Source organism: Nocardia sp. NPDC004278, assembly GCF_053602975.1.
In genome coordinates this window covers 220170-333359 of record NZ_JBSGEQ010000002.1, presented here as the reverse complement: position 1 = coordinate 333359, position 113190 = coordinate 220170, and the positions used below count along the sequence as shown (strand labels likewise).

111 protein-coding genes and 4 pseudogenes (2 of these 115 running past the window's edge) are annotated in these 113190 nt (G+C 65.8%); 45 read left to right on the top strand and 70 right to left on the bottom strand.

Features of this window, described 5'->3' with window-relative positions:
* The 4 genes from ACWEO2_RS04250 to ACWEO2_RS04235 all read right to left on the bottom strand — a co-directional run.
* On the bottom strand, positions 1-679 hold the 5' portion of the coding sequence (locus ACWEO2_RS04250; protein ID WP_452404015.1) for a cytochrome P450. It extends 503 nt beyond the left edge of the window; 679 of the gene's 1182 nt are visible here — the first part of the coding sequence; the start codon lies at positions 677-679; its stop codon lies beyond the left edge, outside the window.
* Positions 680-1807: 1128 nt separating this feature from the next.
* Complete coding sequence (locus tag ACWEO2_RS04245; protein ID WP_452404014.1) at positions 1808-2287, bottom strand: hypothetical protein; 480 nt, start codon at positions 2285-2287, stop codon at positions 1808-1810.
* Positions 2288-2475: 188 nt separating this feature from the next.
* Positions 2476-3165 (bottom strand): organomercurial lyase, encoded by a 690-nt coding sequence (gene merB, locus ACWEO2_RS04240; protein WP_452404013.1) that lies wholly within the window; start codon positions 3163-3165, stop codon positions 2476-2478.
* Between the two features lie 85 nt (positions 3166-3250).
* Entirely contained in the window at positions 3251-3700 is a 450-nt protein-coding gene (locus tag ACWEO2_RS04235) for a MarR family winged helix-turn-helix transcriptional regulator (protein ID WP_452404012.1), read from the bottom strand.
* Positions 3701-3838: 138 nt separating this feature from the next.
* On the opposite strand from ACWEO2_RS04235, the gene ACWEO2_RS04230 reads away from it, so the two are divergent.
* Entirely contained in the window at positions 3839-4588 is a 750-nt protein-coding gene (locus ACWEO2_RS04230; protein WP_452404155.1) for a DODA-type extradiol aromatic ring-opening family dioxygenase, read from the top strand.
* Positions 4589-4613: 25 nt separating this feature from the next.
* Positions 4614-5150: a DoxX family protein gene (locus ACWEO2_RS04225; RefSeq protein WP_452404011.1), complete on the top strand. Its 537-nt coding sequence runs from the start codon at positions 4614-4616 to the stop codon at positions 5148-5150.
* 307 nt (positions 5151-5457) lie between these two features.
* Here the strand turns inward: ACWEO2_RS04225 and ACWEO2_RS04220 are convergent, their stop codons facing one another.
* Positions 5458-7185, bottom strand: coding sequence for a GMC oxidoreductase (locus ACWEO2_RS04220; RefSeq protein ID WP_452404010.1), 1728 nt, complete (start codon positions 7183-7185; stop codon positions 5458-5460).
* Between the two features lie 410 nt (positions 7186-7595).
* Between ACWEO2_RS04220 and ACWEO2_RS04215 the strand changes: the two genes are divergently transcribed.
* Entirely contained in the window at positions 7596-8294 is a 699-nt protein-coding gene (locus ACWEO2_RS04215) for a TetR/AcrR family transcriptional regulator (protein WP_452404009.1), read from the top strand.
* Positions 8295-8305: 11 nt separating this feature from the next.
* On the opposite strand, the pseudogene ACWEO2_RS04210 reads toward ACWEO2_RS04215, so the two are convergent.
* Both ACWEO2_RS04210 and ACWEO2_RS04205 read right to left on the bottom strand, forming a co-directional pair.
* Positions 8306-8419, bottom strand: a pseudogene (locus ACWEO2_RS04210) (4Fe-4S ferredoxin); the annotation flags it as partial.
* A gap of 37 nt (positions 8420-8456) precedes the next feature.
* Positions 8457-9779, bottom strand: a complete 1323-nt coding sequence (locus ACWEO2_RS04205) for a family 1 glycosylhydrolase (RefSeq protein ID WP_452404008.1) — start codon at positions 9777-9779, stop codon at positions 8457-8459.
* 1159 nt (positions 9780-10938) lie between these two features.
* On the opposite strand from ACWEO2_RS04205, the gene ACWEO2_RS04200 reads away from it, so the two are divergent.
* Positions 10939-11649, top strand: coding sequence for an SDR family NAD(P)-dependent oxidoreductase (locus tag ACWEO2_RS04200; protein WP_452404007.1), 711 nt, complete (start codon positions 10939-10941; stop codon positions 11647-11649).
* Positions 11650-11674: 25 nt separating this feature from the next.
* On the opposite strand, the gene ACWEO2_RS04195 is transcribed toward ACWEO2_RS04200, so the two are convergent.
* From ACWEO2_RS04195 to ACWEO2_RS04185, 3 genes are all read right to left on the bottom strand, one after another.
* On the bottom strand, positions 11675-12475 hold the full coding sequence (locus ACWEO2_RS04195) for a class I SAM-dependent methyltransferase (protein ID WP_452404006.1): 801 nt from the start codon (positions 12473-12475) through the stop codon (positions 11675-11677).
* A 136-nt stretch (positions 12476-12611) separates the two neighbouring features.
* The gene (locus ACWEO2_RS04190) at positions 12612-14879 is read right to left on the bottom strand and encodes an MMPL family transporter (protein ID WP_452404005.1); all 2268 of its coding nucleotides are present in this window, start codon (positions 14877-14879) and stop codon (positions 12612-12614) included.
* A gap of 538 nt (positions 14880-15417) precedes the next feature.
* On the bottom strand, positions 15418-15897 hold the full coding sequence (locus ACWEO2_RS04185; RefSeq protein ID WP_452404004.1) for a MarR family winged helix-turn-helix transcriptional regulator: 480 nt from the start codon (positions 15895-15897) through the stop codon (positions 15418-15420).
* Positions 15898-15987: 90 nt separating this feature from the next.
* Here ACWEO2_RS04185 and ACWEO2_RS04180 point away from each other — a divergent pair, with 90 nt between their 5' ends.
* From ACWEO2_RS04180 to ACWEO2_RS04165, 4 genes are all read left to right on the top strand, one after another.
* Positions 15988-16317, top strand: a complete 330-nt coding sequence (locus ACWEO2_RS04180; RefSeq protein WP_452404003.1) for a rhodanese-like domain-containing protein — start codon at positions 15988-15990, stop codon at positions 16315-16317.
* A 217-nt stretch (positions 16318-16534) separates the two neighbouring features.
* Complete coding sequence (locus ACWEO2_RS04175; RefSeq protein WP_452404002.1) at positions 16535-16711, top strand: hypothetical protein; 177 nt, start codon at positions 16535-16537, stop codon at positions 16709-16711.
* 436 nt (positions 16712-17147) lie between these two features.
* Positions 17148-19430 (top strand): molybdopterin-dependent oxidoreductase, encoded by a 2283-nt coding sequence (locus tag ACWEO2_RS04170; RefSeq protein ID WP_452404154.1) that lies wholly within the window; start codon positions 17148-17150, stop codon positions 19428-19430.
* Positions 19431-19544: 114 nt separating this feature from the next.
* A complete protein-coding gene (locus ACWEO2_RS04165; protein WP_452404001.1) occupies positions 19545-20021 on the top strand; it encodes a nitroreductase family deazaflavin-dependent oxidoreductase in 477 nt (158 codons plus the stop codon).
* Positions 20022-20326: 305 nt separating this feature from the next.
* On the opposite strand, the gene ACWEO2_RS04160 is transcribed toward ACWEO2_RS04165, so the two are convergent.
* Together ACWEO2_RS04160 and ACWEO2_RS04155 are read right to left on the bottom strand one after the other, a co-directional pair.
* Positions 20327-20677, bottom strand: a complete 351-nt coding sequence (locus ACWEO2_RS04160; RefSeq protein WP_452404000.1) for a hypothetical protein — start codon at positions 20675-20677, stop codon at positions 20327-20329.
* A complete protein-coding gene (locus ACWEO2_RS04155; protein ID WP_452403999.1) occupies positions 20674-21312 on the bottom strand; it encodes an MspA family porin in 639 nt (212 codons plus the stop codon). The genes ACWEO2_RS04160 and ACWEO2_RS04155 overlap by 4 nt, the downstream gene beginning before the upstream one ends.
* Positions 21313-21455: 143 nt before the next feature.
* Between ACWEO2_RS04155 and ACWEO2_RS04150 the strand changes: the two genes are divergently transcribed.
* A complete protein-coding gene (locus ACWEO2_RS04150) occupies positions 21456-22853 on the top strand; it encodes an amidase (RefSeq protein ID WP_452403998.1) in 1398 nt (465 codons plus the stop codon).
* A gap of 11 nt (positions 22854-22864) precedes the next feature.
* Here the strand turns inward: ACWEO2_RS04150 and ACWEO2_RS04145 are convergent, their stop codons facing one another.
* The 5 genes from ACWEO2_RS04145 to ACWEO2_RS04125 all read right to left on the bottom strand — a co-directional run bounded on the left by ACWEO2_RS04145 (position 22865) and on the right by ACWEO2_RS04125 (position 25144).
* On the bottom strand, positions 22865-23437 hold the full coding sequence (locus ACWEO2_RS04145; protein WP_452403997.1) for a DUF402 domain-containing protein: 573 nt from the start codon (positions 23435-23437) through the stop codon (positions 22865-22867).
* A 53-nt stretch (positions 23438-23490) separates the two neighbouring features.
* Positions 23491-23709 (bottom strand): DUF397 domain-containing protein, encoded by a 219-nt coding sequence (locus ACWEO2_RS04140; protein WP_452403996.1) that lies wholly within the window; start codon positions 23707-23709, stop codon positions 23491-23493.
* A 65-nt stretch (positions 23710-23774) separates the two neighbouring features.
* Entirely contained in the window at positions 23775-23990 is a 216-nt protein-coding gene (locus ACWEO2_RS04135; RefSeq protein WP_452403995.1) for a DUF397 domain-containing protein, read from the bottom strand.
* Between the two features lie 54 nt (positions 23991-24044).
* Entirely contained in the window at positions 24045-24260 is a 216-nt protein-coding gene (locus ACWEO2_RS04130) for a DUF397 domain-containing protein (RefSeq protein WP_452403994.1), read from the bottom strand.
* Positions 24257-25144 carry a helix-turn-helix domain-containing protein gene (locus ACWEO2_RS04125; RefSeq protein ID WP_452403993.1) on the bottom strand — a complete coding sequence of 296 codons (888 nt, stop codon included), beginning with the start codon at positions 25142-25144 and terminating at the stop codon, positions 24257-24259. The genes ACWEO2_RS04130 and ACWEO2_RS04125 overlap by 4 nt, the downstream gene beginning before the upstream one ends.
* Positions 25145-25425: 281 nt before the next feature.
* Between ACWEO2_RS04125 and ACWEO2_RS04120 the strand changes: the two are divergent.
* Positions 25426-25653: pseudogene (locus tag ACWEO2_RS04120) on the top strand (hypothetical protein); the annotation flags it as partial.
* Positions 25654-25657: 4 nt separating this feature from the next.
* Here ACWEO2_RS04120 and ACWEO2_RS04115 read toward each other — a convergent pair.
* The 6 genes from ACWEO2_RS04115 to ACWEO2_RS04090 all read right to left on the bottom strand — a co-directional run bounded on the left by ACWEO2_RS04115 (position 25658) and on the right by ACWEO2_RS04090 (position 31031).
* Positions 25658-26443 (bottom strand): MerR family transcriptional regulator, encoded by a 786-nt coding sequence (locus ACWEO2_RS04115; protein WP_452403992.1) that lies wholly within the window; start codon positions 26441-26443, stop codon positions 25658-25660.
* A gap of 79 nt (positions 26444-26522) precedes the next feature.
* Complete coding sequence (locus tag ACWEO2_RS04110) at positions 26523-27368, bottom strand: ABC transporter permease (RefSeq protein WP_452403991.1); 846 nt, start codon at positions 27366-27368, stop codon at positions 26523-26525.
* Complete coding sequence (locus ACWEO2_RS04105; protein WP_452403990.1) at positions 27365-28291, bottom strand: ABC transporter ATP-binding protein; 927 nt, start codon at positions 28289-28291, stop codon at positions 27365-27367. The genes ACWEO2_RS04110 and ACWEO2_RS04105 overlap by 4 nt, the downstream gene beginning before the upstream one ends.
* Before the next feature lie 22 nt (positions 28292-28313).
* Positions 28314-28793: a Clp protease N-terminal domain-containing protein gene (locus tag ACWEO2_RS04100; protein WP_452403989.1), complete on the bottom strand. Its 480-nt coding sequence runs from the start codon at positions 28791-28793 to the stop codon at positions 28314-28316.
* Entirely contained in the window at positions 28790-29023 is a 234-nt protein-coding gene (locus tag ACWEO2_RS04095) for a hypothetical protein (protein ID WP_355189779.1), read from the bottom strand. Before ACWEO2_RS04095 ends, ACWEO2_RS04100 begins: the two co-directional genes overlap by 4 nt.
* Positions 29024-29495: 472 nt before the next feature.
* Positions 29496-31031, bottom strand: a complete 1536-nt coding sequence (locus ACWEO2_RS04090; protein WP_452403988.1) for a serine hydrolase domain-containing protein — start codon at positions 31029-31031, stop codon at positions 29496-29498.
* A 394-nt stretch (positions 31032-31425) separates the two neighbouring features.
* Between ACWEO2_RS04090 and ACWEO2_RS04085 the strand changes: the two genes are divergently transcribed.
* Positions 31426-31704 (top strand): hypothetical protein, encoded by a 279-nt coding sequence (locus ACWEO2_RS04085; protein ID WP_452403987.1) that lies wholly within the window; start codon positions 31426-31428, stop codon positions 31702-31704.
* 334 nt (positions 31705-32038) lie between these two features.
* Here ACWEO2_RS04085 and ACWEO2_RS04080 read toward each other — a convergent pair whose 3' ends face one another.
* Complete coding sequence (locus ACWEO2_RS04080; protein ID WP_452403986.1) at positions 32039-32449, bottom strand: nuclear transport factor 2 family protein; 411 nt, start codon at positions 32447-32449, stop codon at positions 32039-32041.
* A 691-nt stretch (positions 32450-33140) separates the two neighbouring features.
* Positions 33141-33485: a hypothetical protein gene (locus tag ACWEO2_RS04075; RefSeq protein ID WP_452403985.1), complete on the bottom strand. Its 345-nt coding sequence runs from the start codon at positions 33483-33485 to the stop codon at positions 33141-33143.
* A gap of 381 nt (positions 33486-33866) precedes the next feature.
* Here ACWEO2_RS04075 and ACWEO2_RS04070 point away from each other — a divergent pair, with 381 nt between their 5' ends.
* From ACWEO2_RS04070 to ACWEO2_RS04055, 4 genes are all read left to right on the top strand, one after another.
* A complete protein-coding gene (locus ACWEO2_RS04070) occupies positions 33867-34502 on the top strand; it encodes a winged helix-turn-helix transcriptional regulator (RefSeq protein WP_452403984.1) in 636 nt (211 codons plus the stop codon).
* A gap of 124 nt (positions 34503-34626) precedes the next feature.
* Entirely contained in the window at positions 34627-35631 is a 1005-nt protein-coding gene (locus tag ACWEO2_RS04065) for a serine/threonine protein phosphatase (protein WP_452403983.1), read from the top strand.
* 445 nt (positions 35632-36076) lie between these two features.
* On the top strand, positions 36077-36928 hold the full coding sequence (locus ACWEO2_RS04060) for an alpha/beta fold hydrolase (RefSeq protein WP_452403982.1): 852 nt from the start codon (positions 36077-36079) through the stop codon (positions 36926-36928).
* The gene (locus tag ACWEO2_RS04055) at positions 36915-37487 is read left to right on the top strand and encodes a TetR/AcrR family transcriptional regulator (RefSeq protein ID WP_452403981.1); all 573 of its coding nucleotides are present in this window, start codon (positions 36915-36917) and stop codon (positions 37485-37487) included. Before ACWEO2_RS04060 ends, ACWEO2_RS04055 begins: the two co-directional genes overlap by 14 nt.
* 73 nt (positions 37488-37560) lie before the next feature.
* Here ACWEO2_RS04055 and ACWEO2_RS04050 read toward each other — a convergent pair whose 3' ends face one another.
* Complete coding sequence (locus ACWEO2_RS04050) at positions 37561-38256, bottom strand: lysophospholipid acyltransferase family protein (protein ID WP_452403980.1); 696 nt, start codon at positions 38254-38256, stop codon at positions 37561-37563.
* Between the two features lie 226 nt (positions 38257-38482).
* On the opposite strand from ACWEO2_RS04050, the gene ACWEO2_RS04045 reads away from it, so the two are divergent.
* On the top strand, positions 38483-38812 hold the full coding sequence (locus ACWEO2_RS04045) for a hypothetical protein (protein WP_452403979.1): 330 nt from the start codon (positions 38483-38485) through the stop codon (positions 38810-38812).
* Between the two features lie 5 nt (positions 38813-38817).
* On the opposite strand, the gene ACWEO2_RS04040 is transcribed toward ACWEO2_RS04045, so the two are convergent.
* Positions 38818-39075, bottom strand: coding sequence for a hypothetical protein (locus ACWEO2_RS04040; protein WP_452403978.1), 258 nt, complete (start codon positions 39073-39075; stop codon positions 38818-38820).
* Positions 39076-39198: 123 nt separating this feature from the next.
* Positions 39199-39723 carry an AAA family ATPase gene (locus ACWEO2_RS04035; RefSeq protein ID WP_452403977.1) on the bottom strand — a complete coding sequence of 175 codons (525 nt, stop codon included), beginning with the start codon at positions 39721-39723 and terminating at the stop codon, positions 39199-39201.
* Positions 39724-39873: 150 nt separating this feature from the next.
* Here ACWEO2_RS04035 and ACWEO2_RS04030 point away from each other — a divergent pair.
* Positions 39874-40152, top strand: a pseudogene (locus ACWEO2_RS04030) (IS256 family transposase); the annotation flags it as partial.
* A 112-nt stretch (positions 40153-40264) separates the two neighbouring features.
* Entirely contained in the window at positions 40265-41212 is a 948-nt protein-coding gene (locus ACWEO2_RS04025) for a DUF6928 family protein (RefSeq protein ID WP_452403976.1), read from the top strand.
* Positions 41213-41224: 12 nt separating this feature from the next.
* Here the strand turns inward: ACWEO2_RS04025 and ACWEO2_RS04020 are convergent, their stop codons facing one another.
* The 4 genes from ACWEO2_RS04020 to ACWEO2_RS04005 form a co-directional block, all read right to left on the bottom strand.
* Entirely contained in the window at positions 41225-42118 is an 894-nt protein-coding gene (locus ACWEO2_RS04020) for a CPBP family intramembrane glutamic endopeptidase (protein WP_452403975.1), read from the bottom strand.
* A gap of 365 nt (positions 42119-42483) precedes the next feature.
* A complete protein-coding gene (locus ACWEO2_RS04015; RefSeq protein WP_452403974.1) occupies positions 42484-43692 on the bottom strand; it encodes a site-specific integrase in 1209 nt (402 codons plus the stop codon).
* Positions 43693-43777: 85 nt separating this feature from the next.
* On the bottom strand, positions 43778-44554 hold the full coding sequence (locus ACWEO2_RS04010) for an ABC transporter permease (RefSeq protein ID WP_452403973.1): 777 nt from the start codon (positions 44552-44554) through the stop codon (positions 43778-43780).
* Positions 44551-45198 (bottom strand): ABC transporter ATP-binding protein, encoded by a 648-nt coding sequence (locus tag ACWEO2_RS04005; RefSeq protein ID WP_452403972.1) that lies wholly within the window; start codon positions 45196-45198, stop codon positions 44551-44553. Before ACWEO2_RS04005 ends, ACWEO2_RS04010 begins: the two co-directional genes overlap by 4 nt.
* 273 nt (positions 45199-45471) lie before the next feature.
* Between ACWEO2_RS04005 and ACWEO2_RS04000 the strand changes: the two genes are divergently transcribed.
* Positions 45472-46362, top strand: a complete 891-nt coding sequence (locus ACWEO2_RS04000) for an RNA polymerase sigma-70 factor (protein ID WP_452403971.1) — start codon at positions 45472-45474, stop codon at positions 46360-46362.
* 85 nt (positions 46363-46447) lie between these two features.
* On the opposite strand, the pseudogene ACWEO2_RS03995 reads toward ACWEO2_RS04000, so the two are convergent.
* A pseudogene (locus tag ACWEO2_RS03995) lies at positions 46448-46747 on the bottom strand (FAD-binding protein); the annotation flags it as partial.
* Positions 46748-46847: 100 nt separating this feature from the next.
* On the opposite strand from ACWEO2_RS03995, the gene ACWEO2_RS03990 reads away from it, so the two are divergent.
* Both ACWEO2_RS03990 and ACWEO2_RS03985 read left to right on the top strand, forming a co-directional pair.
* Entirely contained in the window at positions 46848-47462 is a 615-nt protein-coding gene (locus tag ACWEO2_RS03990; RefSeq protein ID WP_452403970.1) for a TetR family transcriptional regulator, read from the top strand.
* A 201-nt stretch (positions 47463-47663) separates the two neighbouring features.
* Positions 47664-47960, top strand: coding sequence for a Tn3 family transposase (locus ACWEO2_RS03985; RefSeq protein WP_452403969.1), 297 nt, complete (start codon positions 47664-47666; stop codon positions 47958-47960).
* A gap of 103 nt (positions 47961-48063) precedes the next feature.
* On the opposite strand, the gene ACWEO2_RS03980 is transcribed toward ACWEO2_RS03985, so the two are convergent.
* Positions 48064-48654, bottom strand: coding sequence for a TetR/AcrR family transcriptional regulator (locus ACWEO2_RS03980; RefSeq protein ID WP_452403968.1), 591 nt, complete (start codon positions 48652-48654; stop codon positions 48064-48066).
* 213 nt (positions 48655-48867) lie between these two features.
* On the opposite strand from ACWEO2_RS03980, the gene ACWEO2_RS03975 reads away from it, so the two are divergent.
* From ACWEO2_RS03975 to rox, 3 genes are all read left to right on the top strand, one after another.
* Positions 48868-50052: an alpha/beta fold hydrolase gene (locus tag ACWEO2_RS03975; RefSeq protein WP_452403967.1), complete on the top strand. Its 1185-nt coding sequence runs from the start codon at positions 48868-48870 to the stop codon at positions 50050-50052.
* A gap of 285 nt (positions 50053-50337) precedes the next feature.
* The gene (locus ACWEO2_RS03970) at positions 50338-51519 is read left to right on the top strand and encodes an acyl-CoA dehydrogenase family protein (RefSeq protein ID WP_452403966.1); all 1182 of its coding nucleotides are present in this window, start codon (positions 50338-50340) and stop codon (positions 51517-51519) included.
* A gap of 413 nt (positions 51520-51932) precedes the next feature.
* A complete protein-coding gene (rox, locus tag ACWEO2_RS03965; RefSeq protein ID WP_452403965.1) occupies positions 51933-53360 on the top strand; it encodes a rifampin monooxygenase in 1428 nt (475 codons plus the stop codon).
* A 226-nt stretch (positions 53361-53586) separates the two neighbouring features.
* Here rox and ACWEO2_RS03960 read toward each other — a convergent pair whose 3' ends face one another.
* From ACWEO2_RS03960 to ACWEO2_RS03930, 7 genes are all read right to left on the bottom strand, one after another.
* Positions 53587-54732, bottom strand: coding sequence for an RNA polymerase sigma factor (locus tag ACWEO2_RS03960; protein WP_452403964.1), 1146 nt, complete (start codon positions 54730-54732; stop codon positions 53587-53589).
* A gap of 6 nt (positions 54733-54738) precedes the next feature.
* Positions 54739-55146, bottom strand: coding sequence for a YciI family protein (locus tag ACWEO2_RS03955; protein WP_354955055.1), 408 nt, complete (start codon positions 55144-55146; stop codon positions 54739-54741).
* 79 nt (positions 55147-55225) lie between these two features.
* Complete coding sequence (locus ACWEO2_RS03950; RefSeq protein ID WP_452403963.1) at positions 55226-55522, bottom strand: hypothetical protein; 297 nt, start codon at positions 55520-55522, stop codon at positions 55226-55228.
* Positions 55512-57026: a carboxylesterase/lipase family protein gene (locus tag ACWEO2_RS03945; protein WP_452403962.1), complete on the bottom strand. Its 1515-nt coding sequence runs from the start codon at positions 57024-57026 to the stop codon at positions 55512-55514. Before ACWEO2_RS03945 ends, ACWEO2_RS03950 begins: the two co-directional genes overlap by 11 nt.
* Before the next feature lie 400 nt (positions 57027-57426).
* Entirely contained in the window at positions 57427-58368 is a 942-nt protein-coding gene (locus ACWEO2_RS03940; protein WP_452403961.1) for a sigma-70 family RNA polymerase sigma factor, read from the bottom strand.
* Between the two features lie 10 nt (positions 58369-58378).
* Positions 58379-59569, bottom strand: coding sequence for an NAD(P)/FAD-dependent oxidoreductase (locus ACWEO2_RS03935; RefSeq protein ID WP_452403960.1), 1191 nt, complete (start codon positions 59567-59569; stop codon positions 58379-58381).
* The gene (locus ACWEO2_RS03930; protein WP_452403959.1) at positions 59566-60273 is read right to left on the bottom strand and encodes a hypothetical protein; all 708 of its coding nucleotides are present in this window, start codon (positions 60271-60273) and stop codon (positions 59566-59568) included. The genes ACWEO2_RS03935 and ACWEO2_RS03930 overlap by 4 nt, the downstream gene beginning before the upstream one ends.
* Here ACWEO2_RS03930 and ACWEO2_RS03925 point away from each other — a divergent pair.
* Both ACWEO2_RS03925 and ACWEO2_RS03920 read left to right on the top strand, forming a co-directional pair.
* A complete protein-coding gene (locus ACWEO2_RS03925) occupies positions 60272-60511 on the top strand; it encodes a DoxX family protein (RefSeq protein WP_452403958.1) in 240 nt (79 codons plus the stop codon). The genes ACWEO2_RS03930 and ACWEO2_RS03925 overlap by 2 nt on opposite strands.
* The gene (locus ACWEO2_RS03920) at positions 60508-60663 is read left to right on the top strand and encodes a DoxX family protein (protein WP_452403957.1); all 156 of its coding nucleotides are present in this window, start codon (positions 60508-60510) and stop codon (positions 60661-60663) included. The genes ACWEO2_RS03925 and ACWEO2_RS03920 overlap by 4 nt, the downstream gene beginning before the upstream one ends.
* Before the next feature lie 74 nt (positions 60664-60737).
* On the opposite strand, the gene ACWEO2_RS03915 is transcribed toward ACWEO2_RS03920, so the two are convergent.
* Complete coding sequence (locus ACWEO2_RS03915; RefSeq protein ID WP_452404153.1) at positions 60738-61331, bottom strand: TetR/AcrR family transcriptional regulator; 594 nt, start codon at positions 61329-61331, stop codon at positions 60738-60740.
* A 76-nt stretch (positions 61332-61407) separates the two neighbouring features.
* Here ACWEO2_RS03915 and ACWEO2_RS03910 point away from each other — a divergent pair, with 76 nt between their 5' ends.
* Complete coding sequence (locus ACWEO2_RS03910; RefSeq protein ID WP_452404152.1) at positions 61408-62301, top strand: NADP-dependent oxidoreductase; 894 nt, start codon at positions 61408-61410, stop codon at positions 62299-62301.
* A gap of 60 nt (positions 62302-62361) precedes the next feature.
* Here the strand turns inward: ACWEO2_RS03910 and ACWEO2_RS03905 are convergent, their stop codons facing one another.
* Positions 62362-63231 (bottom strand): alpha/beta fold hydrolase, encoded by an 870-nt coding sequence (locus ACWEO2_RS03905; protein ID WP_452403956.1) that lies wholly within the window; start codon positions 63229-63231, stop codon positions 62362-62364.
* A gap of 97 nt (positions 63232-63328) precedes the next feature.
* Here ACWEO2_RS03905 and ACWEO2_RS03900 point away from each other — a divergent pair, with 97 nt between their 5' ends.
* Positions 63329-63745, top strand: a complete 417-nt coding sequence (locus ACWEO2_RS03900; protein ID WP_452403955.1) for a winged helix-turn-helix transcriptional regulator — start codon at positions 63329-63331, stop codon at positions 63743-63745.
* 130 nt (positions 63746-63875) lie between these two features.
* On the opposite strand, the gene ACWEO2_RS03895 is transcribed toward ACWEO2_RS03900, so the two are convergent.
* From ACWEO2_RS03895 to ACWEO2_RS03885, 3 genes are read right to left on the bottom strand one after another with little or no spacing between them, the layout of a single operon-like run.
* Positions 63876-65108 (bottom strand): RNA polymerase sigma factor, encoded by a 1233-nt coding sequence (locus ACWEO2_RS03895; protein ID WP_452403954.1) that lies wholly within the window; start codon positions 65106-65108, stop codon positions 63876-63878.
* A gap of 2 nt (positions 65109-65110) precedes the next feature.
* On the bottom strand, positions 65111-65440 hold the full coding sequence (locus ACWEO2_RS03890) for a YciI family protein (RefSeq protein ID WP_452403953.1): 330 nt from the start codon (positions 65438-65440) through the stop codon (positions 65111-65113).
* A gap of 53 nt (positions 65441-65493) precedes the next feature.
* Complete coding sequence (locus ACWEO2_RS03885; RefSeq protein ID WP_452403952.1) at positions 65494-66105, bottom strand: dihydrofolate reductase family protein; 612 nt, start codon at positions 66103-66105, stop codon at positions 65494-65496.
* A 1163-nt stretch (positions 66106-67268) separates the two neighbouring features.
* Between ACWEO2_RS03885 and ACWEO2_RS03880 the strand changes: the two genes are divergently transcribed.
* Positions 67269-68201 carry a hypothetical protein gene (locus tag ACWEO2_RS03880; protein ID WP_452403951.1) on the top strand — a complete coding sequence of 311 codons (933 nt, stop codon included), beginning with the start codon at positions 67269-67271 and terminating at the stop codon, positions 68199-68201.
* A gap of 328 nt (positions 68202-68529) precedes the next feature.
* Here the strand turns inward: ACWEO2_RS03880 and ACWEO2_RS03875 are convergent, their stop codons facing one another.
* The gene (locus ACWEO2_RS03875; RefSeq protein ID WP_452403950.1) at positions 68530-69537 is read right to left on the bottom strand and encodes a fatty acid desaturase family protein; all 1008 of its coding nucleotides are present in this window, start codon (positions 69535-69537) and stop codon (positions 68530-68532) included.
* Between the two features lie 338 nt (positions 69538-69875).
* On the opposite strand from ACWEO2_RS03875, the gene ACWEO2_RS03870 reads away from it, so the two are divergent.
* The 4 genes from ACWEO2_RS03870 to ACWEO2_RS03855 all read left to right on the top strand — a co-directional run bounded on the left by ACWEO2_RS03870 (position 69876) and on the right by ACWEO2_RS03855 (position 73583).
* Positions 69876-70511: a maltokinase N-terminal cap-like domain-containing protein gene (locus ACWEO2_RS03870; protein ID WP_452403949.1), complete on the top strand. Its 636-nt coding sequence runs from the start codon at positions 69876-69878 to the stop codon at positions 70509-70511.
* A gap of 88 nt (positions 70512-70599) precedes the next feature.
* Positions 70600-71196, top strand: coding sequence for a DUF308 domain-containing protein (locus ACWEO2_RS03865; RefSeq protein ID WP_452403948.1), 597 nt, complete (start codon positions 70600-70602; stop codon positions 71194-71196).
* A 62-nt stretch (positions 71197-71258) separates the two neighbouring features.
* A complete protein-coding gene (locus ACWEO2_RS03860; RefSeq protein ID WP_452403947.1) occupies positions 71259-72677 on the top strand; it encodes a S8 family serine peptidase in 1419 nt (472 codons plus the stop codon).
* Positions 72678-73013: 336 nt separating this feature from the next.
* A complete protein-coding gene (locus ACWEO2_RS03855) occupies positions 73014-73583 on the top strand; it encodes a putative immunity protein (RefSeq protein WP_452403946.1) in 570 nt (189 codons plus the stop codon).
* A 44-nt stretch (positions 73584-73627) separates the two neighbouring features.
* On the opposite strand, the gene ACWEO2_RS03850 is transcribed toward ACWEO2_RS03855, so the two are convergent.
* Together ACWEO2_RS03850 and ACWEO2_RS03845 are read right to left on the bottom strand one after the other, a co-directional pair.
* The gene (locus ACWEO2_RS03850) at positions 73628-73777 is read right to left on the bottom strand and encodes a hypothetical protein (protein WP_452403945.1); all 150 of its coding nucleotides are present in this window, start codon (positions 73775-73777) and stop codon (positions 73628-73630) included.
* 1 nt (position 73778) lies between these two features.
* Positions 73779-74465: an AraC family transcriptional regulator gene (locus tag ACWEO2_RS03845; RefSeq protein WP_452403944.1), complete on the bottom strand. Its 687-nt coding sequence runs from the start codon at positions 74463-74465 to the stop codon at positions 73779-73781.
* A gap of 177 nt (positions 74466-74642) precedes the next feature.
* Here ACWEO2_RS03845 and ACWEO2_RS03840 point away from each other — a divergent pair, with 177 nt between their 5' ends.
* The 5 genes from ACWEO2_RS03840 (at position 74643) to ACWEO2_RS03820 (ending at position 80445) form a co-directional block, all read left to right on the top strand.
* Positions 74643-75644, top strand: a complete 1002-nt coding sequence (locus tag ACWEO2_RS03840; protein ID WP_452403943.1) for a zinc-binding dehydrogenase — start codon at positions 74643-74645, stop codon at positions 75642-75644.
* 448 nt (positions 75645-76092) lie between these two features.
* Positions 76093-77499: a three-helix bundle dimerization domain-containing protein gene (locus tag ACWEO2_RS03835; RefSeq protein ID WP_452403942.1), complete on the top strand. Its 1407-nt coding sequence runs from the start codon at positions 76093-76095 to the stop codon at positions 77497-77499.
* 226 nt (positions 77500-77725) lie between these two features.
* Positions 77726-78493: a hypothetical protein gene (locus ACWEO2_RS03830; protein WP_452403941.1), complete on the top strand. Its 768-nt coding sequence runs from the start codon at positions 77726-77728 to the stop codon at positions 78491-78493.
* 101 nt (positions 78494-78594) lie between these two features.
* Entirely contained in the window at positions 78595-79803 is a 1209-nt protein-coding gene (locus ACWEO2_RS03825) for a DUF418 domain-containing protein (protein ID WP_452403940.1), read from the top strand.
* 123 nt (positions 79804-79926) lie between these two features.
* Positions 79927-80445: a GNAT family N-acetyltransferase gene (locus ACWEO2_RS03820; RefSeq protein ID WP_452403939.1), complete on the top strand. Its 519-nt coding sequence runs from the start codon at positions 79927-79929 to the stop codon at positions 80443-80445.
* A gap of 179 nt (positions 80446-80624) precedes the next feature.
* On the opposite strand, the gene ACWEO2_RS03815 is transcribed toward ACWEO2_RS03820, so the two are convergent.
* Together ACWEO2_RS03815 and ACWEO2_RS03810 are read right to left on the bottom strand one after the other, a co-directional pair.
* Positions 80625-81467, bottom strand: a complete 843-nt coding sequence (locus ACWEO2_RS03815) for an alpha/beta fold hydrolase (protein ID WP_452403938.1) — start codon at positions 81465-81467, stop codon at positions 80625-80627.
* Complete coding sequence (locus ACWEO2_RS03810; protein ID WP_452403937.1) at positions 81464-82057, bottom strand: TetR/AcrR family transcriptional regulator; 594 nt, start codon at positions 82055-82057, stop codon at positions 81464-81466. Before ACWEO2_RS03810 ends, ACWEO2_RS03815 begins: the two co-directional genes overlap by 4 nt.
* Positions 82058-82357: 300 nt before the next feature.
* Between ACWEO2_RS03810 and ACWEO2_RS03805 the strand changes: the two genes are divergently transcribed.
* The 3 genes from ACWEO2_RS03805 to ileS all read left to right on the top strand — a co-directional run bounded on the left by ACWEO2_RS03805 (position 82358) and on the right by ileS (position 87687).
* A complete protein-coding gene (locus ACWEO2_RS03805) occupies positions 82358-83188 on the top strand; it encodes an alpha/beta fold hydrolase (protein ID WP_452403936.1) in 831 nt (276 codons plus the stop codon).
* A 99-nt stretch (positions 83189-83287) separates the two neighbouring features.
* Positions 83288-84232 (top strand): serine/threonine-protein kinase, encoded by a 945-nt coding sequence (locus tag ACWEO2_RS03800; RefSeq protein WP_452403935.1) that lies wholly within the window; start codon positions 83288-83290, stop codon positions 84230-84232.
* 308 nt (positions 84233-84540) lie between these two features.
* A complete protein-coding gene (gene ileS, locus ACWEO2_RS03795) occupies positions 84541-87687 on the top strand; it encodes an isoleucine--tRNA ligase (protein WP_452403934.1) in 3147 nt (1048 codons plus the stop codon).
* Between the two features lie 93 nt (positions 87688-87780).
* On the opposite strand, the gene nuoN is transcribed toward ileS, so the two are convergent.
* From nuoN to ACWEO2_RS03720, 15 genes are all read right to left on the bottom strand, one after another.
* Positions 87781-89391 (bottom strand): NADH-quinone oxidoreductase subunit NuoN, encoded by a 1611-nt coding sequence (gene nuoN / locus ACWEO2_RS03790; RefSeq protein ID WP_452403933.1) that lies wholly within the window; start codon positions 89389-89391, stop codon positions 87781-87783.
* Positions 89388-91016 carry an NADH-quinone oxidoreductase subunit M gene (locus ACWEO2_RS03785; protein ID WP_452403932.1) on the bottom strand — a complete coding sequence of 543 codons (1629 nt, stop codon included), beginning with the start codon at positions 91014-91016 and terminating at the stop codon, positions 89388-89390. The genes nuoN and ACWEO2_RS03785 overlap by 4 nt, the downstream gene beginning before the upstream one ends.
* Positions 91013-91135 carry a hypothetical protein gene (locus ACWEO2_RS03780; protein ID WP_452403931.1) on the bottom strand — a complete coding sequence of 41 codons (123 nt, stop codon included), beginning with the start codon at positions 91133-91135 and terminating at the stop codon, positions 91013-91015. The genes ACWEO2_RS03785 and ACWEO2_RS03780 overlap by 4 nt, the downstream gene beginning before the upstream one ends.
* Positions 91132-93018 (bottom strand): NADH-quinone oxidoreductase subunit L, encoded by a 1887-nt coding sequence (nuoL, locus tag ACWEO2_RS03775; RefSeq protein ID WP_452403930.1) that lies wholly within the window; start codon positions 93016-93018, stop codon positions 91132-91134. The genes ACWEO2_RS03780 and nuoL overlap by 4 nt, the downstream gene beginning before the upstream one ends.
* A 1-nt stretch (position 93019) precedes the next feature.
* The gene (gene nuoK, locus ACWEO2_RS03770) at positions 93020-93319 is read right to left on the bottom strand and encodes an NADH-quinone oxidoreductase subunit NuoK (protein WP_062982135.1); all 300 of its coding nucleotides are present in this window, start codon (positions 93317-93319) and stop codon (positions 93020-93022) included.
* Positions 93316-94203 (bottom strand): NADH-quinone oxidoreductase subunit J, encoded by an 888-nt coding sequence (locus ACWEO2_RS03765; RefSeq protein ID WP_452403929.1) that lies wholly within the window; start codon positions 94201-94203, stop codon positions 93316-93318. The genes nuoK and ACWEO2_RS03765 overlap by 4 nt, the downstream gene beginning before the upstream one ends.
* Positions 94200-96032 (bottom strand): NADH-quinone oxidoreductase subunit NuoH, encoded by a 1833-nt coding sequence (gene nuoH, locus ACWEO2_RS03760; RefSeq protein ID WP_452403928.1) that lies wholly within the window; start codon positions 96030-96032, stop codon positions 94200-94202. The genes ACWEO2_RS03765 and nuoH overlap by 4 nt, the downstream gene beginning before the upstream one ends.
* Complete coding sequence (locus tag ACWEO2_RS03755; protein WP_452404151.1) at positions 96025-98526, bottom strand: NADH-quinone oxidoreductase subunit G; 2502 nt, start codon at positions 98524-98526, stop codon at positions 96025-96027. Before ACWEO2_RS03755 ends, nuoH begins: the two co-directional genes overlap by 8 nt.
* Positions 98527-98603: 77 nt before the next feature.
* A complete protein-coding gene (gene nuoF / locus ACWEO2_RS03750) occupies positions 98604-99917 on the bottom strand; it encodes an NADH-quinone oxidoreductase subunit NuoF (protein ID WP_452403927.1) in 1314 nt (437 codons plus the stop codon).
* Complete coding sequence (gene nuoE, locus ACWEO2_RS03745) at positions 99917-100678, bottom strand: NADH-quinone oxidoreductase subunit NuoE (protein ID WP_452403926.1); 762 nt, start codon at positions 100676-100678, stop codon at positions 99917-99919. Before nuoE ends, nuoF begins: the two co-directional genes overlap by 1 nt.
* Entirely contained in the window at positions 100675-102024 is a 1350-nt protein-coding gene (locus tag ACWEO2_RS03740; protein WP_452404150.1) for an NADH-quinone oxidoreductase subunit D, read from the bottom strand. The genes nuoE and ACWEO2_RS03740 overlap by 4 nt, the downstream gene beginning before the upstream one ends.
* A gap of 8 nt (positions 102025-102032) precedes the next feature.
* Positions 102033-102803: an NADH-quinone oxidoreductase subunit C gene (locus ACWEO2_RS03735; RefSeq protein WP_452403925.1), complete on the bottom strand. Its 771-nt coding sequence runs from the start codon at positions 102801-102803 to the stop codon at positions 102033-102035.
* Positions 102800-103354, bottom strand: coding sequence for a NuoB/complex I 20 kDa subunit family protein (locus ACWEO2_RS03730; protein ID WP_354956693.1), 555 nt, complete (start codon positions 103352-103354; stop codon positions 102800-102802). The genes ACWEO2_RS03735 and ACWEO2_RS03730 overlap by 4 nt, the downstream gene beginning before the upstream one ends.
* Before the next feature lie 77 nt (positions 103355-103431).
* Complete coding sequence (locus tag ACWEO2_RS03725; protein ID WP_452403924.1) at positions 103432-103800, bottom strand: NADH-quinone oxidoreductase subunit A; 369 nt, start codon at positions 103798-103800, stop codon at positions 103432-103434.
* 418 nt (positions 103801-104218) lie between these two features.
* Positions 104219-104629 carry an Rv3143 family two-component system response regulator gene (locus tag ACWEO2_RS03720; RefSeq protein ID WP_452403923.1) on the bottom strand — a complete coding sequence of 137 codons (411 nt, stop codon included), beginning with the start codon at positions 104627-104629 and terminating at the stop codon, positions 104219-104221.
* 117 nt (positions 104630-104746) lie between these two features.
* On the opposite strand from ACWEO2_RS03720, the gene ACWEO2_RS03715 reads away from it, so the two are divergent.
* Genes ACWEO2_RS03715 through ACWEO2_RS03705 form a run of 3 tightly spaced genes read left to right on the top strand, consistent with a single transcriptional unit; the run spans position 104747 to position 108019 of the window.
* Positions 104747-106288, top strand: a complete 1542-nt coding sequence (locus ACWEO2_RS03715) for a hypothetical protein (protein ID WP_452403922.1) — start codon at positions 104747-104749, stop codon at positions 106286-106288.
* A gap of 4 nt (positions 106289-106292) precedes the next feature.
* On the top strand, positions 106293-106736 hold the full coding sequence (locus ACWEO2_RS03710) for a hypothetical protein (protein WP_354956699.1): 444 nt from the start codon (positions 106293-106295) through the stop codon (positions 106734-106736).
* Positions 106733-108019: an FHA domain-containing protein gene (locus tag ACWEO2_RS03705; protein ID WP_452403921.1), complete on the top strand. Its 1287-nt coding sequence runs from the start codon at positions 106733-106735 to the stop codon at positions 108017-108019. Before ACWEO2_RS03710 ends, ACWEO2_RS03705 begins: the two co-directional genes overlap by 4 nt.
* 8 nt (positions 108020-108027) lie before the next feature.
* Here the strand turns inward: ACWEO2_RS03705 and ACWEO2_RS03700 are convergent, their stop codons facing one another.
* The 4 genes from ACWEO2_RS03700 to ACWEO2_RS03685 all read right to left on the bottom strand — a co-directional run bounded on the left by ACWEO2_RS03700 (position 108028) and on the right by ACWEO2_RS03685 (position 112903).
* Positions 108028-108885, bottom strand: coding sequence for a class I SAM-dependent methyltransferase (locus ACWEO2_RS03700; protein WP_452403920.1), 858 nt, complete (start codon positions 108883-108885; stop codon positions 108028-108030).
* A 367-nt stretch (positions 108886-109252) separates the two neighbouring features.
* Positions 109253-110395: a cytochrome P450 gene (locus tag ACWEO2_RS03695; RefSeq protein WP_452403919.1), complete on the bottom strand. Its 1143-nt coding sequence runs from the start codon at positions 110393-110395 to the stop codon at positions 109253-109255.
* A 274-nt stretch (positions 110396-110669) separates the two neighbouring features.
* Complete coding sequence (locus ACWEO2_RS03690) at positions 110670-111842, bottom strand: aminoglycoside phosphotransferase family protein (protein WP_452403918.1); 1173 nt, start codon at positions 111840-111842, stop codon at positions 110670-110672.
* A 194-nt stretch (positions 111843-112036) separates the two neighbouring features.
* Positions 112037-112903: a LysR family transcriptional regulator gene (locus ACWEO2_RS03685; RefSeq protein WP_452404149.1), complete on the bottom strand. Its 867-nt coding sequence runs from the start codon at positions 112901-112903 to the stop codon at positions 112037-112039.
* Between the two features lie 126 nt (positions 112904-113029).
* Here ACWEO2_RS03685 and ACWEO2_RS03680 point away from each other — a divergent pair, with 126 nt between their 5' ends.
* A protein-coding gene (locus ACWEO2_RS03680) for a form I ribulose bisphosphate carboxylase large subunit (protein WP_452403917.1) crosses the window boundary here: on the top strand, positions 113030-113190 show its beginning. 1282 nt of this gene lie beyond the right edge of the window; the window shows 161 of its 1443 coding nt (coding positions 1-161); it begins with the start codon at positions 113030-113032; its stop codon lies beyond the right edge, outside the window.

Sequence of the window (113190 nt, the reverse complement as noted above, 5' to 3'; positions counted from 1 at the left end):
AGTACAACACCGCCGCCTGCGCCACGATCTCCGCATCGTCGAATTGGGCGGAATGTCCGATCAGCCAGGAAATTACGTCCGCACCAGGCGCCGCGCGCTTGGCCGCCACGATATCCGATATCGCCGCTGTGAACCGCTGTTCGCTGTGCTCGGTCGAGGCCGCATCCGAGGCATCGCGCAGTGCAACCAAGGCCGCGAATGCTTCCTGCCCGGCCTCCGGCGAGAGCCCGAGGAGATCGTTGAGCACCCGCACGGTGAGCGGGACGGCATACTCGCCCAGCAGATCCGCGGAACCGGTCTCGCAAAAGCTGTTGATCAGTGGCACCGCGATGGCTTCGACCGCGTGGCGTAGGGCGTACAGATCGACTTTTTCGAGGCTGGCCGTGTAGGCGGCCCGATGACGGGAGTGGTCTTCGCCCACCGTCTTCGACCCGGTGGGCCCCCACTCCATCATCGGTAGGACCGGGCAGCGCTTCGGAACGGTGGCCTGCCAGGCCCGCGGATCCGCCGGGAAGTGGTCGGGATCACTCAGGATGTTCAGTGCTTCGCGGTAGCCGATCACGAGCGTCGCGGGCACATCGACGGTTATCTCCACCGGAACGAGCGGACCGTGACTGCGCCGCATATCATCGTATGCGGCGTGCGGATCGGCTGCGAACTCCGGCGAATGCAGGGACATGGCCAAGAAAGTAGCTCCCAAGAACGAATAACACGTTAACGGTGAGATCTGTTCAACTGCACGGTCTTTCACGCCTGTGTATGCGACCGTATCCAGATCGTCGGCCCATTACCGGTAATAAGGGGCGAAGCATATTGCTACTGGAACGCTACGCAGTGGATGGATCCCATTGATCCACAGGCAGTTACGGCCTTACGCGTTTAGAACCTCGGCGGCCGCTCCCCGGTCGGCGCAATCATCGATCCGCCTGTCCGAGACCGAGCGGTACGCCAAATGTGTTTGACCGTAACATGTTTCGATCATCGTGGGATCATACCTCCTCTGCGTAGCGGGCCGCAGCGCGAACCGGATCTCACAGCACTATTGCCGCAAATCGGCGAATATTTGCCATATCCGACCGTCCAGTAGCTGGCGGCGTGCACGTTCGTGGCGTGGCTCGGCGGACGAGGGTCTCTTATATTTACGGCGGCACTGACTACGGCGCGTTCGATGCTCAGTCAGCAGCCTCCGGGCAAACGCGGCCAATTGCCGTGTCGGCGGTGGAAAAGGCCGCGCACTTTCGGCGCAGAATTGGTTGACCCACGTCGAACGCACTCAGTCGTACGCAATCTGGCGTCTCGAGAAGGTCCAGGATCGGTTCCGCTGCGCGGCGCTACCGGTTTGCCATCTCGTCACACGCGCCACAGGAGCACCAATGTGACCGAGTCGCATTCACACGTCCGCCGGTGCCTGTGATGCGTGCGGGCGACAGGTTGTGACGGGCACCAGCTTCAGTGGGCTCGCCGGTCAGGACACCGTTCGGTACGGGTCGCCTCCTCGTGGCTGGTGAAGCGAGCCTCGCGCTCGGCATCGCCCTGTGGCGGCGGCGACGTACCTGCGCCTGACATCCGACGAGGTGAATCTCACACCGGCAGTCGGTCCGGCATTCATCGCTGGACCGGGAGTCGGTCTGTTCGGCGTGCAACTGCAACCGCTGATGCCGGCACGGCTGGGACAGTGCCAAATGGCCGAGGCATCAGGCTAACTGCCCACCATCGAACAGATCGGCAACGCGGTCCGGCTGGCGCTGCCGAATAGCGCGCAAGGTCGTTGTCCGCGAGCCGATTTCCGACGGCTCGGATCGAGATCTCAGCAGGCCACGCCGTTGAGGTGCGGCTTGCGGCCGGTTTCGGCGGCGCGTACGGCGGCGGCGATGGCGACGACCGGCGGCACCCAGCGGGCCTCGGCCGGGGAGATTCCCCAACAGGCCGCACCGGCCGAGAGCCGGGTCGGCGGCAACGGGATGCTCGCACCGCTGGTGTGCACGATCGCGCCGACCGCGCGCAACGCGCCGATCGCCTTCGCGGCCTTGGCGGCGCCGACGACCAGATGGATCTCGCGGCGCTGCGCGCCCGGAATCTCGATCACCGGACCGGACAGATTGTTCGCCCGCAGGAATCGGCGCACGGTGGCGGCCAGCGTGCCGGTGAGTTCGATGGCCGATATCTGCTCATCGGTGATCAGGCAGACACCATTGACCGTTTCGGCGACGGTCCACCCACGTCGGCGGCAGTCCGGAACCGTATCCGAAGTGGCCTCGGTGACGGAACTCGGAAACGTCGTGGGCACTGTCTTCTCCGTTCTGGGTCAATCTGCGACCATCAGCGTCACATCCCTACCTGGGCATCAAATCTGTTGGCGCTTGGAGTTTCCCAACAGATTTCTTACGGCCCCGATTCTGCGGGGTTCGCAGGGCCGGTGACATCGGCCTATGGTCGCGGCCGGTGTCCTCCTTTGGTAGGACACCGGCGCCGGATTCATCCGGGTAGACCCCAGAACTGCCCGTGCAGTCCCACCTGGGCGAAATAGGCCGTGGCCGAGGCCGGATCGCGCCGGGTGTACCCGGATTCCATGCGCCCGGCGTACCAGTTGCTGGCCAGCCGCCACAGCGTGGCCAGGTCCATGACGTAACCCAGTGTCTGCCCGGTGTTCTCGAGCCAGGAGTCGACGCAGTCGGTCGAGCAGAACAGGCGCTGGTTCGCGCAGCTGTGCACGACGTCGTCCCAGATGCGGGGGACCGGGGTGAGGAAGTGGGCCACCTGATCACCCGCGGGCGGAGCCGCGCGTCCAACCACCCAGGCGTGCGGGGTGTCGCAGGCCGGGCAGCGCGTGGCGACCAGCACGTCCGGCTCGTCGTGGAGCAGGTGTGGGATGGCGAAGGAATCCCATGCGCAACCGCCCCACCACAGCGTGCCGGTGCCCATTACCGAGAAGCCGAGCGGGATGGCGGCGAAGGGGTGCGCCATGAGGATCCGGTCACGGTCGTGTTTGTCGAGGACCAGATCGTGGTGTTCGTGCAGCGCTGCGAGCGCGTCGCGAACCTCGGGGTGCGCGCGTCCGGTCTCGGCTGTGAGATCCGCTGGGGCAGGGGCGGTTCCGGTGCGGGCGAAGTGGGCGTACACCGCCACGCGGACCTGTTCCCGCTGCATCGCGGAAGGATCGTTCATTGCTCTACCTCCTGACGCAGGTGCGGTGTCCCAGCCTCGGCCCCGGCGGATCGGAAGTCTTGCACGCTGGTGCGGCGGGCGCGACCTACCCGAGTCGGCGCGCTACCTCGCCGAGTCCAGTGGCTATAGCCTCCTGCTGTTCGGGGCTCAGCACATCGATGAGCACGCGACGGACCGTTTCGACATGGCCGGGAGCGATCTGCTCGAGACGGTGACGGCCGTCCGCGGTGAGAACGGCGGTGACACCGCGGATATCGGTCGGACAGGCCTCGCGGCGGACCAAGCCGGACTTCTCCAGCTGCGTAACCTGGTAGTTCAGGCCGCTTTTCGAGGTGTAGAGCGCATCGGCGAGTTCGGTCATCCGCAGCTGGCCGTCCGGGGCGGCGGCGAGGCGGACCAGGACTTCGTACTGGGTGTGCGAAAGCCCCTCCTGTTTGAGGTGCTGTTCGACCTGACGGCCGACGAGTGCCCAGGCCGCAAGGAAGCCCTGCCAGGCGCGCATCTCCCGATCATTGAGCCATTTCGCATCAGCCACGGCACCCACCCTACTCGTGTTGTTCAAATTTGAACAACAGGCTATAGTCGCGTGGAGTTCAAATTTGAACTACTTGGATGGAGAGCAGTGATGAGTGCAGTTTCGCGTCGCGATTCGATGAGCGGTGAGCCCGGGCAGATGCCGGTGCTCTACCTCTCGCACGGTGCGCCGCCATTGGCCGACCACCCGCGGTGGCCCGGGGAGTTGGCCGCGTGGTCGCACGAATTGCCCCCGCCCACGGCGATTCTGATGATCTCCGCGCATTGGGAGGCCGCGCCGATCGCGCTCGGCGCGACCACCACGGTGCCGCTGGTCTACGACTTCGGCGGCTTTCCGGAGCGCTACTACCGAGTGCGATATGCCGCGCCCGGGGCGCCGGAACTGGCGGACAAGGTACGCAAACTGCTCGGCGGCGTGGTCGATGTCCCGGATCGCGGGCTGGACCACGGCGCCTATGTGCCGCTGAAGGAGATGTATCCGGATGCCGATATCCCGGTGCTGCAACTGTCGATGCCGACGCTGGACCCGCAACGGCTGCTGGCGATCGGCCGCAAACTCGCGCCACTGCGCGCCGAGGGTGTGCTGATCATCGGCAGCGGCTTCTTCACCCACAACCTGCGCGCCATGACCGCCGATGACGAGCATGTCCACAGCTTCACCGCCGAATTCGACGACTGGGGCCGGGAAACCCTCGCCGCCCATGATCTCGACGCCCTGCTCGACTTCGAAAACAAGGCCCCCGCGGCATATCTCGCGCATCCGCGCACCGACCATTTCGCACCGCTGTTCGTCGCCCTCGGCGCGGGCGCGGACGATCTGGCCGACCAACGCACCGTGATCGACGGGTTCTGGCTGGGCATGGCCCGGCGCTCCATCCAGTTCGGCTGATCCACCCCTGACGAAAGGCATCCAGATGACCGCAACGCTCACCGCCCCCGCACCGACCTCCGCAACCGCAACCCCCACACATACTTACGACCTCGGCCTGCTGGTGCTGCGCCTGGCCGTCGGCCTCACCATGGCCGCCCACGGCGCCCAGAAACTGTTCGGCTGGTTCAACGGCGGTGGCCTCACCGGAACCGGCAAGTTCTTCGAAATGAGCGGCTACCCCGCGGGCAAAACAATGGCCACCGTCGCCGGACTCACCGAAACCCTCGGCGGCCTCGCCCTGGCCATCGGCCTACTCACCCCCCTCGCCGCCGCAGCGCTGGTCGGCACCCTGCTCAACGCCATCGCCGTCAAATGGGGCGGCAACTTCTTCGCCCCCAAGGGCATCGAATACGAACTGATCCTCACCCTCGCCGCCACCTCCCTGTCGCTGACCGGCCCCGGCCGCTACGCCTTCGACCGCTTCATCCCCGCCCTACGCACCCACCGCCTCATCGTCGGCTTCGCCGCCATCCTGCTGGCCCTGGTCACCGCAGGCGCGATCCTCCTCATCCGCAACTAACCCATACCCCGAAACCGCACGATCTCCCCAGGCTCCGCCGCCCCCCGACCCGCCCGGCAACATCGCCGGGCGGGTCTTTCGCATCCCACCCAAACACGCCGGATAGTCATCGAGAATGCGCTGGTGCAGGTGCGTTCTCGACGTTTACCTGCATGAGCGCATGGTGAGCGTTTGTCCAAGTTCTGGTGGGGGAGGGGGGAGTTGTGCGTGTGGTGGCGACGGGGCAACCTCGGGTGTCGAGTGCTATTGCCAACGGTGGCTCGAGGTTTGGAGTGTACGTCGAGTGGTCGACGGTCAGGGGGCGCTGTCAGCTGGCGGCGGGGTTGGTTTTGGTGCGGATTTCGACGATTGGGAGGGTGAGGGCGGTTGGTGCGTCTGCGGGTACGACTGGGTTGTTGGGGGCGATGGGGGGGATCTGGTGGTAGGTGACGTCTTGTGGGGGGCGGTGATCTTGTTCGCCCTTGTTGGGCCAGTAGGCGGCGGAGCGTTCGGCTTGGGCGGTAATCGTCAGTGACGGATTGACGCCGAGGTTCGCGGAGACGGCGGCACCGTCGACGACGCTGAGCGTGGGGTAGCCGAAAACTCTGTGGTAGGCGTCGATTACGCCGGAGTTGCGGTCCGCGCCGATGGGGGCGCCGCCGAGGAAATGGGCGGTAAGGGGGATATTGAAGACTTCGCCCCAGCTGCCGCCTGCGACACCGCCGATTTCGTCGGCGACCCTGCGGGTCACCTCGTTGCCCGCCGGAATCCAGGTCGGATTCGGTTCACCGTGGCCCTGTTTGCTGGTGAGTTTGCGGCCGAAGAGAGTGCGCTTGGTGTAGGTGGTGATGGAGTTGTCGAGGTGCTGCATCACCAGGGAAATGATGGTGCGTTCGCTCCAGTTCTGCACGCTCAGGAAAGTGATGAGGGTGAACGGGTTTCGCACGACCTGCCCGAGGAAGCGCAGCCAGCGCGGTGTTCTACCGCCGCCATCGACCATGAGGGTCTGCAACAGCCCCATCGCATTCGAGCCCTTGCCGTAGCGAACGGGTTCGATATGGGTGTCGGCGGTCGGGTGGATCGATGAGGTGATCGCGACGCCTCGGGTGAAGTCGACATCCGGATTCACCTTGCGGGTGGCAGCGCCCACAATGGATTCGGAGTTGGTGCGGGTGAGTTCGCCCAGCCGGTTGGACAATTCGGGGAGTACGCCCCTATCGCGCATGGCGTGCAACAGCTTCTGAGTGCCGAGGGTGCCCGCGGCGAGTACGACCTGGCCCGCGGTGTAGGTGTGCGGGCGCTTGCGCACCCACGCGCCGGTGCGTTCGGTCGAGACGTCCCAGGTGCCATCGGGCAGTGGGCGGAGCGAGGTCACCGTCGTCATCGGGATCACCTGTGCGCCAGCCTTTTCCGCGAGGTACAGGTAGTTCTTGACCAGGGTGTTTTTCGCGCCGTGACGGCAACCGGTCATACATTCACCGCATTCGAGGCAGCCGGTGCGGTCGGGTCCGACGCCGCCGAAGTACGGATCCGCCACCGTTTTTCCCGGTTCGCCGAAGAAGACACCGACCGGAGTCTGTACGAAGGTGTCGCCGACGCCCATATCATCGGCGACCTTCTTGAACACCTCGTCCGCGGGTGTCAGATGCGGGTTCTGCACCACGCCGAGCATCTTCCTCGCGCGCTCGTAGTACGGGGTGAGTTCCGCGCGCCAGTCGGTGATATCGCGCCACTGCTGGTCCTGGAAGAACGGCTCCGGCGGCATGTAGAGGGTATTCGCGTAGTTGAGTGAACCGCCGCCGACACCGGCGCCGCCGAGGATCAGTACATTGCGCAGCGGGTGGATGCGCTGGATGCCGTAGCAGCCGAGCTTGGGTGCCCAGAGGAATTTGCGTAGGTCCCAGCTGGTTTCAGGGAGCTCGTCATCGGAATAGCGACGACCCGCCTCGAGCACCCCGACCCGGTAGCCCTTCTCGGTCAGCCGCAGTGCCGTAACGCTGCCGCCGAATCCTGAACCGACGACGAGTACGTCGAAATCCGTCGCCCGGTGGTCCATGTGGTGCTCCTCGATCTGTGTCGCCAGTGACACCGGTAACACTACTACCGAGTAGCTAAGCCTCGCTCGAGGGTTCAGAGCTGGGATTTCACCAAGCGACGGTGACCGCGATGGCCTGGTCGATGGGTGTCGGGTGCGGGCCGAGGCGCTGTTCGCTGGCGGTGGAGTCCAGTACGAACGGGCGAGTGACCTGGTAGCTCATCTCGAAATGGGTCGAGGAAGTCCGATGTGGCAGCGCACACGGTCGCGACAGCATGCGCCTCGCGGGTGCGCAGCAGCTGGGTCCGGAACCCCGGGCTTGCCGAAATCGGCAGTGCGGGGGAGGCGAGCATGCTGCCACCGCACCCCGAGGTAAAGAGCGGTGCTCGCATTAGTTGACATTGCTCTCACTGGCGCGCATGGTGATGCGTATGGCGACGACACCGCGGGCCCGTGCCAGGGCCCAGACCATGAACGATATCGTCCGGATCGGACGCGAACATCTGGCCACCGATGGCGCGGCCGCATTGTCACTTCGCGCCGTCGCCCGCGATCTCGGTGTCGTCTCCTCAGCGGTCTATCGCTACGTGCGGAGCCGCGATGAGCTGCTGACTCTGCTCGTGATCGATGGCTACAACGCACTCGGTGACGCGGTGGACGCGGCGCTGGCCGATGCCCCCGACGATCCGATCGAGGGGCTGCGCATCGTCGGCCGCACCGTGCGTGCCTGGGCGCTGGCCGAACCCGCCCGCTATGGGCTGTTGTTCGGCACACCGGTCCCGGGCTACGACGCCCCGGCGGAACAGACCACCGTCCCCGGCACCCGGGTGATCACCACCATGCAGAACTTATTCGCCCGCGCCTACCACGCGGGTCTGCTCACCGCTCCGGCACGGGAGCGGCCGATATCATCAGCGCTCGCAGGCAATTTCGCGATCATCAGAGCCGTCTTCGGCCACGACGTCCCGGACTGGCTCATCATCCGCGGCATCACCATGTGGACCGGACTCTTCGGTGCCGTGAGCTTCGACGTCTTCGACCAGTACGGCACCGATAGCTTTGCCGATCGCGCCGAACTGTTCGAGCTCCAACTGGACGGCCTGCTCGAACAACTCGGTTACCACGGCTGACCGCGTCGCGTTCAGGTGATGAGGCGCGGCGGCGGCGCGCCGTGCGGGAGGCGGGGGCCGACGGCGACCGCTGCGCCTGCTGTTCGCCCCTTGCCCCAGCCGAGTTTTTCGCGGTAGCGGCCGATCTGGATGGGGCTGCGAACTTCGGTGGCGATGCTCCGGCTAGCGGGGCACCGTGACCGGGTCGGTGCAGCTGGCGGCGGCGTCGACGAAGGAACAGAGTTTGGGGTCGCGAGTGGGGCGGTAGTCCGGGGCGACGCCGCCATTGTGGGTGATATCGGTGTAGGCGGGGACGGTATCGGTGGGTTTGCGGGTGAGTGTGGGGTCGGTCCGGACGTCGACGGTGTACAGGCCGAAACGTGGTGTGTAGGAACCCCATTCGTAGTTGTCGGTGAGACTCCAGTAGTTGTAGCCGATCAGGTTCATGCCATCGGCCTTCGCGCGCTGCAGCCAGTAGACGGTATCGCGGAGGTCGTCCGTGCGGGTGTAACCGTCGGTGCGCGGTGCGCCGTCCTCAGTGGGCATGCCGTTTTCGACAATGTAGAGCGGGCGACCCGGGAACTTGCGTGAATAGTGTTGCAGGGCATAGTAAATGCCCTCGGGCTCGAGTGGGTTCTGCCAGAGTTCGCTGAGGCTCAGCTGGGTGACGGTGCCGGGGGAGGCGCCGTAGTAGTAGTCGATGCCGATGTAGTCGAGCTTCGCGGCGATCTTGTCGATGAGCGGACCATTGACCACATCCTCGCCCGCCGGAATGTAGGCCACGTTGCTGGTGACCATCGCGCCGGGCTGTACGGCGTGGATGTAGTCGTAGATGGCGTTGTGCGCCTGGGCGATTCGGTCCTGCATCGCCGGGATGGCGATGGCGTCGAGGCCGCCGTGCGTGGACTCGTTCATGATGTAGGCGGCGGGTTCGTTGAACGTGACCCACAGCGGGTTGTTCGCGGCGTACCGATCGACGACGGTGCGGGCGTTGGCGAGCCAATCCGCGACGATATTCGGATTCGACCACCCGCCGCGATCGGCCTCCCAGCCCGGGTAGACCCAGTGGTCAATGGTGAGCATCGGCCGCATGCCAGCAGCGGTGATCGCGGCGATCACATTGTCGTAGAAGCGAAGTCCCGCCTCATCCCATGCACCAGGTCGGGGTTGCACCCGCGCCCACTCGATGCCGATCCGGTAGACCTTGACGCCGAGCTTCGCGGCCAGGTCGATATCGGATCGGTAGCGGTGGAAGAAGTCGACCGACTCGAGGTACGGATCGGTCGTCTTGTCTTCGGCCACATACCGGGACCAATTGCTATCGGGCGCATAACCTTCGGACTGGTAGCCCGAAGCGGCAACGCCCCAGAGAAAATCTGCGCCGAGTGGCTGCACCTGTGTGGGCGGGGCCGGGCTCGCCATCGCGGGCGCTGTCCCGCCGACAATGAGCGTGGCAGTGGTGGCCGCCAGGGTGGCCAAGATATGGCGACGACTCTGTGATCGCATCGAACTCCTGCTTCCTGATGTGACGGGGCTCATGGACCTCCGGCGCGCGCCGGGTCGGGGCGGGACCACGCGACGAGGGTAACTGGTCGGTCGACCTTCGCGAGGCATCTACACGCGGAATGTGTTGGGGGCCGGTAGTAATCGCCGAGAAGGCAACGGATATGGCCTTGCGTCGGGTGAAGGTTGATTCGCTGGGTATGCATTGGGCGCGCATCCTGCCCGAGCCGTGCGCGCGGCCTACCAAACCACTTGCGTTCGCTGCGGCCGGATCCGCTGCGCTGCGGGCCTATGGCCCGACGGATATGTCTGCCGCACCTGCCACGATCGCGCACGTATGGACGGTCAGGAAACGAGCGGATGTTCGGTAATCTCACGGCCGTGCGTTACGAATTCCACCGGACCCGGGTGCTTGGAAGCCTTCCCTGTCGGGTGATCGCAAAACTGCAGCCACTGACATGGCGTGTGATCGTGGGTGAGGGCGTCGGACATCTCGATGGCGGCGTCGAGCAGGACTGGTTGGATGACGAACTGCCGTTCGAATTCCGCAGACCGAATGCGGTTTTCTTCGCCATTGGCCCCTACTGAGCCAGGGGCGTCGAGCCGATCCGCACCGACTGCGCCGCTTTCGCCACCGACTACCGGTGCTCGCGCCGCGGATGCGAGGACAAGCTTCATGCCCGTCGTCGCTGCCCGCCCGGTCGTCGCCGACGCTCGGCTACCGCCAGAACCAAGCTCCGAGCCGCCTGGATCCGCTACGTCACCGCGCCCCGGTTCCGGTCACCCGCCGGCTGCATCGACAACCCGCGACAGTTGAATACGCGATCTCACCAGTCTGGGACCCCCGTGTCGGGGGAGTGGATGTAGTGGGGGACTTCTGGAGCAGGCGGGGGAGCGTGCGTGGTCGCGAGGGGCGACTATCCGAAGAGGGAGCGGGCCAACGGGATTCGTATCCGACATATGGGTGCTGGGTGGACAAGGCCCATCGAATTTGGATTCGAAAATATTATGGTAGGTAGATATGCGCATCTTCGCATGTAATCTCCACCGAACCGATCACCACGAATCACCTCCCGACACTCGCGCAGGACTCAAATAATCACCAACAGCCCAGAGGGGAGAGCCTTGACTTCGAGCGCGCTCTAAAACCTAGCGTGAAGGCATGACAGCAACATTGATCACCGGAGCGAACAAAGGTCTCGGCTTCGAGACCGCCCGCCGACTCGTTGCCGCGGGCCACACCGTCTACATCGGCAGCCGGGACATCGAACGCGGTCGCCAGGCCGCCGAGCAGTTGGGCGCGCGGGTGGTTCAGCTCGACATCACCGATGACACGTCCGTGGCGGCCGCGGTCGAGACCATAGCCGCCGAGGGTGGGCTGGATGTGCTGATAAACAACGCGGGCATCCAGGCAGAGATGAGTGAGAGCCATGAAGTGGTCGGCGCCGCGGACGTGACGGCCGACTTGATGCGAAAGACATTCGACACGAACGTCTTCGGCACGGTGCGCGTCCTACACGCATTCCTTCCGCTGCTCCAGCGTTCCACCACCGCGGTCGTGGTGAACGTCAGCAGCGGTCTGGCCTCACTGACCAGAGTCGCCGCCGCGGGCACCCCGGCGTACGCCTACCCCGGGGTGGCCTATCCCGCGTCGAAGACGGCGGTCAACATGATCACTGTCCAGTACGCGAAGGCATTCCCGAACATGCGGATCAATGCGGTGGAGCCGGGCTTCACGAAGACCGATCTGAATGTGAACACCGGCATCCAGACCGTCGAAGAGGGCGCCGAGATCATTGTGCGCATGGCGCAGATCGGGCCTGACGGCCCCACCGGCGGCTACTTCGATGCCGAAGGCGAACTGCCCTGGTGATGCGAAACCGGCTGCCGCGTCGCGACTATTCCGGCTCGACCACGGCCGTTGCGACTATGTAGCCCTTCGGATCGCGCCACGTGTGTCCCGGGTGATGGGTGAACCAGTCCTCGACGTCCTCACGCAGATCGGTGAGGATGGCCTGCCGCCGTGGGTGGTTCGGTGTCACGCCGTACAACGTGAACAGCGCCTCGGCGAACCGCACCAGCGGTTCGGGCGTATCGAAGACGAGAGCGTTGTCGGACCGGTGGATCCGGACATCGCCGAAGACCTGGGACATCATCTCCGGCAACGTATCGGAGTCAACGGTCATGGTGACCGCGGAGCCCGCGCCGTAGGTCGTGGCATGCGCGGCCACGAGTTCGCTAGTGTACGGGTAGGTTCCGGGATGATTGACGACCACGCTGACCGATCCGCCGGATTTGGTGGTGCGCCGGAACTCCCTGAGCGCGGCGGTCGGATCGGGCACGTGATAGAGCATGTGGCGCGCGGTGACCACATCGAAACTGTTGTCATCGAACGGGATACGCTCCGCACTGCCGAACACCCCGCGTACCCCGGGTATCGCATCGGCCGCGGCGACCATCGCGGGGGAGGTGTCGATGCCGACGAGGGGACCCTGGTGACCGCTGGCGGCGAGCTGGGCGAGAAAACGCGCGTCTCCGCAGCCGATATCGGCTAGCTGTTCGGTGCCGGTGAGCGCTAGTGCGGCCAGGACGGCGGCGGCCGGCTCGTCGGGCCGTTCGGAGTAGCGCTCATGCGTGTCGATGCGCACCTTCAGCGGTGTCGGATCGGCGTATTCGGCATCGAGGCGGTAGCTGCACATCGCGGTCGTCCTTCGGTCCAATGGCCGGTGGTTGACCAGGTCGCCAGGTCCGGCGATCGGGTCCGCGGGCTTTCCGGCGGTGAGCGTACCTCCCGAGGCGGCGCGTGGCGTCCCTTTCGCGGTGCAGTCGGTTCTGCTAGGAACCCTCCGACCGTCCTGCGGTGGCGGCCGGAAGCTTCGGTGGGAGGGTGTCGGTGATCGATGTGGCCCCGACCAGGTGACGCATGTCCTCGGTGCCCGGGCGTTCGTTGTCCAGAATAGGTTCGCCGAGTCCGATTTTCTCCTGGAGACGTTTCATCCAGGCCGGTGCCCACCAGCAGTCGTCGCCGAGCAGTTTCATGACGGCGGGCACGAGCAGCATGCGCAGTACGGTCGCGTCGATGAACAACGCGGCGATCATGCCGTAGGCGATGTACTGCATCATCACCAGATCGGAGAATGCGAACGCACCGGTGACCACCAGCAGGATGAGTGCGGCGGCGGTGATGATGCGTCCGGTGTGCGCGGTGCCGGTGTGCACCGCATCGGTGGTGGTTGCGCCCTTGGCCCTGGCTTCGACCATGCGGGAGAGTAGGAAGACCTCGTAGTCGGTGGACAGGCCGTAGATGATCGCGATGATCAGTACGAGCACATTGGACTGGATCGGCTGTGGCGTGAAGTTCAATAGCCCCGCGGCGTGTCCGTCGACGAAGATCCAGGTGAGGATGCCGAGGGTGGAGCCGAGGCCCAGTGCGCTCATGAGCGCGGCCTTGATCGGTAGGACGAGCGATCCGAAGGTGAGGAACATCAGCAGCGTCGTCACCAGCAGTACGAGGGCGATCATCACCGGAATCCGGTAGAGCAGTGCATCGATGCTGTCCTTCTGCATCGCCGGGATGCCGCCGACGAGCATGGTGACGCCCTCGGGTAATTCCATCGAGCGCAGGTATTCGATGGTTTCGCCCGCCTCATTGGAGTTCACCAGTGTGGCCTTGGTGCGGTAGACGTTGTCCTGGGTCAGGGATTTGGACGGCATTTCGAATGGACTCGCCAGGCCTGGCGCATGCCCGGCGGCGCGCCAGGCATCGCCGACCGGAGCGCTGGTATCGGCGACGAAGACCAGTTCGATGGGGTCGGATCTGCGCTGCGGGAAGTAGGTGTCGATCTGTTGCTGTGCGACGCGAGTCGGGTTGTCCGGTGGCAGATATCGTTCGCTGAAACCACCGAAGATGAGGTCTTTGACCGGGATGATCAGTAGGAACAGCACAATGACCAGCGGAATTGCGACGGTCAGTGGGCGCTGCATCACCCAGCGAGTGGTCTTGCCCCACAGACCGTCCTCGACCTGTTCGGCGGTCCTGGTTCGTCGGATTCGCTTGAACCCCAGCATATCCACGCGCGGTCCGAGGATGGCCAGGCTCGCGGGCAGGATAGTGATGGCAGTGAGGGCGGCAAGCAGGACCGTGGCGATGGCGCCGTAGGCCATTGATTTGAGAAAGCCCTGGGGGAACAGCAGCATGCCGCCGAGGCTCGCGATGATCATGGTCGCGGAGAACACGACGGTGCGGCCCGCGGTCATGACGGTGCGGCGCACCGCCAAGCGGGTGTTGTAGCCCGCGGCCAACTCCTCGCGGAATCGGCTGACGATGAACAGCCCATAGTCGATCGCCAGGCCCAGACCGATCATCGAGAGCACCGATGAGACAAATGAATTCACTTCGGTGAAGCGCGTCAGGAACATGATGATGCCCGATGCGCCGATCACGGTGAGCCCGCCGACCATCAGCGGCAGTGCGGCGGCGACGAGGCCGCCGAAGATGAAGAAGAGCAGGACCGCGACGGCGGGGATGGCGAGGACTTCCATGCGGTGGACGTCGTCGGCCATGGTGTCGTTGAGTGTGCCCGCCACCGCTTGCAGCCCGCTGACCTGCACGTCGATACCGGGTATGGCGAAGGCGTCCTTGACCTTTCGGAAGTTGCGCACGGAGTCGGTGTCGTTGTCGCCCGCGATGGCGATGGCGGCCACGGCCCGCTTCTTGTCCTCGGTTGCCGCCTTTGCGCCGCTGATCTTGGCGTTCTCGACGCGCCAATAGGAGGCGTTGATGCCGGTGATCTCGTCGGGATACTTGTGCGGCAGGCTATTGAGGTTGTCGATGATCGGCTGGCTGAATTCCGGATCGTCGACCGTCTTGCCGTCCGGTGCGGTGTAGAGCACGACGACGTCGAAGTCGTGATTGCGTCCGAAGGCGGCGTCGGCGAGGCGTGCGGCCTGCGCGGATTCCGAAGTGGGGTCGTCCAGGCCGCCGGAGCTGAGATGGTCGTCCAGGCCGAAGCCGTATCCGCCGAGTGCCAGTAGCGCGCCCACCACGATCCCGATGACGGCGAAGCGCAGCCGGTATACGAGATCCCCCCAGCGCGTGAACATCAGCGGGCTCCTTGCCGCGGGGAAGATTGTTGTGCTGCTCGCTCTGCCGCGCCGATCGCCAAGGGGCTGCATCCTTTCCGGGGTGCACGCTCGATGTGCCTGTAATCAAAGGTACAGGCCAATGTGAAGTGGGATTGTTTCAGAAATGATGCCGCGAATGTGCCGGTATGACCTGAATTGCGTTGACTGCGAAGGTGCATCGAATGACCCCGATGGATCGGGGGGGTTGCGGCACCAATGGCGCAACAGGCAACAAAGTAACCCAAGTGCCCCGTCCAAATAGATTGCTGCGCTACTCACGTCGGCTGCTCGTCGAGCGTAGTCATCCGGCGGTCGAATCCAGCCTGGATGACCACCATTCGACTACCTTCGACGCCCCCTGGACCCATGGGGGCGATACGGCAGGAGCTATCTGGGGTTGGCGGGGCTGGGCGGATATAAACGCGCCCGGCCGATACCGCGCCTAGGCGGCCTGACCGCAGCATCGACCGGATCGGATTGTCCACCAAGCCAATTACACGCTGTGCAGCGTTGCGGCCTATGAACTGCGCGGGTGCCGCGGCGTGAGCGCGATATCGGTCGGGCCCAGGATCTTGCCGAGAGTCGCAGCGAGCGTATGCAATTCGTCCGGGTCGAGCTTGTCGGCGAAGCATTCTTGGATGCTCGCGAGGTAGCTGGGTGTTGCCGCATGCAGGCGCTCGCGCCCCGCATCGGTGATGGCGACGAATGCGGATCGGCCGTCGTCCGGATTTGCTTCACGCGCAACCAGACCCGCGGCCGCCAGTTCGGTGACGAGCCTGCTGACCCGGGTGCGGCTGAGTACGACGCGTTCGCCGAGGTCGGTCATGCGCAGCGGCTCGACGCCGTCGAGTTCCAGCAGTACGTCGTACCACGCGAGCGGGAGTCCGAAGTCTCGGCGCAGCTCGGCGTCCAGGCGCGGGACCAGGCTCGCATGCACCCGCAGCAGGGCCGACCACGCGCTGCTGGCCGCGTGGTGCTGCTTCTCCGATTGCGTCACGGACCGATTCTAACCACTTGCGTGCACCCGCACATTTATAATAGCGTGCGCACGCACATAAAATTTCGTGCGCCATTAGGAAGGAATCCCATGACCACAGTCATCGCCCGTGCAGAGTTGGCGGCCGCGATCGAGGCCGGTTCGGTAACGGTCCTCGACACCCTCGGTGCGGGCTATTACGAGAAGGCGCACCTGCCCGGTGCGCTCACCCTGGTGGAAGCCGATGTGGAATCCCGGGCCGCCCAGCTGCTTCCGGACCAGCACGCGCCGATCGTCACCTACTGCTCCAATAGCGCCTGCCAGAACAGCGAGGTCGTCGCCGTGAAACTGCGCGCGCTCGGCTACACGAACGTCCGCGCCTATCGCGCGGGCATCCAGGACTGGACCGAGGCGGGTCTGCCGGTCGAATCGGAGTCCTGAGTCGGGGTAGGCCGCGGTCGGGCGGCGCACCGCCCGACCGTGCATCAGGGCCGGTAGCGCCGTCGACGCGGTCCGTCAGTGGCGCTCGGGCTACGCCGACGCATGTTCGACGAGTCGATGCGGGCTTGTGGTCGCCCAGGGATCGGCGGATGATTTCGAGAGTAACTATTTCTGGTCGGGGGTCTCATCATCGTCGAGTAGCCAGGGAGACGTTGAAATGACCACAAGAATTGCTTCGGCGTTCGCTGCGATCGCCATCGCTCTCTCCGTCGCCGTTCCCGTAGCGTCGGCCGCACCGGAAGCACCCGCGCCGACCGCCGATCAGGTGGGTGGTTCGGTGGCGTTGTGTTTCAACATCCCGCTGGGCTTCTTCAGCTTCAGCATCTGCATCTGAGGTTGCCGAGCAGGCAAGCAGTCGCCGACCTGCAGGAGTTCGCAGCCCGCAGCTCGTCGAGGTGAACATCGAGCGCGCGCACCGCGCAGCTGGGTCCGCGCCGAGGGTTGTGCTGGGCTCGTAATCGCCGAATTGGTCAGGGGCCCAGCGCTTTCCTTCGTCCGGTCGCCTCGCACCGGGGCGTCTACCCGACGGCGACTGTCCACAGAATCGCTGCCTCGGACGACCGCGCCGCAATACTGCGTCACCGACGACCGGCCGCAGTCGGCCGGACATGGGTCCTGTCGACGACCAGCACGTTCGAGATCCTGGTGTGACTCGGGCACCACCGGAACCCCGCCAGCCGAGCGAGCGCCAGCTCGGAATCCATGGTTGGCGGCCCGCCGCTGGCGTTCATAAAGCGGTGAGCATTGTCGGTGGGGCGGGCTACGGTGGGATGATGACCACGCATCTGACGCATTGGGGAGTGTTCGAGGCCGAGAGCGATGGGGAGCGGTTGACCTCGGTGCGGCCGTGGCGCGGGGATCCGGAGCCGATGGCGTTGATCGAGAATGTGGCGTCGGCACAGCATCATCCGACGCGGATCGACCAACCGTATGTCCGGCAGGGGTGGTTGGAGCGCGGCCCGGGGGCGGCGGGGCGCGGCGATGAGTCGTTTGTACCGGTGTCCTGGGATAAGGCGTTCGAGCTGCTGTCGGGTGAATTGAGCCGGGTGTATCGCGAACACGGTGCGGAGTCGGTGTACGGCGGATCCTACGGGTGGGCGAGTGCGGGGCGGTTTCATCACGCACAGAGTCAGGTGCATCGGTTCCTGAACTGCCTCGGCGGCTATGTGCGGCATGTCAACAGCTACAGCCTCGGTACCTCGGAGGTGTTGTTGCCGCATGTGATCGGCTCGGCCGAGTTGATGTTGGGGCACGCGACCGCGAAGAGTGTGCTGGTCGAGCACGCGGAGTTGGTAGTGGCGTTCGGCGGTTTGTCACCGAAGAACTCCGCGGTGTCACCGGGTGGTGTGTCAAGGCACAACACCAAGACCTGGATCGGTGCGGCGCGGGCGCGCGGCTGCCGGTTCGTCTCGATCAGCCCACTGCGCGATGACATTCCGGCCGAGGCCGAGGCCGAGTGGATCGCGCCGCGGCCGGGCAGCGATACCGCGCTGATGCTGGCGCTGGCGCAGGTGCTGGATGCGGATGGGTTGGCGGACAAGGAGTTTCTGGACCGGTATACCGTCGGGTACGAGCGGTTCGTCGGGTATGTGCGCGGCGAAACCGATGGCGTGGTGAAGGATCCGGGGTGGGCGCAGTCGATCACCGGGATATCGGCCGAGCGGATCCGGACGCTGGCACACGAGATGGCCGCGGCGCGCACCATGATCAATGTCAGCTGGTCGCTGCAGCGCGCCGAGCGCGGTGTTCAGCCGCTGTGGCTCGGGGTGGTGTTGGCGGCGATGCTCGGCCAGATCGGGCTGCCCGGTGGTGGATTCGGGCACGGCTACGGGTCGAGCGCGCATGTCGGCGAACCGCCGCGAGCTGGCATGGTGCCGCGGCTTCAACAAGGTAGCAATGGTGTGGCAACGTTCATTCCGGTCGCCAGAATCGCCGATATGCTGCTGAGTCCGGGACAGCCGTTCGATTACAACGGCGCGCGGTTGGTCTACCCGGATATCAAGTTGGTGTACTGGTGCGGCGGGAATCCCTTTCACCACCACCAGGATCTGGCCCGGCTGCACACGGCGTTCACGCGGCCGGAGACGGTGGTCGTGCACGATGCGTTCTGGACCGCCACCGCACGTCACGCCGATTTCGTGCTCCCGGCGACCATGAGCATCGAACGCGACGACTACGGCGCCGGGCAGAACGACCGCGACTTCTTTCCGATGAAGGCGCTGACCCGACCGCACGGTTCGTCCCGCGATGACTACGCGATTTTCGGCGAGTTGGCCGAGCGTATCGGTGTCGGTAAGGAATTCACCGAGGGGCGCACCGTCGAGGAATGGTTGCGGCATCTGTACGAGGAATGGCGCGCCGGGACCACGGATCCGGCGGTGCCGGATTTCGACGAGTTCTGGGACAGCGAGTCGCTGGCACTTCCGGTGCCGGATCCGGAGCCGGTGCTGCTCTCCGATTTCCGCGCCGATCCGCACCGTTTCCCGCTGACCACGCCCAGCGGCCGGATCGAGATCTTCTCGGCGACGATCGATGGTTTCGGATACGCCGATTGCCCCGGACATCCCGTCTGGCTCGAGCCCGAGGAATGGCTCGGCGCTACCGCTGCGGTGCGGTTCCCGCTGCAACTGGTCGCGAATCAGCCGCGGACCAAACTGCACAGTCAACTCGATATCGGCGCGCACAGTCGGTCGGTGAAGATCGCCGGGCGGGAACCGGTGCGGTTGCATCCCGACGATGCCGCGGCACGGGGGCTCCGGGATGGGGATATCGTGCGGATCTTCAATGACCGGGGGAGTTGTCTGGCCGGTCTGGTCGTCGACGACGCGGTCCGGCCGCAGGTCGCGCAGTTGTCCACCGGCGCCTGGTACGACCCGGATCCGGCCGACCCCACGTTCTGCCGTCACGGCAACCCGAATGTGCTGACCGCGGACCGGCCCGCGTCCACTCTCAGTCAGGGGTGTTCCGGGCAGCTGGCCCTGGTCGAGATCGAACCCTACCGTGGCCCGCTGCCGGAGTTGGCCGTCGATCACCCACCCGCGATTGTCCAGTAGCCCAACGCTTTTCGTGGCTCGGGGCACACTCTTGGCGGCCCCGAGGGTGAGGCTGGTCTCAACACGCGGTCCCGGCCGGTCTCCGGTGCGCGATTTCTGTCAGGATTTCGGATTATGGTGTCGAATCCGCTGCCCGCGCTAGCTCGCCGGATCGCGCAGAAACGCTGGGTCATGCGCACGGCGCCGTTCGTGCTGTGGCTGGAGCGGTTCGTGCGGTGGGTCAGCCGCGGGCGGCACGGCGTGCTCGATCTCGCGGGTCTGCCATCGATCGAGATCACCGTGGCGGGGCGCAAGACCGGGATTCCGCGTACCACCTCGCTGCTGTACGTTCCGCGCGGTAACGACTTCCTGCTCGTCGGCTCCAACTGGGGCAGTCCGAAGCATCCGATGTGGTCGGCCAACCTGCGCGCGGCGAGCACCGCCATCGCCCGGCTGAAGGGCGAGGCGTTCGAGGTGAGCGTCACCGAGGTCACCGGCGTGGACCGCAAACGCGCATGGGACCTCGCCGTCGAGTTCTGGCCCGGCTACGAGATGGAGTACGAGCTGTCCGGCAGCCGAACCTTCCGCATTTTCGAGCTGCGTCGCAGCTGACCGAACCCGCCCCCACCAAACCAACAAATCCATCGGTCGAGAATGCGCTGGTGCAGGGGTGCTCTCGGCGTTTGCCTGCATCAGCGCATGGTGATCGCTTGTCCAATATTTGGGGGGTGTCTGTTGGGGTGTGGCTGGCTGTGCGCGGACCTGCCGGCGACGGCAGGGGCGTTGTGCACCGCTAGATCGTCGCGGGTTGGCAGGCTGTTTGCTGGTCCGCCGGGATCAGTGAGCTGCCGGTCACCTCGCGGTTGCCATCGTGGTCTGGCTGCGGTTGCGGCATGGTCGCGGTCGGCCCACGGTGGTCACTGTGCGGCGGGCACGATCGGCGCGCCTGGATTCGGGCCGGGCGCGGGCGGCGTCAGCGCGGCCGCCGGTGAACTCGGCTTGGCGGGCGGAGGGGGCATGGCCGGTGTCAAGAGCGGCGGCCCCGCGGGCGCTGGCGCCGGCACGATGACCGGGTCGGGCGTCTTACCCGGCTCGGTGCAGTCGGGATCGGCGGCGCGGTCGCAGGTGGTGGCGGGCACGATCGGTGCCGCGAGCGTGGCGGTGCCGGTCGTGATGGCGCCGGTGACCAGGATGCCAGCGGCCGCGACCAGCAGCGCCGCGGCGGCTGGTCGCGGGCGGGACGCGATAATGGTGGGCACGGCGATCACAACCAGATCGGGTCGCCGTAGACCGCGACCGAATTGTCCGCAGTGTTAGTGGAGATATTGGCGATCACATACGAGCGCAGGCTGACCGGCCCCATACAGGCGTCGATTTTGATCTGCACTTGGTCGGTGGTGATCGAACCATGCGGTCCGGCAAGGGCTTTGGTGCCGAACGGGATGGTGGTGATGGTGCCCGGCTTGAAGGTGGTGGACACGCTGGGCATCGCCATGGCGCCGACGCCGACACTGAGCCCCGGGGTCGGCGCGACCATCACATTGACATTCGGTCCGACCGAGGCCGCGACACCGATCGAGATCCCATTGGACACATCGATCTGGCAGCCGATCTGATAGCCCATCGTGAGCGTCCCGGAGTTCACCGACGCACTGCCCGCGCCGGTGATGTCGGCGACCGCGCGCAGGCTGACGAATCCCTCCCGGGTGAAGGCGGTATCCGCGAGATTGGGCACTCGATCCAGGTTTTCGGCGGCCTTCGTGACCGTCAATTCCCAGCCGTCCTCGGTGGTGACGGTACGGGACTGATCCGGTAGCGCATCCGCCGAAGCCGATTGTGCTGGAACGATACTCAGCACACCCGCGGCCAGTAGGCATAGCGGGACGCCGGTCGAGCTATTCATATGTCAGGTCTCCTCGGTGTGTTGCTCGTCGAACGATATCGAAGCCCGGTGTCGTCGCCCGCACCGCCACCAAGATCGCCGCACCGCATAGGACGATCGTCCAAAACGACACATGGTCGTATCGGAGCGAGCAGAATCCGGATATGTCGACACAGCGATTACATGCCTTCACAGACGATGTGCTCGCCGACCACGACGCAGTGGCCATCGCCGACCTGGTTCGTCGTGGCGCCGTCAGCGCCGCGGAGGTCGCCGCGGCAGCGCGGGCACGGGCGGCGCGCGTGGATCCGACACTGCGCGCCGTCGTGATCGAGAAGAACGGGTCGGTCCCCGGTGATACCGACGCACCGCTGTTCGGTGTGCCGACCTATGTCAAGGACAACACCGATGTGCGGGGACTGCCGACCAACCACGGCACCGCGGCGTTCGTCGCGCGGCCGTGCGCCAAGGACGGGCCGTACACAAAACAGCTGCTCAGCACCGGTATGACGGTGCTGGGCAAGAGTCGGCTGCCGGAGTTCGGTTTGAACGCGAGCACCGAATTCGCCGCGGCCGAACCGACGCGCAATCCGTGGCATACCGACTATTCGCCGGGCGCGTCATCGGGAGGTGCGGCCGCATTGGTCGCCGCGGGCGTGGTGCCGATCGCGCACGGCAATGACGGTGGCGGATCGATCCGCATTCCCGCCGCGTGTTGCGGCATTGTCGGATTGAAGCCGAGTCGGGGGCGCCACATCGACGGGCCACAGGCGCGCTCGATGCCGATCAATCTGGTGTCCGAGGGGGTGCTCACTCGTTCGGTGCGCGATACCGCGACGTATTTCGCAGCCGCCGAACGCTATTGGCGCAATCCGAAGCTACCGCCGGTCGGTCTGGTGGAAGGTCCGGCGCGTCGACGGCTGCGGATCGGGGTGATCGCTGATTCGGTCACCGGCACCGAAACCTGTCCGCAGACCCGCGCGGTACTCGATGACACCATCGCCGTGCTGGAAAAGATGGGCCACGAGGTGCGGCCCGTCCCGCCGCCGGTCGGGCGAGGCTTCGTCGACGACTTCACCGTCTACTGGGGGTTGTTGGCGTTCCTGGTCGCGGTGGGCGGGAAGTTCGCCATCGATCCGCGGTTCCGGGCGGGCGGACTCGATAAGTTCACCCGTGGACTCGCCGGGCTGTATCGGAAGTCGATGGCGCGCACTCCCGCCATCCTCTACCGCCTATCCCAGGTGCGGCGCGCATACGCCAAGTTGTCGCGCGATAGCGAATTGATCCTGTCACCGGTCCTGGTGCACACCACCCCGCGACTGGGCTATCTGAACCCGACGGTCCCCTTCGACGAGCTGTTCGAGCGTCTGATTTCCTGGGTCGCCTTCACTCCGTTCAACAATGTCGCAGGCACACCGGCGATCTCGCTACCCATGGGCACCTCGACCGAAGGGCTCCCGATCGGCATGCAATTCTCCGCCGCCTACGGCGACGAACGCACACTGCTGGAAATCGCCTTCGCGCTCGAAGCCGAACGTCCTTGGCGCCGCATCCAAGACTGAATTCGCCTGCACTACAACGGAATTCGCCTGCATTGCAGGGGAAGTGAGGTCCAGTCCTCGGCGAACGGGCCTGCGCGACGCTCGACCATGGTCACCGCCTCGGTGCGCGCGGCCTCTATCTCGCGCTGCCACTCATCGGACACCAGTCCGAGCCGAATGGCCAGCGCGTACTCGTCTTCGTCCTTCCAGCGGTAGCTCAGATCGGGTGCGACGACGAGGTCGATATGCAGGTCGCTGGTATCGACGCCCGCGGTGGTCCGGATGAACGGCAGCTGGAAATTGACATACCAGCCCAGGAATTCGCCACGCTCGTTCCACATCGGCGCAATGGCGAAGTAGCGGTCGGTGTACATGATCGCCAGCCGCGTGTTGCGCTGCCAGGTCCAGTTCGCGATCGCCCATTCCCGGCGGGCATACGCCTCGAGCAGCTGCCCGCGGGCCGCTGGGTCGTTCTCGCGCATCGACTTGATCCACAGCTCCGGACCTAGGCCGACCGTGCCGGGCGTCAGCAGTACCCGAAGTTCGTCGCCGCCGTCCTCGATGACCCGCTGCGGCCATTCGGTGAACGACCTGCCGTAAATCATGTCTCGCACGAGGATGGTTCGACCTGTTGGGAAGGGGGTCACGTCAGCAGGATTCACGTTCGGGAGAACTCGCCGTCGATGAGCCCGGCGGTGAAGGCGTTCCACTCGTGGGTGGTGAAGACCAGAGCTGGGCCGGTGGAGTTCTTCGAATCTCGGATTCCGACGAGTCCACCATCGAGGAACGCGACCTCGACGCACTCCCTGCTGCCCGAGCTGCGAGTGCTCTTGCGCCATACTGGACGAGAGAGATCGACTTCGTATTCGGTGATCACGAGGCACCCCCTGTGGTTGCTGCCCAGAATTTCTGGCCCGGTTCGGAAGGGTTTGAAGGGCTCGACTACGACGCGAAGTCGCCGTCAATGATGCTGTGCGTGAAGGCATTCCATTCACCGGTGGTGAAGACCAGAGCTGGGCCGGTGGGGTTCTTTGAATCCCGGATTCCGACGAGTTCACCGTCGAGGAACGCGACCTCGACGCAATCCCTGCTCGCCGAGCTCCTGGCACTCTTGCGCCACTGGGCGCGAGAGAGATCGACTTCGTACTCGTTGATCACGGCACCCCCTTTGGTTCCCGCCTGGAGTTCCGTGCCCAGGCTGGACGAGTTCGGCTACGGCGCGAGATCGCCGTCAATGACGCTGTGTGTGAAGGCGTTCCATGCACGGGAGGTGAAGACCAGAGCGGGGCCGGTGGGATTCTTGGAGTCCCGCACGCCGACCAACCCGCCGTCGAGGAATGCGACCTCGACGCAATCCCTGCTGCCCGAGCTGCGGGTGCTCTTGCGCCACACGGCGTGCGATAGATCGACATGGTGGTTGTTCGTCACGAGGCGTACTCCCTAGCTACCTGTCGAATCAGGTTCCTGCTCGCGATTTCATCCAGCGCGATGTGGTGGATGGCTTGGTATGACTCATAGTAGCTCCGGACATCGTCGTTGTGCTCGAGATACAAACTGCCCGTGAGGTTCTCGAGGTAGACGACGGATGGCTCTACTCGCTCGCCATGGTCATCCACCGCGAAGTCGATAATCGTGAACAGCCCCGCTGGTTGTCCGAGGGGGATTCCGGCCCGCAACGGCAGTATCCGGAGGTCCACGTTCGGCAGCGTGGACATATCGGCCAAGTGGCGAAGTTGTGTTGCCATGACCTTGGGTCCGCCGACGACACGATGCAGTACGGATTCGAGTAACACCACATTCAGCTGAGCAGGCTGGCGCTTGCGAGTGATGAGCCCTTGACGTTTCCGTTTGAGTCCCAAGCGCTGGTCGATCTCGTCGTCGGCATCATTCGGGTAGGTACCTCGCACCAACACACTGGCATAAGCCGGTGTCTGCAGTAGTCCGAGCACAACATCGGGCGTATATGAAGTGAGCTGGCGCGCAGCTGCTTCCAGCCCGATGTATACGTCGAAGTCCGTTGGGATGAGATCGCCATACCGGTGCCACCACGACTTCACCGACGCTTGCTGCGCAAGCCCGATCACCCCAGCCGTAATCGTTTCGTCGGCGTTGTACATCGTGCACAGCTCCCGAACATCCAGCAGCCGAATCCGTTCCGCGTGCCCGGTCTCGAGCCGCTGCAGACTGCTGGCACTGCGCTCGATCAATCGCGCCGCTTCGTCCAACGTCAACCCGACCTGCTGCCGAAGGTCACGCAGATACCGCCCGAGCTGCCGCCGCGGCAGCGTACTGCCGGTGTTCGACACGTCCATACCCCCAATCCCTGTGATGTGGCTTCGGCATGACTTTGTCATCGGGAACGGATCGCTCCGCGATCTTCACCCCGAATCCGTTCGAACACCCCGAATTCCCAAGTAGAAACCCGAATTCCCTGCTCGGACAGCCCCGACACGCGGGTCCCCGACAGTACTGGGGGTTCGTGTCGGACAGAATCGCCTGCCCGCCGCCGTGGCGGTGGCATGGTTGGCGGAACAGCTGAATGTCGATGCGGCGCAGCTTCGTTCGAGCGGCCGACGGACGCGGTGGACACGTCGTGCTGCCCGCCGAGAGGCGGCGGTTCCTGGCCACGATGGCCCGGCGCCTGACCGGCCAAGCGCTGGAAGGCCGTGCCCCATAGCAGCGGTATCCGATTCTGCTTGCGCTGATGGCACAGTCGGCCACCGATTTCCTCGATGAGGTGTCGGCGCCGTTCGATCAGGCGATCTCGGCGAAGTTCAGCACCGCTGCGAAGCGGATGCGGGATGAACTGGCCGTGCGCGGCACGGTCAGTGGGAGTCCGGTCTGGGGATATGGACGCCGGCGGCGCGGAGCCTGGTCTCGAAAAGCGCGGCCGCCCGCGTCGTGGCCGGTGTCTGTTCTTGGCCGTGGTGGGCGATCAGCGTGTACCGGGTCGCGGTGTCGGTGCGGGCCTGCAGGGCGGTCACGATTTTCAGATGTGCGGGGTTGGCGAGGTAGTGGTCGGCCATGGCGGTAGCGAGCTCGGCGATGCGGGGGTCGTCCGGTTCCCAGGTCGCGGCCTCGGCGGCGCGCTTGATCAAGACGACGTACCGGGGGTCGTCGAGTGCGCGCTCGACATGGCTGAGGTAGTCGTCGAAGCCTTCTGGGACCAGGGCCTTGGCCAGCACCCAGCCCTCCCGGGCGGTCGCCACCTCGTCCGCGGGGAAGCCGAGGCCGGCCGCCCGCTCCAGCAGCGCCACAGCGCGGTCGCCCAGCAGCGCCCGGTCACCATCGGCGAGCCGGTGCAACGTGTCACGTCGCGCGATCAACTCCTCGATCCGTTCGGTGAGCTGCCGCTCGACGTCGGAAAGTGCGGCAGCGAACTCGGTGGCGTCGGCGTCGAGCAAGGGCCCGATCTCGGCCAGCGGCACCCCGGCGGCGGCCAGCGTGCGGACCTGCACCAGCCGCAGCAACTCGGCCGATCCGTACCGCCGATAACCGGAGCTGTCGCGTTCGGGCTCCCCGACCAGGCCGAGCTTGTGGTAGTGCCGCACCGTTTTCACCGTCACGCCGACGAATGCCGCCGCCTGCCCGATCGTGACTCCGTTCCTCATCTGCTCAGCCTGCCTTGTGTTCGAGTTCGGCGACCGCGCACACCGCGGTCGACGGGATTTCCATGCGATACACGCGCGGTCAGATTCGCTGAAGCACCTTCTCGCGGCGCGCAGTCACACTGGATCCGGACTCACGCCGTGCCATCCGGCGCAGCACGATCGGCGCGAGGAGTAGTCCGACCACGGCCCAAATGCTGAGCACCCCAAGGGTTTCCAGGTGTCGCCAGGAATCGCCGATCTCGACCGTCACCGTGCTGGCGGGCAGCAGCGCCGACCGCATGCCGAGGCCGAGCCAGTAGATCGGAAACGCCTGGGCGATCCACTGAACCCATTCCGGCAGTGCCGTAATCGGATAGAAGATGCCGGAAATCGCGATCACGCCCAGGATCGGCAGGGTGAGCAGGCCCTGGCTGCGTGCGCTGGTGAATACCGACCCGAGCACGGCGCCGATCGGCAGCGTCGCCACCAGTCCGAGCGTGAGCACCCAGGCAAGGGTCAGCCAGGAGCGCACGTCGCCGGTCGTCAGACCGGAGATGATGAACAGCGCAGGTATCAGGAAGATCGCCAAGTCCGCGATCAATCCACCGGATACCGACACGATCTTGCCGAGCAGATAGCCCACCATGCCGTGCGGTGTCGCCTTGGCGCGCAGCAGAGTTCCGTCCTCTCGGTCGGCGGTGAGCTGCTGGCTCATGCTGACCATGGACATCGCGGCATTCATGCCGAGAATGCTCGGCAGCGCCAGCGCACCGAGGAAGAACCCGGTCTGCCCGAAGGATACGTCCCGCAGGAAGAACAGGGTCGTCACCATCAAGACGGGCCACAGGAAATGGCTGAACAGTTCCTCGGCATTGGTGAATGACTGCCGCAGTTCGATCAGTCCGCGCGACCATCCGGAGCGCAACGCCATCGCGGTAGGGTTCATCGGGCCACCTGCTTCGTTTCGCGGGTATCCATTGCGTGCGTTTCGGATTCGGACCGATGCACGAGTGAGAGATAGGTGTCCTCCAGCGAGGTCCGGCGGACCTCGAGATTCTCGATCTCGCGGCCGAACCGCTGGAACAGCTCGAAGGTGAATCCGGTCGCATCCGGGGTCGACTGCTGGAAGCTCTGTCCGCCACGATCCCAGCGCACCTCGTCGGTGCCGGCGATCTGCCTGGCGAGTTCGGCGGCGGTGCCGTCAGCGATAATGCGTCCTTCATCGAGCACCAGGATGCGGTCGGCGAGCTTCTCGGCTTCGGTCAGATCGTGGGTGGTGAGCACGATGGTGGTGGAGCCCTCGGCGGCGAGGTCTTCGATGAGCTCGTGGAAAGCGCGCCGGGCCACCGGATCGAGCCCGGCCGTCGGCTCATCGAGGAATGCCACCTCGGGCCGGCCCACCAGCCCGATCGCCACATCCAATCGGCGTCGCTGTCCGCCGGAGAGCATTTTCACTTTGTGATCCGCCTGTTCGGTCAGGCCGACCGCCGCCATGAGTTCCTCAGCGTCCCAGGGCCTTTCGAGCGACTCGGTGGTATAGGCGGCGTAGTACCTGCCGAGGTGTTCCAGGAGTTCCCGTACGCGCCACTTACCATGATCACGCCAGGACTGCAGGACGATCCCGATCCGCGCCCGCCAGTCCTCGCCGCCGTGCGCCGGATCGGCCCCGACTACCTCGACCCGGCCCGCCGACCGCATCCGGAACCCCTCCATGATTTCGATGGTGGTGGTCTTGCCCGCGCCGTTCGGACCGAGCAGGCAGAGCACTTCGCCCTGATACGCCCGGAAACTCACCTCGTGCAGGACATCGGTGGTGCCGTAGCGCATGCGCAGGCCCTCGACATTGATGACGACTTCACTGGTCTTCATCGTTTACCTTTCAATGCCGCGATCATGGTTTGGCTTCAGAGAGTGTTCGCTGGATGCGTGCGCGCAGGTCGGCCATATCGATCCCGGCCAGCGTGAGTGCCCTGGGCACCGTGCCGACCTCGGCCTTCATGATCCCGAAGAGCAGATGTGCCGGTCGTACGTCCTTCTTGCCGACCGAGGTGAACGTGCGGTCGAGCGCGAGTTTGGCCGACGCGCCCATCTGGTTCGGACGCTCCACGCGGGGATCGGCCGGCAGCAGGTCGAACTCGGCGAGTGATACGCCGCCCGCGCGCAGGCTGTGCTCGAACTCCCGGTCCAGCGCGTCGCGGATGCCGTGATGATCGAGCCCGACCGCGGACAGGATCTGTTCGGTGCCGGGATCGCGCTCGGCGGCGATGGCCAGCAGTAGGTGCTCCGCTTCGATCGTCGCCGATCCCATCTCCTGGGCCTGCTCGGCGCCACCAGTGATGATCGCGTGAAAGTACTTGTCGAAGCTGGTCATTGACGCCTCCTCAGCGTGACGCCAGTGGCAATGAGCCGCTTGGCATGTTTCTTGTGCACCGCTTGGCGCGTGACACCGAGCGCCTCCGCGACCTGCGGCCAACTCCAGCCCGCCCGCATGGCCTGCTCGACAGCGGCGTCTTCCAATTGGTCCGCCAGTCGACGCAGCGCGGCGACCGCGGCCAAGCGATCGGCTGGATCGGGGGGATGTTGTGGTTCTTCGTCAGCCATAGAAGCAACCTTAGTTGACTAAATCCGGTTAGTCAACTAAGGTTGCTTATCGCATGCGAGTGTGGAGTGTCGCCGATCTCGGCGAGTGGCGAGGGTGTTGATGTCATTGCTCGCAACCTTGATCTTTCGGCACCATCGCCCGCTCTTCACTTCGAATATGGTTCCCCAGCAACAACTTTCACACGGAAACAGACCCATCTGGCATCGCCATCGATAACCATCCGCCATGTGGCAAGAATTCCTCGAACAGTTCGTGAATGGAAAGTGGGATGAGTCGGAAAGTGCCCACCCGGCCGGGCGGAACTCGGCGGACAGGACATTGACGAGATTCCCGGCCGGGTTGTTGATCGTTCGTGACGATGGTCTGCCGACCGTCTCGGATACCGAAGCCGCAGGTCCAGTCGCTGAGCGAGGGCCGCGGGCAAGCGCCGCGGCTGGCGCGGGCCGAGCGTGCGGACGCGTCACAGGGTGTTCAGTCCATCGGCCGAGCCGGATCGGCCTGCCCACCGCAGAACACCTGGTTGAGAAGCCTTTGTTGGGCGTTCTGGAACGCTGTCGCGATGGACAGGTCCGCATCGTCCACACAGTTCAGCGCGGCGGTCAGGGTCTTGCTGCCGTCGGGCGTGCTGTACATCAGCGCCGCGTGGCCCACGGCGGCACCGTTGTGGGAGATGACGGTGCCGCCGTCGTCGGTGTTCACCACGAACACTCCCAGGCCGTAGTCCATATTCGGGATGCCCGTCGGGTGTGGGGTGCACATCTCGGCCAGCAGCGGGGCCGGCAGGAGCTTGCCGCCCAGCAGTGCGGAGATGAACGTGTGCAGGTCCTGGGTGGTGGAGATCATGTCACCGCCGGTGCAGACCCAGGAGGGGTTCTGGCGGGTGATGTCGACCGTCTTCTGCTCGCCGGCTTCCTCGTATCGGTAGTAGGCGTGGGCGTGGGGTTCGGGGATCTCCGGTGAGGCATCCGGCACCACGGTGCCCGACAGCCCGAGCGGCCCCAGGATCAGCCGCTGCATCTCCTCGGCGAGCGAGCGGCCGGTTACCTTCTCGATCAGCAGCCGCGCCAGCACGTAGTTGGCGTTGGAATAGCTCCAGCCCGTCCCCGGCTCGAACCGCGCCGGATTGGACAACGCCAGCTCCGCCAGCTCTTGTGGCCGGTAGGTCTTGAATCGGTTGTCCATCCACTCTTTGCCCGTGGTGCCGTAGGGGACGGGGATTCCCGGCACAATGGTCCCGTCGTCGTAAACCTCGCCGGTGAAGTTGAACACCCCGCTGGTGTGCTGCAACAGCATCCGAACCGTGATCCGCTCGTCCAACCCGAACTCGGGCAGGTAGTCCGCGGCCGGCGTATCCAGCCCGACCTTGCCCTCCGCCACCAATTGCAGCATCAGGGTGGCGGTGAAGGTCTTTGTGCTGCTGCCGATCCGGACATGCCCGCTGATCGGCGGCTTCGCGGCCCCGCCCAGCTCGGCCGTCCCGGCACTGCCGGCCCACTCGCCCCGCTCATCGTGCACGCGCAGCGACACCCCGACGAAACCGGAACCGACGATCTCCTCGATCATCTCCTGCAGCTCCGGGCGATTCTGCCCAACCGCAGCCGTGCTGTCCCCAGCGGCGCCGAGGGCGGCGGTGATCTTGCGGGCCATCGCGGCCGTGGTGGGGTCGGGTTTGTCCGCGTGGACCTGGGCGGCTTCGACGGCGAGCAGGATGGTGCTGCGGAAGTTGTCGGCTTCTGCCGGAGCTTGCTTGCCGAGCAGCTTCATCGCTGCGGTCAGGGTCGGCAGTACCCGGTCGGCGAGTTCGGCAACGGTCTTGCCCTTCAGTTCGATGTCCTTGGTCTTCGCGGCGAGCACGTGCCCGACCGGACCGGTCGCCGATGTCAGGGCGACGGCGGCATTCGTGGCGGCCTCGAGGGACGAGCCGGAGGCGGCGGCCATCAGCGACACGGCGCCGTACGCCGCTGTCCGCAGGGTGCTCTTGTCCTGGTCAGAAAGGCTGTGGGACATGGTGGTTCGCTCCTTGTTGTGTCCAGCTCGGCGTCGCGCCGCGCACCGAGCTTCCACCCTGACCCGAGGTCAACCTCAACCGTGAGCTAGCTCACAGCCGCTGCCCCGCGACCGGCGGCCGAGGTGGCACCTGGTTCCTGCTCGCCGGGGTCGTCGGCTCGGGAATTCCAGGCCAGCGCGTCGCCGAGGGAAATACCGCCCTCTCTTTGCTGGCCAACGCAATCGCAACACGGCGCCGCTGTTCGCGCTCATTGCGGTTCGGCCCAGTGGTCAGCGCGGCCCTGGCCATACGCGGCGACCTGCCAGTCCGCAGCGCGATTGGGTACGCTCGCTGAAATCCTGGGCACCACACCGCAGTTCTCTCATCTTCGGCTGGCCTCAGCCGACCCACCCGATGACGACGCCGACCCATCAGCCCCCCAAGACCAGTCGCGCAGGAGACGCGATAACCGCCACGTCACTGATCAGGAAAGCCGTCCAGGCATATCATCTGGCCCGCTTACGTGGCGATATCGCTGCTGCCGCCGAGCAACTCGGCCGGGACTTCTCCTTCCGCAGCCCCTTCATCGAATCCGACGGCCCGACGGGATATCTCGCCGGAATCGAACAGCTCACCCAGATCATCGACCATGTCGAGATGCTCGGTGCGCTGTACGGCAACACCGAGCCGTAATCGTCTACGACGTCCACACGAACTCGCCCGTCGGAATTCAGCGACTGGTCCGAGCTTCGGGCAATGCGCCGCGACTTGACGGCTGGCAGCGAGGCCCCTGCTGGAGCGCGCCCATCTAATCGTGCCTACGAATCGTCGCACCCGACGGTCCCGGCAGTACTGGGGGTTCGTGTCGGACAGGATCGCCGGCACGCCGTCGATCTCGATCCCCGATCGGCCTTCGGCGACGACGGCCCCCGCGGCCCGACCCGATGACGCCGAGGCTGGCGTCGAAATCCACTGACAAAGCCCAGAGTGCTTGTAACTCCAGGCGTTACAAGCACTCTGGGAGAGATCAATCCTTGCGCATCCAGGCGAGCATGGTCTGTGTCTCGCTGATGCGCCAGCCCGCCGCCGTCCGTACCACTGTGCAGGCCAGTCGCAGACCGCTTGTTTGATGCGGCGGTTGGCCGTCGCGGTAGAAGTACACCAGCGAGTTCGCCGAGGCCGTGGCCTGGTCGACGTTGACGTTCACCAGCAGGTCGTTGGTCATGTGCTGGGCGTGCTCGCCCGCGACCTCGGCCTGTCGCATGTAGTCGACAACCTTGTCGATGCCGCGGAGTTGGGCTCTCGGCGAGTGGACCGCCACATCGTCGGTGAAGATCGTGTCGACATCGTCCCATCGCTTCTCATCGAGCAGGCGGGCGTAGCGGGTGAACAGGTCGGCGATCTCGATACGGTCGGCGACCAGAGTATCCGTGGCCATGACATCTTCTTTCGTTGGCGTCACCAATATTGGCGTCGCCAACTATACATGCATTCGTTGGATTCACCAACGGTGTTTGGTGGCCGCCGTGGAGACGCCCGAACGCCTGACCGTGAAGTTGGGTTGGCTGCTCGCCCGGCTGCTCACCCGCCTTCAACGGGGATGAGCAGGGCTCGGTCCGTGCCTCGGTAACGCGCTGCGACGTGACGGCTGGCCATGACGCCCGCTCTGCGGTGCCCACTCGAGCGTGCCCACGAATCGCCGCACCCGGCGGCCCCAGCGGTAGTGATGTAGCCGAGCGAGATGCGGCGCTGAGTCGATGGTTGAGCGGACCGATTGTTTCGATTCGGTCGGCGCGCGGAAGCCGTGAGCGTAGTTGTGGCGCTGATGGTTTCATATGCGGCTGGGAGTGTTGAGAACGCGGCGGGGTGTGGCCGGTTCGGCGTGCATGAAGTCCTGCATCGAGCGGGACGGGACCGAGCTCGAGCACGCCCGGGAGCGCTCGAGATCAGGCCGCGAGGAAGCGCATGCACGGGCTTCGATCGAATTCGGCTGGTGTTCAGCGCTTCTCGCTTGTGCCGTGGGCGGGTGCCAAGTCCGGTCGCCGGGCCGGGAGTTCGGTGTGCCGATGCCTTCGCCGCCTTCTTGGTGGCCATTCCGGCCGTAACACCCGCCGCGGCAACGCGACAGCCTACTTTGCGACGTTCGCCGACTTGACCTCAACGAGAATCACGTTCACTTCTCCCGCCAGCAACTCCCAGGCATGATCGAAAGCGTCTTCCTGCCAGACGACCGCACCGGGGTTCAGATCCACGATCTGCGTCGCCCCATCCGCCCAGGTCACTTTCTGTCGCCCGGAGCCGAGGTTGACCACCAGCATCGGCTGGTGCGAGTGCATCGCACTCTCCCAACCGTGCGATGCGCGCGCATGGATCACCCGAACGTGTTCATTCTCGAACAAGACTTGGTGCGCATCGGGATCCACGATCGTTGCATGCTGGGGCTTCTGAGCTGAGGTAGGGGTCGAAATACTCATTGCAGGCTCCTATCTGCCGGTTGTTCGCACGACCTTGGCGCTGGCTGCACCACCGGATCGGTCCGGTGATCTTGGAGTGGGCCACTGGCTGTCGCATGGATCTGTCCTTCCGGGCGCCATCGTCGCCACCCGATCTCGCTGGTTCCGCCAGGTCGGCCGCTAAACAATAACTCGATGAGTTGTTAAAAACAACTGGAGCGAGTAGCTATTTAGAATCAGGATGACAGAGGGGAGCGGCCATGCCGACCGGCCGTAGCTATCAGGGCTCGTGTGGGATGGCGCGGGCTCTCGACGTCGTCCGGGGAGCGATGGGCAACGAGTTGTGAAAAGCAACTAATATGAGTGGCAGTTTCGGATCAGGGTGGACAAGAGGGAGCAGTCATGCCGACCAGTCGTAGCTATCGGGACTCATGTGGGATAGCTCGGGCTCTCGACGTCGTCGGGGAGCGGTGGGCACTGCTGGTCGTCCGGGAGCTGCTCTTGGTGCCTCAACGCTTCTCCGAGCTGCGGCACGCTCTGCCCAACGCCAGCTCGAACCTGCTTGCCGATCGACTTCGAGAACTCGAACATCACGGGGTGATCCGTCGCCGCAAACTGGCGTCAACGGCAGGCCCGCAGGTCTACGAACTGACAGAGTGGGGCCGGAAGCTGGAACCGATCGTGCTGGCCCTGGGCGATTGGGGGATCGATGCCCCCAACCCTCCGGAGCCCACCTCACTCAGTGCCACTTCGGTGCTGATCTTCCTGCGAGGTGCCGCTCGTCCCGACTCGGCGGGGCCGCCGATCGTTTGTCGCCTCGATCTCGACGGCTCGGTCTGGACGGTCTGTGTGGAGGCTGGAAAGGTTCAGGTGCAGAGCGGTGAACCTGCCACGGCGGACATCTCGCTTCGCACGGACCCCAAGACGCTCGGCAGCCTGCTGGCCGATCCAGCCTCGCTCGACGCTGCGCTCGCCGACGGGAGCGTGGCCCTTGTGGGTGACCTTCCGGCCCTCAACCGGCTGCTATATGGGGGTTGAGACTGGTAAGGATCCGTATTCAACTGGTCTGTATTTCCCGGATCACCTCGTTGAGTCGCGGTCGGTTTCCTTGGGCCGTCTCACCGCAAGCGGTCAACCATCCGGTCGGTGGCAGAATCGTGCGATGACAGCTGCCAGGAGCGACCGCCACCAGAGACTCTCGGCTTTCCTGGCTTCCCGCAACAACATTGAGCTCGCCGCGCTCATGGACACGGGTCGGCCCAACATCGTGGGAGTGGGCGGCGGCACGACAGTCCTCGACGTCGACGGCGTGCCGGTGTTCGCCAAGCGCGTCCCGCTGACCGATCGGGAACTCGCCCACCGGGGCTCAACCGCGAACCTGTTCGACCTGCCAGTGTTCTGCCAGTACGGTATCGGCGGCCCGAGCTTCAACGCATGGCGTGAGCTCGCCGCGAACATCATCGTCACCGACGGCGTTCTGGCTGGTGCGACGCAGTCGTTTCCGATGCTCTACCACTGGCGGGTTCTGCCCGACCGGCCACCGGTCGCAACCGAACACGCCGACATCGACACGGTGGTCGCCGCCCAGGGCGGCAGCCCCGCTGTGCGTGCCCGACTCGAAGCGCTGGCCGCAGCACCGTCCAGCCTCGTGCTGTTCTGCGAATACATCCCGAACCCGATGCCGGACTGGCTGCGCGAGAACCCGGCCGACAAGGCCGCCGCCGTCGAGCGGCAGTTTTCGGAGATTGTGGCGTTCCTGGGAGATCGGGAGCTGCTGCACATGGATGGACACTTCGGCAACCTGCGCAGTGACGGGGAGCGGATCTATCTCTGCGACTTCGGGCTGGCTACCTCGCCGCATTTCGACCTGTCGACCGCCGAGCGCGACTTCGCCGAACGCCACGCCACTCATGACGCCGACTACGCCGCCATGCGACTGGTCAACTGGCTGGTGACCGACGTCTGCGGGATACCGATGCCGACCAGCGGCGGCCCCGTCGCCCGCAACGAGTACGTACTCCAGTGCGCCACTGGCCACATCCCAGACGACGTGCCGCCGGTTGTGGCCGCGATCCTGGCCCGGCACGCACCTGCCGCCGCGAAGATGAACGCCTTCTACTGGAAATTGTTCGGCGGCGACATCCACGCGGAATACCCGGCCGGTTAATACGCGATAGAATACCCTGCACGGCAACACCTTTCGGTGTTTGCCATTGCACGCCGACTGATCCGGTCAGCGGATGCCCGCCAGCCGCACGGCAACCCCAGGTTTCCCCGGCTGGGCTCAATCGGCGGTCTCGGCCAACGCCAACAGCGGATCCGGCAAGAATTAGCAACACCCACAACCGTTCACGTGATGCCTCGGGGTGTCACGACGTTAGCGCCGGATTGCGTTCGGCTGCACCACTACCCCCGCGCCCTTGTCGTTCGACTTCGGTGAGACGACCCCATGGCCTCAGCGCGCCCTACCGCTCACGACTACGTCAAATCCTTTGCCTTCTCGGTGATTACCACCGAGATCTCGAAAGTTCGGGAACATCGCTTGACGTATGCGGCTAATTGGATTAGCTTTATGGCTATCAGCATTAGCTACTCACGCTTTGGAGTTCGACATGACCGAGTACCTGACCATCGACGGTGGACAGATCGCCTACGAAGTGGCTGGCAACGGCCCGCTGGTGGTGCTGTCGCACGGGATCGGTGACCGCCGCCAGGCTTATCGGTTGCTGGCGCCGAAGCTGGTAGCGGAGGGCTTCCGGGTCGCATCGGCCGACCTGCGTGGGCACGGAGAATCCAGCATGAACTGGACCTCCCATGACGGCAGTGAGGCCATCTCCCGCACCGATATCGCGGGTGATCTGCTCGCCCTGATCCGCCACCTCGGCGGGCCCGCGGTCATCATCGGCCACTCCATCTCCGGTGGTGCCGCCACCATCGCCGCCGCGCAATCGCCCGAACTCGTCAGCGGCATCATCGAACTCAACCCGTTCACCAAGACCCAGCAGTTCTACACCGGTGCAATGTTCACCGTCGCGCGCTACCGCAAGGGCATGACTCGACTGCTGGGCGCGATGATGTTCAAGAGCCTCGGGCTGTGGATGAGCTACCTGAATGTCGCCTACCCGATCAAGCCCGCCGACTACGACCAGTACATGGCCGAGCTGGCGCAGCTGCTGGGTGAACCGGGCCGGTTCGCGGAATTCCTGAAGACCGGCAAGTCCACTCCCGCCGACGCCGAAGCGCAGCTGCCCAACCTCAGCGTGCCCGCACTGATCGTCATGGGTTCCGCCGACCCCGACTTCCCGGACCCCAAAGCCGAGGGCGATGCCATCGTGGCGCTCATGCCCGAGGGCCTGGGCCAGGTCGAATTGTCCGAGGGCTCCGGGCATTACCCGCACGCGGACGCGCCCGACCGGGTTGCCGAACTCGCCCTGGCCTTCCTGCGAGAGCATGCCCGTGCCTAGGGTCGGGCTCAGCAAGGCCGACGTCGTTCGAGCGGGCGCGGAGCTCGCCGACGACGTCGGCTACGGCAATCTCGCGATGGCGCCGCTGGCCCAACGGCTGGGTGTTCGAACGCCTTCGCTCTACAAGCACGTCGCCAACCTGGCCGACCTGCAGCACGGCATCGCGGTCCTGGCCATGACCGAACTCGACCGCGAGATCCGCGATGCCATGCACGGACTCTCCGGCGTCGACGCGCTGGCGGCCTTCGCCCGCGCATTCCGCGCGTATGTGATCGCCCATCCCGGCCGGTATACCGCCACCATCGGCGCCGAGTTCGAGGGCGCCGATGACCCGTTGCTGGAACCCAGTACCCGCCTGTTGGATTCGATGGCGGCGGTATTGCGCGGATACCACATTCCGGAGGCCGAAATGGATCACGCGCTGCGCGCATTGCGCTGCGCGTTCCATGGGTTCGCGTCCCTGCAGGCCTCCCAAGGCTTCCAATGGACCGGTGACCCGGAGGTCAGCTTCGACTGGATGATCGACTTCATCGATCGCGGATTACGCGCCGATCGGTGAGCTCACCGATTCCCAGTGCGAGCTCGGTGTGGCCTTGGCGGTTCAGTCCACCAGGTCCGGGATCGGCTGTGGCTCAGGCTGATTCGGCGCGCAGGGATTCGATATCGGCGCGTAGCTGGTCGAGGAGTTTTTCGGGGGAGTCGAAGTCGGTGGGGTCGATCGGCGTGCCGAAGCGAATAGTGACCGGATGCGAGCGGTCGAAGCCTCGATGCTCGCCGCCCTTGGCGCGTAGGGGTAGGACATTGTCGGTGCCGATGGTGGCGACCGGAATGATCGGAACACCGGTTGCCAGTGCGAGTTTCGCGACGCCGGGCTTGTACGGTTCGGATTCGCCCGGCGGCACGCATCGGCCCTCGGGGTAGATGAGCATCACGCCACCGTGGCGCAAAATCCATTCGGCGTGCGCGAGGGCCTGCTGCCCGGATTCGGGGTCGCGTCGTACCACGGGCACATGTCCGAGCCGCCGCACCAACCAGCCCACCACCGGCCAGGACCACAACTCCGCCATGGCCACCGCCATCGCTCGCCGCCGCAATGCGCCCCACAGGAATACCGCATCGAGCATCGAAATGTGATTGCTGGCCACCAGAACCGGGCCGCGGGCCGGAACGACCTCCCGGTTCACCACGGTCACGCGAACGAACCGCGACCAGGCGAGAAATCGCAGCAGGCGGCGCACCACCTTGGTCGTGAGCCAGGCGCGCTTACCCAACCCGACCGGGCGACGCCGACCGCGACCAGGATCGGACGATGACGCATTGTCTATCATATTTCGCTGCCCCCATGTACTGCCGCGCCCATCACGTCGGCCTTCGATAGCCAGACTATGGCATGGGCCCGACAAACTCCGTCAGGTTCGATACCTGCTGGTGCACAGCCTTTTTGCGCGATACTGGCACAGATATCGGGCTCCAGCACACCGGAAGTCGGGAAGCCGAAATTGTCAGTGGTGCCGGGTATCCTGATCGCAGAACGTATCCGTGGGGGAGGTTTTGATGTTGGTAATGATGGCCGTGGTCTTCGTACTCGCGGGCGCCGTACTCGTCCAGTTCTACCCGATCACCGCCGCCGTGGCATTCGCGGGCGCCGCCGCACTCGTCGGAGTCTCGCTCGTGCGTTTCCTCCGCCAACGCCGCCGTGCCGAACTATGGGCCGCCAGCGCCCGCACCCGCGGCGCAGCCGCCGCAGGCGGCGTCGGCCTGAGTTCCTACATCAACGGTGGCGGTTGCAGCGGTAGCGATTCGGGAAGCGGCGACTCCGGCTGCGGCGGTGGTGGCGGTTGCAGCGGCGGCGGCTGTGGTGGAAGCGGTTGCGGCGGTAGCTGATCGGGTCACCGGCAGGCCACGGCGACGCCGTCGAGCCAGTCTCGGATCATCTTTCGTTGGTCGGGGGTGAACGCGGATTCCAGTTCGGCTTCGCGGCGGTTGACGGCGATGCGGGCCTCGGCCAAGCGAGTGCGGCCGAAGGCTGCCTTCGTACTCGTCGAACTACGCACCCCGTAGCCGAGTTTCGATCCACGACAACTCGCCCAGCGCCTGTTCGGTGGCGGTAATGCGGCACTCGGATTGCCACTGTTCGCCATGACCACGGCCGGTTTCTACAGCGCGTTATCTGCAGGGCGCACGCGGCTTCTCGCCGCTGCAGTCGGGCTCGGCCAGCTCGCCGGCGGCGCTCGGCGTGATCGTCGGCGGGCCCCTCGGCAGGACGGGTGTCAGCCGACGGCTGTGCCTGTGTAGGTCGCGATGAGGGTTGCGACTTGACGCGGTTGCAGTGCGGTGGTGTCGATGACGTGGGCTTCTTGGCTGTGCCATGAGCGAGCGGCGTCGTAGTCGGCGAGGTGTTCGAGCCGCCATTGTGAATTCGGTTTGCTGGGATCGGTTCGGATGCGGCGGAGGAGTTCGTGATGATCGGCGTGGAGAACGAAGTGATGCAGTGGGACGCTGGCTTTTTCGAGCCCGGCGCGGATTTCTTGCCAGTATTGGTGAACGAGGACCGACTGGGGCACGATCAGAGTGCCGCCGACATAGTCGAGGATCTGCATCGCCGCAGCCACGACCAGTCCGCGCCAGGGTTGCCAGTCCTGGAAGTCCCGGACGCTCTCGGAGGCGAGGACGTGGCGGAGCATGAGCCCGACCTCCTCGGTGTCGAAGATCCGCGATCCGGGGAGTAGTGCGGTCAATTCTCCTGCTGTCGTGGTCTTTCCGGCTCCGAAGGTTCCGTTCAGCCAGATGATCATGCTTCGAACATATCGGGTTGGTGCGAGGTGGGGGTCGAGGAACAGTTTCGCGAGTTCCGGCGCTAGTTTGCTGCCTCGATGAACAGGGTTGGCCGGTGGGTGATTTCATGGGGTGATTCATGTCGCGGTGACCGATGAGGGCTACGGCTGGTTCGGGTCGTATTCGCGATCGAGTCGACTTTTGCCTCCGTGCGCGTGCCGACCAAGGTCACCAAAGGGCCAGACTCGCGCGCGGCCGGAATCGCCATGGCCTACAAGCTGATCGAGGCCGCACAAACACGCTGGCGCAAGGTCAACGCGCCCGACCTCGTCGCGCTCGTCCGCGCCGAAGCCCTGTTCCATAAGGGCAAGCTCCTCGAACGTCCCCGCGAAATCACCCCGACGCCACCAAACGGCCTGGCCGGCACCACCACAACGGAGGTCGACTGAAAACCGTCATCGAAGGATTTGACATTAGCCGTCCCCAACCTGATTCTGGGTGCAACGCTCAACGAAACGTGTTCGGTCGGATGCGGAGTGCGATCGAACACGGGAGGATGCGATGGGGGCGAAAACCGCGATGGTCGTCCATGCCGACCACGACCCGATTACGGTGTTGCGGTCCGAGCCTGCACTCGACCGGGACGCGGCCGGTGAAGCGGTTGCACAGCTGTTCCCGGGCCGGTCGGTCGAAGTGGCCGAGGATGGCCTGCTTGGTGAGCTAGGGTTTCCGGACGAGGGTCTGGTCTATGTCGGTTGTTTTCCCGGTTTGCGGATCGTCTATAGCGCCGAAGTGTCCACTCATAGGCCCTCAACCCTTCCGCTTCATCTGTTGGATCCGAAACCCGGACGACGGGTGTTTGCGCACTCGATGTTCAGCATGACCGACTCGCTGGCCTTCGCGGTGTGGGAGGACTACACACTGATCAGATCGCTGAGTCTGTCCCCTAACGACGGCGTGCGGGAGGACATCGGAAAGCCGCTGCCGTTCGAGCAACCCTATTGGGACGGCCATCATCCGGTCGAGGATTACAAGCTGCCGTTCCATCCGCTGGAGCTGGGTGAAGAGGCGTTGCGCGCATTCTTCGGATACATCCTGGAAGGCTCCGCTGATCCCGATGAGACGAAAGCATGGAACGTCCCGCTGTGCGGATTCTTGCTGGGTCCGCCCGGCTCAGCACCTGCCGCCGGGGCATCATGGCGCGCCATGAGCGAAAACGGCATCTGCAAAGACGACCCCTCGGAACACACACTGGTCACCCTGTTGCTGGAGTTGACCGCACCGAACAACAATTTCCTCATCCTCGAACGGCTCAACGCCGAACAGGAGTACATCCAGACTTACCGACACACCGACGGCACTTTCGACCTGGAATACCGCGACGGCGGCCCGCACGCCCATTTCCAGACCACCACAGCTTCCCGTGACCAGGTCATAGCCGCCTTCACCGGCTGGATGGAAGACCGATCAGGCTGGCGGGCCCCGTTCACCTGGACCAGGTTCAGCTGACAGCAGGCAGTCTCAAACGAGATCCACATCCACAGGGTTTGACAATATCTCCGAATTGACGGCGCGTGTGTTCTGCTCGTGATCCAGTCCCGGACGGTACTGCTTACGGTGTTGCAGAGCGCGTACCGTCATTGTGCCTGCGGCGATGAGCACGCCAGCAATTGCGATGAACACGATCTGCGGCCGATCCAAGGTGTTGTCACCGGCGAGCAGATAGCAGGCGATATTGATCAGCCAATGTCCGATCGACGCGACCAGCACACGCTGGCGGAAACTCCCGTTGCCCAGGTATCCGAGCACGATGGCGAACGCCATCGCCGAGACGAAGAAGCAGACCGCGGTCACCGGGCCCGCCGCGTATGCCTGGACATGCCACAGTGCCCAGGTCGCCCCGGTCGCAGAAATTGCCGCGAACCTGGTCATTCGAGATTCCAGTATCGGCTGCATCAGGCCCCGCCAACCAATCTCCTCGCCGCCCGCGCCGACGAGTTGGAGCAGCACAAACACTGCGAAAGGAAGACCCCCGACTGCCGCGGGGCCGACAGGGGCGGTGCCCGACACGACAGCCGCCATCATGATCAACAGGCAGAAGAACACGCAAGCCGTGACCACCGCCACGACACTCACGCCTACTCGCCGGGACGAGACTGCTGAGGGCAGCAGTCCGGCAACGGTCTTCCTGAACGTCAGCCAGGTTGCCAGCACGCCCAGCGCCGGGCCGAACTGGACCAGTGACAGCGCCGCCGGGTCAATGCCCGAATGAGGTTGCACCACAAGTAAGACAACCGAGGCGGCAAGGGTCGACAGCACGTAGACGCCGAGTGCGGCCCAGACCTTTGCAGTGGTCGGTGACTGCATTACGCACACGGCGCCGGGCTGGGTGTTGCTGGTATCGGTGGGGCTCACGCTATTTACCTTGTCCGTCGATGTCCGCCTGCGCATCGCCCAAAGGTCCGGATCATCTGTGGTACCAGGGTATTAGGCGCGACCGGTCTCCTCGGGGCAGGCAAACTCCAGCCCGCTGTGGTCGACACGGCGACGACTCCGAGGCCGCACATAGTGTGCGGCTATGAACTGCTGAGCGCCGGATTTCTCAAACATGTTCCTCGACCCGCGAGGTCTGCTCGGACTGCTGGCCTGGGTCCAGTTGAATGCGACTACGCACCGAAGTCGAGTGGCTTGTCGTGAACGTTTACCGCGTCGACTTCGGCATGGGCTGAGCTGGAGCTGTGGGCCGATCGGTGATCAGGGAGGTCATCCGGAAACGAGATCTAGAGGCCGAGTTTGGTGACGGCGTTGTCTTCCAAGGGGTTCGCGGTGCGGATGTAGTTGTGCACGGTGCGCGGGTTGGACCAGCGGCCCTGCCGCATGATCTCGCGGTCGCTGGCGCCGCCGAGTGCGGCTTGGGTGGCGAATCCGGCGCGCAGGGAGTGACCGGAGAACAGGTCCGGATCGAGTCCGGCGCGGGCCGCATAGCGTTTGACGAGTTCGGCGATGGCGCGCCCGGACATCGGTTCGGTGCCGATGCCGCCGTGGCGGGTGATGGTCGGAAACAAGGGCAGCGTAGCGTTTTCGGCGAGTGCAGTGCCCCGGTAGCCATGGCAGCGGTGAATCTGCGGGGATGTCGCGGGGGTGTCGTCGAGCCAGGCCCGCACATCGCCGCGTGCGCAGTGAACTTCGAGCAGCTGGATCCAGTCGGCGAACGCGCAGACGGGGCAGGTGTGTGGGCGCTGGCCGCGGGGGAGTGCGACGCGCTGTTCGGTAATGCCGGTGGGGTCGGTTTTGGTGGTCGGGAGTTGTACTAGCAGCAGCGGCTCACCGGTGCTGTGGTCGAGATCCACCCGCACATCGGCGATCCGCAATCCGGCAAGTTCGCTGCGGCGCAACGCTCCCGCGAATCCGACGAGCAATGCCAGGGTGTCGCGACGGCGCGCGGGTTCGGTGGGCCACCGCGGTTCGGGCAGTCCGGCGAGCAATTGTTCGAGGGTGTGCAACAGCACCGGGCGCTTGCGCTTTGGCTGTGTGCGCCGGGTCCGGCGGATACCGCGCAAGGTCAGGCGAACCACATCGGAGCGGGTGGGCGATGGTAATCCGTTGGCGGCGTGGACCGCCGCGATCGCTGCCGATTTGCGTTCGAGGGTGGCCGCGCTGAACGCCCAACGCTGCGATCCATCGTCACTGTGACGCAACGCATCCGCTGCCGCGGCGAGGTACACCGCGACATCGAGCGGGTCCGCGGGCAGCGCCTGCCGCCCTTCCGTGGCACACCATCCCGCCCATGCGATCCAATCGGTTCGATACGCCCGCAACGTATTCGCCGATTGCGACGCCTCCAGATACCGGCGCAATGCCCCGGCCTGCTCATCATCGAACCGCTCCCGCACCAACCGCAGTGCGACCGCATCCACCAGCACACTGCGCACCCCGCGCCGCAACTCCGTACGCACCGACTCCGGCACCGCGACCACCGCATCGCCCATTCGCTCGCTCCCATCTGCCCGGCCCGAAGTTCGACAGCCAAAGCCTATGCGTTCTGCGGTGATTCCCGTCCGGTCGCGACACGCATCAGTCCTGCAGCGGCAGCAGGCGCTGTGCACCATCGAACAGATAGGACTCCGCGACGCGCGCGGCGGTCAGCGCGGCCAGGGCGGTGGCCGCGAGCAGCATGTACATGACCACGATCTGGTAGCGGATAGCGGTGAGCGGGTCGACGCCAGCGAGGATGAGTCCGGTCATGGCGCCGGGCAAACTGATCAGGCCGACGACCTTGGTCGCGTCGATCGTCGGGATCAGTGCCGTGCGCAATGCGGATCGGCGATGCGGCAGGAAGGCTTCGCGCGCCGAAAGGCCCAGGCACAGTCGGGCTTCGATGGCGGGGCGCGCAGTGCGGGCGTCCTCATGGAGTCGGCGCAGCGCGATGCCGGTGGCCTGCATCGAGGCGGAAACGATCATGCCGCCGACCGGGACGACGACTCGGGCCTGTGTCGAGATGACACCGAGCAGGATGAGTGCGCCGAGCGTAATGGCCGAGCCGATGCCGACGCCGATGGTGGCGGCCCGGCGCGCCCGCGGCAGACCTTTGCCGCGTCGGCCCGCCACCTGTCCGGCGATCAGCACCATGAGGACAACCCACGCGAGTGCGCCCGGTAATCCGGTGTGCCGGAACAGGATCAGTAGTATGGCGCCGACGGCCACCAACTGGGCCGCGGCGCGGGTGGCGGCGATGAGCAGTTCGCGGGTCAGGTGCAGTTGCTGGCGGTAGGCGATTGCGGCGGCCACTGCGACCAGCACGAGCGAGGTCGCGACACCGGGCCAGCCGGGTACGGAAAGCTGTGCTGTCACTGGGGTTTCCGTTCATCGCCGGGGGACAGGTGCCCGTCTCGCAGGGTCCACATATCGTCGGCAACGTCGGTTACGAAGGCGGTGTCGTGGCTGACCAGGATGACACCGCCGCCGCCCGCCGTGTGCTCGCGAATGAGAGCGCCGACCGCCGCCGCGGATTCCGCATCGAGGGCAGAGGTCGGCTCGTCGAGCAACAACACCTCGGGTTCGACGGCGAGCGCTCGAGCCAGGCACACTCGCTGCGCCTGGCCACCGGACAATTCGAGACAGCGTCGGCCGTGGAAGTCCGGCAAGCCGACGCGGGCGAGCAGCATGTCCAGGCGATCGGACGCGAGATCGGCCCGGCCGACTCGAATCTCCTCGGCGACGGTATCGGTGAGCAGCGTGGGGTGCTGTGGCACCAGCCCGACACGTCGACGCAGATCCGGGGCGTGGAACTGGGTGATCGGGACGTCATCGAGAAGAATCCGGCCGCCGCTCGGTTCGTCGAGCCGATTGAGCAGCCGCAGCAGCGTGGTCTTCCCCGTGCCGCTCGGCCCGACCACCGCTGCACATCGACCCGCAGGAAACGTCGCGGTGATATCGCTGAGTATCGGCGCATCCCCGTGACTCGCACTGACCGCATCCAGACTGATATTCGGCACCGTCCCACCATTCCCTATCGGCGGCAGCGGTGTCCGGTCGGAGCCGACGAGCGGCGACTGTGCGGGTCGCGCTGAGGGCCGTGATTGCCGGGCAAGGCGGCGACTGTGCTCTCGAATGTGCATCGACTTGCGGGTGGTGAGTGCTGGACGACCACGAAATGCTGGCGCATGCCTGTCGATGTGACGTGCGCCACTGTCCGTGGATGTCACAAAGCGGTTTGGACCGGCGTCTTGTGCGTGACACAGTCGATAGCGAACAGGCAGGAGCAACCGATGAGCGAGCGCAGGGATCCCGCTACCGAGGCATTCCTCGCCCACCGCAACCTGCTCTTCACCGTCGCCTACGAAATGCTGGGCTCGGCCGCCGATGCCGAAGATGTGCTGCAGGAGACCTGGTTGCGGTGGGTGGATGTCGATCTCGACACGGTGCGGGATCATCGTGCCTACCTGGTCCGGATCACCACCCGCCAGGCGCTCACCCGGCTGCGCACGCTCGGCCGTCGCAAAGAGTCCTACGTCGGCCCCTGGTTGCCCGAGCCGCTGCTCACCACGCCCGACGTGGCCGAGGATGTCGAACTGGCCGACAGTGTCTCGATGGCGATGCTGCTGGTACTGGAGACACTCGCGCCGACCGAGCGAGCGGTATTCGTACTTCGCGAGGTCTTCGATCTGGCCTACGACGAAATCGCGGAAGCGGTCGACAAAACCCCCGCCGCGGTCCGCCAGATCGCCCATCGGGCACGCGCACACGTCGCCGCACGACGACCACGCGGGACCGTCTCCCCGGCCGAGACCCGCGGCGCGCTGGACGCATTCCGACGGGCGATCGAAACGGGTGATCTGCAAAGCCTGTTCGACATGCTCGCGCCGGATGTCGTACTGCTGGGTGACGGTGGCGGAGTCGTGCAGGCCGTGGTGCGGCCCATCGTGGGGGCGGCCCGGGTGGCTCGGTTGCTGGCGGTCGGCTTGCCCAGGGTCAGCGGCGCGGTGTCGGTCGAGCCGGCACAGATCAATGGCTGCCCGGCGCTGATCATCCGGATCGACGGGGAGATCGACAACGTCGTAGCCGCGCGGATCGACGACGGCCTGATCACCGGGCTCTACATCGTGCGCAATCCCGAGAAACTGTCGCGTGTGCAACGGGAGACGATTGTCAGCCGCTGAGTCCGGAGCCCGATCTCACCGACGCCGCATGTGCGCAACGCAGTGATCCCGCATTCGGTGACTTCGAAGTACGCGGGCGTCCCTATTACTGATCCGCAGCGGTGGCGGTCGGTGCGCGGTGTCCGGTGGTGGCGATGTGGTGGGCGGCGAGGTAGGCAAAGACGATGGCGGGTCCGATGGTGGCGCCGGGTCCGGCGTAGGTGTGACCCATGACGGGGGTAGCGGTGTTGCCCGCGGCGTAGAGGCCCTCGATGACGGTGTGGTCGACGCGCAAGACGCGGCTGTGGGTGTCGGTGACCAGACCGCCTTTGGTGCCGAGGTCGCCGGGGACCAGACGGGCGGCGTAGTAGGGGCTGCTGGCCAAGGCGGAGTGTGCTGTCTCAGGCGATTTCGGCCCGACGGGAGTGGTGGGTGTCCTCTCGTCCCCGGGTCGGCAGGGCAGCCGCTATCGTCGAGTTCAGGAAGCGACGAGAAAGGGCGGGTCGATGGGGCGAATCGCACAGCAGCGCCCCGCCGCGACCCCGGCGTCGGCTGGTCAGGTGGCCCGGCGGGTTGCCATCCTGCGGGCGGCTGCCGAACTCGGTGCCGAAGCGGAGTTCGACCGGGTGCAGATGGCCGATCTCGCCAATCGGGCGGACGTGGCGTTGGGCACGCTCTACCGGTACTTCCCCACCAAGACCGAGGTGTTCGCGACCCTGTTCCAAGAACAGATCGCCAGTTTCGTCAACGACCGATGGCAGCTACCCGAGGGTGGCGATGTCTTGGAGCACATCGGGCGCAACCTGGCCGCGCTGAACACGACACTGCTGCGCAGCCCTCGGCTGTGCTCGGCGATGCTGCGCGCCACCGCCGCCGCCTATATGCGCGAGCCATCGCCGGAGCAGTTGTGGCTGGAATCGGAATCGACACTGACACAGGCGATTCTGGACACGCTCGGAATCGAGCAACCCGGCGCGGCCGAGCACAGCGCCACACTGCTGCTGATCTACAGCTGGTGGGGCGTGCTCACCTCGAGTCTGAGTCGACGCATGTCCCCCGAACGCGCCGAACGCGAACTGTGTCGCGCAGCCTCGCTGATCCTCGCCCACCACATTCAGTGAGATCGACCATCCGGCCCCGACCGGATGGATCTACGCCTCTACCGTCGACACCTCCCGCGAGCGCCGCGCCGTGTCGCACGTAATCGAGCCGAGAACGGGGGCGGGGAGCAGATCCGCCCGATCCGGCGCTAAGCGCGGAGGAACGGTGAGCGGTGTTGATCTACAGGTGATTTCATGTCGGCGTGACCGATGAGGGTGGCTATGGCCGGTTTGGGGCGTTGTCTCGTTGAACATGCTCAACGACCAGTCCGCCGGCCTGGCGGCCAAAGTGGTGTCCGGCACGCCACGCCACGCGACTCGTTGAACTTCATCGATGTCGTGAAGCTCCAGCAGGGCGGCCGCCGGCCCGAAGCCATCATCACCGATACCGGCTCGTATTCCGACATCGTGTTCGGTTTGCTGCATTTGATCGGTAAGAAATATCGGCCGCAGCTGGCGAACCTGCCCGATCAGCGGTTGTGGCGCATCGACCAGGGCGCGGACTACGGCCCGCGATGAGCCACTGCTCGCGGCACCCGGGCCTGGTTAGCGGCGGGATCTGTCGGTGTGGGCGACTATGGACCCTGCTCTCACCCGGTCGGCAGGAATGCGCACCGTGATATCAGCTGCTGGAGGTCGGAACGTGCCAGCCGAGGACCAATGATCTCACGGCCGCCTGGATCACCACGTCGATGTACGCCGAGGGTAGGGTCCCGTCGAGTTCGAACGCGACGAATCCGTGCAGGGTCGCCCAGACCGCGACCGCGATGCGGTTCACCTCTGCGGTCGAGTACCGGGAGGCGTGTACGCGGCTGATCGCATCGACGAGTGGTGCCGCCGGGTCTTGGTCGCTCGGGGCGCCGCTGGGAGTGTAGGTCGTGCCGCCGCCGAAGATCACCGTGTAAAAGTGCCGCTCGTCGAGGGCCCACCGCCGATAGGCCGACGCCATCGCCAGCAGGCCGGTGAGCGGGTCGTCACCCACGGGTACCGCGGCTAGAACCTCGAACAGCTGCGCCGCCACGCGCCGGCGCACGGCGGCGAGCAGACCGTCCCGGCTTCCGAACAACGTGTAGATCGAGGTGGTCGAAGCGGTTGCGGCAGCGGCAACTTCGCGCATCGACAAGCGATCCGGCGAGCGGTCGCGCAGCAGATTCGTCGCAGCGCTGATGAGGCGTTCGCGCGTGGCGTCGTCGTTGGTTGGCGGACGTCCCATGGAGACGCAGTCTACCCGGCATGTAACACTGTTTCAGAACAACGTTCTGAAACAGAGGAGATCCTAGTGACGTTCGTTCGACAGAGCTTGCGAGTGTTACGGACCACCGCCATCCACGTCACGGCCGTACTGGCATTGGTCGTGGTGTTCCTGGCTGTGGTGGTGCTGACCGGCGGGGCTGGGCGTGGATGGGCGGCATGGACCGTCACTGCCATGATCGGCACGGTCACGGCCGGACTGCTGGCGGCCCGTCACCGTCGGCGCTCCGCGGCGCACGTGCTGATTCAGACGAGTCTGGCCTGCGCGCTCACCGCCAGCGCCTGCGTACCAACCGTTCCGACGAGCTGGCAGTATCCTCCAGACCTAACCGGAGTTTCGAGCGAGCGTTGGACGCTGGCGACGGGAAGCCGCGTCGCTGTGTATCACTACGCACCGCCGGCGGGCGTCGTGCATCACGGTGTACCGCTGCTGTATCTCAATGGCGGTCCCGTCCGCAGCATCGCCCTGATCGACCACACGTTTCTGCGCCAGCTCGCGGGCGATGGCTTCGATGTCTACGCCTACGAGCAGGCCGGCGGCGGACGAAGCGATCCGCTGCCCATGCGCGACTACACCATCGACCGCTCGGTGCGCGACCTCACGGCGGTGCTGACGCACATCCCCGGCAGGCGCGCCGACGTGATCGGGTTCTCCTCCGGGGCGGTGATCCTCACGCGGGCCCTGGCCGACGCCGCGAGCGCGGACTTCATTCATAGGGCAGTGATCGTGGAGCCGGGACCGATGGACGGACCCACTGCGAACACGGCCGGCTGGACCGGAAGCGGTACGGCCGCCGGGATTGCTCCCCCACCGGGCGGCTCACGCTCGATCTCCATGCCGCGCTATGCGATTGCCTTCGGGCTGCAGCGGCTGGGGCTGCTGTCTCCCCAGGATCAGATGGTCGGCCAGGCGGAAGCGGTCAACGCCTTCCAGGCCGCCGATCTCGGCAGCGACACGGCGAACAGCTACTGCGCGAAGGACGCTCAGCGCATCCCGGTCGAGGACAGCGCCGCAAACTTCTCGTTCAACCCCGCCGCCAGCCTCCGCATCCAGGACACGATCACCGACTCGCCCTCGATCGCTCCGCAACTGCGCCTATCCGAGGTGCCCGCGATGCTGGTGATGGCCGAATGTTCGCACCAATTGCGGCAATGGGCGACAGCCATCCTGGCGTCCGATCCCGCAATTGCCCGGACCCAATACATCACCGGCGTCGGCCATCACATCTGGAACGGCCTCGACGACAACAACGACCGCGCAGCATCAGTCATCACCGCGTTCCTCGACGACCAACCGGCCCCGCTTCTCAACTACCCCACGGCCGCAGACATTCCGACCTTCCTCGGCGAACACCAGTAGAGCCGGTCCGGCGGCCAGGGAACACCATGGGCGGCCGGTGTCGTCAGCCAGCTTGACGCCGGATCGGCGAGTCGACCGTCGGCGCGCGGCTGTGTCACTGTCGGCTTGATACCGCCGCAGCCCGTCGTCGGACACTCTCGCGTACTTGGCGAGGCTACGCCGGATCGGACGGATTTACTCCTCGCCCCCCAGTATCGGCACAAGTCTTGACACCAGCGCAAACTAGAATTAATTCTAGTTCTTGCCAAGGTCGCGCCACAGCGACTATCTCGAGAGGTGAGGCGCATGACGGACAAGGTTTTGGAACAGGTGGAAGCACTGGGCGAGCGGTTGGCCGCCACCGCCGCCGACAGCGAAGCACTCGGGAGGCTGTCCCACGACAGCGTCGCCCTGATCCGCGAAGCCGGGGTGATGCGACTGCTGCAACCCGCCGATTTCGGCGGCCACGCCGCCCACCCGCGTGTATTCGCAGAAACTGTCATGGCGGTCGCACAACGCTGCGGCTCGACCGGCTGGGTCTGCGGCGTCGGCGGTGTGCACCCGTGGGAGATGGCACTGATGGACCGACGACTGCAACAGGAGGTGTGGGGCGAGGACCCCGACACCTGGATCGCCTCCCCGTACGCCGCCCAAGGGATCGCCACACCGGTCGACGGCGGCTACCGACTGCGCGGGCGCTGGAACTTCTCTTCCGGCACCGACCACTGCGACTGGATCTTCCTCGGCGCCACCCTCGGCGACGCCGACGGCCATCCCGCTGAACCGCGCACCACCCTGCACGTGGTGCTGCCCCGCGCCGACTACACCATCGTCGAGGACACCTGGGACGTTATCGGCCTGTGCGGCACCGGAAGCAAGGACATCCTCGTCGAGGACGCCTTCGTCCCCGCCTACCGGACCGTCGACGCGCAGGACATGTCCGAAGGCGCGCGGGCCGTGGTCGTCGGGCGCGACGAAACCCTCTATCGGCTGCCGTTCTGGGCCATGTTCCCCCTCGGCATCACCGCCGCTGTCATCGGCATCGCTGAAGGAGCGCTGGCTGTGCACCTGGCCTATCAGCGTGACCGCACCACAATGACCGGTGTTCGTATCGCTGAGGACCCCTACACCCTGTCCGCGATCTCCGAAGCCGCCGCCGAGATCGCCGCCTCCCGCACCCAACTCCTCGACGGCATCGAGCGCCTCTACGACCTCGCCGACGCGGGCACCCCGGTCACATTCGCCGACCGTGCCGTGACCCGACGCAACCAGATCCGCTGCGCCTGGCGCGCTGTGGATGCCGTGGACGACATCTTCGCCCGCTCCGGCGGTAACGCGGTGCGCCGTAGCAATCCGGTGCAACGCTTCTGGCGCGACGCCCACACCGGCCTGCAACACGCCATCCACACCCCCGGTCTCGTCTACCACGCCACAGCGCTGACCACGATGGGTATCGAACCCCAACCGCGACAACGGATCATGATCTGAGTCGCCCATCGGCTTGCGCGACCCGGACACCGACAAGGCCGACGAGTTGGCTGGATCCCAGGTGTGCTCAGCTGGCGGCGTCGCCGTACGTGGCGCGTTACCGCTTGGGAGGACTAGTCCGGCCACAACAGGCGAGAAATAGCGAAGGCAAGGAGGTCATCCACTCCCTGCCACTTTCAACATATAACGCACCCGGGGCCTTGCGGCAAGACCCCGGTCGTGCTGCAAAATCTCCAGCCGAAGCCAGAACCTGCGGAAATCAGGGGTCGCGAAGTACGTGCCCCCTTGTCGACGTGTGTGTCTGCAAGGACGTCGAACCGCCGGGGCGGTCGGTGCCCAGATGCGGGGGTGCGCCCCACCGAACCGCGCGGCGCAGCTGGCCGATATGCAAGCTTGTCGAATGAGGGGTTTTCATGATCGATGTGATCGTTGCCGGCGGTGGACCGACCGGCTTGATGCTGGCCAGCGAGTTGCGGCTGCATGGCGTGCACGCGCTCGTGCTGGAGAAGGAGACCGAGCCGACCAGCCATGTCCGGTCGCTCGGCCTGCATGTGCGTAGCGTCGAGGTGATGGACCAGCGTGGTCTGCTGGAGCGGTTCCTCGCGCTCGGCAAGCAGTACCCGGTCGGCGGCTTCTTCGCCGGCATCGAAAAGCCGCGGCCCGACCGGCTGGACACCGCGCATCCGTACATCCTCGGCATCCCGCAGCCCGTCACCGAGCGCCTGCTGGCCGAGCACGCCGCCGAACTCGGCGTCGAGCTCCGGCGCGGCTGCGAACTGGTCGGATTGAGCCAAAACGAGGACGGAGTGACCGTCGAGCTGGCCGACGGCACGCAGCTGCGCTCGCGCTACCTCGTCGGTTGCGACGGCGGCCGCAGCACGGTGCGCAAGCTGCTCGGCGTCGGCTTTCCCGGCGAACCCACGCGGGTCGAGTCGCTGCTGGGCGAGATGGAGGTGGCCGCGCCGCCGGAGACGCTGGCCGCCGTGGTGGCTGAGGTCCGCAAGACCCACAAGGGGTTCGGCGCCGGGCCCTCCGGGGACGGGGTGTACCGCGTCGTCGTGCCGGCCGAGGGGGTGGCCGCGGACCGGTCGGTCCCGCCGACCCTTGAGGAGTTCAAACAGCAGCTGCGGGTGTTCGCCGGCACCGACTTCGGCGTGCACTCACCGCGTTGGCTGTCCCGCTTCGGCGACGCCACCCGGCTGGCCGAGCGCTACCGGGTCGGCCGGGTGCTACTGGCCGGCGACGCGGCGCACGTCCACCCACCGCTGGGCGGGCAGGGCCTAAACCTCGGCGTCCAGGATGCGTTCAATCTGGGCTGGAAGCTGGCCGCCCAGGTCAGCGGCTGGGCACCGGAGGGGCTGCTGGACAGCTACCACACCGAACGGCACCCGGTAGCCGCCGACGTGCTGAACAACACCCACGTGCAGTCCGAGCTGATGTCCACCGAGCCGGGTCCCCGGTCCGTGCGCCGGCTGCTGTCGGAGCTGATGGATTTCGAGGAGGTGAACCGGTACCTGACCGAGAAGATCACCGCGATCGGGGTCCGCTACGACCTCGGCGAGGGGCACGAACTGCTCGGCCGACGGCTGCGGGACATCGGGCTGAAGCGGGGGCGCCTCTACGAGCTCATGCATGGCGGCCGCGGACTGCTGCTCGACCAGACCGGTCGACTCTCGGTGGCGGGCTGGGCCGACCGGGTCGACCACGTCGTCGACGTCAGCGAAGAACTGGACGTGCCCGCGGTGCTGCTGCGGCCGGACGGCTACGTGGCGTGGGTCGGTGATGATCAGCAGGAACTGCTCAGCCAGCTGTCCAGGTGGTTCGGCACGGCCGTCAGCTGAGCGCGCAGTTGTGGCGCCAAAGTGCGCGGGACCTATCTCCGGCCGGCGCGGTGCCCTCGAGGTCCAGGTCGTACTCGGTCACTGCGGCGGCGCACGGGATGGATTCGTCTCGTGGTGAGTGCCGGGGACGGGCACCTGAAGGTCGAGGACGTGCTCCGACCAGCTGACAGGCTGTGCGGGCGATCCTTACTGTCTGGGTGAATGCGCCTGTCATTGGTCCGGCCGCTCAACCGCGGAGCTTTGCGTTGAGCCGTGCGGCCTGACGCGTGAGGTGGTCGCGTTCGGGGAGATCGGGCGCCAGTCGTGCGGCTTCGGTGTAGAGCCGTGCTGCGGTCACCAGGTCACCGTCACGCTCGTGCAGGTATGCCGCGGCGGCGGTGTAGCGCGGTAGGGAGGGGTCGAGCTCTGCCAGGGCGGCCAGTCCGGCACGTGGGCCGTCGGCCTCGCCGACCGCGACGGCGCGGTTGAGGCGGGCCACCGGGTTGTCGGTGAGCCGCAGCAGTTCGTCGTACCACTCGACGATCTGCACCCAGTCGGTCTCCTCGGTCGTGCGGGCGTCGGCGTGCAGCGCGGCGATGGCGGCCTGGGCCTGGAACTCTCCGAGTCGGTCGCGGGCGAGGGCTGCCTGGAGCACATCGACGCCCTCGGCGATCAGGCGGGTATCCCACTGGCCGCGGTCCTGCTCGGCGAGCGGCACCAGGCTACCGTCGGTGCGGGTCCGTGCCGGGCGCCGTGCGTGATGGAGCAGCATGAGCGCGAGCAGACCCGCCACCTCCTCATGCTCGGCCATGGCGGCCAGTTGGCGGGTGAGCCGGATCGCCTCGGCGGCGAGGTCCACGTCGCCGGAGTAGCCCTCGTTGAAGACGAGGTAGAGCACGCGCAGCACAGTGGCGACGTCACCGGGTTGGTCGAACCGGATACCCGAGACGGTTCGCTTGGCCCGGCTGATCCGCTGGGCCATGGTTGCCTCGGGCACCAGGTAGGCCTGCGCGATCTGCCTCGTGGTCAGACCGGCGACCGCGCGCAGCGTCAGCGCGACCGCCGAGGCCGGGGTCAGGGACCGGTGCGCACACAGAAAGTACAGCTGCAGCGTGTCGTCCACCTCCTCGGCCGGTCCGGGCATGGGCTCGATCTCGACGAGCTCCTCGCGCCGCCGCCGTGACGTATCGGCGCGGGCGGCGTCGAGGAACTTGCGCCAGGCCACAGCGACCAACCAGCCCTTGGGATCTCGCGGTGGGTCGTTCGGCCACACCCGCACCGCTTCGATCAGAGCGTCCTGCACGGCATCCTCGGCCGCCGCGAAATCGCCTCCGCGGCGGACGAGGATCCCGATGACAGTGGGGGTGAGGGTCCGGAGCAGGGCCTCATCCACCGTGCGTCACTCCGTCACCGTCGGCAGCGCGGTCAGGAACGGGCGCACCTCGAGCCACTCGTGAATCGGCTTCCCACCCGCACCCGGCGCCGCGGACAGCTCGCCAGCCAGCTCCAACGCCCGCTCATAGGTCTCGACGTCGATCACCATCCAGCCAGCGATCAGATCCTTGGTCTCCGCGAACGGGCCGTCGGTGACCGGCGGCCGCCCCTCGCCGTCGTAACGGACGAATGTGCCCTCCGGGGACAGCGCCTGCTCGTAGACGAACTCGCCGGTGCTCTCGAGCCGATCCGCGAAGTCCCGCATGTACTGGATGTGAGCCGAGATCTCCTCTGGCGTCCACTGATCCATCGGCACGTCGTTGACCGATGCCGGGGCACCACGGTAATGCTTGAGCAGCAGATACTTGGCCATCATTTTCTCCTTGATGCGGTACGGCCCATTGTGGTCATGTTCACCCCGGGGACGGAGCCGCGCTCGGGATCTCGACATCTCACCGCGACATTCTTTCGGCGATCTTCCATTGCACCGCGCACTGACGAGCCGTTCGCGGCTCCTGGTCGGCCGGACCCGCGCGCGCCGTTGCTCGATCGGCTTGCGACACCGTCTGGGCGACCAGCATGACCTGGGGCATATCGATGGAACGACCCTGTCGGCCGGTTTGCTCTGCCAACTCGACGATGATCCTTCTGGACTGCGGATGTAGCGAAGCCGAGCGGTCCTCGTAGCGCTCCGGTTCGCCGAAGGATGCGAGGCTGCCCGTCGAGTCCAGGCAACTCTTATTCGGCATGAGGTAGGTCAAGGGTGTCGAACTGGTGCGTGGACCAGATGCGGCGCGAGCCTTCCTCGGGGTAGGGCTGGGTGATTGGTTCGGTGTTGTAGACGCGAGTGGTTCGCGTGTGTGGATCGTAGGGTGCCCAGCCGGGTTTGCCGGTGGTCGCGAAGCCCACCCAGTCGGCGCGCATGTGGTGAGCGACGTGGGTGATTTCGTTCGCGGCGTTCGGATGCGCGCAGCGGTGGGCGCGCACCTCCTCGGGGCTGAGGGTGCCGAAGATGAGCAGGAAGTCCAGGGCGTGGGAGGCGCCCTGTTCGGAGTTGAAGCTCCAGGCCAGTTCGTAGAGCCACACGGGTCCGCCGCCGGCGTGCGCGGCGTCGGCGAGGTGCAGGCTGGGCATCCGAAACAGCCAGTCGGAGTTGAGAACTTCGAATCGTTGCCCGGGTGTGGCGTCCGGGTAGGCGGTGCGATAGAGCTCGCTGCCATCTGTGCTGGGTGCGAGGTGGTCGAATGCTGCGGTTAGGCGCGCATCGTTCGGCTCGCCGCCGGGCCGGGATGTGTAGAGCCGGTACTCGTCTCGGGTGTGGCCGATGAGCAGGTCGATGTCGCGTGCGGCGCCGTCTGCCAGCGCACGCCACGGCGCGCGTGGCAGGATGTCGCCGTCGATGACGGGGGAGAACGGTGTCGGCGTGAGCGCCATAGGTCCCCAGGACTCGACGAATTCCGGCATCTTCTGGATCACCGCGTCCGTCGCGTCGGTCAGTGCCCGCGGCGGGAGGCGGGCCAGGTCGTCGATGGTGGCGCGCGCGCCGAGCTGCGCGGCGATCGTTGTCGAGATCGCGGTGGCGAGCCGTTCGGAGAAGTAGGTACCCGGCATGCTCTGACTGATCGCCCGTCGAAACAGTCCGGCTGCCATCGGCATGACAAGCAGAGCGGCAATGCACGCTCCGCCAGCGGACTCGCCGAAAACGGTGACATTGTCCGGATCGCCGCCGAACCCGGCGATATTGTCCTGGACCCATCGCAGTGCGGCGATCTGGTCGAGGATGCCGCGGTTGTCCGGGGCGCCGGCGATGCGGGCGAAGCCGTCGACACCGACGCGATAGTTCATGCTGACCACCACCACCCCGGACCCGGCGATCGTCGCACCGTCGTAGTGCGGGTTTTCGGAGTGGTTCTCCAGGTACGTGCCGCCCTGGATCCACACCATCACCGGCCGTCCCGCGGCCCCGAGGTCGGGTGACCAGACGTTGAGCGTCAAACAGTCTTCGGAACCGTCGCCGACGCTGCCGGACACCGACGACATCACCGAACCCGTATGTGCCGCTTGGGGAACCGGTGGACCGAACTCCAGCGCGTCGCGGATGCCATCCCATCGCTGGACCGGAACCGGCGCCCCGAAGCGCCGTGAGCCGATCGGTGGCTCGGCGTAGGGGATACCCCGGAAGACCGCGATGGCGTTCTCCCACCTGCCACGCACGACTCCGGCGGTCGTGCGGATCTCAGGGGCGATAGTCATGCGGGCCACTCACTTCCCTCGGTAGCTCACCTACTGCGTGGCCGTGAATTCGTCGACGAGCGCCGGTGGTGCCTGCCACCTCCGCTGTCGCTCGACCACCGGCTACGAACCCGACCTCGAACCGTCAGTCTGCACCATCAGCCCTGAATCGCACTGGTGCTCAACAATATTCAGCACAGGCGCATCCTTGCCGCTTCAGGCTATCGGCATACCGCTTTCGGCACATCAAAAAGGGAACCGGTCGATGGCCGGGTGATGCGGACATCGTCGGCGTTCGGGCACACCGACGAGCGCGTGGTCGCCGCGATCCGCGACGCCTTGGACGCGGAGACGAAGCGGTCCACCGGGAGTCGGTGTTGCCGTTGAGGGGCGAACGTGAGATCGAGTGTTGGACGGCCGGTTACCACGATTCGATCAGCGGGACATCGTGTTCCTGCCGCTGCCATTGTTCGGTGAGGCGACCGAGTCGGTGCGGGGCGGCGATGCCGCGCACGCCTGCGATCTTGTCGTCACGGATCTCCAGAATCGCGACGCCCACGACCCGGTCGTCGAGCGTGGCGAGCATGGCCGGGCAACCGTTGACCACGGCGGCATGGAACGAGGGCGAGCCACCGGCGAGTCTGCGCTTGACCGGAGACGGTTTGAAGCCGGCCCGCACCGCGCTGGCGATCCGCTCCGGAGTCGAGTACCAGATCAGCTTCTCGGCCAGCCCCAGCCCGGCGCCGTCGGAGATGCCGGTCGCGTCGTCGGTCAGCAGCGCCACCAGCCGTTCGGTCCGGCCCGAGGCGGCGGCAGCGACGAATGCCTCGACAATTCGACGCGCGGAGGCATGGTCGATGTCAGTGCCGTTGCCAGCGGCGGCGATTCGACGCCGGGCACGGTGGGCGTGTTGCTGACTCCCGGACGCGGTGATGCCGAGAATCTCGGCTATTTCGGCGTGGCTGTACGCAAAGGCCTCGCGCAGCACGTAAACGGCCCGTTCGACCGGAGACAGACGCTCCATGAGCGTCAGCACCGCCAGGGTCACCGATTCGCGCTGCTCGACGGTGTCGGCCGGGCCCAGCATCGGGTCGCCGTCGAGGAGTGGTTCGGGCATCCAGGTGCCGACCGCGCGCTCGCGCCGCACCTTCGCCGAACGGAGCCGGTCGAGCGCCAGGTTGGTGACGATCTTGGTCAGCCACGCCTCGGGCACCTCGATGTACTCCTGGTCTGCGGCCTGCCACCGCAGGAACGCGTCCTGCACCGTGTCCTCGGCGTCGGCGGCCGAGCCGAGCAGACGGTAGGCGAGCGAGGCCAGCCGATTCCGGCTGGCCTCGAAACACGCCACGGTGGCAGTGTCCATGAGCACCACTCTATGCGGCGACCACGCCGCGCGAGTGCTCGCGAGTGGTGGCCAAGCGGTACTGGTGACTGGGCTTTCCGAGGTTCGGGTGGTACAAGGCCCAGGCGGCACCGTCGAGGATCGACGACTTGATGCGCGCGGCCGTCCGACCACGCAGGGGCCGCGGCTTCGTTTGCGAGGCTTTGTCGACCAACTGGTAGATCGCGTCCTTGCGGCCGAGGCTGATGTGGTTGCCGGCATACGACATCGTGATCGCCGGGATCTTGCGCCCGGTCAGGTCCCCGATGATTGCGGCCGTCGCCTGCTTGGCGGTCGGTGCCGTGGACGCGCAGGACATCGGCAACGGAAGACCGCTCTCGGCGATGACGAAGGCGCTGTCACCGGCAGAGTAGACATCCGGGTGCGAGACCGACCGCATCTGACGATCGACCGTGATCTGGCCATTGGTTTCCACCGCGAGGCCGCTGGCGGCGGCGATCGGGTGGACGGCGAAGCCAGCGGTCCACACGGTCGCGTCCGAGGCGAAAGCGGTGCCGTCTGCGGCGACCGCCGCCGCCTGCTCGACGCGCTCGATGGCGGTGTGCTCGCGGACCGGGATACCGAACCGGTCGAAGGCACGCAGCAGGTGACGGCGCGCCTTCGGGCTCAGCCAGCCGCCCAGTTCGCCCCTGGTGACAAGGCTGACCTGAAGTCCTGGACGGGATTCGGCGATCTCTGTGGCAGCCTCGATCGCGGTCAGGTTGCCGCCGACCACCACCACCTTCCCGTCCTCGCCCAACTCGTCCAGGCGTGTGCGCAGGCGCAGCGCGGCCGGCCGAGCGGCCACATGGAAGGCGTGCTCGTCGACGCCGGGAACACCGTGGTCAGCGGCGGTGCTGCCGAGTGTGTAGAGGAGGGTGTCGTATGCGAGCCGGTCGATGCGCGCGCCGTCGGCGACTGTGACAGTCCGGTGCTCGACGTCGACGTTGGTTACCCGCGCCACTCGTAGCCGGATGCCGGTGCCCGCGAACACCTCCGCCAGCGGCCGGTGGCGCAGATCCTGCCCGGCGGCGAGTTGGTGCAGGCGCAGCCGCTCGACGAAATCGGGTTCGGCGTTGACGACGGTGATCTCGAAGTCGTCGGAGTGGAGTTGGCGGGCCAAGTATCCGGCGGAGAAGGTTCCGGCATATCCGGCCCCGAGGACGACGATGCGGTGCTTCATGGTTCGCTCCTGTCTGGTTCGCGTGCTCCCTGAACGAGACAGCCCCCGAATTCCTGACAGCATCGACCGGTGATGTGGATCACCCCAAGGATCGCGCAGCGGACGAACTCCACGCCGAACCACGCTAGCCCGAGCAGGTTGTCGACTTCGTCGACGAGTTGGGGTGCCGGTAAGAACTGTGTCACCCGGTACATGAAGCTATGCAACGTCCGGCGCCGACCACCGTCACGCGGCCGTGGCGGGCGCGGCGTCGATGACTTGCCGCATTCGCTGCGCCTCCTCCAGAGTGGCGAGCGGATAGGCGAATTCGGCCGCACACGCGCATCGGCGCTGCCACTGCCCACCGCGTAGACCAGGTAGTCGTAGCCGACCGTGTCGCCGCCCGCCGACACCATGCTGCGGTTGTCAGCGTCGATCCGGGTCACGGTGTCGACCACCAGCCGGACACGCGCGCCCAGCATTCTCGGTAGTCGATAACCGTCCTGCGTTCCGGCCCCCAAAGGGCAGTGCGTGCGGTGGCGCACGTCACGCCGTCGGGGTGTCACAGGCTCAAGGCCGGCGGTGTCTGATGCCCGACCAGTTACACGATCGGGAAGCCAACAGAGATGCCCGCGAACGGCATCGTCCGGCAGCCGGTCGGCGACGAACGGCTCGGCCAGATCGAGGACGAGCCCGAGTCGCCCGCACCTGAAGGAGAAGCTCATGAACCTCGCCCTCTGGACCGTTGCGGGGCTGCTTGCCGCCCTCGCCCTTTCCGGTGGAGCCACCAAAGCGTTCATGCCCAAGGCCAAGCTGGACGAATTGAGCGCGAAAACCGGTGGGGGATGGACCATGCACGCCAGCGCCGGTTTCGTCAGAACCCTCGGGGTCCTCGAGATCCTCGCCGCGGTCGGCCTGATCCTGCCCGCCGCGCTCGACATCGCACCGGTGATGTGCCGGTGACAGCCGTCTGCTGGATCCTGTTGATGATCGGCGCGATGATCACCCACGCCCGCTACGGCCAGTACAAATACGTCGTGCTGAATCTCGGCTACCTCGCTCTGGCGGCCTTCGTGGCCTGGGGCCGCTTCGGCCCCGAGTCCTTCACCGGCTGATTCAGGTAAGCCTGCCAGCAGGTCGCGTCATAGAACCGCAGCATCAGCGGCAGGGTTCGGAGTCCTGGCTACGGTCAGGCCGTGCCGGTGGAGTTTCTGGAGGGGCGGGTGACGGCCCAGGCGGCCTCGATCATCGGGAAGATCTCGTCGATCGCGGTCTGCGGATCGGCCGCCTCACGGGCCAGCGAATAGGCGTCGATCACGAACCTCGCAATCGTCCGGGACGCTGTTGTGGTCTGTGCCAAGTCGGGATCGGCAGCGATGGCCGTTGCCAGCGACTCTGCATGGCGCAGCCTCATCGACTCCTCGTACTCCCGCAGGGCAGGTGATTCGTCGATCATGCGCCAGAGCGGGGTGGCGCTGCCCGCCGTGCAATGTCGCACCTGGGCCTGGATCTCGCGGCGCAGCGCGGGGATGAGCGGCTCATGCGGTGCCCGGCTGGTGACCGCCCGCGTGAGGCGTTGCTCGAAGTCTTGATCCTGCTCGAACACCAGGGCCTCTTTCGAGGCGAAGTGGGAGAAGACCGTGGTAACGGCGACGTCGGCCTCGGCGGCCACGTCGCGGATGCCCACCGCGTCGTACCCCCGTTCCAGGAAGAGCCGCAGGGCTGTTTCGGCGATCTTCTGGCGGGTCGCGGCCTTCTTGCGCTCGCGTCGCCCGGTCGGCATGGTCACGCCCAAACGCTATCAGGTACGAAGCCGAATTTGTTCCAAAACACTAACTGTTAGTGCTATGGTCCACCGCATGAAGAAGGTGAGCTTCGCCGAGTTCGGCGGTCCGGACGTCCTGCAACTCGTCGACGCCGAGGAGCCTCACGCGGGCCCCGGTCAGGTACGCATCGCGGTGCGGGCGGCGGGCGTGAACCCCGTCGACTGGAGGATCCGTGAAGGCCAGATCCTCGGGGCCCATCCGATCGAGTTACCCTCCGGAGTCGGGCTGGACGCCTCCGGGGTGGTAGACGAGGTCGGTGAGGGCGTCGAAGGCGTCGAGGTCGGCGACCACGTGTTCGGCGAAGGCTCGAGCACCTATGCCGAGTTCGCCGTGTTGTCGGCCTGGGCCCGTGTGCCCGAGGGACTGGCCTTCGAAGAGGCGGCCGGTTACCCCTCCGTGGTGGAGACCGCGCTGCGCATCATCGGCGAGGTCGGCGTGCAGGCCGGGCAGACACTGCTGGTCAGCGGTGCGTCCGGGGGAGTCGGATCGGCGGTGCTGCAGATCGCCCGCGACCGCGGCATCACGGTGATAGGCACGGCCGGTGCCGCGAACCAGGACTATCTGCGCAGCCTGGGTGCCCTCACCACGACGTACAGCGAAGGCTGGGTCGAGCGGGTGCGGCGGCTCGGCCATGTCGACGCAGCTCTCGATCTGGCCGGCTCGGGCGTGATCCCCGAGCTCGTCGAACTGACCGGGGATCCGCAGAAGGTGATCTCCATCGCCGATCTCACTGCGCCGGAGTTCGGTGTCCGATTCTCCGGCGTGGCCGGGAGCGTGCCGGAAGCGCTCGCCGAGGCCGTCGGCCTCATCTCGCGGGGAAAGCTCCACATCCCGGTCGAGAAGTCGTACACGCTCGCCGAGGCCGCGGCGGCGCACATCGACAGCCAGGCCGGTCACGCGCGCGGGCGCAGAGTCCTGGTCGTCTGAAAACCTTGGTGCTTGCTAGACCGAGCGATGCCCCCATGAGGGGGCTTTGCGGTTGCGTGGTCAGGCGGGTCGCTCGGCGGCGAGAAAGGGCATCATGAGGTTGAGCAGTTCGTGCGGCCGGTCCAGCGGGATGATGTGACCGCAATCCGGAATGACGTGTCCTACGAGGTTCTCGGTGATGGGGCGTAGCTGCCGCTCCAGCGCGTCGCCGACCGGGTGGGCGCCGATCGCCAGGGTGGGTGTGGTGAGCCGGTCGGCCGCCACGGCGTTATCGATCTGGTGGGCGCTGGTCGGCAGTGCGCGGTAATAGGAGAAGGCGCAGCGTAGGGCGTCATCTCCGGTGTAGGCATCGACGAACGCGTCGTGGATATCTGCCCGCACGCCCCGGCCACGGGTGCCAGTGGTGAGAAACCATTCGATATACCGCGCCTCGTGGCCGAGCAGGACCGTTTCGGCGAGACCGGGGACGGCGTGGAATCCGAACCACCACGGCGGACCCGCGACGAGGAAGTCCTCGGCGCCGGGGAGCGTGCCCAGCAGTGCTTCCATGACCACCAGCCGTCGTACCCGGTCGGGGTGCCGCAGGGCGAGCAGGACCGCGACCGGGGTGCCGGCATCGATCGCGACCACGGCCGCGGTGGGTTCGCGGAGGGCATCGAGGATCCCGGCTATATCGGCGACCAGCGTCTCGGCGTCGTAGCCGTCCGACGCACGGCTGGTGGCGCCGAACCCGCGTAGGTCCGGGGCGACCACCCGGTAATGCGCGGACAACGGGCCGATGATCTCGCTCCACAGTCGCCAGGTGTGCGGAAAGCCGTGCAGCAGAACGACCGCGGGGCCGGAGCCGGCAATGGCGACATTGGCGCGGATGCCGTTGGTCTCGATCTGGCGCAGCTCGATAGACGCGGCACGGAGCGGCGTGCGGGACATGGCACCTCCAGGTAGTTACCATTCGTTACCAGAAAACGATAGGTAACCTCAATTGCGTTGCCAAGACGGCACGTTGACTACAGGTGGTGAGGTCCAGGTGAGTACTCGATCAGCGCAGGCGAAGGCATCGGATCGCGGTGATCTGTTCGATTGCCAATGCCCGACACGTCAGTTGCTGGACCGCATCGGCACAAAATGGACGTCGATGGCGATCAAAGTCCTCGCGCAGGCCGCGCCGGGTGAGGTGCGGTTCGCCGAGCTGCGGCGGCGAATGCCCGGTGTATCCCAGAAGATGCTGTCGGTGACCCTGCACAACCTGGTCCGGGACGGTCTGGTCACCCGTCGAGTGGAGCCGACAGTGCCACCGCGCGTGCACTACCGGCTCACCGAACTGGGCTTGTCCCTGGAGGTCCCATTGGCGGCACTGCGCACCTGGGCCGAGGATCATATGGCCGAGATCGACCGCGCCAACGCCGTCAACGACGCACAAGCCGACCCAACCGCCAGCGAATAGCTTCCCAACAAACGCTCGAGCCGCATACCGAGCTGACCGACCGGCCAGCGCGGGGCATCGGAAGATCAACTGGCCGTGCCGATCCGAGGCCGGCGGAACATCCGCAGCCGAGAACCGCGCGACCTGGGCGCTACTGCAGTTGGTCGCGGCGGCGGGTCAAGTAGGCGGTCTCTGCGGTGTTGCCTGCCAGTTCGATGGCCTTGTCGTAGGCCGCGCGTGACTGCTGGCTTTGGCCCAGCCTGCGCAGCAGGTCGGCGCGGGTGGCGTGGTAGGCGTGATAGCCGGCCAGCTTGTCCTGGAGACAGTCGACTGCTGCCAGCGCCACCTGCGGGCCGTCGAGTTCGGCGACCGCGATGGCCCGGTTGAGGGCGATGATCGGTGAAGGGTCGAGGCGGACGAGCTGGTCGTAGAGGGCGAGGACCTGTGACCAGTCGGTGTCGCGCATGTCGCGGGCGGAGGTGTGCACGGCGTTGATCGCGGCGAGGATCTGGTAGCGGCCCGGAGCCACCCCGGCGGTGGCAGCGGCGAGGCGCTCGCGCACCAGCCGGTGGCCTTCGGCGATCAGCGCCGCGTCCCAGGCCCCACGGTCCTGCTCGACGAGCGTGACCAGTTCGCCGCCGGCCGAGATACGGGCGCTGCGGCGCGCCTCGGTGAGCAGCATCAGCGCCAGCAGCCCGGCCACCTCACCGTCGTCCGGCAGGAGGGCACGGATCAGGCGAGTGAGCCGGATCGCCTCGGTGGTCAGGTCGTGCCGTAGGGGATCGGTGTCGGGGCCGGTCGCCAGGTAGCCCTCGTTGAACACCAGGTACAGGACGGCGAGCACGCCGGAGACTCGCGTCGGCAGATCCTCGGCGGACGGCACGCGGTAGGGGATGCGAGCCGCCTTGATCTTGGCCTTCGCGCGGGTGATCCGCCGCTCCAAGGCGGTCTCGCGCACCAGGAAGGCGCGGGCGATCTCGGGTACGGTCAGACCGCCGACCATGCGCAGCGTCAGCGCCACGCGGGTCTCCATCGCCAGCGCCGGGTGACAGCAGGTGAAGATCAGCCGGAGCCGGTCGTCGTCGATAGCGCCGACAGGCTCGGGCGGGTCGTCGTACACCATCTGAGCCTCCTTGTACTTGTCGTCGCGCTTGTTCTCACGCCGGATCCGGTCGATGGCCTTGCGGTTGGCGGTGGTGGTCAGCCAAGCGCCAGGGTTGGGGGGCACGCCGTCGGCCCGCCACCGCTCGACGGCGGTCGCGAACGCCTCGGCCGCTGCCTCCTCGGCGATGTCGAGGTCACCGAAGCGCCTGGTCAGGGCGGCAACCACCCGAGCCCACTCCTCGTGGTGGGCCCGGGTGACCGCCTCGCGGACGTCGACCATGCTCACTCCGCCAGGAACGGCCGCACCTCGATCTTCCGATCGCAGACCTTCGACGCCTCGGTGGCGAGCCTGAGCGCCACATCCAGATCGGGGGCCTCCCACACCCAGACGCCGGCGAGGTACTCCTTCGACTCCACGAAAGGCCCGTCGCTGAACACCGCCTGCTCGCCCCGGTTGTCGATGACCGTGGCCGCGTCGGTATCTGCGAGTCCGCCCGCGAAAACCCAGTAGCCCTCGGCGATAAGTCGTTCGTTGAACGCGCTGATGGCAGGCCGCCCATCCGCGCTGCCGGGATTGCTCTTGTCATCGATCACGGAAACCAGGTACTGCATCTGAAGATCCTCTCCTCTGGTGTCAAGACAGCGTGGTTCGGTGGTCAGGGACTTCAAGCCGTTGGCACATACTGCGGGCGCCCGGCCGGCCGGTATACCTGGATCGTCACGCCCTTCGAGTCGACGCGTGACTCGACCAGGTCGAGCGCAAGATCCGGGCCGGTCTCCGGGAACAGTCTCGCGCCCTGGCCGAGGATCACCGGGATCACGATCAGAGTCATCTCGTCGACCAGATCGTTCTCCAGCAGCCACCGGGTCAGGACGCCACTGCCGTGCACCTGCAGCTCGCCCTCGGGCTTGGCCTTCAGCTCAATAATGGCTGCCGCGAGGTCACCGCGGAGAACGGTCGTGTCTTCCCAACGCGGCGCGGTGAGCGTGGTCGAGGCAACGTACTTGGGGGCCTCGTTCAAGGCCACGCCGATGGGATGTGCGCGCATCTGGTCGATTGATCCCCAGGAGCCGGCGAACAGCTCGTAGGTGCACCGGCCGAACAGGAACGCCTCTGCGCGCTGGTAGGTCTGCGTGATGAACGTCCTGGTCTCGTCGTCGCCCTTCCCCCGGGCCCATCCACCGCGCTCGAATCCGTTCCTGCGGTCATCCGGCGCGGCGCCGTTTCCCTGCATCACTCCATCGATGGTGACCTGAGTCATGGTCGTCAGCTTCATGATCGCGGTTCCTTTGCCTTGGCGCCGCCCCGTGTCGGCGGCCTCACCCCTGCTACGAACACCACCGCCCCGATCCGACACCGCCTCCCGGATTTCTTTGAAGAATTTTCCGGGACGCTGGTCGTCAGCAATCCGACAGCACGACAGTGTCGCGGCAACCGCGCTCCACTTCCTCGAGCGCGCCCAGTGCGGACCAGATCGATCGCGAAGATTCTGACCAGTGGTGGCAGGCGTAGAACGGCTCGGGCGCGAGGGCAACCCCGTCGGTGGCGTGGGCGTGGCGGAATTGGCGGATGTCGATCTCGACACCGGCCTGCGCGCGTAGCCGATCCAGTGGTGGTCGCCGGCATCGTCGGAAAGGTGCCCGCACCGGTGGTACTTCCATTGATGCTGGGACGGAACAGCACGCCGGAGGTGTAGCTGGTACGGGGCACGTCGACCTCGGGGAGACCCCTACCGCCAGCGCGGTCCGGGAGATCGCCGAGGAACTGGCGTCCGGCTCGACCCGGCCGCGCTGGAGCCGGGCGGGACGATGTTCCGTCCGTCGCCGGAGCCGCGGGTGGACCTCTGCTTCCTCGCCCGCACTCCGTAGATTCGCGAACCGCGCAAGGTTCCCACTCCTGCTTTCACGGCCGCGGACGGTAGCACGTCCCTACTTGACCCCTGGCCGTAGCTTCGGGAGTCCTGGGCCTCGACGGGAGCTTGTGATCCTTTCAGATGAGAGACAACACCGACCTGCGGCCGGGGTACCTAGTTTTTCATAAGTTCCGTTGGAGATACGTTGCGTTTGCGGACACCAAACGTAAACGAAACCAAGGCATCGAGCTCGCGACGATTCCACGAAGGCTGACCACCGATAATGTTCACTTATCGGGGTCTAGAACGAGATGATCGGCATAGGGAAGTTCTTGAGCCGACACGGATTTCGTTTCGTATGAATACGTTGAAAGTGACGAAACCAACGCTACTATTCTGTGGTGTCCAACGTTTGTAGCTACCCGGGGTGTGCTCGACCGATTACACGCGGGGGAGGGCCCGGGCGACCCTCGGAATACTGTGATCATCCAGACCACACGCGGTGGCGAGCGTGGCGAGAACGTCAACGGCAGCAACAGGAATCGGAAGCACCCCCGAGTTCTGTCACTGTGACGCAGCAGGGGCCCGTGACGGTGGCTCGGTTGCGTGCCGATGAGCTGCTCACCCAATTCCGTGGGCTGGCAGATCAACTCGGCAATACGCTGACCGCGGCGGTGGCCGAGCTGTCCACCCTTGCCGATCCATCGATCGCCGAGGCGCAGGTACAGGCCGTGCAAGCGGATGCGGCGCGGCGGATCGCCGAGGCGGAGGTGGCGACGGTCACGGCCGAGCAGGCGCGTCGGGAGGCGGATGAGGCCAGGGCAGCGGCGGAATCGGCCGCCGACGATGCGGCGAGTGCGGCCGAGCATGCGGAATCCTTGGTCGCCCAGGCGGATACCGCGCGGGCAGATGCGATGCGCGAGGTCGAGCGGGCGACCAAACAGGCCGCCGACGATGTATTCGCGGCGCGCAGCGCGGCCGAATCCGAGATTCGCACCATCCGCCGCGAGGCCGCCGACGATGTGGAACGCGCGCGACAGCAGGCAACCGAGGATGTGGAATTGGCGCGGCGCAAGGCGGCCGCCGAGATCGAGCAGATCCGCCGCGAATCCGCCCAGCAGATCACCGCGGCCGGTGCCGAACGCGACCTGGCGGTACAGCGTGCCGCCGATGCCGAGCGTGCCATCGAACGCGCCGAACAGGCTGCCGCCGAGCGCAATCAGGCCGTTGCGGAGGCGCGCGAGGAGTTGAACCGGGTGCGGGCGGAACTGGATCGAACCCGCGGTGAGCTCGCCGATGTTCGCCGCGCGGCGAGTACGGAGATCGCGGCCGTGCGTACCGAGTCGGCGGTGGCAGTCGAGCAGGCGCGGCGCGAAGCGGCCGAACGGCTGGCCGCACTCGATGACGCCCGGGCGCAGACATTGGCGCGAGCGGAACGGGCGGAACGTCAGCTGGACCATATGGTCGCCGAATCTCGCACGAGCCGAGGGGGATCGGTGTCCGATGCGGCTCCGGAATAGCAGACCGCGATACATCTTTCGAATTCGCCGACGACAGCGTCCTGAAATAGCTGTCGATAAGGGAGATCAGCAGTGGGGACTGGCCAGGACGCATCGAACAACTCAGTTGTGAATTAGTTGGAAGATCGGCCGACGCAAAGTAGCACCGGAACGCAGAAGCCCAGCCTGAGCTGGGCTTCTGGTAGGCCTAACGGACCAGCAGATGAACCGTGCGATGCTGGTCGGCGGTCCCGAAATCGCGATCTGCCCCGTCGGTACCCGAAGGGGCGCAGCGGGTGGTTCCCGGTGAGCGGTGAGATGCGGAATCGGTGCCTACGCACCCTCTGCACTATTCGACCGGCTGAGGTGTCGTCCAGGTCTGGCGTCCGACGTCGTTGAGGTGGCTCAGCGCTTGGACGTAGGACTCGACAAGGCTCGTCTCGCAGTAGGGCACGCCGATGTCGGCGCAGAATTGGGCGACCATCGGCTGGGCTCGCCGCAGGTTGGCGCGGGGCATCGACGGGAACAGGTGGTGCTCGATCTGGTAGTTCAGGCCACCCAGGACGGTATCGACGAGAAAGCCGCCGCGGACATTACGTGAGGTGAGCACCTGTCTGCGCAGGAAGTCGGTGTTGTCGCCTTCGGGCAGAACTTCCATCCCCTTGTGGTTGGGGGCGAACGTGCAGCCCATGTACAACCCGAATAGACCCTGCTGAACAACGATGAACGCCAACGCTTTACCCGGCGACAGGACCAGGAACACCGCGGAGAGGTACCCGACACCGTGCGCGGCGAGCAGTGCACCCTCCCAGACGCGATTCGGGATCGGCCAGCGAAACACCGCCCGGACGCTCGCGTAGTGCAAGCTGCCGCCTTCGAGCAACAACATTGGGAAGAACAGCCAGGCCTGGTACCGGAAGATCAGCCGACGGATACCCGTGCCGGCCCGTGCGCGTTCGCCGGAATGGGCCAGGATTCCCATGACGTCGGGATCCGCACCCTCGGTGTTGGGGTGGGCGTGGTGCCTGTTGTGATTGCTGGTCCACCAGCCGATGCTCAGCCCGATACCGAGATTGCCGACGATCATGCCGTACAGGTAGTTGGCTCGCCGAGAAGCGAAGATCTGCTTGTGCCCGGCGTCATGTCCCAGGAAAGCGATCTGCGCGAACACCGCGGCCAGGAACACCCCAACACCCAGCTGCCACCACGAATCTCCGATGACGACGAACCCCGCCCACCCGGCAACGAACGCCCCTGCAGTAATCGCACTCTTCCACCCGTAGTACCGCAACTGGCGGTCCAATAGATCCGCCTCCCGGATCCGACGCAACAAGACCGAGTACTCACTACCACGCACCGGGACAACATCAGACGCAACTACCACGGGACCAGCCTGCCGCATGGAGACCACGTCCAAGTGAACGGGGTTGCGGATCGGTGATACGCCTACGTGACAACCACGCCGACAGCAGCATTCGCTCTCGGAAACAACCTCGCTGGAGCGGTGTGCCGCGGCCACCGCGATGGTGTTTGTACCTGCCGCACTTCTCGCTGAGCCACGCGGCGCGCATCGGCCGGGGTGCACTGGTGACCATCGGCGCGGGAGATCGCCGCCGAGCTCTGACGGACCGGAGCGCGCACCGAACTCCAGGCCGCGTAGCGCTGCCCTCTGCCGCCGAAGGTTAGTGTGGCCCCATGGCTGTAATCCACCGCACGACAATGTCTCCCACCAAACTCGAGCTGCTCACCGCCTGGCTGCCGACCCGGCCCTGGTATCGAGACAGCGACCGCACACCGGAGCTGACCAAGGCCGGTGGCTTCCGGCTCGACGATCCGACGGGTGCGGTCGGCATCGAATTCATGCTGGTGACCGATGGTGCGGGGCCGGACGCCCGCACCTACCACCTGCCGCTGACATACCGTGGCGCGCCACTCGACGGTGCCGACGAAGCTCTTATCGGGACCTCGATACACGGCATACTCGGACAGCGTTGGATCTATGACGGAACCCGGGATCCGGTGGCGGTCGCCCAGATTGTCGCGCTGCTGACCGGGCGAGCGCGGCCGCAGGCGCAGAGCGAGAGCGACACTCCGGACCCATCGGTCATCGTCACGGTCGGCGAACTCGCCGACACCGCAAGCGAACTCGTCTCGACCACCGATGGGCCCTCATACACCGATATCGCCGTGCAGGGCGGTGCGATCGCGGTGCTTCGCCACGTCCTGAACACCGCTGACGCCCCTGGCGCAGCCGATGCCCGAGTGAGCGTGCCGTGGCAACTCGGCGACGGTTCCACCGCCCGCGCTGTAGTTCTCGCGTTGGGAGCATGAGCCGGGAATCCGGTGGAAAATTATCGGAGTTCAGCGAGTCGAAAGCAAACATTCGGCTATCCGCATTCTCGAGTCATACCATGGTGCTATGCCCGAAAACGAGAGTGCGGGTCCTGGGGGTGAGCTTGTCGGCGGGGCGCGGCAGGCGGTGTTGTTCGCAGGCATCGGCTCGGTGGCCCTCGGGGGGCTCATCGCCGTGTGGCCGCACAAGACCGAAGCTACCGCGCAACTGCTGTTCGGCCTCTATCTGCTGTGGGGCGGCGCGTTACAGCTCATCATCGCCATGGGGTCGCGATTCGCGACCGCGCTACGGATTTTCATATTCTTCAGCGGCGTTGCCTCCGTCGCCCTGGCAGTATTGTCATTGCGCAGCGCGAATTCGGTGGTGCTGCTTGCAGTGTTGGTCGGCCTGGGCTGGGCCATCCGCGGCATCGCGCAGGCCACCGTAGCGGTCTGGTCCGATGGGTTACCAGAAAGTGGCTGGCAAGAGGTGTTCGGGCTGCTGACCATGATGGTCGGGATGGTCGTGATCGTCTTGCCCTTCGATTCACTCGAGGTACTGGCCTTGGCGGTCGGTGGCTGCGCGATCGTGATCGGTGCACTGGAAATCCTCACCGGCGCCCGCCGCCGGGGCGATGTTGTCCCGGTCCCGGACACCGTGCCCATTCCGGTAATCCCGAACTGAGTTGGCACACACTCGAATTGGTGCGGTGGCGCGAAGATCGGGCGGCGGGTTAACTGTCGAGCATGGCACCCACAGCGAGTGGTTCGGAATTGATCGTTGTCACCCGCGGTGCGCGGGCGGGTATCGACCAGAATGCGGTGCGCGAGAGTCTCGCGGCGCAATCCCGGTTGGTCGAGTTACTGCCCGAAGGCGGTGCGCCGGTGCGGATCTTCGGGCCCGCCAATCGGCTGCCGCAGCGGATCGCGGACACCGATCAGGAGCCGATCGGTGCGGAGTATCTGAACTACTTCGCGGTGCGCGGCGTCGCGGCCGAACTCGAGGCAGTCGCGGATCGGCTGCGTGCCGATGACGCGGTCGAGGCGGCCTACATCAAACCGCCCGCCGAGCCGCCGATCGCACCACCGGTGGTGCTGGCCGATATCGCGGCCCGAAGACTCGAGGACGCACCGCCGGTCACGCCGAATTACGAAGTCCGGCAGGGATATCTGGAGGCCGCACCGCAGGGGGTGAACGCCCGCTGGGCTTGGACCCAACCCGGTGGTCGCGGCGCGGGCGTGCGCATCGTGGATGTGGAGGGTGCGTGGCGGTTCACCCACGAGGACCTGCTGGCGAACCAGGGCGGGGTGATCGGCAACGCGCCGTCGGCGGATCTGGGCTGGCGCAATCATGGCACCGCGGTGGCCGGTGAGATCAGCGGTGACGTAAACACTTTCGGCATTACCGGCATTGCCGCCGATGCCGGCATCCGCGCGGTCTCGGTCTTCGACGCGGGTTCCGCGGCCGCCATCCGCACCGCCGCCGACGCGCTCGGCGCGGGCGACATCATCCTGCTCGAACTGCACCGGCCCGGACCGCGCTACAACTACCAGAACCGTTCGGACCAGGCGGGATACATCGCGATCGAATGGTGGCCCGACGACTGGGCCGCGATCCGCTACGCCATCGGACGCGGTGTCATCGTGGTCGGGGCCGCGGGCAACGGCGCCGAAGACCTCGACAGCGCACTCTATGAAACCCGACCCGCCGACTTCCCGTCCTCCTGGCGCAACCCGTTCCGTGGCGGCGCGGCCGATTCCGGTGCGATCCTGGTCGGCGCAGGTTCCCCGCCACCGGGATTGCACGGCCGCGACCACGGACCCGCGCGCTCACGGCTCGCCTTCTCCAACTATGGATCTCGCGTCGACGCCCAGGGCTGGGGCCTGGAGGTGACCACCACCGGATACGGCGATCTGCAGGGCGGCACGGACGAAGACTATTGGTACACAGACACTTTCAGCGGAACCTCGAGCGCGTCCCCGATCGTCGTCGGCTCGGTTGCCAGCTACCAGGGGCTGGCGGCCGCAGGCACCGGTCGCAAGACCCCGGCCGAAGTACGGGCCCGGCTGCGCGCCACCGGCTCACCGCAAGTAGACGCACCGGGACGGCCCGCGACACAGCGGATCGGGAATCTGCCCGATATCCAGGCCCTGATCGCACCGTGAATTCGGGCTGGGTCCTACCGGCTACCGGCCGTTGCGGGTCCCCGGCGCCCTGTTCCGATCCGACCGAGCAGGTCTGGTCAGGCATTGAACGAATGCGATCTGGCAGTGCACAGGTCTTCTCGGCGCCACCGGGCTCGGGCAGGCTGGTCGTGCTATGCAGGGCTGCCGATCAGGTTCGAAAGGGTTGCCGGGGATGTCGCCGGCCCCGGCCATATGACTGTGCTCGCGTGCCAGGCCAACCGGCCTGAGTCGACCCATATTTGAAGGTTTCGGCCCACTGTCCTGCCGATATTGCCGGGAAGTTTCTACCAAAGGCTCAACGATACTGTTCATGCCATGAATGCGGCTGACGAGAATCTGGTAATCGAACTCAGCATGGCCGAATTGCGTGAGGTCACGGCCTATGCTGTGGCCTGCGCTGAGCCTGTTTTGGCGATTTTCGAGCGTGACTGTCCCGATGACTCGCGTCCCCGCGCGGTGCTCGACGAGGCGCGCAGGTTCGCCGCCGGGGGCAAGCGAACGAAAGCCCTCCGCGTGACCGCACTGGACGCGCACAGGGCCGCACGAGCAGCCGGAGAGATGGAACATGCAGCCGCAGCCGACGCGGCTCGCGCCGCCGGTAACGCGGGAGCAGCCGCATACCTGCACCCGCTGGCAAAGGCGACCCAGGGCGGACACATCCTCATGTCGGCCGCCCACGCTGCTCGAGCACTCGAACTCGATGCCGGCGACGACCGCAACGTCGGCGCCGACTACATCGAGAAGGCAACAGGTCTGGCCAGCTCCGTCGTGGTCAGCGTCCTGACGCGTTACCCGAACGCCCCGGGTGGTCGCGGCCGCGTGGGAGAGCTATGGCGGGAACTGGACACATCGTTGCGACGGTTGGCGACCGGTGTCGACCGGTAGTCGCACTGACCAGCGTGAGCGTGGCATCGACGATTCGACATGTCTCATCCGGTGAGGGCAAGCCGCGAGTTCATGTTGAGCTCGACCTCGCCATAAGGCAGCAAGTGCGACCAGAACACTGGGGTCAGGCCGCGTTCGTCCTCGGCGGTGAGCACGCCGTCCCATTCGCGGTCGGCGAGAATGTCCTGAGTCATCTCATGGGGTGGTCCGGCGCTGGTGACCGGTGCGGTAGCGGCCCGGGGTGGTGCCGATGATGTTGGTGAAGGCGGCGATGAAGCTGCTGGGGTTCGCCCATCCGCAGGCATGGGCGGCGCGGGTCGCGTCGTGGCCGTCGGCGAGAAGAACGAGTGCGTGATAGATGCGTAGCTGTGTGCGCCATTCATAGAAGGTCATGCCGAGTTCGTTGTGGAACAGTCGGCTGAGAGTGCGGGCGCTGGCTCCGATCGTCTGCCCGAGTTCGGCCAATGACGTGTTGTCTGCGGGGTTCTGGTATAGCAACTGCGCAATGGCTTGCAACCTGTCATCGCGTGGTTCCGGCAGTTGCAATGGCTGCTCGTGTGCCTCGTGGAGTTCATCGACAAGGACTCGGCGAAGGCGAGCGAGCGCGGCGCGGTCTTGGTCGCGTGTGGCGCGGTCGTAGTTGCGTGGGCCCGTGAGGGTGAGCAGGATTTCGCGGGCGAGGTCGGAGGTCATGAATACAGCAGGATGGTCTGGTACGAGCCGGGCCAGGGATGCCGGTAAGAAGACGATCCGCATATCAGTGTGGCCGTGCGCACGGTGGTAGTGCATGAATCCGGCGGGAGTCCATGCGACCCGATTGGCCGGAACGATCGATGTGCCGCGTTCGGTGTGCACCGACAGGACACCACGGGCCGCGTACACCAGGTGTCCACGTGGATGGGAATGCGCCGAACTCGTTCCCCCCGACGGCCATAGATGAACCCCTCCGGAAGGCCATAGCTGGGATGTCCCACCGGGCTGGGGAAGTTGGCGGCCAATGGGCATAAGTTGGCATTCTATCGGTGGTCGGCCACACCGCCTCCGGGCGACAGTGAATGCATGCGCGAAAACGTGTCTACGACAATGCGAGCGGCGGTCTGTGTCCGGGCGGGTGGCCCGGACGTGCTGGAGATCCGCGAGGTGCCGGTGCCAGCGGTTCGGGAGGGCTGGAGCCTGGTGCAGGTGAAGGCCGCGGGCCTGAACCGGTCGGAGCTGAGGACTCGTCAGGGGCATTCCCCGAACGTGCGGTTCCCGCGTGTGCTCGGGATCGAATGCGTGGGGATCGTGGCAGCATCAACCGATCCCACGATCCCTGATGGGACGACCGTTGCGGCGGTGATGGGTGAGATGGGACGGGAGTTCGACGGCGGTTACGCCGAGTATGCGCTGTTGCCGAACTCGCTGCTGATGCCGGTCAGCACCACGCTGCCCTGGGACGCCTTGGCCGCACTGCCCGAGACGTACTTGACCGCGCGGGGCTCGCTGGACGCGTTGGGGATCGCGCCAAAGGCCGGGGGCCGGTTGCTGATTCGCGGCGGGACCTCGTCTGTGGGGATGGCGGCCGCGTCGATCGCGTCCAGCTACGGTGTCGAGATCGCTGCCACCACTCGGCAGCAGGACAGGTCCGACGCCTTGACCGCGGTCGGCGTCGACCACGTGCTCGTCGATGCCGGTGGACCGCTGACCGCGAGGATGCATTCGGTCTGGCCCGAGGGGCCGGACTACGTGCTGGATCTCGTCGGGGCGCGCACAGCGGTGGACTCGCTGCGCCTGGTCCGTCGTGGCGGAACGGTGTGCGTGGCGGGTTCGCTCAGCGGATGGCTGATTCCGGACTTCGAACCGATAGCGATGATCCCGTCCGGAACCAAGTTCACGGCCTTCCACAGCCACAACCTCGAGGGCAGCGCAGGCACTACCGTGTTGCAGCGAATCGTCCACGAGGTCGAGGCAGGCGTCTATCGACCCAACGTCGACCATGTCTTCGGCCTGAACGACATCGTTGCGGCTCACCGGTACATGGAGAACAACCGAGCCACCGGGAAGCTTGTCGTGGTGCCCTAGCCGCTCATGTACATGCTCTGCCGTCTCATGCACCAGAGAATCGAGCCAGGCATGAACAGCTCCGCTAGCCGTGCACGTCCGTTGTTGCTGCCACGGCAGGGCGGTCCCAGGGTGTGGTGGAAACATGCGGACAACGCTGGGTGGCGAAAGGTGAATAGCCCGTTGAACTTTCGGCGCTAGTTCGGGTCGGAGTTCTGAACGGTTGGGGGTCGGTCCCGCCCTGGCACGAGCGGGCCATCGCCCGGTGATTTCGCGCTGACCTGCGCAGAGGCAGTGGGTAGCGGTCCGTGGCAGATGTCCACTGGCACAGTCGAAATCGGATTCGCTCGCCAGTGATGGGGGTGGCGCTGGTGTCGGGGTGGCGGAGAATTTGGGTAGGGTTCGGCGGCGCGGGCAGGGGTGAGTGCCGTCGTGACCGGAAAACCGAAGGGACGCCGAGGAGACTGTGGTGGGTGTCGTTACTGTCCGCGAAGAGCAGGCCATCCAGCGGTTGACCGATCGCCTGGTCGATGACTATCCGCCCGATCAGGTTGAGACCGTGGTGGGTACGGCGCGGCAGCGCTTCGAGGGGCATCCGGTGCGGGAATTCGTGCCGATTCTCATCGAGCGGATCGCCCGCAGGGAATTGGCGGCGGCCGTGGCGGGTGAAAGCGCATCCGCAGCGGAGCCTGGGACGGAACCTGTTGCTGTTCAGGGAGATTCGGGGACGCAGGCGCAGGGGATCCGCGCGATCGTGGCCTCGGGTGCGGGCAAGCTCGTCGCCGATAAGCGGCTGCTGGCACTCGCCGCCGCCGTGGTGGTCCTGGTCCTCGCACTTGTGGTCGGATTCGCCGTGCGGCAGCCCGACGCACCGGCCGCGGCCGGTGCGGCAGCGCCTGGGGTGACCACAGTGCACGGGGTGGTCGGTTCGGAGAAGATGGCATTCTTCGAGGATCCGCGCGTCGTGGAGGCGCTGGCCCGCAAGGGTGTCAAGGTGGCGGTCGATCCGGCGGGATCGCGGCAGATCGCGACCTCGGTCGACCTCGGGAAGTACGACTTCGCCTTCCCGTCCAGTGCGCCAGCCGCCGATCGGATCCAGCGGGCACGCAATATCAGCACCAAGTACACGCCGTTCTCCTCGCCCATGGCGATCGCGACCTTCCAGCCGATCGCGGACCTGCTGACCGCGGCCGGTGTGCTGCGTCCGGGGCCGGTGCCGACCTTCGATATGGCCCGCTATCTCGAACTCGTGCGCACCGACACGGAGTGGGACAAGCTTCCCGGCAACACCGTGTACCCGGTGCACAAGAACATCCTGGTTTCCACCACCGATCCGCGCACCTCCAACTCCGCGGCCATGTACCTGGCCATTGCCAGCCACGTCGCCAACGACAACACCATCGTGCAGGGTCCGGCCGCCGAGCAGGCCGTGCTGCCCACGGTTTCGCGACTGTTCGTGCGGCAGGGGTACACCGAGAACTCCACCGAGGGCCCGTTCCGCGAATACCTCTCGGCGGGTATGGGTCCGACGCCGATGGTCTGGATCTACGAGGCGCAGTTCGTCGAGGCGACCGTGCGCGGGCAGATCAAGCCGGGCATGGTGCTGACCTACCCGTCCCCGACCGTGCTCTCCCAGCACACCCTGGTGCCGCTGACCGCATCCGGCGACCGCATCGGCCGCCTACTCGCCACCGACCCGGACCTGCAGCGTTTGGCCGCCGAGCACGGCTTCCGCACCAGCGATCCCACTCAGTTCGCCAAGGTCACCGCCGACAACCACGTCGCGGTGGCCGCCGATCTGATCGACATGATCGACACCCCCACCAACGACACCCTCGAGCACCTGCTCGACGGCGTCACCAAGACCTACAACTAGTCCTGGTCCGCAGGCCGTTTGCCAGGGCATTTACCGGCGACCGATATGTCCGGATCATGACCGATTGCCCAGTCGGGGTAATCGGGGGATCGTGGAGAACGAAGGGGACATATCGGATCCGGGAGGTCGAGTAGCGGGGGCGGGGGATTCGAGTAGCCGGACACTCGTGGCAGTGGGGTGCGCTCGAGCCAGGCTGGGGTCGGGGATGGAGGAAAGGAGCCTCCTCATGAGTGGGATGTTCACCAAGACGGCCGTGCATGCGGGTCCATGCCGGTCGGCGCCCACGGTGGGTACGCACGGGATGGTGGTGTTCGGGACCGGCACCGACTGTTATCTCTCGCATCGGCCGATGTTTTTCGCGCCGTATGACTTTCAGGTGCTGCTCGACGTCGAACTGGATGAACGCGGCCGCGGGGCGCTCGGCGCCGATCGACGCGCCGGATTTGTCGGCTGCCACGCCTTCGCTCCGGCGGGGCTGTCGCTGGCCGACCTCGGTCCGGACGCGCAACATCCGCGAACTGAGTTCCGGGGCAACCTGATTCGCGGACATCTGGATCGCCGCGGCACGGTGATCGCGCGCGATGTCGAGGTGACGGTGCGCAACGTCGTATCCTTCGCCCAGCTCGATCCGCATCGATTGCGCACTGCCGAGCTGCTGACGCATCTGTGCTTCGGGCGGGCGGGCAAGATGTATCTGGCGCACCGGATCGTGCGGCGTCCGAGTTTCGATCAGATCGTCGCGGTCCGGCTCATCCCTGGCACCGTCACCGACCTGCTCGGACTCCCGCTGCCCGATGATGTCAGCGAATTGGAGTTCGAGCGGGCACAGCCGATCATTCTGGGGCAGCGCGATTTCACCGGCCAGCGGTTGCGGGTCGGGGAGGTAGCGGTGGCGGCATTCCACAGGACGGCCTCGGTGGGTGGGGAGCGTGGCTTCCTGGTCGAGATCGCCGTCGAGCGGCAGATCCATCTGGAGGTCGCCGACCTGGCGTGATGTCAATACGCCGGAGGTAGCGGTTCGGGGTGGATCGGATCAGGGTGGGAATCGGCCGATGGGAGGACGACCGGTTCGGTGTGGTCGCTTACCTTCGGATCATGTCCGAATCGGTGCTGTCCGCTGCGGCATCCGGTCGACGGATCGCCGAGGTCGACATTCTGCGGGGATGCGCGCTGTTCGGGATCCTGATCGTGAATGTCAATTTCGCCACGCTGATCTGGTCGTTCGCCGGGACCGACGACGATCCGCGACTCGGCTTCGACGGCACGGCCGACCATATGGTGAACGCGGTGGTGGAGGCGCTGTTCGAGGGCCGGTTCTATCTATTGTTCGCGTTTCTGTTCGGGTATTCGTTCACCCTGCAGATCGCCTCGGCGCAGCGGGCCGGGGTCTCGGCGAATCCGAGGTTGCTGCGTCGATGTGCCGCGCTGATGGTGATCGGGCTGGCGCATGTATTTCTGCTGTGGATCGGCGACATTCTGACGCTGTACGCGTTCCTGTGCCTGATTTTGATTCTGCTGCGGTGGGTGGGGCCGCGGCGCGCGATGATCGGCGGGGCAGTGCTGTACGGCGTGTGGTCGGTATGGTCGTTTCTGCCGAATTCCGGCGATGTCATTGCGCTTGCTGATCTGTTCGACGTGGTGGCGTTGCGCGAGGGATATACCGGCAGCGTCGGTGACACCTTCGCGATGCAGCTGTCCCAGGCGCCGGAGTGGATGGTCCTCATTTGGTTCACCCAGGGTGTTCCGGCGCTCGGATTGTTTCTGATCGGGATGGCGGCAGGTAAACGCCAATTGTTCACCGATCGGGAGACACTGCGCCGCTGGGCACCTCGGGTGTTGGTGGGCGGACTTGCGGTTGGGCTGCCGGTCTCGGCGGTGACCTTCGCGAATGTGATGGATTGGCTCGAGCCGCCGTCGTACTGGGCCGGGATCCAGGAATTGGTGAACCCTTTGATGACTTTCGCGTATATCGCCGGGATCATCATGCTGACCGAATCGGCGCGCACCGCACGGTATCTCGCGCTGCTCGCCCCGGCCGGACGGATGGCGGCATCGAACTACATTCTGCAGTCGGTGGTGTTGATGGTGGTCTACACCGGCTACGGGTTCGCGCTGGCCGATGATGTGCCACCGGCAGGCGTTATCGGGATTGCGCTGGTGACCTATGCGGTGCAGATCGTGCTCAGCGACCGGTGGTTGCGTCGACATGCGTATGGGCCGGTGGAGTGGGTTTTGCGGGCCGCGACGTATATGTCGGTTCCGGCCTGGCGTCGGCCGGAATATGCTCCGGCGCAGCGGGATTGAGTATCGCTGAACGACGGTGGATCGGACATCTGCACTTGTCCTCGGACACGGTCGACACCGGCCGGGATAATGCGGTGGACGGATGTTTATGGTGGTGCGCGCGCCGATCGAGGGAGAAGTGCTGTGTCTGCTGTTCGGCCACGTGTTCGTGTCGTGCACCTGAACGGTCCGGCATTCCGGGCGCTCGCGGCAGGGGATCTCGCAACGGCGAACAAGGTGAGTCCGGTATCGCTGACAACGTATTTCGTGGATCCGGTTTCGCGGCGGACATGGCAGCGGCGCAGCGAGCAGGCGTTGCGTGATCCGGCCAGTGCGGGTTGGGTCACCGGTGTGATCTGGGATGTGCCCAAGCAACTGGCTGTTGGTATGGCCGGGTTCCACGCGGCGCCCGACTCATCGGGAAGGGTAGAGATCGGATATGCCGTCGATCCGGCTCTGCGCCGGCGTGGTTATGCCCGTGCGGCCTTGGATTGTTTGCTGCAGCGTGCCGCGTGGGAGCCGGGGGTCCGAATGGTTCGCGTCAGCATCAGCCCCGACAACCTTGCGTCTTCCCGGCTGGCATCGCAATACGGCTTCGTTCAGATCGGGGAGCAATGGGACGACGAAGATGGCCTCGAAATCATCTATGAGGTCGCCGCATAAAGGCTTTCGAGTCGCTTTGGCTCACCGACACGCCGCCGACACCTTGCGTCCTATCGGTTGAGGGACGTCGTACAGCGGCGCCCCTCAACTCGAACCAACATCAACCCGGACTAGCTCGAATGGTGTTGCTGCCCAACCGATCACGGCCGACCGGAAGCGACGGCACAGCAGGGCTGGGTTCAGCGTTCGGCGGCGCTGGCCGTCAGCGTTTCGAGCAGGGTGCGGGCGAATTCGGTTGGGGTTTCGCGGACTCCGCTGTGGCCGCCCGGAAATTCGACCAGCGGGTGCTGCAATTCGCTCGCGATGGTTTCGGCGGTGCGGTACGGGAGTTGGCCACGGGTTTCGCGGCCCGCGGCCAGTACGAGGCGATCCCGGACGGTGGCGAGTGCGGCCATATCGGGGCGGTAGGCGGTGACCTGGCGCAGTTCGTGGGCGAACATCACCGCAGTGTTGGCCATGAGACGGCCGAGCATTTCGGCGGTGCGGGCCGGGACCTCCGCCGGGTCGGGCAGCGGCTTGGACCTGACACCCACGGCCTGTATGAAGCGCGCGCCAGCGGCGGCGGGGCCCTGCTCGTTGCAGAGTTCGATCACCTCCTCGACCATCGCCCGGTGCGCGTCCGCATCGGGGAGGATCGCGAAGCACGGCGGCTCATGAGCGACCACCAACCGCAGTCGGTCGGGATGGCGGGCGAGTAGGTCCAGTGCCACGACCGCGCCACCGCTGATACCGGTGACATAGGCGTATTCGCCTGCGGGCGTGAGGTGTTCGAGCAGGCGATGGGCATCGTCGCTGAATACCTCCATCCGCTGGTCCACGGGTTCGGGATCGTCCAGGACGCTGCGGGAGTAACCGCGCGGATCGGCGGCGACCACGGTGAAGTGCTCGGCGAGGGTATCGGCGACCGGATCGAAGATTCCGGCATCGCCGCCGCTGCCGGGCAGCAGGAGCAGCACCGGGCCGCTGCCCCGCACCTCGTAATACAGCGTGGCGCCCGGCACGGCCAATGTTTCTGTTCTCACTGGGTTTTCGCTTTCTCGTCGGTCGACGGCCAATGGGTGAGAGTGATGTGCAAAGCGTCGACAATCCGGTCCCAGGAGGCGGTGGTCGGCCGGGAGTGGCCGAACCCGCCACTCGCCTCCAGGGTAGTGAATCCGTGAAATGTGCTGCGCAACAGGCGAACCGCATCGGTGATATCGGGTTCGCCGAGACCGTAGGCGCGCAGCATCCCATAGGTCAGATCGATCGCGCGCCGCCCACCGGCCCATCCGGCGGCCACGCTCGGATCCATCGGCATCTGCGTGGCGGCATAACGGCCCGGATGTGCCAATGCGTAGCGCCGCCACTCGTCGGCGAATGCGGCGAGGGCATCGCGTCCGGCGCGTCCGGCCACCGCCGCGGCGATACGGCCGGTCTTCTCGTCGGCGGCCAGCATGGCCACCCGATTGCGTAAATCTTCGAGATTCCTGATGTGGGAGTAGAGGCTCGCATCCTTCACGCCGAACTTCCGGGCCAGCGCCGCCACGGTGATGTTGTCGAACCCGACCTCGTCGGCCAGTTCGGCCGCTGCCTGCGTGATCCGCTCGGCGGTGAGTCCGGCACGTGGCGACATAGCCCCTCTCTCTCAAACTAGGATACTTAGGTTATAACCTAAGGTGCCTAGCTTTGGCAATCGCCATGCCGCGCCCGGCTCAACTCGAGCTGGGGCGGAGCGGCCGCTGGAGTTCGGATGCAGTGTTGCGTCGCAGGGGGAGTGTGGCGTCTCGCCGGAGTTGCTGTACAGCGCAGGGGGAGTGCACACGGTGGATGACACGAGGGTTGCGCAAGAAAGTTGGTGGGCGACCGATTAGTTCGGTGCGGCGGGGCGGTCCACATTCACGAACAACCGTCACTACTGCTCGAGGAGACCTTGATGACCCCGACTTCGACCGCCGCCGCACGTACCCTTGACGTGCCCGGTGCGCAGCTGCATTACGACGTACGCGGTAACGGACCGCTGGTCGTGCTGGTCGGCGCACCGATGGACGCGGCGGCCTTCGCTCCGCTGGCCGAGTTGCTCGCTGCCGACCACACCGTCCTCACCACCGACCCGCGCGGGCACCAGGACAGTGTGCTCGACGATCCGGAGCAGGACTCGACTCCGCAGCTGCGCGCCGACGACCTCGCCCGGCTCATCGCCCACCTCGGTATCGGTCCCGCGGTGGTCTTCGGATCCAGCGGCGGCGCCGCGAGTGTGCTGGCACTGGCCGAATCCCGGCCCGACCTGGTCACCACCGTGATCGCCCACGAGCCCCCGCTCGGCGAACTGCTCGACGACCGCGACCGAGTGCGCGCCAACACCGAGGACATGATCGCCACCTACCGCACCGGCGATGTGGTCGGCGCCTGGCGCAAGTTCATGGCCAACGCCAACATCCAGATGCCGGAACCGGTGCTGCAGCAGATGTTCGGCGGCGAGCGCGAACCACGCCAACTTGCCAGCGAGCGCTACTGGTTCGGTCACGAACTCCACGGCACCGTTACCTGGGCGCCGAACAGCGCTGTGCTGCAATCGACTCCGGCTCGCATCATCATCGGTATCGGCGCCGATTCGACCGATCAGCTCTGCGACCGCACGTCCCGCGCCCTCGGCACGGCGATCGGCGTCACGCCGACCATATTCCCGGGCGGACACACCGGATTCGTCGAGGATCCAGCCGCATTCGCCGGTCGGCTCCGTGAGGTGCTCGCGGCAACTTCGTAAGCCAGCTCCGCATCGGGTGCACTCACCGTCGGGGCATCTCTTCCCAGCAGCGGTGGGTTGCGCCGTCGATGCCGGATATCGGCGAACTATGGTGAGGCCGTGGTACTCGAGCCGAATGACCAGTTTGCTGGATTTGTTGTGCAGGCCCGGCTCGGCCATGGCGGTAGCAGCGATGTGTATCTGGCCGAGGATCTGGAACGGTCGCGACCGGTATCTCTGAAGGTGCTGGGGCCGGAGGACAGCCGGTCGCCCGAGGCGCGTGCGCGATTCGTGCACGAGTTCGACATTCTGTCGGTACTGCGACATCCCAATATCGTGCGGATGTACACACACGGCGAAACCGACGGCAGGCTGTGGTCGGCGCACGAATACGTCGCGGGCTCGACCGGGTCGACACTGGTGCGGATGCCACATCGACGTCCGGACCTGCCGCGGGTGCTGCGCATGCTGACCGATGTCGCGGCGGGACTGGATTTTGTGCACGCCAACGATGTGGTCCATCTCGACGTCAAACCGGCGAATGTGCTGGTCGGTGCGGATGATGCCGCGACGGTGAAACTTTCGGATTTCGATCAGGCCCGCTGGCTGCACCGGCCCGAACCGCCGCTGGCCACCAATGGCTTCGTCGTCGTCTCGGTGCCGTTCGCCGCGCCGGAACTGCTGCGGGCGGGTGCGGTGTGCCCAGCGACGGACCAGTACGCACTGGTCAGCTCGGCCATCGAACTGCTCACCGGCCGCCCGCCGTTCCCCCGCGGGAATCTCATGGCCACCGCGGAGGCCCAACTGCACGACCCGCCCCCCGAAATTTCCGCGCGCCAACACTGGATCCCGCCCGAGGTCGACGCGATCCTGCACCGGTCGCTCGAAAAGGACCCCGGTGCCCGCTACACCTCGTGCACAGAACCGATCCGGTTGCTCACCGAGGCGCTACAGGGCGTCGATCCGCCCACCCCTCTACTCGACCGCCTCAATACGGCATTCACCCGATCGCACCTGAGCGCCAGACTCAGGCGAAAGGAACCTGCGAAATCCGGTCCGCGATAGGCGAATGTCCTGCGCCCCGACCTGTTCGAAGGTCGTGAGCCCGAAAAGATCTCGCGCGCGGCCGACAACGCTTGTTACAGTCGCCGCAGCAGCATTGATCCGGCCATCACCGGGGAGCTTCCGGAAGAACAGGGTCCGCCCCTAGTAGAACCGGACGTCGGCCGCACGTCACAGTGGCGAACGAAGAGGCATCGGTATCGACCGGTGCAAGCGGGGTGGTACCGCGGAGTTCCCTGGCGCCAGGGTATTTCGTCCCCGCATGAGCAGGCTGTTCTCATGCGGGTTGACGAAACGAGGGATCTGATTCCATGACGGATGAGGCTGTGGTGTCGCCGTTCGCCGCGTTGCCGACGCGGGTGGACCTGCCGGAGGTCGATGCCAGGATCATCGACTGGTGGCGCGCCAAAGATGTGTTCCGCCGCAGCACCGAACGCACCCGCGAGGCCGCTGGCTGGGTCTTCTACGAGGGCCCGCCCACGGCGAACGGCTCCCCGGGCACCCACCACGTCGAGGCGCGGGTCTTCAAGGACATCTTTCCGCGGTATCGCACGATGAAGGGGTACTCGGTGCCGCGGCAAGCCGGATGGGACTGTCACGGGCTGCCGGTCGAGCTGGCCGTGGAAAAGGAACTCGCGCTGTCGGGCAAACCCGATATCGAGAAGATCGGCATCGACGTGTTCAACGCACGCTGCCGGGAATCGGTGCTGCGGCACGTCGATGAATTCGAACAGCTCACCCGCCGGATGGGGTACTGGATCGACCTGGATCACCCCTACACCACCATGTCCCCGGAATATGTGGACAGCGTGTGGTGGTCGCTGCAGAAGATCCACGGTGACGGCCGACTGGTCGAGGACTTCCGGGTGACTCCGTATTGTCCGCGCTGCGGTACTGCGCTCTCGGATCACGAGGTCGCCCAAGGCTACGAGACCGTCACCGATCCCTCGGTATACGTGCGGCTTCCGCTGACCGAGCCGCTGGCCGGATACGACGATGTGCACCTGCTGATCTGGACCACGACTCCGTGGACGCTGGTCGCCAACACCGCCGTCGCCGTGCACCCGGACGTCACCTACGTGCTGGCCCGCACCCCCGCCGGTCTGTTCGTGGTGGCCGAATTGCTGATGGCGGCGGTGCTCGGGGACCAGGCCGAGCCGCTGTCCCGGTTCACCGGCCGTGAGCTGGCCGGGCTGCGCTATCGACGGCCGTTCGATTTGGTCGAGATCCCCGACGCGCACCGAGTGGTGGTGGCCGACTACGTGACCACCACCGACGGCACCGGGCTGGTGCACCAGGCTCCTGCGTTCGGTGCCGACGACCTGGCGGTATGCCGGGCCAATGACCTGCCGGTGGTCAACCCGATCGCCCCCGACGGGAAGTTCCTCGATACCGTCGCCCTGGTCGGAGGACTGTTCTTCAAAGCCGCCGACCCAATCCTCGTCGACGACCTCACCAAGCGCGGACTGCTACTCGATTACCAGCGGTATGAGCACTCCTACCCGCACTGCTGGCGGTGTCACACGCCGCTGATGTACTACGCACAGCCGTCGTGGTACATCCGCACCACCAGCGTCCGGAGCGCGATGCAACGGGAGAACGAACGCACCACCTGGTTCCCAGACCACATCAAGGATGGGCGTTTCGGCGACTGGCTGGCCAACAATATCGACTGGGCCGTATCGCGCTCCCGCTATTGGGGAACCCCACTGCCGTTGTGGCGCTGCGACTCCGGGCATATCACCGCGATCGGATCCCGCACCGAACTCGGTCGACTCGCCGGACGTGAGCTATCGGATCTGGATCCGCACCGGCCCTACATCGACGCTGTCACCTTCCCCTGTCCCGACTGCGCCCGGACCGCGACGCGAGTGCCGGAAGTAATCGACGCCTGGTACGACTCCGGCGCGATGCCATTCGCCTCCCTCGGCTACCCGTACGCTCCCGGCAGTGTCGAAGCGTTCGCGAAACGCTTTCCCGCGCAATACATCTGCGAGGCGATCGACCAGACCCGCGGCTGGTTCTACACTCTCATGGCCATCGGCACCCTGGTCTTCGACCGCTCCCCATACGAAAACGTGGTGTGCCTTGGGCACATCATGGCCGAAGACGGCCGCAAGATGAGCAAGCACCTGGGCAATATCCTCGCCCCGATCCCACTGATGGACACCCACGGGGCCGACGCGCTGCGCTGGTTCATGGCCTGCTCCGGCTCCCCATGGTCACCACGCCGCGTCGGCCCGGGCCCGCTCGAGGACATCACCCGGCGCGTGCTGCTGACCTACTGGAACACCGCGGCCTTCTTCACCCTCTACGCCAGCCACACCGACTGGCGACCCGAAACCGCCCGCGCGACAACCGATCGCGCCATCCTCGACCGCTGGATACTCGGCGAACTGCACACCCTGACCAGCGTGGTCGACGAAAAACTCGACGGCTACGACACCGCTGGCGCGGGTCGGCTGCTGGCCGGATTCATCGACGATCTGTCCAACTGGTACGTGCGCCGCAGCCGCTCCCGCTTCTGGGACGGCGAGCAGGATGCGCTGTCGACTCTCTACGAATGCCTGGAGGTACTGACCCGCCTGCTCGCGCCGATCATGCCGTTCATCACCGAGGAGATCTGGCAAACGGTTATCCGCCCCGGTGACCCCGCCGCCGTCGAATCCGTGCACCTCACCGACTGGCCGATCGCCGACAGCACACTGGTCGACGCCACCCTGTCCGAACAGGTCGCGATCGCTCGCGCTGCCGTCGAGGGCGGGCGCGCAGCCCGCAAAACCAGCGGCATCCGCATCCGACAGCCATTGGCTCGGGCATTTCTCGGCCTGCCACCACATATTCAGCTCCCGCCGGAGCTGATCGAAGTCATCGCCGATGAACTGAACGTCAAAACGATCGATGAGCTCGATACGACCGGTTCCCTCACCGATATCGCGGTGAAACCGAACTTCCGTACCCTCGGCCAACGCTATGGCAAACAAACCCCCGCCGTCGCCGACGCCATCCGAGCCGCCGAGGCCTCGAACCTGGTCGCGCAACTACGCAAACACGGCACGGCCACCATCGATGACAACGGCGAACCACTCGAGATCACCAGCGACGACGTGTCGATCACCGAAACCCCGCGCAGTGGGTGGATCGTTGAAACCCAGCGCGGAACCACCATTGCCCTCGACACCCACATCACCCCCGAACTCGCTGTCGAGGGCATCGCCCGCGATGTCATCCGCGTCGCCCAGCAAGCCCGCCGCGACGCCGGTCTGGACATCTCCGACCGAATCGCACTGACCATCGCGGCCCCCGACGATGTACTGGACGCGGTGAAGCACCACCGAGAGTTCATCGGCCGCGAAACACTGGCCAACGATATCACTCTGGTCACCAACCTCACCGACGGTTACCGCGGTACCGCAGGTTCCGCCGAACTCACCGTTCACCTCACCCGAACGAGCTGAGGTTCGCTCACGGCACCGCAGGTAAGGGTCTCTAAAGAACCAGAACACCGCCGGACCCATGAAGGGTTTCGGCGGTGTTCTGGTCGGATGGGCTCAGCGGACGAAAGTCGCTGCGCGGTCGGCCAAATCGAGGAGCATCTGGGGGAGGATGCCCAACAGAACCGTGGCACCCGCGGTGAAGGCAACCACCGTGGTGGTCAGGAATGGGGCGGCGACCGTGGGGGCGTCGGCGGGTGGGTCGGTGAAGAACATCAGGACGATGACGCGAATGTAGAAGAAGGCGGCAATGGCACTGGAAATGACACCGATGATCACCAGGTAGGTGGCATCACCGGAGGCCGCGGCTTGGAAGACGGCGAACTTGGCGACGAAACCACCGGTCAGCGGCAGACCGGCGAAGGAGAGCAGGAAGAGCGCGAAAACCGTTGCCAGCCATGGGGATCGGCGACCGAGACCGGCCCATTGCGACATGGCGGTGGCTTCATCACCTGTGGTGTCGCGGACCAGGCTGACGACTGCGAAGGCGCCGAGCGTGCCGAGACCGTAGGCCAGCAGATAGAACAGGATGGCCGAGGTACCCGCCTCGTTCGCCGCGACCAGGCCGATGAGGATGAAACCGGCGTGCGCGACCGAGGAGTAGGCGAGCATGCGCTTGACGTCGGTCTGGGTAATGGCCATGACCGCACCGATGACCATGGTCGCGATGGCGACCGCGGCGAGAACCGGCCGCCAGTCGTCGCGCAGACCGGGAACGGCGATCTGCAGGATTCGCAGCAACGCGCCGACGGCAGCGATCTTGGTCGCAGCGGCCATGAATCCGGTGACCGCACTCGGCGCGCCCTGGTACACGTCCGGCACCCAGGACTGGAACGGCACCGCGCCGATCTTGAACAACAAGCCGACCGCCAGCATCGCCACACCGAGCAGCGCCAGGGTGGTGTTCTGTGGATGCTGCTTTATCGCCTCGGCGATACCACCGAGCTTGACCGTGCCCGCCTGCCCGTACAGCAGCGCAACCCCATAGAGGAAGAACGCGGACGAAAACGCCCCGAGCAGAAAGTATTTCAGCGCCGCCTCTTGGGAGAGCAGTCGCTTGCGCCGCGCCAGCCCGCACAGCAGATACAGCGGCAGCGACAGCACCTCCAACGCGACGAACATGGTGAGCAGATCATTCGACGCCGGGAACAGCAGCAGTCCGCCGATCGCGAGCATGGCCAGCGGAAACACCTCGGTAGTCGCGATACCCGCACGGACCGCGGCCATTTCGCTCGCACTGCCCGGGACCGCGGAGGCCTGCGGGGTGAACGCGTCCACTCCGCTACCGACAGTGGCCGCGGCCAGACTCCAGGTCCCTGGTCCCGAGCGGCCCTGCGGCCGGGGCTCCGCACCGCGCTCGGCCATGAACAGCAGCGCCAAAATCGACACCACCAGAATCGTGCCCTGCAGGTACAGGGTCACGCCATCGATCGCGACCGCACCGACCATCGCGGTCGCCTCGGTCCCCGACAACCGCACCACCGCCACCAGCGCCGCAACCAATCCGGCCAGCCCCAGGGGCACTTGGATGGCGTAGCGGTGGCGACGCGGCGCGAACGCCTCCACGAGCACCCCGATCACCGCGGCGCCGAAGACGATCAGCATTGGCGACAGCTTGGCGTATTCGATGCTCGGCGCGGGCACACTGGCCGCGAGCAGCACTGTCATTTGTGGGCACCTCCGTGATCGGCCCCGGCGGGTCCGGCTTCGGGGATCGCGGGCGTCTTCGGCGCGGGATCGTGGACGCCGATGGTGGTGAGCGTCTGGCCCACCGCGGGATTGATGAAGTCCAGTACCGGTTTCGGATAGACGCCGAGGAACAGCAGCGCGGCGATCAATGGCACCACCACGGCCAACTCGCGCGGGACCAGATCGTAGAGCCGCTCGTTGCCCTCCTTGACCGGACCGGTCATCATCCGCTGGTACATCCACAGCACATACAGCGCGGCCAGCACCAGCGCCGCGGTCGCGACCACCGCCGCGAACCCGTAGCGGGTGAAGGTGCCCAACAGCACCAGGAATTCGCTGATGAACGGCGCGAGACCGGGCAGCGACAGCGTGGCGAGACCGGCGATCATGAAGGTGCCCGCGAGCACCGGCGCCACCTTCTGCACCCCGCCGTAGGCGGCGATCACACGAGTTCCCCTGCGCGACACCAGGAATCCTGCGATCAAGAACAGCGCGGCCGTCGAGATGCCGTGGTTGACCATATACAGCGTGGCGCCGGTCTGGCCCTGACTGGTCATCGCGAAGATGCCGAGGATGATGAAGCCGAAGTGCGAGATCGAGGTGTAGGCGATCAGGCGCATCACATCGGTCTGCCCGATGGCCAGCAGCGCACCGTAGATGATGCCGATCACCGCGAGCGTAACGACAAGGGGCGCATAGGTTCCCGAAGCATCCGGGAACAGCAGCAGGCAGTACCGCAGCATGCCGAAGGTGCCGACCTTGTCCACCACCGCCATCATCAGCACCGCACTCGATGGCGTCGCCGCGACCGCCGCGTCCGGCAGCCAGGTGTGCAGCGGCCACAGCGGTGCCTTGACCGCGAAGGCGAACATGAATCCGAGGAACAGCGCGTTGAGCACCGCCGGACCCGCACCGAGCTGTCCGGCATTGGCCGCCGCGACGACCGTGCGGAAGTCGAAGGTGCCCGACGATCCGGACCCGAGCCCCTGCCGCGCGGTGAGCACATACAACCCGATCACCGCCGCCAACATGATCAGACCGCCGAACAGGTTGTACAGCAGGAACTTCACTGCCGCCCGCGAACGCTGTTGGCGATGCGCGAGATCCGCACTGCGCGGCCCGAATCCGCCGATGAGGAAATACATCGGGATGAGCATCGCCTCGAAGAATACGTAGAACAGCAGAATGTCCAGCGAGACGAACGAAATCAGCACCATCGCCTCGACGAGCAGCGTCAGCGCGACATAGGTGTGCGACACCCGGCGTCCGCTGCCGACCTCACGTTCGTCGTTCCAACCAGCCAGGATCAGCAGGGGCACCAGCGCCCCGGTGAGCAGGATCAGCACCAAGGCGATCCCGTCCAACCCGAGCGTATAGCCCGCGCCGAAGGCCGGAATCCACTCATGGGACTCGACAAACTGATATTGCGCCCCACCGGGTTCGAAGCGCACCGCCAGTACGATGCCGAGCACCAGCACCGCCAACGCGACACCGAACGCCAGCCCGCGGGCGAGGGTGCGCCGGGACGCAGGCAGCATCAGCACCGCCACCGCGCCGACGACCGGCAACACCCACAGCGTGGTCAACCAGGGAAAGTCACTCACCAGAGCCTCACTGCCAGCAGGGCCGCGGCCACCAGGGCCGCGCCGGTGAACATGGACACATCGGGTACGAGCACCGCCGCATCCGGACGCAACCGCGCGATCAACCGGGGATAACTCACCAGAGCCTCACCGCCAAAAGTGCTGCCGCGACCAGGGCCGCGCCGGTGAACATGGACAGGGCGTAGGACCGTACGAATCCGGACTGCACCCGCCGGATCCGCGTGGACAGTCTGCCGATCAGCGCGGCGGTTCCGTTGACGATGCCGTCGATGCCGCGATTGTCGAGGAAGACCAGCGCCCGGGTCAGATCCGCCCCCGGGCGCATGAATACGCGTTCATTGAACGCATCGCCGTAGAGGTCATTGCGAGCCGCGATGGTCAGCGCCGATACCGCTTCCGGTGCGGTCTCGGGCACTTCGCGCTGCGCGTACTGGTAGTAGGCGAAGCCGATACCGACCGCGACCACCAGCAGCGCCAGCGCGGTCACCACGCCCGCGGGCACGACCTCCTCGCCGTGATGTGCCCCGACAACGGGTTCGAGCCAGTTCTGCAGTGACGACCCGAGGACGAAAACCGCACCCGCGGCGACCGATCCGATGGCGAGCAGAATCATCGGCCCGGTCATCACCGCCGGTGACTCGTGCGGATGGGTATCAGCCTTCCAGCGGCGTTCGCCGAAGAAGGTCAGGATCATCACCCGCGTCATGTAGAACGCGGTCAGCCCCGCACCGACCAGGGTCACCGTCCCCAAGGCGAAACCGCTTGCGCCGCCTTGGTTGAACGCCGCCTCGATGATCCGATCCTTGGAGAAGAATCCGGCGAACGGCGGCACTCCGATAATCGCCAGATAGCCGAGCCCGAAGGTGATGTAGGTGATCGGCAGCAGTTTGCGCAGGCCGCCGTAGCGGCGCATATCGGTCTCGTCGTCCATCGCATGCATCACCGATCCGGCCCCGAGGAACAGCCCGGCCTTGAAGAAGCCGTGGGTGAGCAGATGCATGATGGCGACGGCGTATCCGGCCGGGCCCAGACCCGCGGCTAGCACCATATAACCGATCTGGCTCATGGTGGACGCCGCTAGCGCCTTCTTGATGTCGTCCTTCGCGCAACCGACGATCGCGCCGAACAGCAGCGTCACCGCACCGACCAACACCACCCCGAGCCGCGCATTGGGCGCCAGATCGAAGATCGGCCCGGAGCGCGCGATCAGGTACACACCGGCGGTCACCATGGTGGCCGCGTGGATGAGCGCGGACACCGGGGTCGGACCCTCCATTGCGTCCCCGAGCCAGGACTGCAGCGGCACCTGCGCGGACTTACCGCAGGCGGCGAGTAGCAGCAGCAGCCCGATAGCGGTGAGCGTGCCCTCGCTCGTCTTCGGCGCGGTCGCGAATACCGCGCCGAAGTCGATCGAGCCGAAGGTCGCGAACATGGTGAACATCGCAAGGGCCAGGCCCATATCACCGACCCGGTTGACCACGAACGCCTTCTTGGCCGCGGTCGCCGCGGTCGGCTTGTGGTACCAGAATCCGATCAGCAGGTAGGACGCCAGGCCGACGCCCTCCCAGCCGAGGTAGAGCACCAGGTAGTTGTTCGCCAGCACCAGCAGCAGCATGGCCGCGAGGAACAGATTCAGGTAGGCGAAGAAGCGCCGCCGTCCCGGATCATGGCCCATGTAGCCGACGGAGTAGATGTGGATCAGCGATCCGACCCCGGTGATCAGCAGTGCGAAACACACTGACAGCTGGTCCAATTGGAGGCTGAAGTCCACCTGCAGTCCGTCGACCGGAACCCAGCTGAACAGATCGTTGTGGATCGCGCGAGCGGCGTCATCGCGGCCGCGCATATCGAAGAACGCCACGACGGCGAAGCCGAACGAGGCCAGCGCGGTGGCGCAGCCGAGCAGATGCCCCCACTTGTCGCTGTAGCGTCCGAGCAGCAGCAATACGACGGCACCGGCCAGCGGCAGTGCGGGCAGCACCCAGAGCGTTGCGGTATCCACGTCAGAACTTCAGCAGGTTGGCGTCGTCGACCGAGGTCGAACGGCGGGTGCGGAAGATGGTCATGATGATGGCGAGCCCGACCACGACTTCGGCCGCGGCCACCACCATGGTGAAGAACGCGAACACCTGGCCGTCCAGATTCGAGTGCAGCCGGGCGAAGGTGACGAAGGCGAGGTTCACCGCATTGAGCATCAGCTCGATGCACATGAACACCACAATGGCATTGCGCCGCAGCAGCACACCGGCCGCGCCGATGGTGAACAGCAGGGCGGACAGGAACAGGTAGTTCTCAGGATTCACCGCTTGCCTTCCTCGTCAGCCTGCGTCGAATCGTCGACGTCCGTGAGATTTTCGGGTTCGTAGGGGGCCTCGACAGCGAATGTCGGAGTGGCGCCGACCGAGATGACGGCGGCCTCTTCGAGCGCCCTGGTGCGGCGGTGCCGCAGGATCGTGCTGACCGACAACTCCTCGAACGAACCGTCCGGCAGCCGCGCCGGAATATCGACCGCGTTGTGCCGGGCGTACACGCCGGGCGTCGGCAGCGGGGTGGCCCGATCCGAGGGGCGGGTGGGGTCGTAGGCACTGCGGAACCGGCGGCGCGAGAGTTCCTTCTGATCCAGGCGCGGCCCGAAGTTCTCCCGGTGCGCGAGGATCATCGCGCCGATGGTCGCGGTGATGAGCAATGCGCCGGTGAGTTCGAAGGCCCACACGTACCGGACGAAAATCAGCTCGGCGAGCTGCGCGATCACCTCCTGATACGCGAAGCCCTTTGCCGGATAAGTGATTCCGGAGTTGCGAATGCCGTTCGCGATACCGCTGATCAGCAGCATCCCGAAGCCGAGGCCGACGGTGCCCGCGGCGAGGCGCTGTCCGCGCAGCGTTTCCCCGAGCGATTCCGGGGAGTCGACGCCGACCAGCATGAGCACGAACAGGAACAGCATCATGACCGCGCCGGTATAGACGACGATCTGCACGACACCGAGGAACAGCGCGTCCTGTGCCATGTAGAAGGTGGCGAGCACGATCATCGTCGCTGCCAGGCAGATCGCCGAATGGACTGCCTTGCCCGCGAACACCATGCCGAGCGCCCCGATCACCGCGAGTGGGCCGAGGATCCAGAATTGGACGGCCTCACCGGTGGAGGTGTGGGTCAGTGGTTCGGCGGCCAGTATCAATTCGGTCACCGTGCGCCTCCTTCCGCGCCCGCGGCGGCAGGCTCCCTGGTGGTGCCGGAATCCGGTGTATCCGAACCGCTTTCACCGCCCGGGATATCACCGCGGTAGTAGTCACCCTCCGTCGCACCGGGATACATCGCATGCGGCGGTGCGGTCATCCCTGGCTGCAGCGGGGCGAGGAGCCGATCCTTCTCGTAGATCAGATCGGCGCGGTTGTCATCGGTCATCTCGTAGTCGTTGGTCATGGTCAGCGCCCTGGTCGGGCATGCCTCGATGCACAATCCGCAGCCGATGCAGCGCAGATAGTTGATCTGATAGACCTGCCCGTAGCGTTCACCGGGCGAAAAGCGGGCGGTCTCGGTGTTATCCGCGCCCTCGACATAGATCGCATCGGCGGGGCAGGCCCACGCGCACAACTCACAGCCGATGCACTTCTCCAGACCATCGGGATAGCGATTGAGCTGATGACGGCCGTGATAGCGCGGCGCGGTCGGCACCTTCTGTTCCGGATAGGACTCGGTATTGGGCTTCTTGAACATGGTGAGCAGGGTGACCGCGAATCCCGCCAGCGGCTCGAACAGACCGGGCTTCGGTTCCGGACGCCGCGTCGCGGGATCCGGAAGTGGTGGCGTCGGGAAGCCGAGGAAGACCGTGCCCGCTGTGCCCGACTCGTCTCGGCTGGGTTCCTCGGCCGTCGGCGGCACCCCCTGCCTGCGTCCGGCCTGCAGGAACATCAGCACCATCAGTCCGGAGATGATCAGCCCGCCGATCACCAGGAACGGCGTCTGTACTTTATAGCCCTCGTTCTGCAGCACCCGGGCGGTGGCGACCAGCATCACCCACAGCAGCGAAGTCGGAATCAGCAGCTTCCAGCCGAGATTCATGAACTGGTCGTAGCGCAGGCGGGGCAGTGTGCCGCGCAACCAGATGAACACGAACAGGAACGTCCACATCTTGGCCGTGAACCACAGCACCGGCCACCAACCGGAATTAGCACCGTCCCACAGATTGATCGGGAACGGCGCATGCCAACCGCCGAGGAACAGCGTGGTGGCCAGCGCGGAAACCGTTGCCATATTGATGTATTCGGCCATCATGAACATGGCGAATTTGAGCGAGGAGTACTCGGTGTGGAAGCCACCGACCAGTTCGCCCTCCGCCTCGGGCAGGTCGAACGGGGCCCGGTTGGTCTCACCGACCATCGATACGCAGTAGATCAGGAACGACGGCAGCAGCAGGAAGACATACCAGGTGCCCTCCTGCGCCTTGACGATGCCGGAGGTGGCCATGGTGCCGCCGAGCAGGAATACCGTCGCGAAGCACAGCGCCATCGCGATCTCATAGGAGATCACCTGCGCGGTCGAACGCAACCCGCCCAGCAGCGGATACGTCGAACCGGACGACCAGCCCGCCAGCACGATGCCGTATACGCCGATCGAGGTGATGGCGAGGATATAGAGCACCGCCACCGGCAGATCGGTGAGCTGCAACGCGGTCCGATGACCGAGGATCGAGACCTCCGGCCCCAACGGGATGACCGCGAACGCCATGAATGCGGGCACCACCGAAATCACCGGCGCCAGAATGAAAATCGGCTTATCGACGATCGCCGGAACGATATCTTCCTTCAACGCCATCTTCACGCCGTCGGCGACGGCCTGCAGCGTGCCTTTGGGACCGACCCGGTTCGGGCCGACGCGCATCTGCATCCACGCCACGATCTTGCGTTCCAGATACACCGCCATCATCGGCGTGAGCAGCAGGAAGGCGAAGATCGCCAGGGATTTCCCGATGACAAGCCACAGCGGGTCGTGGCCGAAAAGAGAGAGATCACTCATGGCGGTGTTCCTTCATCCTTTCGTCGGCGCGATGCAGCTGCACCACACCGCCCGGCTGGGTGGCGAGCTGTTCGTTGACCGAGCAGCCCGGCGAGTTCAACGGCAGCCATGCCACGCGATCGGGCAGATCGGTGATCAGCAGCGGCAGCGTGATGGCGCCGCGCTCGGTGGCGATGACGATCTGGTCATCGTCGACCGCACCGATTTCGGCGGCGGTTGCGGAGGACAGGCGCACCACCGGCGGGCGCGCGACGCCCGCCAGATTCGGCTCGCCGTCCTGCATGCGCCCCTGATCCAGCAGCATTCGCCAGCTGGACAGGATGGCGGTGCCCGGAGTCGTCTGGGGAACCGGATGCGGCAGATGGGCGGGCGCGGCGACCGGCGGGCCGTCCCAGGCGCCGAGTTCGGCGAGTTCGGCGCGCGCGGCCGCGGTATCGGGGAGCCCGAGCGCCACCTTCATCTCGTCCGCGATCGCCTGCAGTACCCGTTGATCCGACAGCGGTGCGGCTTCGCGGCGCACCATCGAATCACCGAGTGCGGCATCGAATTGCCGCGGCCTGCCCTCCCACGTGCGGAACGTGCCGGACTTCTGCATTGCCGAGGCCACCGGGAAGACGACATCGGCGCGCTCGGAGACGGCACTGCGCCGCAACTCCAGGCTGACCACGAACCGGGCGGCATCGATCGCGTCGAGCGCGGCCTGTGAATCCGGCAGATCGGCAATATCGACCCCGCCGATGACCAGCGCGCCCAAAGTCGGGGCGGCCTCCAGGATGGCGGCGGTATCGCGACCGACGGTGACCGGCAGGTCCGGGACATTCCAGATCGCGCGAACCTGTTGGCGCGCACGGGGATCCACCACCGGGCGCCCACCGGGCAGCAGTCCCGGCAAGGCACCCGCCTCGATCGCACCGCGCTCACCCGCACGCCGCGGCACCCAGGCCAGCGCGGCGCCGGTGTCGTCGGCGAGGCGGACCGCTGCCGACAACGCACCCGGAATTCCGGCCATCCGCTCACCGACCAGAACCACCGCGCCGGGCTGACGCAGCAGCTGCGCGGCGGTCGCCAAAGCGGCGGAATCCATTGCGATCTCACCGGTGCGCAGGGCATCGAGCAGCTGGGGTTCGGTACCGGGCACGGCCTGCAGCAAGGTGCCCGACATCCGGTCCAGTCCGCGCGAAGAGTAGGCGGCGAGCGAGAAGATCGGCATGCCGCGCTTGCGTGCGGCCTTGCGCAGCCGCAGATAGATGATCGGCGACTCCTCTTCCGGCTCGAGTCCGGCGAGCAGCACGACCGGCGCATTCTCCAGCGCGTCGTAGTCGACGGAGACGCCCTGTCCGGCTACCCGGGCCGCCAGAAAGTCCGCCTCCTCGACCGAATGCACCCGGGCGCGGAAGTCGATGTCATTGGTGCCGAGGGCGATTCGAGCGAATTTGGCGTAGGCGTAGGCGTCTTCCTCGGTGACGCGACCGCCGACCAGGACGCCCGCATTGCCGACGGCCGATGCCAGCCCCTCGGCGGCCGCGGCCAGCGCCTCGGACCAGGATGCGGGCGCGAGCTTGCCGTCCCAGCCGCGTACCAGCGGTGTGGTCAGCCGGTCGCGTTCGGTCGCGTAGGTGAATGCCCAGCGGCCCTTATCGCAGTTCCACTCCTCATTGACCTGCGGATCGTCACCGGCCAAGCGGCGCAACACCTTTCCCCGCCGGTGGTCGGTGCGCTGCGCGCAACCCGATGCGCAGTGCTCACAGACGCTCGGGCTGGAGACCAGGTCGAAGGGGCGGGCCCGGAACCGGTAGCTGGTGCCGGTGAGCGCGCCGACCGGGCAGATCTGCACGGTATTGCCGGAGAAGTAGGAGTCGAACGGTTCGGCCTGTGCGGTGCCGACCTGCTCTAGTGCGCCGCGGTCCATCAGTTCGATGAACGGATCGCCGGCGACCTGCTGGGAGAAGCGGGTGCAGCGGGCGCAGAGTACACAGCGTTCCCGGTCCAGCAGCACCGCGGTCGAGAGCGGAATCGGCTTGGGGTAGGTGCGCTTCACACCGTCGAATCGGGTCTCGGGCCGACCGCTGGACATCGCCTGGTTCTGCAGCGGGCATTCGCCGCCCTTATCGCAGACCGGGCAGTCGAGGGGATGGTTGATGAGCAGCAGCTCCATCACCCCCTCCTGCGCCTTATCCGCGGCGGGTGAGGTCAGCTGTGTGCGCACGACCATGCCGTCGGCGGCGGCCATCGTGCAGGAGGCGACCGGCTTGCGCTGACCCTCGACCTCGACCAGACACTGACGGCATGCGCCGACCGGGTCGAGTAGTGGATGGTCGCAGAAGCGCGGGATCTGGATGCCGATCAGTTCGGCGGCCCGGATCAGCAGGGTGCCCGGGGGGACACTGACCTCGGTGTCATCGATGGTGACGGTGACCAGATCGGCCGGAACCAGCCCACTGGTATTGGTGTTCACCGTGGCTGGCCCACCCGTCGCCCGACCGCCATCCCGCACGGAATCGCTACGCGATGCTGTACGCCCACCCGTCACCCGACCGCCGCCCCCCACGGAATCGCTACGCGATGCTGTACTCATTTGACTCCTTCGGCCCAGGCGGTGGATCGCGCGGGATCGAACGGGCAGCCGTCGAGCCGCAGATGGTCGAGGTATTCCTGGCGGAAGTACTTCAGCGAGGAGATGATCGGGCTGGCCGCGCCGTCGCCGAGTGCGCAGAACGACTTGCCGTTGATGGTGTCGCTGATATCGAGGAGCTTCTCGATATCCGATGTGGTGCCCCGGCCCGCCTCGATGCGGGTGAGCAGTTGGACGAGCCAGTACGTGCCCTCGCGACAGGGGGTGCATTTGCCGCAGGATTCGTGGGCGTAGAACTCGGTCCAGCGCAGTACCGCGCGCACGACGCAGGTGGTGTCGTCGAAGATCTGTAGTGCCTTGGTGCCCAACATGGATCCGGCGCCCGCGACGCCCTCGTAGTCCAGCGGCACGTCGAGGTGTTCGTCGGTGAACAGCGGTGTCGACGAACCGCCCGGCGTCCAGAACTTCACCTGATGTCCGGCCCGCACGCCACCGGCATAGCCGAGCAGTTCGCGCAGCGTAATGCCCAGTGGCGCTTCGTATTGGCCCGGCCGGGCGATATGACCCGACAGCGAGTACAGCGTGAAGCCCGGGGACTTCTCGCTGCCCATGGACCGGAACCAGGTGGTGCCGTTGAGGATGATCGGCGCCACGCTGGCAATGGATTCCACATTGTTGACCACCGTCGGGCACGCGTACAGGCCCGCGACGGCCGGGAACGGCGGCCGCAGCCGGGGCTGGCCGCGCCGCCCCTCGAGCGAATCCAGCAGTGCGGTTTCCTCACCACAGATATAGGCACCGGCTCCGGCGTGCACGATCAGTTCCAGGTCGTAGCCCGAGCCGAGAATGTTCTTGCCGAGGAATCCGGCCGCGTACGCCTGTGCGACCGCGGCCTGCAGCCGCCGCAGCACCGGAATCACCTCGCCGCGCACATAGATGAACGCGTGTGCCGCCCGGATCGCATAGGCCGCGATGATCACGCCCTCGATGAGGGTGTGCGGGGTGGCCAACATGAGCGGAATGTCCTTGCAGGTACCGGGTTCCGACTCGTCGGCATTGACCACCAGGTAGTGCGGTTTGGTCACCCCGTCCGGTCCCGCCCCCTGCGGGATGAAGCTCCACTTCATGCCGGTCGGGAACCCCGCGCCGCCGCGTCCGCGCAGGCCCGCGTCCTTCACTGTCTGGATGATCTGATCGGGTTGCATGCGCAGGGCTTTGCGCAGCGCCTGATAGCCGTCGTGGCGCCGGTAGTGCTCGATGGTCCACGACTGTGGGTCATCCCAGTACCGGGTGAGTACGGGAGTCAGTGTCATCACACATCCTCCGAATTCGGTTCCGGCGCTTGCATATTCTGTTCCCGCGCGACCCGCAGCCCGGCCAGCGTCGCCTCACCCGCCGCGCCGTCGAGGACGCCGGGGCGCTCGTCCGGGAATCCGGCCAGAATGCGCGCGGTCTGCTTGAAGGTGCACAGCGGGGCGCCGCGCGTCGGCGTCACCTGCTCTCCCCTGCGCAGCGAATCCACCAGTGCAGCAGCCGATTCCGGGGTCTGGTTGTCGAAGAACTCCCAGTTGACCATGACCACCGGCGCGAAATCGCATGCGGCATTGCACTCGATGTGCTCGAGGGTGATCGCCCCGTCCGGGGTGGTCTCGCCGTGTCCGATACCGAGGCGCTGCCGCAGGGCATCGAGGATGGCGTCGCCCCCCATCACCGCACACAGGGTGTTCGTGCAGACACCGACGTGGTAGTCGCCGGTGGGGGTGCGCCGGTACATCGAGTAGAAGGTGGCCACCGCGGTGACCTCCGCACCGGTCAAGCCGAGTTGGTCGGCGCAGAATTCGATCCCGGTGCCGGTGACGCAGCCCTCCTCGGCCTGCACCAGATGCAGCAGCGGCAACAGTGCGGAGCGCGGCTCCGGATAGCGGGCGATGATCTCTTTCGCATCGATCTCGAGCCGTTCGCGCACATACGGTGCGAACGGCTGCGGCCGGGTGGAAAGCTTCAGCAAGATCTCGGGCCCACCCGTCACCCGGCCACCACCCCTCATCGAATCGCTATGCGATGCTGTGCTCATCGGTCTACTCCGCCCATGACCGGGTCGATGCTGGCGACGGAGGCGATGACGTCGGCGACCATCCCGCCCTCGCACATCGCCGCCACCGCTTGTAGATTCGTGAACGAGGGGTCACGATAGTGCACGCGATACGGGCGGGTGCCGCCATCGCTGACCATGTGCACGCCGAGTTCGCCGCGCGGCGATTCGACGGCCACATACACCTGACCCGCGGGAACCCGGATGCCCTCGGTGACGAGTTTGAAGTGGTGGATGAGTCCCTCCATGGATGTGCCCATGATGCGGCCGATGTGCTTGGGGGAGTTGCCGAGTCCGTCCGGGCCCAGCTGCAGATCGGCGGGCCAGGCGATCTTCTTGTCGTCCACCATCACCGGGCCGGGCCGCAGTTTGTCCAGGCACTGCTCGACGATCTTGAGTGACTCCTTCATCTCCGCCACCCGAATCCAGTAGCGGCCGTAGCAGTCACAGCCGGTGGTGGTGGGAACGTCGAATTCGTAGTTCTCGTAACCGCAGTACGGCGCGGCCTTGCGCAGATCGTGCGGCAGACCGGTGGAGCGCAGTACCGGGCCGGTGATGCCCAGCGCCATGCAGCCGGTGAGATCGAGGTAGCCGATGTTCTGGGTGCGCGCCTTCCAGATCGGGTTCTGGGTGAGCAGACGGTCCATATCGCGCAGTCGCTTGGGCAAAAGAGTAAGCAGTTCACGGACTTTGGTGACGCCGTCATCGGGCAGATCCTGGGCCAGGCCGCCGGGGCGGATGTACGCGTGGTTCATGCGCAGGCCGGTGATGGTCTCGAAGACGTCCAGGATCAGTTCGCGTTCCCGGAAACCGAACAGCATCGGAGTGAGTGCGCCCAATTCCATGCCACCGGTCGCCAGCGCCACCAGATGTGAGGAGATCCGGTTGAGTTCCATGAGCATGACGCGAACGATGGTGGCGCGCTCGGGAATCTGATCCTCGATATCGAGCAGTCGCTCGACGCCCAGGCAGTACGCCGTCTCGTTGAAGAAGGGCGAGAGGTAGTCCATCCGCGTCACGAAGGTGGTGCCCTGCGCCCAGTTGCGGAATTCGAGATTCTTCTCGATGCCGGTGTGCAGGTAGCCGATGCCGCAGCGGGCCTCGGTGACCGTTTCGCCCTCGATCTCGAGAATGAGCCGGAGCACGCCATGTGTGGACGGATGCTGTGGGCCCATATTGACGACAATGCGTTCTTCGCCCGCGCCGTCGAGGTTTTCGGTGACCGCGTCCCAGTCCTGGCCGGCCACCGTCACCACGGTCGGTTCCGGCTTCGGCTTGCCAGCGGGGTCGGGCCCGGTGTCGTTGTTGACGCCGGGCCGGGTGTCGATGTCGTTCATTACTTGTACGCCCTCCGCTCGTCGGGCGGCGGAATGCGCGCGCCCTTGTACTCGACCGGGATCCCGCCGAGCGGGTAGTCCTTGCGCTGGGGGTGGCCACGCCAGTCGTCGGGCATCGCGATGCGTGTCAGCGAGGGGTGGCCGTCGAAGAGGATGCCGAAGAAGTCATAGGTTTCCCGCTCATGCCAGTCGGTGGTCGGATACACGCTGAACAGCGACGGGATATGCGGGTCGGCGTCCGGTGCGGACACCTCGATGCGCAGGCGCCGGTTGTGCGTGATCGACATGAGGTGATACACCGCATGCAATTCGCGGCCCGCGTCCTCGGGATAGTGCACGCCGTTCACGCCGAGGCACAGCTCGAAACGCAGGGCGGCGGTATCACGCAATGCCATGGCGACGGTGACGAGGTGTTCGCGGCGCACGTGCAGGGTGAGTTCGCCGCGAAAGACGATCACCTTCTCGATGGCGCTCTCCCAGCGGGTATCGACCGCGCCGAGGGCGGCATGGAGTTCGCCGACGATCTCGTCGAAATAGCCGCCGTAGGGCGCGGGGGTGCTGCCCGGCAGTGTCACTGGGCGGACCAGACGGCCGTACCCGGAGGTGTCGCCGGTCCCGCTGACGCCGAACATGCCGCGTCGCACACCGATCACCTCGGCCGGTGGCGAATCCGCTTCCGGCGGTGTGCCTTCCGGACCGGCAGTGGCCGCGGCATCGATGAACTCGTGCGGTGTCCTGGTCTCGGTGTTGTCGGGGGTATCGAAGGTCATCGCAGCAGACCCTCCATCCGGATGGTCGGCGTGGACGCCAGCGCGGCCGCTTCGGCGGCGCGGATGGCCTCTTCGCGATTGACGCCGAGCGGCATCTCCTGAATCTTCGCGTGCAGGGTCAGGATGGCGTTCAACAGCATTTCCGGGCGGGGCGGGCACCCGGGCAGGTAGATGTCGACCGGCACCACGTGGTCCACGCCCTGCACGATGGCGTAATTGTTGAACATGCCGCCCGAGGACGCGCAAACGCCCATGGCCAGCACCCATTTCGGTTCGGTCATCTGGTCGTAGACCTGACGCAGTACCGGTGCCATCTTCTGGCTGACCCGGCCCGCGACGATCATCAGATCGGCCTGCCGCGGTGAGGCGCGGAACGCCTCCATGCCGAAGCGGGCGATATCGAAACGTCCGGCACCGGTGGCCATCATCTCGATGGCGCAGCAGGCCAGACCGAAGGTGGCGGGCCACAGTGAGCCCTTGCGCAGGTATCCGGCGAAATCTTCGACCGTGCTCAGCAGGAAGCCGCTGGGCAGTTTTTCCTCGAGACCCATGTTCGACTAACTCTCACTTCCACTGTGCGTATGTCGCTGGCGGCGTATTGCTCGGTATGCCATGGCCATACGGGCGATCAGTCCCAGCTGAGACCGCCGCGCCGCCATTCGTAGGCGTAGGCCACGGAGACGTTGAAGATGAACAGCGCCATCGCGGCGAGACCGAAGAGACCGAGCGCATCGAAGTGGACGGCCCACGGGTAGAGGAACACGATCTCGATGTCGAAAATGATGAACAGCATGGCGGTGAGGTAGTACTTCACCGGAAAGCGTTGTCCGGTAACATTTCCCGGCCCACCCGCGACGGCGTGCGGTGTCGGTTCGATGCCGCACTCGTAGGCCTCCTGTTTGGCCCGGTTGTGTCGTTTCGGGCCGACGAGGGCCGAGAGGATGATGGAGAAAACCGCGAACGCGGCGGCGACCGCGCCGAGGACCAGAGTGGGCATCTCGATATTCACGACTGCACTTCCCCTCCTTGCGAGCTATAGCTGGCGGTTGGGCGTCATATCCCCCGACGGCGCCGGGATGGTGCTGGTCGGCGTCGGAATGACGGCAGCTTCCGAGGCGGGCTGACGTCGTTGTCCGCCTCGGTCAGACTCGCCTCATGGCCTGCTCGCACCGCGCGGGTCTGTCATATCGAGGCTCGCGCCCATGTGAGCTACGGCACAGCCTACAACTGACGCGACGGGTCGACCGTGTATTCGAATGGGGTGTTTGATCGAAAACGGGACTGCTATTTATGACTGAATCGGCGGTAATCCGGTCCGCGGATCGCTAGGCGATTGCCCGTCACGTGACATTCAAGTGCCCGCGTCTTATGACGCAGGCACGATGTGGCTATCGGGGCTGACCAGCGAAATTCGGTCAGGCCGCGGTGCGATTGCGCAGCAGCGCGACAACGGCCTCGGTCAGCCGGATCGGATCGATCGGATGCGACACCGCGGCCTCGGCGCGTGACCAGTTCGCGAGCCAGGCGTCGTCGGGGCGACCGGTCAGCACCAGAACCGGTGGGCACTGGTCGATCTCGTCCTTGAGCTGTTTGGCGATGCCGAGGCCGCCCGCCGGGGCGGATTCCCCGTCCAGGATGGCCAGGTCGATACCGCCCGCGTCCATCTGCTCGATGACCACGGGGGCGGTCGCCACCTCGAGGTACTCGAAGGCGGGTAGTTCGGGGTGCGGATGTCTGCCCAGTGCCAGCATCACTTGGCGCCGGGTATCGGCGTCGTTGCTGTAGACGAGAACCCGCAGCGGGGTGGAACGAATCGCGTCGGCCACGCAGGGATGGTACGTCCGCGAGGGGGCGCGGCGTGGCAGGTTGGCGCAGATCGGTGGTGCGCGTCGGGTAAGGCAATCGAAAGCCATTGCTAAGTTCCGGCCGGTAGCATCCCGAAAATGCGGGGAGATATCACCCAGGAACTCGTCGAAACCGACGTGTGGACCGATGAGATGGTGGGCCGGGCGGGGATTCCGGTGGTGGACGTTGCGTTCGTGACGATCGGCAGTGGCATCGGGTCCTTCGTCACCTATGACACCCTGCGGATCTACGGTGTCGCGGTGGCGTCGATGGCGGTGCTCGGACCGCAGGAGGTGCCATGGTCGTCGTATGAGTATCTGACACGGGTGTCGCAGATTCCGCGCGGGGAGCGGTTGCGCAGTGATTCGGCGTCGACGCCGGACAATATCTGGGGGTTTCCGTCCTATGCGGTGCGTGAGGCGTTGGCGGAGAAAACGATCCGGCCCCTGTGGAATGTGTTCACCGAGCCGATCTTCGCCAATTACTACACGCCGAGGGCGGGGCAGGCGTTCGCTTCGATGGAGCGCGAGTTCCATCGGATCGGGTATGCGGGATCGTTGCACAAAGGGCAGGTACGCATGGTGCGCAAGCGGCACGGCGGTGGATATTTCACCATCCTCACCCCGCCCGCCGGTGCGACACCGACCAAGCGGATCGCGTTCCGCAGTACGTATGTCCATGTGGCCGTTGGGTATCCGGGGCTGAAGTTGCTGCCCGATCTGCAGGAATATCGGGAGAAGTATCGCGATCCGACGCGGGTGGTCAATGCTTACGAACCGCATGAGCACGTCTACCAGGCCCTGCAGCGCCGGCCGTGCACGGTGATGATTCGCGGTAGCGGGATCGTGGCCAGCCGGGTGTTGCAGCGGATTATCGACGATCGCGACCAGCTTCAACTCGATACCCGGATTCTGCATCTGTTCCGCCACTATGTGGGTAAGACGCAGGGCTCGAACCTCTTCAACCGCCGCAGGTCCGGTGACGGCTGGTCCTATCAGGGATTCAACTATCCGAAGTCGGTGTGGGGCGGGCAGCTCAAGGCGAAAATGCGCACGCTGCAAGGTGAACGGCGCGCGCGGGCCTACCAGGAGATGGGCGGCACCAGCACCCCCATCCGCGACGGTTGGCAGGAGCAATTGCGGCGCGGTCGCAAGCAGGGCTGGTACCAGGTGCTGGCGGGCACGGCGCGCGATCTGCGGCCCGCGCCCGGGCGGGATGGGGTGATCACGACCATCGTGCCGGATCCGAGCGCGCCGCTGCCGTTTCCGCCACCGACCCAGCCCTTCGATACCGCCGCGGACTACATCATCGACTGCACCGGGTTGGAGGCCGATGTGCGCGAACATCGCTTGCTGGCAGATCTGCTGGATCACGCTGGGGCCGGACGCAATCCGGTGGGGCGGATGGATGTGGCGACCACCTTCGAATTGATCGGCACGCGAAGCGGCAGCGGACGCATCTATGCATCGGGTAGCGCGACGCTGGGTGGTCCGTTTCCTGGGGTGGATACCTTCCTCGGCTTGCAGATCGCGGCGCAGGAGATCGCGGACGATCTTGCGGCGCTGGGCTTCTGCCAACGCATGGGACCGCTGCGCTCGTCACGGCAATGGTGGTTGTGGGCGACGGACAAGAAGATCTGAACCAATGCTGCTCACCTTGAACGGGCGAATCCAGACCCGCATACTCGCACTCGGCATCCTCGGATTCCTTGTCGCGGTGATCATTACCCCGGTTTTGCCGACCGGATCGCTGTCCCTGGGTCAGGCGTATCGCGTGACGTTGTCGGTGCTGCTCACGACCGTGCTCGTGGGTGTGCTGTGGGAGCTGCTCTACCATTTCCTACAGCAGTTCCGGTGGGAGAAGGACTGGCCGACACTGTTCGGCTTCTGGACGATCGTCAACGAGGCGGCGCTGATGTGGGTCCTCGTAGACCACACGACCATCGTGCTCCCGCGCGCGCTGCACCCATCGCTGACGGCATTCCTCATCCAGTTCACCGTCACCTGGATCGTGTTCTGGCTCATTGTCAACGGGCCGATGCGGTTGGTGTTCCACAGGTGGCGGTTCCGGGGTGGTCGATTCCTGTGATCAATCCGCAGCTCGAGGTGCTGCCGGGTGGTACGCATCTGATCGCGAATGCCGATGGGGTGGTCGTTGTGGTCGCCCACCGCGCCGATATCGCGGCGAGTTCCGAATCGCCCGCGGGTCGGACGATGACGGCGCTGCTCGGGCTGGCGCGGGAGGCCGTTGCCGAGGAGAAACCCCGCACCGGGCGCATATTCGCACGCCTTGCCACCACGTGGTTGATGAATCTTGACAACGAGGATCAGGTGGAGTTCGGGGTGATCACCCCGAGTGCGGACGGGGTGGCATTGTTTCTGCACGGCGGGGTGACGGCGGTGCTGGAGAGTTCGGATCGCGCGGAGGTGCTGCACGGCAGGGATGCCGGATTCACCGTGGATCGGGTGGTGATTCCGGCACCCGATGTGGGGGTGGGGTTGTTCGTGGACGAGGACGGGCCGAGCGCGCTACCGGGGCGCGGTATCGCGGGGCTCGAAGCGGGCACCGTGCCAGGGGCCGGGGCGGTGCTATGGTTCGGCGCGCCTGCGGCGGATCGTGCACCGGCTGCACGGAAGTCGGGCGTAGCTGCTTCTCGTTCGGTGGAATCCGACGATGTGGACCGCGGGGTGGGGGACTCGCCGAATCCGTCATCGAGTGTCCCGGTGGGACAACCGGTTGGGCTTCGCAAGAGTGCTGAGGTGGATGACGGCGCTGGCCCGAGTGCGGAGTCCCGGCGCGATCCGGAGTTCGACACCGATACCTTGGTGCCGAATGTGCCGATTCCAGTGCCGGTTCGTACCCGCGGGGTGGTACCGGTGGTGATGCCCGATGACGGCGGGGTTGTTGTTCGGGGGTTCATGTGTTCGCGACAGCATCTGAATGATCCGCGGGTGTCGTTCTGCGCGGTGTGCGGGATTCGGATGGATCAGTTGACCTGTGTGTTGACCGAGGGGATTCGCCCGCCGCTCGGGTTGCTCATGCTCGATGACGGAACGTCGTTCGTACTCGACAATGACATCGTTCTCGGGCGGGAACCCGAGCATGCGGCGGCGGTGCGGCGCGGTGCGCGACCGATTCGGTTGCCGGACCGGTCGGGAGGAATGTCGCGGGCGCATGTGGAGATTCGGCTGGTCGAGTGGGAGGTGACCGCGATCGACCAGGGGTCGGCCAACGGTACCTACATCAGGATGCCCGGGCATCAGGAGTGGATCCGGGCGATGCCGAACCACCCGACCACCCTGGTCGCGGGCTGCCAGATCCTGCTCGGCGGTCGCGTCCTCACCTTCGACTCCCCGCACAGCCAGTTCTGAGCCGTGTGCTAGCCGCGCTGGTAGCGAACAATTCCCGACCAGGGATTGCGGCCCGGTTTGCGTGGGTTGGGCTGGGGGAGGTAGGTGAAGGGACGCAGGTACCACGGGGCGCGGTGGAACTTGCGGGCGCGCACGAGCAGATGTTCGACCTCGCGAGGCTGCCAGCCGAGCTCCTCGAAGTAGGCGATGCCATGGCTCGGTTCGAATTTCAGTGGCGCGTTCACGAACATCGAACTGGCGCGTAGGCGCCTCATCGCCATGGTGATGTCCATGACCCACCAGCTGATCTCCGGCCGGGTGAGGGCGGCGGCCATGGTCCGGACCGTTTCCTCGTCGAGATACATGAGCAAGCCTTCGGTGAGCACCAAAGCCTTTGTGGCGGGGGAGTTTTCGGGTCCCAGCGGGCCGAGTGCCGCGTCCAGGAACTGCGCCAGCGCGGACGGATCGGCGAGGTCGACGCCGCGGCGGATCAGGGTGCAGCGCGGCTTCTCGTCCGCGAGAGCGGCGTCCTTCTCGGTGGTCAGTGCGGGTAGATCGGCCTCCACCCAGACGAAATCGGCGGGCAGGTCCAGGCGATAGGGGCGGGTGTCCAGTCCGGCCGCGAGATTGAGCACCCGGTCACAGCCCTCGCCGATGGCGGTCGCGATCAGGTCATCGATGAGTTTGGTCCGGGTGACCACCGCCCACCCGCCGCGCAGCATGCGCGGCGCGGCCGCGACGATGGCATGGCCGCGCTCCCCGGCCAGCCGTTGCGCGAGTGGATCACGGAAGAGTGCGTCCGCCCGCGCCGTCTCGGTGGCCCGGTAGGCGGCCACCCACCGCGCGGTATCGGACACATTGGTGATCAACCCTTCCCCACCGGTCATGCGCGCCAGTCTGGCACAGCCGCGCGCCCTCGTCGGGCATGGTCAGGTGTGGCGATGCCCTCCGATAGAACCTGGACGGAAATCGGGCCGTCTGGGAATACGAATTTCACGGGCTCGTAACAGGGAAACATGCTGTTGAGCCGGTATTTGGGCCACAATCATCGCAACGGCGAATTTCGGCTGACAGCCTGCGCGATCAGTCGATCGCCAGTCGGGTGGAGTCCGGGTGTCGTGCCCCCCGGACTCCACCGCCCACCCCTTCCCGCAGCCTGAAGCGGACTCGATCGACCGGTACGAGCGGTGGGCTCGCTCGTAGTCGTAGCGCCGTACCCCTACATCGGCCGATGTAGGGGTACGGCCGCACCCACTAGCCTCTGGCTGTGTGCGGGTCGGGTGGACGTACGGGTTCGATGTTCGCGTTCAACGGAGAGGCGGGCGGAAAGGTGACCGGCAGTTCCGTCAGTGCCCGGTGGAAGGGCCCCGGCCGCCAGATCGGCGTGCCGTCCCGCTTGTCGAGCCGGATTTCGGGCAGGGCATCGAGGAGCTGGTCGATGGCATCCTGAGCGATCAAATAGGCAAGGGATTGCGCGGGGCAGGCGTGTGGGCCGATGCCCCAAGCCAGGTGGGAGCGGTTACCTGTCAGGTCATCGGTGCGGATGGCAGGGTCGTTGTTGCAGGCGGCCATGCTGATGACGACCGGCTGATTGGCGGGCAGCCACACGCCGTCGACGAGGATCGGCTGGCGAGGGTAGGTGATCAGTAGGTTCGCCAGCGGCGGGTCATCGAACAACACCTCATCCAAGGCCTCCCGAGAGGACAGATTCCCGCCCAGGACACTGTCACCGAAACGTTCGTCGGTGAGGATCAGCAGGAGAGTATTGACGATGAGGTTCAGTTCGAACTCGATGCCCGTGCCGTAGACCTGCGACACGTGATGCGAGACCTCCACGTCATCCAGAGCGGCCGGATGCTGTTGCAGGACCGAGGTGATGTCGTTTCCGGGCTCCGTTCGTTTGAGGGTAACCAGATTCATCAGTGCCGCGCCGAGCATCTGGCTGCCTTTTTCGGCATCGACCCCCTCGAGCAGCGCGGCCGTGCCGGCGGCGACCTGCTGCCCGATCTCCGGTGGGCAGCCGAGCATGGAATTGACGACTTCGAACACCAGCGGGTACACGTACTGGCTGATCAGCTCCGCGCGGCCCACCTGGCAGAAGCTGTTGATCAGGGGGGTCGCGATATTCTCCACGATGTCGTGCATGGCGTAGAGGTCCACGGCGTCGATGCTCGCGGTGATCGCCTGCCGATAACGCACGAAGTCCGTCCCGGTGCTTCTGCTGGCCATGGGACGCCACTCCAGGAGCGGAAGGATCGGACAGTCGGCGGGGACCGTCGTCTGCCAGGCGCGCGGGTCGGCGGGGAAGTGATCGGGATCGTTGAGGATTCGCACCGCGGTGCTGTAGCCGATTACCAGCGTGGCGGGTACGCCCGGCGCCAATTCGACCGGCGCCAAAGAGCCATACTGTCTTCGCATTTCACGATATACATGGTGCGGATCGGCGGCGAACTCCGGCGAGTGCAGCGGTATTCGCGGGCCGTCGGAAGCGATCGGCGAGCCGTGGATGACCGGGCACGACTGTGGGCGCACCTGGGACTGCGGCGTACTCAACAAGAAACTCCAGACTGTTCGTATGCGATGCGCATGGACTGCCGAGGCAGGTACTACCCGGGCGACGGTCGGGTGCGATACCCGACACTCCGCAGGTACCGAACCCCGCCCGACCGGACTAGACGCCGAGGGCTCCCAACGAATCGTGATCGTCGATCGCGGTGGTGATGCGCTTCAACAGCGTCAAACATGTTTCGGTCGATTGCATTTTCGGTTGATACGCCGCACGGCCGATCGTGAAAGCCCATGCCGCATAGGCGAACATGGACTGCTGCCGATAGAGCAGCCACGCGTCGTCGAACGACGGCACCTCACCGCCGGCGTGTCCGAGCTCGTCCAGGTACGCCTTCAACAGTTCGCGGTCCCATGCACGACGGTCCTCGGGCTCACATCCGGAGTTGACGGCATAGGCGAAATCGTGCGCCCACCCGCCACGCATCACGACTTGCCAGTCGACATACCCCATCCGCCCGTCGCGAGTCAGGTAGGTTTGCCCGATGTGCGGGTCGCCGTGCAACAAGGTCGCGGGAACGTCATCGGTCGCGATGGCGATGGCCCGCTCGACACCCGCCCACAACCGTTCGCTCTGCCCGTGCAAGGCTTCGGGAACGACCTCTTCCGCCCGGCGCAGGCCTACCTCACAGCGCTTCTTCATATCGATCGCGGCGAGATAAACGTCGAGCATGTAGGCCGGGGTGTTCAGGACCGAAATAGCCGAGTCCTCCCAGAACGTGCCGTGCAGCCGAGCGAGATTGCGGATCAGATCTTCCATCTGGTCACGGGCGATGGGAGCAGTCGGCTCGCTGAACACGGCACCGCGCGTCGCGACGATATCCTCCATGAGCGCGATCGACCGCCACGACGACGGGTCGGAGGCGCCCCAGTAGCCGATCGGGGCCTCCATGTCGAGTCGCGGCCGAAAGTCCCGGAAGAAGCGGGTCTCCCCGTCGATCATCTGTCCGCCGCCGAGCAGTATGCGCTGGCTGAAGGCCGTGGTCGTCTTCGCGAACAGTTCCGTGGGCAATCCCGCCTGAGTGCCCACGTCGTTGTAGTCGACCCGGATCGCGACCCGGGTGGAGGTGCCGCGGCTGCCGTTGGACGTGTCGAACGAGAGCACCTCGGCACCGGGAACATCGCGACATAGGACAGCCGTCAGCCACTCGGGAGCGATTCTTTCGCCGGAAACCGGGACATCGTCGATGGACCGCGCCTTCGGTCGGGTGATCTTCTCGCCCAATATATGAGTACCGACGGTGGCGGATCGCCCGAGCAACCAGAGCTTGTGATTCATGCACTTGCCTCGATTCCGGAGTACGACAACACTGTCCCGAGCAGCCGCGAGCGGCCGGGGCCCGCAGACAGTACCCCATAATTCCGGAAGGCGTTCTACAGCAAGGACGTTGCCCGAGTCTCCCGTTCGTCGGCAGGCGCTGCCTGCCCGGTACCCCCCCGAGCACCGTCCTGGGCGGGTATCCGCCGGTGCGGCTAACCAGCGTGGAAGGCGTGCGGGCCCACCTCGGCGGGGTCGAGGATGTGGGCGAGGAACAGTCGCGTTGTCGGGGTGGGGGCGCGGGTGGTGATGGCGTGCCAGGGTCGATCCATCGGGGTGCCGTCCACCGGGAGTACTTGCAGCAGACCGGATTCCAGGTCCTGGGCGAGGGCGTCACTGTGGATGAGGGTGACGCCGAGGCCCTCGCGGGCGGCGGCGAGGACAGCGCCGTGGCTACCCAGAGTAAGCGTGGGCGGGGCGATTTCGAGGCGGTCGATGAGGCTGAGTGTGGCGTCGCGGGTGCCGGATCCGCGGCCGCGCAGCAGCCAGGTGCTGTGCAGCGGATCCGGGCAGCCGGGGGCGCCGACGACGACGAGCTGACTGGGGCGGCGGGCCCGGATGACCAGTCCGGTGTCGCGGGGTGGGCGGCCCGCGATGACGAGATCGGTTTCGTGGTGGTGCAATTCGAGGAACAGCACGTCGCGTGGGTGTACCGACAGGCTGAGTTCGATATCCGGATAGCGATTGCGAAAGGATGCGAGCAGTCGCAGCAGCACGTACTCACCCGCGGTGGCGACGACGCCGATCCGGAGCTTGCCGGTTTCCGCGCGACGAACGGCCGCGGAGGCCTCCTTCATCAGGCCGAGGATAGTGCGGCAGTATTCGGAATAGATGCGCCCCGCCTCGGTGAGCGCGATGCCGCGTCCGGACTTCGCGATGAGCTTCGCGCCGAGCTGCTTTTCGATATGGGCAACGGCCGCGGACACCGCGGCCTCGGTGATGTGCAGCTGGGTGGCCGCGCGGCGGATGCTGCCCTGTCGGGCCACGGCCAGGAATGTTTCCATCCGAGCCGCACTCACCATACCCACAATTCGACGGTATCAAACCCTATGAATCCCTTGAGTATTCCGAGAAACAATCAAATTGTTTGTCGTTAACACCCCGGTCATCCTTGAACTCATCAGGCGTTCACCCGGAGCGGAGGAATGATGACCGAGGTAACCGAACCGAACCGCTGGGATCCGGGTGTGCACTCCTACGCTTCGATGGGCTACTACGCGCCGGACTACGTCCCCAAAGATACCGATGTCCTGGCCGTATTCCGCGTCACCCCGCAAAAGGGCGTTGACCCGATCGAGGCCGCGGCCGC

Coding starts and splice junctions, on each gene's coding strand:
- ACWEO2_RS03980 (WP_452403968.1), bottom strand. CDS start 48,654: ATGGGACGTCCGCCAACCAACGACGACGCCACGCGCGAACGCCTCATC.
- ACWEO2_RS03955 (WP_354955055.1), bottom strand. CDS start 55,146: ATGGCCAAGTATCTGCTGCTCAAGCATTACCGTGGTGCCCCGGCATCG.
- ACWEO2_RS04230 (WP_452404155.1), top strand. CDS start 3,839: ATGCCGGTGCTCTACCTCTCGCACGGTGCGCCGCCATTGGCCGACCAC.
- ACWEO2_RS03870 (WP_452403949.1), top strand. CDS start 69,876: ATGGCTGTAATCCACCGCACGACAATGTCTCCCACCAAACTCGAGCTG.
- ACWEO2_RS03945 (WP_452403962.1), bottom strand. CDS start 57,026: ATGACTATCGCCCCTGAGATCCGCACGACCGCCGGAGTCGTGCGTGGC.
- ACWEO2_RS04100 (WP_452403989.1), bottom strand. CDS start 28,793: ATGACCAGCTTCGACAAGTACTTTCACGCGATCATCACTGGTGGCGCC.
- ACWEO2_RS03940 (WP_452403961.1), bottom strand. CDS start 58,368: ATGGACACTGCCACCGTGGCGTGTTTCGAGGCCAGCCGGAATCGGCTG.
- ACWEO2_RS04000 (WP_452403971.1), top strand. CDS start 45,472: ATGAGCGAGCGCAGGGATCCCGCTACCGAGGCATTCCTCGCCCACCGC.
- ACWEO2_RS04125 (WP_452403993.1), bottom strand. CDS start 25,144: ATGGACGTGTCGAACACCGGCAGTACGCTGCCGCGGCGGCAGCTCGGG.
- ACWEO2_RS03925 (WP_452403958.1), top strand. CDS start 60,272: ATGAACCTCGCCCTCTGGACCGTTGCGGGGCTGCTTGCCGCCCTCGCC.
- ACWEO2_RS04025 (WP_452403976.1), top strand. CDS start 40,265: ATGGGGGCGAAAACCGCGATGGTCGTCCATGCCGACCACGACCCGATT.
- ACWEO2_RS03830 (WP_452403941.1), top strand. CDS start 77,726: ATGAGTGGGATGTTCACCAAGACGGCCGTGCATGCGGGTCCATGCCGG.
- ACWEO2_RS04200 (WP_452404007.1), top strand. CDS start 10,939: ATGACAGCAACATTGATCACCGGAGCGAACAAAGGTCTCGGCTTCGAG.
- nuoE (WP_452403926.1), bottom strand. CDS start 100,678: ATGAGCACAGCATCGCATAGCGATTCGATGAGGGGTGGTGGCCGGGTG.
- ACWEO2_RS03915 (WP_452404153.1), bottom strand. CDS start 61,331: ATGCCGACCGGGCGACGCGAGCGCAAGAAGGCCGCGACCCGCCAGAAG.
- ACWEO2_RS04155 (WP_452403999.1), bottom strand. CDS start 21,312: ATGAATAGCTCGACCGGCGTCCCGCTATGCCTACTGGCCGCGGGTGTG.
- ACWEO2_RS03805 (WP_452403936.1), top strand. CDS start 82,358: ATGACCCCGACTTCGACCGCCGCCGCACGTACCCTTGACGTGCCCGGT.
- ACWEO2_RS03700 (WP_452403920.1), bottom strand. CDS start 108,885: ATGACCGGTGGGGAAGGGTTGATCACCAATGTGTCCGATACCGCGCGG.
- ACWEO2_RS03825 (WP_452403940.1), top strand. CDS start 78,595: ATGTCCGAATCGGTGCTGTCCGCTGCGGCATCCGGTCGACGGATCGCC.
- ACWEO2_RS04225 (WP_452404011.1), top strand. CDS start 4,614: ATGACCGCAACGCTCACCGCCCCCGCACCGACCTCCGCAACCGCAACC.
- ACWEO2_RS04055 (WP_452403981.1), top strand. CDS start 36,915: ATGCCCGTGCCTAGGGTCGGGCTCAGCAAGGCCGACGTCGTTCGAGCG.
- ACWEO2_RS04105 (WP_452403990.1), bottom strand. CDS start 28,291: ATGAAGACCAGTGAAGTCGTCATCAATGTCGAGGGCCTGCGCATGCGC.
- ACWEO2_RS04145 (WP_452403997.1), bottom strand. CDS start 23,437: ATGATTTACGGCAGGTCGTTCACCGAATGGCCGCAGCGGGTCATCGAG.
- ACWEO2_RS04045 (WP_452403979.1), top strand. CDS start 38,483: ATGTTGGTAATGATGGCCGTGGTCTTCGTACTCGCGGGCGCCGTACTC.
- ACWEO2_RS04035 (WP_452403977.1), bottom strand. CDS start 39,723: ATGATCATCTGGCTGAACGGAACCTTCGGAGCCGGAAAGACCACGACA.
- ACWEO2_RS04080 (WP_452403986.1), bottom strand. CDS start 32,449: ATGGCCACGGATACTCTGGTCGCCGACCGTATCGAGATCGCCGACCTG.
- ACWEO2_RS03855 (WP_452403946.1), top strand. CDS start 73,014: ATGAATGCGGCTGACGAGAATCTGGTAATCGAACTCAGCATGGCCGAA.
- ACWEO2_RS03850 (WP_452403945.1), bottom strand. CDS start 73,777: ATGACTCAGGACATTCTCGCCGACCGCGAATGGGACGGCGTGCTCACC.
- ACWEO2_RS03890 (WP_452403953.1), bottom strand. CDS start 65,440: ATGCAGTACCTGGTTTCCGTGATCGATGACAAGAGCAATCCCGGCAGC.
- ACWEO2_RS03725 (WP_452403924.1), bottom strand. CDS start 103,800: ATGCCCACTCTGGTCCTCGGCGCGGTCGCCGCCGCGTTCGCGGTTTTC.
- ACWEO2_RS03710 (WP_354956699.1), top strand. CDS start 106,293: ATGCTGCTCACCTTGAACGGGCGAATCCAGACCCGCATACTCGCACTC.
- ACWEO2_RS04095 (WP_355189779.1), bottom strand. CDS start 29,023: ATGGCTGACGAAGAACCACAACATCCCCCCGATCCAGCCGATCGCTTG.
- ACWEO2_RS03730 (WP_354956693.1), bottom strand. CDS start 103,354: ATGGGTCTCGAGGAAAAACTGCCCAGCGGCTTCCTGCTGAGCACGGTC.
- ACWEO2_RS03950 (WP_452403963.1), bottom strand. CDS start 55,522: ATGCCGAATAAGAGTTGCCTGGACTCGACGGGCAGCCTCGCATCCTTC.
- ileS (WP_452403934.1), top strand. CDS start 84,541: ATGACGGATGAGGCTGTGGTGTCGCCGTTCGCCGCGTTGCCGACGCGG.
- ACWEO2_RS04060 (WP_452403982.1), top strand. CDS start 36,077: ATGACCGAGTACCTGACCATCGACGGTGGACAGATCGCCTACGAAGTG.
- ACWEO2_RS03975 (WP_452403967.1), top strand. CDS start 48,868: ATGATCGGCACGGTCACGGCCGGACTGCTGGCGGCCCGTCACCGTCGG.
- ACWEO2_RS04075 (WP_452403985.1), bottom strand. CDS start 33,485: ATGAGTATTTCGACCCCTACCTCAGCTCAGAAGCCCCAGCATGCAACG.
- ACWEO2_RS04150 (WP_452403998.1), top strand. CDS start 21,456: ATGTCGACACAGCGATTACATGCCTTCACAGACGATGTGCTCGCCGAC.
- ACWEO2_RS03895 (WP_452403954.1), bottom strand. CDS start 65,108: ATGGTCGACGTCCGCGAGGCGGTCACCCGGGCCCACCACGAGGAGTGG.
- ACWEO2_RS04065 (WP_452403983.1), top strand. CDS start 34,627: ATGACAGCTGCCAGGAGCGACCGCCACCAGAGACTCTCGGCTTTCCTG.
- ACWEO2_RS03690 (WP_452403918.1), bottom strand. CDS start 111,842: ATGAATCACAAGCTCTGGTTGCTCGGGCGATCCGCCACCGTCGGTACT.
- ACWEO2_RS04170 (WP_452404154.1), top strand. CDS start 17,148: ATGATGACCACGCATCTGACGCATTGGGGAGTGTTCGAGGCCGAGAGC.
- ACWEO2_RS04015 (WP_452403974.1), bottom strand. CDS start 43,692: ATGGGCGATGCGGTGGTCGCGGTGCCGGAGTCGGTGCGTACGGAGTTG.
- ACWEO2_RS04190 (WP_452404005.1), bottom strand. CDS start 14,879: ATGTTCACGCGCTGGGGGGATCTCGTATACCGGCTGCGCTTCGCCGTC.
- ACWEO2_RS04175 (WP_452404002.1), top strand. CDS start 16,535: ATGACCACAAGAATTGCTTCGGCGTTCGCTGCGATCGCCATCGCTCTC.
- ACWEO2_RS04050 (WP_452403980.1), bottom strand. CDS start 38,256: ATGATAGACAATGCGTCATCGTCCGATCCTGGTCGCGGTCGGCGTCGC.
- nuoN (WP_452403933.1), bottom strand. CDS start 89,391: ATGACAGTGCTGCTCGCGGCCAGTGTGCCCGCGCCGAGCATCGAATAC.
- ACWEO2_RS03735 (WP_452403925.1), bottom strand. CDS start 102,803: ATGACCTTCGATACCCCCGACAACACCGAGACCAGGACACCGCACGAG.
- ACWEO2_RS04165 (WP_452404001.1), top strand. CDS start 19,545: ATGGTGTCGAATCCGCTGCCCGCGCTAGCTCGCCGGATCGCGCAGAAA.
- ACWEO2_RS04070 (WP_452403984.1), top strand. CDS start 33,867: ATGCCGACCAGTCGTAGCTATCGGGACTCATGTGGGATAGCTCGGGCT.
- ACWEO2_RS03865 (WP_452403948.1), top strand. CDS start 70,600: ATGCCCGAAAACGAGAGTGCGGGTCCTGGGGGTGAGCTTGTCGGCGGG.
- ACWEO2_RS04115 (WP_452403992.1), bottom strand. CDS start 26,443: ATGAGGAACGGAGTCACGATCGGGCAGGCGGCGGCATTCGTCGGCGTG.
- ACWEO2_RS03985 (WP_452403969.1), top strand. CDS start 47,664: ATGGCCGGTTTGGGGCGTTGTCTCGTTGAACATGCTCAACGACCAGTC.
- ACWEO2_RS03840 (WP_452403943.1), top strand. CDS start 74,643: ATGCGCGAAAACGTGTCTACGACAATGCGAGCGGCGGTCTGTGTCCGG.
- ACWEO2_RS04090 (WP_452403988.1), bottom strand. CDS start 31,031: ATGTCCCACAGCCTTTCTGACCAGGACAAGAGCACCCTGCGGACAGCG.
- ACWEO2_RS04220 (WP_452404010.1), bottom strand. CDS start 7,185: ATGGACCACCGGGCGACGGATTTCGACGTACTCGTCGTCGGTTCAGGA.
- ACWEO2_RS03935 (WP_452403960.1), bottom strand. CDS start 59,569: ATGAAGCACCGCATCGTCGTCCTCGGGGCCGGATATGCCGGAACCTTC.
- ACWEO2_RS04205 (WP_452404008.1), bottom strand. CDS start 9,779: ATGCGATCACAGAGTCGTCGCCATATCTTGGCCACCCTGGCGGCCACC.
- nuoH (WP_452403928.1), bottom strand. CDS start 96,032: ATGAGTGATCTCTCTCTTTTCGGCCACGACCCGCTGTGGCTTGTCATC.
- ACWEO2_RS03860 (WP_452403947.1), top strand. CDS start 71,259: ATGGCACCCACAGCGAGTGGTTCGGAATTGATCGTTGTCACCCGCGGT.
- nuoF (WP_452403927.1), bottom strand. CDS start 99,917: ATGACACTGACTCCCGTACTCACCCGGTACTGGGATGACCCACAGTCG.
- merB (WP_452404013.1), bottom strand. CDS start 3,165: ATGAACGATCCTTCCGCGATGCAGCGGGAACAGGTCCGCGTGGCGGTG.
- ACWEO2_RS03810 (WP_452403937.1), bottom strand. CDS start 82,057: ATGTCGCCACGTGCCGGACTCACCGCCGAGCGGATCACGCAGGCAGCG.
- ACWEO2_RS03970 (WP_452403966.1), top strand. CDS start 50,338: ATGACGGACAAGGTTTTGGAACAGGTGGAAGCACTGGGCGAGCGGTTG.
- ACWEO2_RS04215 (WP_452404009.1), top strand. CDS start 7,596: ATGGCGACGACACCGCGGGCCCGTGCCAGGGCCCAGACCATGAACGAT.
- ACWEO2_RS03905 (WP_452403956.1), bottom strand. CDS start 63,231: ATGTCCCGCACGCCGCTCCGTGCCGCGTCTATCGAGCTGCGCCAGATC.
- ACWEO2_RS03715 (WP_452403922.1), top strand. CDS start 104,747: ATGCGGGGAGATATCACCCAGGAACTCGTCGAAACCGACGTGTGGACC.
- ACWEO2_RS03685 (WP_452404149.1), bottom strand. CDS start 112,903: ATGGTGAGTGCGGCTCGGATGGAAACATTCCTGGCCGTGGCCCGACAG.
- ACWEO2_RS03910 (WP_452404152.1), top strand. CDS start 61,408: ATGAAGAAGGTGAGCTTCGCCGAGTTCGGCGGTCCGGACGTCCTGCAA.
- ACWEO2_RS04195 (WP_452404006.1), bottom strand. CDS start 12,475: ATGTGCAGCTACCGCCTCGATGCCGAATACGCCGATCCGACACCGCTG.
- ACWEO2_RS04180 (WP_452404003.1), top strand. CDS start 15,988: ATGACCACAGTCATCGCCCGTGCAGAGTTGGCGGCCGCGATCGAGGCC.
- ACWEO2_RS03930 (WP_452403959.1), bottom strand. CDS start 60,273: ATGAGCTTCTCCTTCAGGTGCGGGCGACTCGGGCTCGTCCTCGATCTG.
- ACWEO2_RS03990 (WP_452403970.1), top strand. CDS start 46,848: ATGGGGCGAATCGCACAGCAGCGCCCCGCCGCGACCCCGGCGTCGGCT.
- rox (WP_452403965.1), top strand. CDS start 51,933: ATGATCGATGTGATCGTTGCCGGCGGTGGACCGACCGGCTTGATGCTG.
- ACWEO2_RS04085 (WP_452403987.1), top strand. CDS start 31,426: ATGACGACGCCGACCCATCAGCCCCCCAAGACCAGTCGCGCAGGAGAC.
- ACWEO2_RS03885 (WP_452403952.1), bottom strand. CDS start 66,105: ATGAAGCTGACGACCATGACTCAGGTCACCATCGATGGAGTGATGCAG.
- ACWEO2_RS04110 (WP_452403991.1), bottom strand. CDS start 27,368: ATGAACCCTACCGCGATGGCGTTGCGCTCCGGATGGTCGCGCGGACTG.